Origin of the sequence: Citrobacter sp. Cpo069, from assembly GCF_030332785.1 — a bacterium.
Lineage (GTDB): Bacteria > Pseudomonadota > Gammaproteobacteria > Enterobacterales > Enterobacteriaceae > Citrobacter > Citrobacter portucalensis.
Window position 1 is genome coordinate 230,687 of the sequence record NZ_JAOWHD010000063.1, and the last position, 115,343, is coordinate 346,029.

The window sequence follows — 115,343 nt, forward strand, 5'->3', positions numbered from 1 at the left end:
TGTTGATCATTTCCGGCAGGCGGTGCAGAGTTTGCGGCCCAAAAATAATATCGACGTAATGCGCGCGCTGGCGAATATGATCGCCTTCCTGAGACGCAACACAGCCACCGACCCCAATGATGAGCTTGGGATTTTTCTCTTTTAACAGTTTCCAGCGGCCCAGTTGATGGAACACTTTTTCCTGAGCCTTCTCACGGATTGAGCAGGTATTCAGCAGCAGCACATCCGCTTCTTCCGCCACGTCAGTCAGTTGATACCCATGAGTGGCATCCAGCAGATCGGCCATCTTCGATGAATCGTATTCGTTCATCTGACAGCCCCAGGTTTTAATATGGAGTTTTTTGGTCATCGACTTGCTCTTGCGAAATTGTGGCTGAAATGCAGGGCGCATAGTGTACTGCTTTGGCGCGGTTGTGACCAGTATGACGGATGTCAGCCTCAAGGGGTAAAAAATCCTGTAAACTTACACAATACATGTAACTGGATAATTGACCATGACAAATCAACCAACGGAAATTGCCATTGTCGGCGGGGGGATGGTCGGCGGCGCGCTGGCGCTTGGACTGGCGCAGCATGGATTTACGGTAACGGTCATTGAGCATGCCGTTCCCGCGCCGTTTGTGGCTGACGGACAGCCTGATGTCAGAATTTCTGCCATAAGTTCCGCATCGGTGTCGTTGCTAAAAGGGCTGGGCGTCTGGGATACGGTGCAGGGGATGCGCAGCCATCCTTATCGTCGACTGGAAACGTGGGAGTGGGAAAATGCCCATGTGATGTTTGATGCCGCCGAGCTTAAGCTGCCTCTGTTGGGCTATATGGTGGAAAACACGGTCCTGCAACAGGCGCTCTGGCAGGCGCTGGAAGCTCACCCCAAAGTCACGCTGCGCGTACCGACGTCCCTGATTTCTTTGCATCAACATAACGATCGACATGAGCTTGAGCTGGCAGGCGGCGAAACCATCAGCGCGAAGCTGGTCATCGGCGCCGATGGTGCCAACTCTCAGGTGCGAAAAATGGCCGGGATTGGTATCCATGCCTGGCAGTACGCGCAGTCCTGTATGTTGATAACCGTGCAATGCGAAAATTCACCGGGAGACAGCACCTGGCAGCAATTTACGCCTGACGGCCCGCGCGCGTTTTTACCGCTGTTTGATAACTGGGCCTCGTTGGTGTGGTACGACTCACCGGCTCGCATCCGCCAATTGCAAGCGCTGAATATGCCGCAATTGCAGACGGAGATTGCTAAACATTTTCCATCGCGACTCGGTAAGGTGATGCCAGTGGCTGCGGGGGCGTTCCCGCTTACGCGTCGTCATGCGCTGCAATATGTGCAACCGGGGCTGGCGCTGGTAGGTGATGCCGCGCATACCATTCATCCGCTGGCGGGGCAGGGCGTTAATCTGGGCTTTCGTGATGTCGATGCGTTGATTGATGTGCTGGTGAACGCGCGCAGCTACGGTGAATCCTGGGCCAGTCAGCCGGTGCTCAAGCGCTATCAGAATCGCCGTATGACTGACAATTTCATCATGCAAAGCGGTATGGATCTGTTCTATGCCGGATTCAGCAATAACCTGCAGCCGCTGCGCATCATGCGTAATCTCGGGCTCATGGCCGCAGAGCGCGCTGGCGTACTGAAACGTCAGGCACTGAAGTATGCGTTAGGGTTGTAGCTCGAGTGGTGCCTGATGGCGCTACGTTTATCAGGCCTACAAGTCATGTAGGCCGGGTAAGGCTTGCCGTCACCCAACGTTAGAAAAGCAAAAAGCTCGCCGAAGCGAGCTTTTTTAATATGGCTGGGGTACGAGGATTCGAACCTCGGAATGCTGGTATCAGAAACCAGAGCCTTACCGCTTGGCGATACCCCAACGGGTGCACCCACAGAGTGGACGACTTTTTGAAATTGGCTGGGGTACGAGGATTCGAACCTCGGAATGCTGGTATCAGAAACCAGAGCCTTACCGCTTGGCGATACCCCAACAATTTTTTGGATTTACCGAACGAGTCGATACGTCCTTAATATGGTGGCTACGACGGGATTCGAACCTGTGACCCCATCATTATGAGTGATGTGCTCTAACCAGCTGAGCTACGTAGCCAAATACTAACATTTTCTTCGATGGCTGGGGTACCTGGATTCGAACCAGGGAATGCCGGTATCAAAAACCGGTGCCTTACCGCTTGGCGATACCCCAATGACCGTTGCGGTGAACCGCTATATCGAAGAAAAAATGGCTGGGGTACCTGGATTCGAACCAGGGAATGCCGGTATCAAAAACCGGTGCCTTACCGCTTGGCGATACCCCATCCGTGCAACGCTTACGGGTGAATGGTGCGGGAGGCGAGACTTGAACTCGCACACCTTGCGGCGCCAGAACCTAAATCTGGTGCGTCTACCAATTTCGCCACTCCCGCAAAAAAGATGGTGGCTACGACGGGATTCGAACCTGTGACCCCATCATTATGAGTGATGTGCTCTAACCAGCTGAGCTACGTAGCCATCTTTTTTTCGCGTAACCTTATCGGCGTTGCGGGGCGCATTATGCGTATTGAGCCTTGAAGCGTCAACCCCTTTTTCATTGAAAATAGCTGGAATGTGACTGTTTGGTTAGGTTGCGAACAGCATGACGCAATATTCGGCAATTATTAGTTATTAATTGTTTTTTTGCACAGAAAACAAACATAAAAAAAGAGCCCCGCAGGGCTCTTATCTAAGGATTAACTTATTTATAAGCGGACTGATGTACGCCAACGGCACGGCCAGACGGATCGTTCATGGTTTTAAACGCCTCATCCCATTCGATCGCCTTAGCAGAAGAACAGGCAACCGACGGCCCGCCCGGCACACATTCGGCAGCGCTTGCTACCGGGAACAACTCTTCGAAAATCTCACGGTACAAATACGCTTCTTTTGACGATGGTGTGTTGTACGGGAAACGGAAGCTGGCAGTTTCCAGTTGTTGGTCAGAAACTTGTTCTGCAGCCACCTCTTTCAGAGTGTCAATCCAGCTGTAACCGACACCGTCAGAGAACTGCTCTTTCTGACGCCATGCGACGCTTGCCGGCAGGTAGGACTCAAAACATTCGCGCAGAACGTGTTTTTCCATTTTGCCGTTGCCGCACATTTTGTCCTGTGGGTTGATGCGCATCGCCACATCAAGGAATTTCTTATCCAGGAAGGGCACGCGGGCTTCTACACCCCAGGCCGACATGGCTTTGTTGGCACGGGCGCAGTCGAACATATGCAGCGCTTGCAGCTTGCGCACGGTTTCTTCGTGCAGTTCTTTTGCATCTGGCGCTTTGTGGAAATAGAGATAGCCGCCAAACACTTCGTCCGAACCTTCACCCGACAACACCATTTTAATGCCCATCGCTTTAATTTTACGCGACATTAAGTACATTGGCGTCGAGGCGCGAATCGTCGTGACATCGTAAGTTTCGATGTGGTAAATCACGTCGCGGATCGCATCCAGACCTTCCTGCACGGTGAAGTGGATCTCATGGTGCACGGTCCCCAGATGGTTCGCCACCTCTTGCGCAGCTTTCAGATCCGGAGCGCCTTCCAGGCCGACGGCGAAGGAGTGCAGCTGTGGCCACCAGGCTTCGCTACGTTCCTGATCTTCAACACGGCGTGCCGCGTATTTTTTAGTTATCGCGGAAATGACGGATGAATCCAGACCGCCGGACAGCAGCACTCCATAAGGAACATCTGACATCAGGTGGCTTTTCACCGCATCTTCCAGTGCCTGGCGCAGCTCGTTTTTATCAGTAACGTTGTCTTTGACGGCATCGTATTCAAACCAGTCGCGCTGGTAGTACTGACGAATTTCACCGTCTTTACTCCACAAATAGCTACCGGCCGGGAATTCTTTGATTGTGCGGCAGACGGGAACCAGTGCTTTCATTTCAGACGCAACGTAGAAGTTACCGTGCTCGTCGTAACCCATATACAGCGGGATGATCCCGATATGATCACGACCGATCAGGTAGGCGTCCTGCTCGCTGTCGTACAGGGCAAAAGCGAACATCCCTTGCAGGTCATCGAGGAACGCGGGTCCTTTTTCCTGATACAGGGCGAGGATAACTTCGCAGTCGGAACCGGTCTGGAACTGGTAGCGATCGCCGTATTCAGCACGCAGTGTCTGGTGGTTATAAATTTCACCGTTAACCGCCAGGATATGTGTCTTCTTCACGTTGTACAGCGGCTGAGCACCGGCATTGACGTCGACGATGGACAGACGTTCGTGCGCCAGAATGGCGTTATCACAGGCGTAAATACCTGACCAGTCCGGGCCGCGGTGGCGCATCAGACGAGACAGTTCCAGGGCTTTTTTACGCAGTTCAACTGCGTCAGTTTTAATATCGAATACGCCAAAAATAGAACACATAACCTTCTCCGTTAACCTGTTGCGTGATGCTTTTTATGTTTGCTTGATAAAGAAAATGCCGCAAAGCTGGAGAGGGCGCAAGCGAATTACGGGTCAGAAAATAAAAAACGCAATGGTCATTGCTGATTGATGAAAAAAGATTATGTAATGAACGCTATTATTGATGAATCAACAGTGAAGTGGTGATTTTATTGAATGGATGTATTTTTCAGGCCGGATAACTTGCAGATGTTGTTATCCGGCTAAAGAGATTAAATGACGTCTATTTCAGCAACGGACGGGTAAATCCAGCTTGGTCTGAACGGCATGTTGTCAATATCATCAAGCTTGGATACGCCAGACAGTACCAGGATAGTTTCCAGACCCGCCTGAAAACCTGCCAGAATATCGGTACGCAGGTTGTCACCAACGATAACGGTTTCTTCCGAGTGCGCCTGCATTTTGTTGAGAGCCGCGCGAATAATCCACGGGCTGGGTTTGCCGACATAAAACGGTTTACGACCTGAGATCTTCTCAATACCGGCACAGAGTGCTCCACAGGCGGGATAAAAGCCGCGACCGTGGGTATCCGGGTTAGTGGCGATAAAACGCGCGCCGTTGGCGACAAAATACGCCGCTTTATGCATCATGTCCCAGTTATAGGAACGTGTCTCGCCAACAATCACAAAATCGGGGTTCACGTCGGTAATGGTAAATCCAGCTTTATACAGTTCGTGTATTAACGCGCCTTCACCCACCACGTAGGCCTTTTTTCCTTCCTGGCGACGAAGAAAATCAGCGGTAGCCATCGCGGAAGTATAAAAGACGCTATCAGGGACATTCACACCCGCGGTGGCGAAGCGGTTTGCCAGATCTTGCCCGGTCTGCGAAGGGTAGTTAGTCAGCAGGACTAACGGCAGGCCTTTTTCCAGGATCCCAGTCAGAAATTCTGCCGCACCCGGTACAGCAACATTGTCGTGCATCAGCACGCCGTCGATATCACAAATTACATTCTTAATGGCCATGGACAATCCGACATTAAAAAAAGAAGGCATTACTATACACAAAATACACTACATCATTCGAGTTGCATCAAGGCGGCAAGTCTGCGAACCCCTGGAGCTTACTGAAGTAAGTGACCGGGGTGAGCAGATGCAGCTAACGCAGAGGCAGCTCGAAGGATGACGTGTATTAGTTTTCCAGCAAACGTTGCAGCAGCGTACCGTTGAGCATTGCGCGCTTCACCAGCGCAAAGGCGCCAATGGCGGAGCGGTGATCCAGCGTGGACCGAACCACCGGTAAATTATGGCGAAACGCCTTCAACGCCTGCGTGTTGATACAGCTTTCTATTGCAGGCAGCAGCACCTTATCCGCCTCGGTAATTTCGCCCGCAATGACGATTTTTTGCGGGTTAAACAGGTTGATGGCAATGGCGATAGTTTTACCCAGATGGCGACCAACGTGCTCAATGACTTCTGCTGCCAGATTATCGCCTTTATTCGCGGCCTTACAGATGGCTTTGATGCTGCAATCATCCAGCGTGAGTCGACTTGGATAACCCTGCTTCAGTAAGTTCTGCACGCGATGTTCAATAGAAGCATTGGCGGCAATGGTTTCCAGGCAGCCGAAATTACCGCAGTGACAGCGCTCACCCAGCGGCTCTACCTGAATATGACCAATCTCGCCGACGTTGCCATTGCGACCGATGAAAATTCGGCCATTGGAGATGATACCCGCACCGGTTCCGCGGTGCACTCGCACCAAAATGGAGTCTTCGCAATCCTGGCTTGCCCCGAAATAGTGCTCAGCCAGCGCCAGACTGCGAATATCGTGACCAACAAAGCAGGTGACTTTGAAGCGTTTTTCGAGCGCTTCGACCAGTCCCCAGTTTTCGACCTGAATGTGTGGCATATAGCGGATGACGCCGCTTTCAGGATCGACAAGGCCTGGCAGGATGACAGAAATTGCGATCAGCTCACGGATTTTCCGCTGGCAGCTCTCAATAAAGATGGCAATGGTGTTGAGCAGCGCATATTCCAGCGTTTCCTGGGTGCGCTCCGGGAGGGGGTAATGCTCTTCGGCGACAACTTTACTGCTCATATCATAGAGCGTGAGCGTTGTGTCGTGGCGACCCAGTCGTACGCCAATGGCGTGGAAATTGCGAGTTTCTGTGACGATAGAGATAGCGCGGCGGCCCCCGGTGGAGGCCTGCTGATCGACTTCTTTGATCAGCCCGCGTTCGATCAACTGACGCGTAATTTTGGTTACGCTGGCGGGGGCAAGCTGGCTTTGCTCGGCAATTTGAATTCGCGAGATTGGCCCGTGTTGGTCAATCAGGCGATAAACCGCCGCGCTGTTAAGCTGTTTTACGAGATCAACATTACCTATTTGAGCTTGTCCGCCTGGTGTCATTCTTTCTCTTACTCAGTAACGACCTCGTTGCCATTAACGATGGTCTTGATGATTTTAAAGTCGTGCGTGAACGCAGTCAGGTTGGCTACTTTGCCTGGCGCGATGCTGCCGAGTTGTTTGTCGACGCCAATGGCGCGAGCAGGGTAGAGCGTTGCCATGCGTAAGACTTCGTCGAGAGCGATATTCGCATGTTCGACCAGATTGCGTATGCCTTCAATCATGGTTAATGATGAACCGCTCAACGTACCGTTCTCATCAACACACAGTCCATTGCGGTAGTATATTGTTTTACCAGCGAAAATGAACTGTTCAATGTTTGCACCTGCTGGCGCGGTCGCGTCAGTAACCAGGCACAGCTTGTCGCCTTTCAGGCGCTTAGCATTACGAATGTTAACGTAGTCAACGTGCAGGCCATCGGCGATGATACCGCAGTAGATATCGGCTTCATCCAAGATAGCGCCCGCCAGACCGGGTTCGCGGCCGGTAATGTACGGCATCGCGTTGAACAGATGCGTTGCAAAGGTAATACCTGCACGGAATCCGATTTTTGCTTCTTTTACCGTTGCATTGGAATGACCCGCAGAAACCACGATACCCGCATTCACCAATTTGGTGATGACCTCTACCGGGACCATTTCTGGTGCCAGTGTGACTTTGGTGATCACATCCGCATTATCGCACAGGAAATCAACCAGTGCAGCGTCCGGCTGACGGACAAATCCCGGATTATGGGTGCCTTTTTTAACAAGATTCAGCCACGGGCCTTCAAGATGAAGTCCTAATGCCTGATTCGGGTGTTTCGCCAGGTATTCACGCATCACGCGAACACCTTGTTTCATCAGGTCATCGCTGGTGGTGATAAGCGTTGGCAAATAGTTGGTGCAGCCAGATTTTTCATTGGCTTTTTGCATGATTTCCAGCGTTTCAACGGTTACGGCTTCTGCCGTATCGTTAAACTGCACACCGCCGCAGCCGTTCAGCTGTACATCAATAAAACCGGGGGAAACAATGGCCCCATTCAGTGAGCGCTGTTCAATCCCTGACGGTAATTCAGCCAGTGGGCAAACGCTGTCGATCAGGCCATTGGCGACAACAATCGCATGGTCATCAAGAATTTCGTGACCGGTAAAGATCCGGCCCTGGGTTAAAGCATACATTCCGACCCCCGATTTCAAAAAAATGCCGCCCTGCAACTTATCGACAGGGCGGAGACATCAATTACAGACCTTTAATATTTTCCGCTTCTAACTCGTTGAAGTATTTCAGCGTCTTCACTTTCAGTTCCATGGTGGAAGGCTCATCGCAGACCACAACGGCTTTTGGATGCAACTGCAGGCAGCTGATGGTCCACATGTGGTTAACGTTGCCTTCAACGGCGGCTTGCAGCGCCTGTGCTTTCTGGTGGCCCAGAACCAGGATCATCACTTCTTCAGCATCCAGCAGGGTGCCCACACCAACGGTCAGCGCATATTTAGGTACCTGGCTTACGTCGCCGTCAAAGAAGCGTGAGTTAGCAACACGTGTGTCGTGAGTCAGCGTTTTGATGCGGGTACGGGAAGCCAAAGAGGAAGCTGGCTCGTTGAACGCGATGTGACCATCGTTGCCTACACCGCCCATAAACAGGTGGATTTTACCGTAAGAACGGATTTTTTCTTCATACTGACGGCATTCTGCATCAATATCCGGCGCGTTACCATTGAGGAGGTTGATGTTTTCTGCTGGAATATCAACGTGATCAAAGAAATTGCGGTGCATAAAGCTGTGGTAGCTTTCCGGATGCTCTTTCGGCAGGCCAACATATTCGTCCATGTTGAACGTAACAACATGCTTGAAGCTCACCTGGCCCGCTTTGTGCATTTCAACCAATGCTTTATAAGCTGTCAGCGGAGTACCGCCAGTCGGCAGGCCCAGAACGAACGGACGATCTGCCGTTGGTTTGAACGCGTTAATACGGTTAACGATATGGCGAGCAGCCCATTTGCCGACTTGTTCAGCGGTATTCAGGGGGATCAGTCTCATTCTTCACCTCAAAAGTAAAAGTAAGCAGTTGGCGGATTGAGTCTCTGTGCAGTAATAAGCGTAACCTGGTTTTGCATCGGTAAGGATCAATCCGTTTCGATTTTTTGAATGATAAAATAAGTTTTCGTAGTTAGCCAGTGAAAGGGAGGGTTAATAACGATATTTGGTGACTGGAATCACAAAAAACACGCGTTTAATTTGCGATACGAATTAATTTTTCACACACTCTGAATGTAGATGAATGGTTAATATCGTTGTTCCAGAATCTTGCTGTCAGGAATGGTCGCACAATAAAAATATGGCTTCAAAGAAGCCTAATCGGGGTCTCGTAGGGGGAATAAAATGAATATTTTAGGTTTTTTCCAGCGGCTGGGTAGGGCGTTACAGCTCCCCATCGCTGTGCTGCCAGTCGCGGCACTGCTGCTGCGATTCGGCCAACCAGATTTACTTAACGTACCCTTCATCGCGCAAGCGGGTGGGGCCATCTTTGATAACCTCGCGTTAATTTTTGCGATCGGTGTTGCTTCCAGCTGGTCAAAAGACAGCGCAGGTGCAGCAGCGCTGGCAGGTGCGGTCGGTTATTTCATATTGACCAAAGCAATGGTTACCATTAACCCTGCAATCAATATGGGCGTGCTGGCTGGTATCATCACCGGTCTGGTCGGCGGTGCCGTGTATAACCGCTGGTCTGGTATCAAACTGCCTGACTTCCTGAGCTTCTTTGGCGGCAAACGCTTTGTGCCGATCGCCACTGGCTTCTTCTGTCTGGTGCTGGCTGCTATCTTCGGTTACGTATGGCCGCCGGTACAGAACGCCATCCATGCGGGTGGTGAGTGGATCGTGGGCGCTGGCGCGCTGGGTTCCGGTATCTTTGGTTTCATCAACCGTCTGCTGATCCCAACCGGTCTGCATCAGGTGCTGAACACCATCGCCTGGTTCCAGATTGGCGAATTTACTAACGCTGCAGGTACCGTATTCCACGGTGACATCAACCGCTTCTACGCGGGTGACGGCACTGCGGGTATGTTCATGTCTGGCTTCTTCCCAATCATGATGTTTGGTCTGCCGGGTGCGGCGCTGGCGATGTACTTCGCGGCTCCGAAAGCACGTCGTCCGATGGTTGGCGGTATGCTGCTGTCCGTTGCGATCACCGCGTTCCTGACCGGTGTTACCGAGCCGCTTGAATTCCTGTTCATGTTCCTGGCTCCACTGCTGTACCTCCTGCACGCACTGTTAACGGGTATCAGCCTGTTCGTTGCAACACTGCTGGGGATCCACGCAGGCTTCTCCTTCTCCGCAGGTGCTATCGACTACGTGTTGATGTACAACCTGCCAGCAGCAAGTAAGAACGTCTGGATGCTGGTGGTGATGGGGCTGGTGTTCTTCGTTATCTACTTTGTGCTGTTCAGCGCGGTTATCCGTATGTTTAACCTGAAAACGCCGGGCCGCGAAGATAAAGAAGACGATATCGTTACTGAAGAAGCCAACAGCAACACTGAAGAAGGTTTGGCTCAACTGGCAACCAACTACATTGCAGCGGTTGGCGGTACTGATAACCTGAAAGCGATTGATGCCTGTATCACTCGTCTGCGTCTGACCGTTGCCGACTCCGGTCGCGTAAACGATGCTATGTGTAAGCGTTTAGGTGCATCTGGAGTAGTTAAGCTGAACAAGCAAACTATCCAGGTCATCGTGGGTGCGAAAGCCGAATCCATCGGCGACGAAATGAAGAAAGTTGTCGCGCGTGGTCCGGTGGCAGCAGCATCTGGTGAAAGTGCGCCAGCAGCAGCGGCCCCAGTAGCAAAACCGCAGGCTGTAGCGAATGCAGTCACCGTTGAAGCGCTGGTTTCTCCGATTACTGGTGACGTAGTTGCGCTGGAACAGGTTCCTGATGAAGCCTTCGCCAGCAAAGCAGTAGGCGACGGCGTGGCAGTGAAACCAACGGATAAAATCGTGGTTGCTCCGGCTGCGGGCACTATCGTGAAAATCTTCAACACTAACCATGCGTTCTGCCTGGAAACTGTTAAAGGCGCGGAAATCGTGGTCCATATGGGCATCGATACCGTAGCGCTGGAAGGCAAAGGCTTTAAGCGTCTGGTTGAAGAAGGTGCGGAAGTTACTGCAGGCCAACCGATTCTGGAAATGGATCTGGAGTTCCTGAACGCTAACGCACGTTCGATGATAAGCCCGGTTGTGTGCAGCAACAGCGATGATTTCGGCGCTCTGGTTATTAAAGCCGAAGGTCATGTGGTTGCCGGTCAAACACCACTGTATGAGATTAAAGGTAAATAACTGCTCCTGAGTAAAGTGAGTTAAGTGCCTTAAGCGGCGGGGGATATTCCTCCGCCGCTTTTTTTTGCAGCAAATGCCCTCATATATCCTGTTGAAACACCTTTTTTGTGCAACTAATAGTTGTCTCCTGACGTCGCTTATAAGATCATACTCCGTTATACGTTGTTTACGCTTTGAGGAATCCACGATGAGTGAGGCTGAAGCCCGCCCGAGTAACTTTATTCGTCAGATCATCGATGAAGATCTGGCCAGTGGTAAGCACACCACTATCCATACCCGTTTTCCGCCGGAGCCAAATGGCTATCTGCACATTGGCCACGCGAAATCCATTTGTCTGAACTTTGGCATTGCGCAAGATTACCAGGGCCAGTGCAACCTGCGTTTTGATGATACGAACCCGGTTAAAGAAGATATCGAGTACGTTGAGTCGATTAAAAACGACGTTGAATGGTTAGGTTTCCACTGGACTGGCGACATTCGCTACTCTTCGGATTACTTCGATCAGCTTCACGCCTATGCGGTAGAGCTTATTAATAAAGGCCTGGCGTACGTTGACGAACTGTCAGCGGACGAAATCCGCGAATACCGCGGCACGCTGACTCAGCCTGGCAAAAATAGCCCGTACCGCGATCGTAGCGTCGAAGAGAACCTGGCGCTGTTCGAAAAAATGCGTACCGGTGGTTTTGAAGAAGGTAAAGCCTGCCTGCGCGCGAAAATCGATATGGCTTCGCCGTTTATCGTGATGCGCGATCCGGTGCTGTACCGCATTAAGTTCGCCGAACACCACCAGACCGGCAACAAGTGGTGCATCTACCCGATGTACGACTTTACCCACTGCATCAGCGATGCGCTGGAAGGCATTACGCATTCCCTGTGTACGCTGGAGTTCCAGGATAACCGTCGTCTGTACGACTGGGTGCTGGACAACATCACCATTCCGGTTCATCCGCGTCAGTACGAATTCTCGCGCCTGAATCTGGAATATACCGTGATGTCCAAGCGCAAGCTGAACCTGCTGGTGACCGACAAGCACGTTGAAGGCTGGGACGATCCGCGTATGCCGACGATTTCTGGCCTGCGTCGTCGCGGTTACACCGCTGCCGCGATCCGTGAGTTCTGCAAACGCATTGGCGTGACCAAACAAGACAACACCATTGAGATCGCTTCTCTGGAATCCTGTATCCGCGAAGATCTGAACGAAAACGCCCCGCGCGCGATGGCGGTTATCGATCCGGTTAAACTGGTTATCGAAAACTATCCGCAGAGCGAAAGCGAATTGGTCACCATGCCTAACCATCCGAACAAACCGGAAATGGGCAGCCGCGAAGTGCCATTTAGCGGTGAAATTTGGATCGATCGCGCAGACTTCCGTGAAGAAGCGAACAAGCAGTACAAGCGTCTGGTGATGGGCAAAGAAGTACGTCTGCGTAATGCTTATGTGATCAAAGCCGAACGTGTTGAGAAAGATGCGGAAGGGAATATCACCACCATTTTCTGCACCTACGATGCCGACACCCTGAGCAAAGACCCGGCCGATGGTCGTAAAGTCAAAGGCGTTATTCACTGGGTGAGCGCGTCCCATGCGCTGCCGATTGAAATCCGCTTGTACGATCGTCTGTTTAGCGTGCCAAATCCAGGCGCGGCGGAAGACTTCCTGTCCGTTATTAACCCGGAATCGCTGGTCATTAAGCAGGGTTACGGTGAGCCGTCGCTGAAGGCAGCGGTTGCAGGTAAAGCGTTCCAGTTTGAGCGTGAAGGTTACTTCTGCCTGGACAGTCGTTATGCAACGGCTGACAAGCTGGTGTTTAACCGTACCGTTGGTCTACGTGACACGTGGGCTAAAGCGGGCGAATAAGCCGCAACACATCCTCTCTAAACGCCGCTTCATGCGGCGTTTTTTTTCGCAAAAAAACCGTGTTCCAGGCTCCGTTTGCGGAGCGAATTAATTACATGTCCGTAATAATGGACTGGGCGAATGTTTTTACGTTTAAATAACTTACCTCAATATGAAATGGGCTGAAACCGATTTCATCTCCATGGAAAACAAGCGATTTTTTCATTTTTTCAACGCTTTTTTATCTTCCGATGAAAATGTAACAGAAAGCAATCAAATATGTGCGGTTGCTCATACTATTACATACTCGTTACAGAAAGAGATTGATAATTCGCGTCGCGAAAAATAGTCTATTCATTGTAGTCACTGAGGTTTTCTTAGCGCTACTTTTTTATTTTTTGTTTTTTCGCTGTCCGCTTTTGTCGGCAGCATTTTATACGTCAAAGAGGATTAACATATGCGTACGTTTAGTGGCAAACGTAGTACGCTGGCGCTGGCTATCGCCGGTATCACAGCAATGTCGGGTTTTGTTGTCGCTCCGCAGGTACACGCCGAAGGATTTATTGATGACTCAACCTTAACCGGCGGCATCTATTACTGGCAGCGTGAGCGTGACCGTAAAGATGTGACCGATCATGACAAATACAAAACCAACCTTTCTCACTCCACCTGGAACGCTAACCTCGACTTCCAGTCCGGTTACGCGGCCGATATGTTTGGTATTGATATCGCGGCATTTACCGCTATTGAAATGAACGAAAGTAGCGAAAGCGGCCATCCAAACGAAATCGCATTCTCTTCCAAAAATAAAGGCTATGACGAGGATTACTCCGGCGATAAGAGCGGGATTAGCCTTTATAAAGCAGCAGCTAAATTTAAATACGGCCCAACCTGGGCGCGCGCCGGTTACATTCAACCAACCGGGCAGACTCTGCTGGCACCGCACTGGAGTTTTATGCCAGGTACCTATCAGGGTGCTGAAGCCGGTGCCAACTTCGATTACGGTGATGCTGGCGCACTGAGCTTCTCCTATATGTGGGCTAACGAATATAAAGCACCGTGGCACACTGAAGTCGATAAATTCTATCAGGCTGATAAAAAGACCAGCGTTGATTACCTGCACTCAATTGGCGCGAAATATGACTTCAAGAATAACCTGTTGTTGGAAGCGGCATTTGGTCAGTCTGAAGGTTATGTCGATCAGTACTTCGCAAAAGCCAGCTATAAATTTGATTTAGGCGGTAACCCATTTACCACCAGCTACCAGTTCTACGGCGCACGCGACAAAGTTGATGATCGTACCGTGAACGATATTTATGATGGCACTGCCTGGTTGCAGGCGTTGACCTTTGGCTACAAAGTGGCAGAAGTCGTCGACCTTCGTCTGGAAGGGACCTGGGTTAAAGCGGACGGCCAGCAGGGTTACTTCCTGCAGCGTATGACCCCAACCTACGCCTCTTCAAACGGTCGTCTGGATGTCTGGTGGGATAACCGTTCTGACTTCAACGCCAACGGTGAAAAGGCAGTCTTCTTCGGCGCAATGTATGACCTGAAGAACTGGAATCTGCCGGGCTGGGCGGTAGGCGCGTCCTACGTTTACGCATGGGATGCTAAGCCATCAACCTGGCAGCTCAACCCGGATGCGTACTATGACAAAAACCGGACTATCGAAGAATCTTCTTACAGCCTGGATGCGGTCTACACCCTGCAGGAAGGTCGTGCGAAGGGCACCATGTTTAAGCTGCACTTCACTCAGTACGACAACCATTCAGACATTCCGAGCTGGGGCGGTGGCTACGGCAACATGTTCCAGGATGAGCGCGACGTGAAGTTCATCGTTATTGCTCCGTTCACCATCTTCTAATGCCAACAGCGGCAGGCCGGGTGTCTGCCGCCTCGTTGAGGAAAGTGCTATGAAAAAACTGATACTCATCGCCGTTATGGCATCAGGGCTGGTGGCGTGTGCGCAATCTCCTGCGCCGAAAGAGGACAGCCGTCTGAAAGAAGCCTACAGCGCGTGTATTAATACCGCGCAGGGATCGCCGGAGAAAATTGAAGCCTGCCAAAGCGTGTTGAATGTGCTGAAGAAAGAAAAACAGCACCAACAGTTTGCCAATGAAGAAAGCGTACGCGTGCTGGATTATCAGCAGTGTATCCAGGCCACGCGCACGGGTAACGGTCAGTCCGTCAATGCTGATTGTGACAAGGTCTGGCAGGAAATACGCAGTAAGAATACTGCGCAGTAAATTGAAAAAATGAAAATACAACGGGCGGAGAATTCTCCGCCCGTTTGCATGTCAGAGTTTCTGTTCGGCCGGTTGATAATGACGACTCAGGCGGACAAACAGCATTGCCGTGGCGGCGAGTCCGCAAAGTGCCGCGCACATCAGCCACCATCCCGGCGAGCTTTTATCTCCGGTTAGCTGGACCAGCGCCGTGGATATGACGGGTGTCAGACCGCCAAAAATCGCCGTAGCAAGACTGAAGGCCAGTGAAAAACCCACCGTACGGACATAGACAGGCATCACCTCGGTGAGTGCCGCGACCATTGCCCCATTGTACATACCAAAAAAGAACGAGAACCAAAGCAGGACCAGCGTCATGCGCATAAAATCTGGCGCGGCGGTGAGCCAGTGCATGACCGGCCAGGTGGTGAGCAGTGCGAGTACGGTAATCCCCATCAACACCGGGCGGCGACCAATTCGGTCAGAAATCGCTCCGCCAATCGGCAGCCAGATAAAGTTAGAAATACCGACCAGCATGGTGACGATCAGGCTGTCGCGAGCGCTCAGATGGAGTACAGCCCTGCCATAGGTCGGGGTATAGACGGTAATAAAGTAAAACGTCGTTGTGGTCATCGCCACCAGCAGTGTACCCGCTGAGATCAGACGCCAGTTTTTGATGATAGTGGTGAAAATTTCCCTGGTGTCGGGACGGTGTGTACGTTGTAAAAATGCGTCCGTTTCCTGAAGCGAGCGGCGCAGGACGAAGATCAACGGAATAATCATACAACCAATAAAGAACGGAATGCGCCAGCCCCATTCAGAGATTTCATCGTGCCCCAGCGTGGCATTCAGGCCGTAGCCAATCAGCGCTGCCACCACAATGGCAACCTGTTGGCTGGCGGACTGCCAGCTGGTGTAGAAACCTTTATTGCCAGGCGTGGCGATTTCAGAAAGATAAACCGAAACGCCGCCCAACTCTACGCCCGCAGAGAAGCCCTGCAATAATCGACCGACTAATACCAGCACAGGAGCCAGCAGGCCAATACTTTGATAACCGGGTACCAGGGCAATCAGCAGGGTACCGCATCCCATAATGGCCAGCGTCACCATCAGCCCTTTCCTGCGACCAATTCTGTCGATATAAGCACCCAGCACGATTGCGCCAACGGGCCGCATTAAAAAACCCGAACCGAAAACCGCAAAGGTCAACATGAGCCCGGCAAACTCACTCTCCGCGGGGAAGAAAGTCTTTGCGATATAGGTGGCGTAAAACCCGAACAGAAAAAAGTCGAACTGTTCGAGAAAATTACCGCTGGTTACCCGCAGTATTGCGCCGAAAGTTCCGGTGCGCGATGGTTGTTGTGTCATTGGGTTTGCTCCACTGTCTTATCATAATATTTATAGAGGTAAGAGTGTGCGGGTTAGTCGCCTGTGACCCCCGCCTGTTTGCCGCGCCGTTTCTCAATCGCCCACTTGAGTAAGGCTGCGCAGCGGTAAAATCCGTGGGCAAATTTTCCGTAAGGAATGGTCAGAAAAAGCGCCATGACCACGCCGAGATGAATGGCCAGTAAAATAGCCATCCATGAGGTATCTCTTCCCGCCAGCAGCGCCAGACCGGTCAGACTGGTCAGCAGCAGCAGCAAAATAAAACCGCGATCCATCGGTTTTTGCCGGGCGTCGCCGTGTAGCGGTGAGCGCCTGAAATTAAGCCATAGCAAGCCAGCCGGGCCGACAACCAGGCCAATGCCACCCAACGTGCCCAGCATGACCGGAATGCTGAAGAACGGGTACGGTGCTTCTATGCCTGCAAAGTAGTGATAGCCCGTTGCCACCACGGTGGCGGCAAAGCAGAGCATAAATCCATAGAAGGTAAAGTGGTGGAAACGGCGACGCATCAGGGTGAAGGCATCATCCGCATCGTTACAACCTTTGCCATGGCCTCCATCGAGATACTTCAGCGTCAGCGCATTGTGCGAGGCTTCAGCAATCTCGGCGGAACGCGGCATGCCCGGAGAAATCTCGCGCCAGAAGCGGATCACGCCTGCCATCAGCAAACCGATCGCCAGAACAAAGACCGAACCAAACATCCAGGCCAGCAGGTTATGCGGGAAAATTTGATAGAAATCCCCGGCCAGTGGAGGATGGAATAATGAACCTTTCAAACTTATAGCGAGGAGTAAAAACAGGATCAGACCGAAAACCAGCGCCAGCGTCACGGTTACGCCTGCGCGACGATAAAGCGTGCCAAAGGCGGCGGGTTGCGCGTAATGCTGATAGGTTTCGAGCCGGACTTCCGCCATCGCCTTCGGCACGTTTATGGCAAATTCATGAGGCGGGGCATACTGACACGCGTGCAGGCAAGCGCCGCAGTTATGGCACAAGTTTGCCAGATAATTGATATCCGCTTTACCGAATTCCAGACGCTGAGTCATGGCCGGGAACACGGCGCAAAAGCCTTCGCAATAGCGGCAGGCGTTACACACCTGCATCACGCGTTCAACTTCAGCTTCCGGTTCGGTGATAATTTGCGCTTCGATGATCAGTTTCTCAAGCTGCTTCATGACGTGTCTCCTTACGTGCGGCCAGCGCGGCTTCTTTTCCGGCAATGCGGCCAAAGGTCGTGCCGATCGACATCCCCACGCCTGCGGTGTAACCCTTGCCCAGCACGTTGCCCGCCATCATCTCTCCGGCGACGAACAGGTTACGGCTTGGAAGCCCTGCAAAATGCACAGCGGCGCGTTCGTTCACTTTTAACCCAAGATAAGTGAAGGTGATTCCTGGCCGAAGGGCGTAGCCGTAGTAAGGCGGTTGATCCAGCGGTCGCGCCCAATGCGTTTTCGCGGGTAGCAAATCTTTAGTGGCGCAGTTATCCAGAACGGTATGGTCGAACTGACCTGGCTGGCAGGCGTTGTTGTACTCTGTCACGGTGTGGGTAAAGCGTTCGGCATCCAGTCCTAACTGAAAGGCCAGTTCAGCCAGCGTATTGGCCTGCGTGCCAGGAAAGACCGGAGGCATGAAGTGTCCGATAGCTTTACTGTCGATGATGGAGTAGCCAATCTGTCCTGGCTGTTGAGCGACCAGACGTCCCCAGATGGCGTAGCGTTTCGGCCAGAAATCTTCGCCTTCATCATAAAAACGATCTGCGTCCCGGTTCACCACAATACCGAGCGAGACGCAGTCCACGCGAGTGCAAATTCCGCCATCATATAATGGTGCTCTGGCATCAATAGCAACACAGTGTGACTGGGAGGGATCGCCGATAATGTCTGCGCCAGCATCCATCATAAATTTGAGCAGTACGCCCTGATTAAAACGCGTGCCGCGAATCAGGAAGTTATCCGCAGGCCACTCGCCGCGCTCGTTCTCTCCCCACGCTTCTCGTAGCCATTCGCGGTTAGACTCAAACCCGCCCGCGGCAAGCACGCAGGACTTAGCGGTGATGCGCTCTTCGCCTGCCAACGCTGCCACGAACTCGCCATTACGCAGTTCAAGCGCCTGAACGGGGGTGTTATAGCGAATTTGAACGCCCAGCTTTTCTGCGCTGCGATAATAGGCATTCACCAGGGCCTTTCCACCGCCCATAAAAAAGGCGTTGGTTCGCGCCACGTGCAAAGCGCCGGAGAGAGGAGGTTGAAAGTTAACGCCGTGCTGACGCATCCAGTCACGGCATTGTGAAGAGGTACGGATCACCAGACGCGCCAGCGCTTCGTTGGTATTCCCTTCCGTGACGCGGCGCAGATCCTGCCAGAACTCCTCTTCCGGATAGCTTTCCACCAGCACATCCTGCGGCGCATCATGCATACAGCGCAGATTACGCGTGTGTTGGGAGTTTCCTCCGCGCCATTCACGGGGAGCCGCTTCGAGCAGGAGTACCGAAGCTCCTTGCTCGCGGGCGGACAAGGCAGCGCATAACGCGGCATTGCCACCGCCAATCACCAGAACATCAACCATCGTATACTCCATTACCATTTAACTAATTGTTAAATTTGTAATTGAAATGTATACGCACGGCTTGTGCGGGCGCTATGACGTAGCGCTAAAGAGGGCTTTAGTTATTGTAAAGGATGGCACCTGGCCAGCTTCCTGCTTCTACCAATTGATGCATCACTTTCGTCAGTACCACGCGGGCAGCGAGGCCCGCCGGGGTGAGCTCATCGTCAGAGAGGCTCACCAGAAAGTTGGGGCGGCTAAGTATCGGATTATGGACGCCGATCACTCTTAGCGTCTCTTTATCGAGATGGGAAATCGCCGCTCCGGGTTGAAGAGTGGCGCCAATGCCACTGCGCACGGCGCGCATCAGCAGCGCCAGACCATCAATTTCTGTCGCGATCTCAATGTTCAGCGTGTGTTCCTGACTAATTGCCTCCAGCCTGCCGCGCAGACCGTGGCCTGGGCTTGGCATTATCAATGGAATACTCGCCAGTTGGGCAGGCGCAATATTGTCATCGGCAATATCAGCCAGTAGGGCATGGGTCCCAATCAAAAACAGCCGTTCTTCGAGAATCGGTCTGGCACTCCAGCGCAGGATCTTCTCTTTCTGAAACACGACAGCCAGATCAATCTGGCGGGTATTAATCATCCGTTCCAGATTACCAGAGAGACTTTCCACCACGTGCAGGCGAACATCGCTATAGCTTTCCCGCATGGCGTGAATAAAAGGCATACCGAGAACGGAAGCGGTACTGGGAGCCATACCGACGCTGACGTGCCCGGAAAGCCGGGACTCTCGTGCGGCGAGGATCGCATCGTCTGCGTGACGGAGCGCCAGCTGCGCCTGGGAGTAAAAAGCCAGTCCGGCGCTGGTGGGCGTCACGCCTCGCGAGGTGCGCTGCAGCAGGCGAATAGCGAGTTCGTTTTCCAGACGCGACATTTGCTGGCTGAGTGCCGAAACCCCGATATTGAGATCGAGTGCCGCGCTACCCATGCTGCCGGTTTCTACAATGCGCACAAAATAGCGTAGCTGGCGAAGTTCCATTTCGACTCTCCGGAAGGGGCAATTGATTTTACATTAAAGCAACACAGGAGCGGAGGGAAGGGGAAAAGGGCAGGTAACGCCCATAAAAAAAGCCAACCGGAAGGTTGGCTTTTCAAAAAGCATTACATTATTTGCCGTCGTGGGCATGCTCATCTTCGCGGCAATCGCCTTCGGCGCAGTGACCGTAAAGATAGAGGCTATGGTTAGTTAAGCGAATGCCATGTTTAGCCGCAATCTCACGCTGGCGCGCTTCGATGGAATCATCGCTGAACTCGACCACTTTGCCGCAGTCGAGGCAAATGAGGTGATCGTGGTGATGCTGTTGAGTCAGTTCGAAGACGGATTTACCACCTTCAAAATTATGGCGGGTCACGATACCGGCATCATCAAACTGGTTCAGCACACGATACACGGTCGCCAGACCAATCTCTTCACCCATATCGATCAGGCGTTTGTATAAATCTTCCGCACTGACGTGATGGTTATCCGGTTCCTGAAGAACTTCCAGAATTTTTAAACGAGGAAGCGTTACTTTCAGGCCAGCCTTCTTTAATGCGGTATTGTTGTCAGTCATGCGGAATCTGTCCTGTAGCTAAACGATTCACTTCATTAACAGAAGTGACAGAAATTGCACTTGAGATAATGCGTATCATTATAGAACTGCCATGGCTAAATGAAAACTGCAAGTCTCTGGCATATATTGTTAATCAAAACGTGGTATCGCCGACAAACACACTGTGCAACACCCGATTGGCATCCAGCCATTGTACAGGGTCAGACGAAAAAGTTACAAATTTGTAGCAATTATTTTGATTGGTTTTATCTATTGATGCGGCGCAGATGGAAATCTGCGCCGCACGAAATCAGGCATTAATGATTTCGTCGAGGTGCAGCTCTTCAGAGATCTGCTTAACCCATTTTTCTACGCGTTCTGCTGTCAGTTCTGGCTGGCGATCTTCATCGATAGCCAGACCGACAAAGTGATCGTCGTCAGCCAGGCCTTTAGACGCTTCAAAGTGATAACCCGCAGTCGGCCAGTGACCAACGATAGTTGCGCCGCGCGGTTCGATGATGTCGCGAATGGTCCCTAACGCATCGCAGAAATATTCTGCGTAATCTTCCTGGTCGCCGCAGCCGAACAATGCAACCAGTTTGCCATTAAAATCAATGTCTTCGAGGGTAGGGAAGAAGTCGTCCCAGTCACACTGAGCTTCACCGTAGTACCAGGTTGGGATGCCGAGCAGCAGAATGTCATAACCTTCGAGGTCTTCTTTGCTGCTTTTTGCAATGTCATGAACATCGGCAACGTCTTTACCAAGCTGTTTTTGAATCATTTTTGCGATGTTTTCGGTATTACCGGTGTCGCTGCCGAAAAAGATGCCAGTGATTGCCATGAGTAAAATAACCTCTTGAAACTTATTGAAATGGTGGTGGCGCATTGCCCACGGATAAGGGCAATCATAGCAGAACAGTCAGGCATGCGGAAACAGCAAACACGCAGGACTGCACTCTGTGCTACACGATTTATGATTTAGAGCAGAAATTCAGACTATGCCTGACCGCGCAATGTGCTGAGTTGGGTCATCAGCATCTCTTCGATGAGTTCACTGCGACTCATGTTGCGCGCCTCAGCCAGCTCGTTCAGAACGTCAACGGCATCAGCGTTCAGTTTCAGTTCGACACGCTTAAGCCCGCGAACTTTGTCACGCTTAAGCTGATTACGTTTATTAATACGTAACTGTTCATCACGCGAGAGCGGATTAGTTTTGGGTCGTCCCGGGCGACGCTCCTGCGCGAACAGATCTAATGTCGTACGGTCCGTTTGTTCTTTGGCCATGATCTTGGTGACTTCGGGGAAACAATCAGCCAGGCGTCTGCCCGGATGGATAGCGCGCCATAATACATCAGCAGGGGTGACACGCCAACGCCCACGCGCGTAATCGCGCGCAGACGCTGAGTTTTTAATCAGTTAGCCTGTTCGTTCAGATAACGACGGATGGCGCGCAGCACCGCCTCCGGTTTTTCCGCATGGACCCAATGACCGGCTCCTGCAATAACATGCGCCCGAGCCTGTGGGAATTGCGCCAGCAGTTGTTCGCGATACGCTTCGGTAACATACGGTGAGTTGCCGCCAGGGATAAACAGCGCCGGGTGCTCCCACGCAGGAATGGTTTCCCAACCGACGATATGAGGATACTGATCCCACAGCACGGGAACGTTAAAACGCCATTCGCCGTCGACGAAAGATTTCAGCAGAAACTGGATTACGCCTTCCTCATGCAGATGTTGACGCATGACGCTGGCCGCCTGCTGACGCGAAGTGGCCTGGGCATCGGTTACGGCATTAATAGCGGTAAAGATCGCATCGTGACGGCGAACATGATAGTCGACCGGAGCAATATCAATGGCCACCAGTCGATCGATACGATCAGGAGCCAGTGCGGTTAACGCCATGACGGCTTTCCCCCCCATCGAGTGACCAATAAAGGTCGCCTTTTCTATTTGCTGAGCGTCCAGCGTATCCAGCAAATCTTGCGCCATGGCCGGATAATTCATCTCAGGGGAACGAGGGGAGAGGCCATGATTTCGCATATCGACCTGGATGATATCGTGATCGACCACCAGATCGCGTGCCAGGATCCCCAGGTTATCCAGACTGCCAAACAGGCCGTGAACCAGGACGATGGGAGAATTATTGTGCAGGTTTTGCGCAGATTGCGCTCGGATATTCAATTTCATGGCAAAGTTCTTTTTTTCACACTCACGGGTTAGGGTATCATGTTGACCATTCTGCCACATGGCTGCAACAACTACGGTTACTCTGAGTTTTGCTGGCCACCAGGCTTGACGCTATCCGCTGTTGGGATTTGCCTTTACACTACGTGTGTTTACCCCGACAACTTGTATTCAGCTAAACACTGCACTGGATTAAGATGAAAACGATTGAAGTTGATGATGAACTCTATAGCTATATTGCCAGCCACACCAAGCATATTGGCGAGAGCGCATCCGACATTTTACGGCGTATGTTGAAATTTTCCGCCGCATCACAGCCTGTCACTCCGGTAGTCAAAGAAGTCCGCGCTGTGCAACCTGTCGTGGAAGCTAAGCCGGTTAACCCCGTAAAAGATAAAGTGCGCGCGATGCGTGAACTACTGCTGTCCGACGAATACGCGGAACAGAAGAAAGCAGTAAATCGCTTTATGCTGGTGCTGTCTACACTCTATTCACTGGATCAAAACGCGTTCGCCGAAGCAACGGAATCGTTGCATGGCCGTACGCGCGTTTATTTTGCAGCGGATGAACAGACGCTGCTGAAAAATGGTAATCAAACCAAACCGAAACACGTGCCAGGCACGCCGTACTGGGTGATCACCAACACCAATACCGGCCGTAAATGCAGCATGGTTGAACACATCATGCAGTCAATGCAATTCCCTGCGGAATTGATTGAAAAGGTTTGCGGAACAATTTAATCCTTGCATTAGAAGGACCAGGCAATGGCAATCCACAACCGTGCAGGTCAACCTGCGCAACAGAGTGATTTGATTAACGTCGCCCAACTGACGGCACAGTACTATGTACTGAAACCAACAGCAGGGAACGCTGAGCACGCCGTTAAGTTCGGTACGTCCGGACATCGCGGCAGTGCAGGTCGTCATAGTTTTAACGAGCCGCATATTCTGGCTATCGCTCAGGCGATTGCTGAAGAACGTGCGAAAAACGGGATTACTGGCCCGTGCTATGTGGGCAAGGATACCCACGCGCTGTCTGAACCGGCTTTTATCTCTGTACTGGAAGTGCTGGCGGCGAACGGCGTTGACGTCATCGTGCAGGAAAATAACGGCTTTACGCCAACCCCTGCTGTGTCGAATGCTATCCTGGTCCACAATAAAAAAGGAGGCCCGCTGGCTGACGGCATTGTGATCACGCCGTCCCACAACCCGCCGGAAGATGGCGGCATTAAATACAACCCGCCAAACGGTGGTCCGGCAGATACCAACGTCACCAAAGTGGTGGAAGACAGAGCCAACGCGCTGCTGGCTGACGGTCTGCAAGGCGTGAAGCGCATGTCGCTGGACGCTGCGCTGGCATCTGGTCATGTAACAGAGCAGGATCTGGTTCAGCCGTTTGTTGAAGGACTGGCTGACATCGTCGACATGGCGGCGATCCAAAAAGCGGGTCTGACACTGGGTGTCGATCCGCTGGGCGGTTCCGGTATCGAATACTGGAAGCGTATTGCTAAGCACTACAACCTGAACCTGACTATCGTTAACGATCACGTTGATCAGACTTTCCGTTTCATGCATCTCGACAAAGATGGCGCAATCCGCATGGACTGCTCCTCCGAGTGCGCGATGGCGGGCCTGCTGGCGCTGCGCGACAAGTTCGATCTGGCCTTTGCCAACGACCCAGACTACGACCGTCACGGTATCGTCACCCCGGCAGGGCTGATGAATCCGAACCACTATCTGGCGGTGGCGATCAACTACCTGTTCCAGCATCGTCCGCAGTGGGGCAAAGATGTTGCCGTTGGTAAGACGCTGGTGTCCTCGGCGATGATTGACCGCGTGGTGAATGATTTAGGGCGTAAACTGGTCGAAGTGCCGGTTGGCTTTAAATGGTTTGTTGACGGTCTGTTCGACGGCAGCTTTGGCTTTGGTGGTGAAGAGAGCGCGGGGGCATCTTTCCTGCGTTTCGACGGTACACCGTGGTCGACCGACAAAGACGGCATCATCATGTGCCTGTTGGCGGCAGAAATTACCGCAGTGACCGGTAAGAATCCGCAGGAGCACTACAACGAACTGGCTGCCCGCTTTGGTGCGCCGAGCTACAACCGCCTGCAGGCAAGTGCGACCTCCGCGCAGAAAGCGGCGCTGTCTAAGCTGTCTCCGGAAATGGTGAGTGCCAGCACGCTGGCGGGCGACCCGATCACCGCACGTCTGACGGCGGCACCGGGCAACGGTGCTTCTATCGGCGGTCTGAAAGTGATGACTGACAACGGCTGGTTTGCCGCTCGTCCGTCCGGCACCGAAGACGCTTATAAAATCTACTGCGAGAGCTTCCTCGGTGAAGAACATCGCAAGCAGATTGAAAAAGAAGCGGTTGAGATCGTCAGCGAAGTGCTGAAAAACGCGTAAACCGTAGGCCGGATAAGACGCTAGCGTCGCTATCCGGCATGAATTAAAAAGCCGGATAGCTTTGTGCTGATCCGGCTTTTTTTATTCGGCTTAGATTCACGGCATAAACCGATAACCAATCCCGGTTTCGGTCAGAAAATGACGCGGACGCGCCGGGTCCTGTTCCAGCTTCTGGCGCAGGTGTCCCATGTAAATTCGCAGATAGTGACTGTGTTCGACGGCGTTCGGTCCCCAAACCTGATTTAGCAACTGGCGTTGCGTTAGTACCTTTCCGGCATTATTCAGCAGTACCGCTAACAGGCGAAACTCAATCGGCGTCAGATGAATCTCTTCATCACCACGATGTACGAGCCGGGCGGCGATATCTACTTTTACGTTGGAAAAATGCACCACCGGCTCGGGAGACGCGCCGCTGGCGTGGCGGCGCAATGCCACGCGTAATCGCGCCTGTAGCTCGCCAATACCAAATGGTTTACTGAGATAGTCATCGGCACCGGCATCCAGAGCGGCGATTTTATCGCTTTCTTCGCTGCGGGCTGAGAGCACAATTACCGGTATCGCGCTCCATTGTCGCAGGTCACGAATAAAATCAATGCCGTCACCGTCCGGCAGACCGAGATCGAGAATGATGAGATCGGGTTTTCGCGTGGCGGCTTCCAGCAGACCACGTTGCAGCGTTTCCGCTTCATATACACGCAGACCATCGGCTTCCAGCGCGGTGCGCAGAAAGCGACGGATAGCCTGTTCATCTTCAACAATCAGTACGTTCGTCACATATCCTCATGAAAATCTTCAAGTTCAGGGGGGATTTCCTGGGGCAGTGTAACACGGAAACATGCTCCTCCCTGTGCGCGATTGTGGACGGAAATCGTACCGCCGTGCACGTCCACAATGGCCTGACAGATTGCCAGCCCCAGCCCAACGCCCGGTACCGATGACTCTTTGTTTCCCCGGGAAAACTTGTCAAAAACTCGCTGCTCCATACCCGATGGAATGCCGGGGCCATTATCCCAGACGTCCAGTTGCAGGTGTTCGCCATCGACGCTGGCATCAATACCGATTTGCGCCGCTGGACCTGCGTATTTAACGGCGTTTTCCAGCAGATTAATCAGCACCCGTTCAAAGAGTGGGCCATCGACGTGGATCAGCGTCAACGGTGCTGGTAGCGACAAATTAATAGGAGCAGAGAGTCCTGGCTCCAGCATCTGCAGGGCGCTGCCGACCACCTCTTCCAGTGTTAACCACTCCTTCTTAAGATTAAAGCCGCCAGACTGAATTCGCGCCATATCCAGCAGGTTATTAACCAGTCGGGTCGTATTAAGGACGTGCTGGCGAATCTCACTGGCCTGGCGCGCGTGCGGCGATCCTTCGCTTGCCAGATCCAACGTTAAGATCTCTGCCTGACCAAACAGCACCGTTAGCGGTGTACGTAAATCGTGGGAAAGGGCGGCGAGCAGCGCGTTGCGAATGCTTTCGCGCTCGCTGGCAAACCGGGCTTGCTCTTCGCTGGCAGTCAGCGTCAGACGCTCCAGCGCACTGGCGACCAGTAAAGTAAAAGTTTCCAGCAGGCGTTGCTGTTCGGGGATCATCAACTGGCGTAAATTTCCTGGTTCCACAACCAGCAGCCCATGCGTTTTGTCAGCACTTTTTAACGGTAAAATTTGATACGGCACACCTGGCAACGTGTCAGTACCTGCGCCAGCCGGTTGCCCTTTATCAAAGCTCCATTGGGCAATGGCATCATCCCACGGCGTCATGCCCTGTTGATGGGTGAGAGGGGCCAGCTTACCGTTCTCACCGGGCAGTAAAACCTGGCTGCGGGCCTGGAACGTTGAGGCAATAAACTGTTCGCTGGTGGCGGCAATATCTTGCTGACTACGCCCAACGGCCAGCGCTTTCGACATCTCATACAAATGGCGCGTACGTTGTTCACGATAACGGGCCACCCGCGCCTGATAACGCACTCCGGCGGTCAGATTACCAATAACCAGCCCTACCGTTAGCATCACGGCGAAGGTGAGCAGGTACTGGACATCGGAAACGGCCAGCGTGCCACGCGGAGCGATAAAGAAGAGATCGAAGCTGGCGACGTTAATAAAAGTTGCCAGCACCGACGGCCAGCGTCCGTAAAAGAGGGCGATAACCACCACGCCCAATAAATAGATCATCACCAGGTTGGCGGCGTCAAAGGCCATCAACCACTGCATGGCAATCAACGTAATGATGGCGCACAGCGCGACGGCAACCACACAACCCTGAATTTGTACCCGCCATTTATCCTTAAAGGTGCGGTTATCTGCAGTTTGTAGCACAGGGCGCGAAGGTGGCTCATCGAGTGCAACAATCATCAGGTCGAGATCCGGTGCGCGATGGGCCAGTTTGTCAGCAAAGGAATCACTGCGCCACCAGCGTCGTGTAGTCGGACGTCCGAGGACAATTTTTCCCAGATTATGCTCACGAGCGTAGCGGATTACAGCCTTGTCTTCAGCGGGATCGGAAAGGGTGGCGGTTTCTGCACCCAGCTCCTGGGCTAACCGCAGAGCGCTTAGGATTGCCCGGCGCTGTTTTTCGGGCAGTCGGTGCAGCGCTGGCGTTTCGACATACACTGCATGCCAGACGCTGCCGAGGCGCGCTGCCAGACGCGCGGCAGCACGCACCAGCTTTTCGCTGCCGGTATTGTGTCCAATGCACAGTAAAATGGCGTCACGGGTATGCCAGACTTTTTCTTCCCCCGGACGCCCTCGCCAGGCACGCATCTGATCGTCAACCCGATCGGCCGTGCGGCGCAGGGCCAGCTCACGTAGCGCGATCAAGTTCCCTTTGCGAAAGAAATGCTCGATGGCTCTTTCCGCCTGACCGGCGATATAGACCTTGCCTTCGTTCAGGCGTTGGCGCAAATCGTCGGGGGGAAGATCGACCAGCACCACATCGTCGGCGGCATCGAAAAAAGGATCGGGGACGGTTTCGCGAACCTGAATGCCTGTGACGCCGCTGACCACATCATTGAGGCTTTCCAGATGCTGCACGTTGACGGTAGTAAAAACGTCAATGCCGGCTTCGAGCAGTTCTTCAATATCTTGCCAACGCTTAGGGTGGCGTGAGCCAGGCGCATTACTGTGCGCCAGTTCATCCATCAAAATGAGCGCCGGACGGCGGGCCAGCGCCGCGTCGAGATCGAACTCGCTGATATGACGACCATGGCGCGCCTGTCTCTTTAGCGGCAGGATGCTGAGACCGTCCAGCAGCGCGGCGGTCTCTTTGCGTCCGTGGGTTTCCACCACGCCAATCAGCACATCTAACCCCTGCGCCCGCAGCCGCTGGGCCTCTGCCAGCATGGCCCAGGTTTTACCGACGCCTGCACACGCGCCGAAGAAAATTTTCAGTTTTCCGCGGTGCGGGGCAGCGGTCTGCTCCAGCAGGCGATCGGGGTCGGGGCGTAAGGGTTCGTTATGCATGTCCTTTTTCTCAGTGCTTATCCAGCGCTAAATTAAGTTCTACCAGGTTCACCACCGGCTGGCCGATAAAACTGACCAACGGCTTTTGCGTGTATTGTGCAACCAGGCGCGTGACTTCTTCAACGCTGAGGTTGCGAGCCTGCGCCACGCGGGGGATTTGCCAGGCCACCGCGGCGGGTGTCAGGTTGTTGTCCAGCCCGCTGGCAGAAGCCGTTACCAGCTCTACCGGAACGGCAGGATTTGCCTGCGGGTTGGCGGCACGCAGCGCGGCTATCCGGCTTTGAAGCTGTTTATCCAGTTCCGGGTTGCTGGCTGCCAGATTGCTGCCGCCTGAAGCCATTGGATTATAGGGCATTTCTGCTGTAGCAGACGGGCGTCCCTGAAAATAACCGGCCACGGTAAAATGTTGCCCAATGAGCGCAGAGCCGCGAACGACCTGACCTTCACGCAGAAGCGAGCCGTTAGCCTGGTGGGGAAACCACCACTGCCCCAACGCGGTGGTCAACAACGGGTAAGCCCCGCCGGTGATAAGCATCAGGAAAATCAATGTTGATAATGCAGGACGTAATCCACTCATCTGAAACCTCACACCAGACCCAGCAGGGTCAGCAGTAAATCAATTGCTTTGATACCGATAAACGGCACAACCAGACCACCCAGACCATAGATCCACAAATTACGGCGCAGCATTGCGGATGCGGATAACGGTTTGTAGCTCACGCCTTTAAGCGCCAGCGGGATCAGAAAGACGATAACCAGCGCATTAAAGATAACCGCGCTGAGGATCGCCGAGTCCGGCGAATGCAGACCCATCACGTTAAGCGCATTCAGCTGCGGGTAGGTGGCGGCAAACGCGGCCGGGATAATGGCGAAATACTTCGCCACATCGTTGGCGATACTGAAGGTGGTCAGCGAACCACGCGTCATCAGCATCTGTTTACCAATGTGCACCACTTCAATCAGCTTGGTGGGGTTAGAGTCGAGATCCACCATGTTGCCCGCTTCCTTCGCCGCCTGGGTCCCGGAGTTCATGGCGACTGCCACGTCGGCTTGCGCCAGCGCCGGGGCGTCATTGGTTCCGTCGCCGGTCATCGCCACCAGACGACCTTCCGCCTGATACTGACGAATCAGCGCCAGCTTGGCTTCCGGCGTGGCTTCAGCTAAGAAGTCATCTACCCCGGCTTCTGCCGCAATCGCGGCAGCGGTCAGGCGGTTATCGCCGGTGATCATCACCGTTTTGATGCCCATTTTACGCAGTTGGGCAAAACGTTCCTTGATTCCGCCTTTTACGATATCTTTCAGGGCAATCACGCCCAGCACGCGGGAGCCTTCGGCAACCACCAGCGGCGTAGCACCTAGGCGTGCGACGTTTTCGACCTTCTGCTCCACGTCGGCAGGGAAGTGGCCGCCGTTGGCTTCGACGTGACGACGAATAGCATCGACCGACCCTTTGCGGATCATGCGGTTGTCGATGTTGATCCCGCTCATCCGACTTTGGGCGGTAAACGGTACAAAGGTGGCGTGTAGTGATTGCACGTCGCGAATACGCAGATTAAAGCGCTGTTTTGCCAGAATCACGATACTGCGGCCTTCAGGGGTTTCATCGGCCAGAGATGAAAGCTGCGCGGCGTCGGCCAGCGTTTTTTCGTCCACGCCCTGGGCGGGCAGGAAATCTGAAGCCTGGCGGTTACCCAGCGTAATGGTGCCGGTTTTGTCCAGCAGCAGTACGTCCACGTCACCCGCAGCTTCTACTGCACGTCCGCTGGTGGCGATGACGTTCGCGCCCAGCATGCGGCTCATCCCGGCGACGCCAATTGCGGAGAGTAGCCCGCCGATGGTGGTGGGGATCAGACACACCAGCAGGGCAACCAGTACCGTGACGCTGACCGCGCTACCACCCCAGGCGGAAAACGGCCACAGCGTGGCGGTCGCCAGCAGAAAAACGATGGTCAGGGCTATTAACAGGATCGTCAGGGCGATTTCATTCGGCGTTTTACGCCGCTGCGCGCCTTCAACCATGGCGATCATTCGGTCGAGAAACGTTTCACCAGGGTTTACGCTACATTCAATCACCAGCCAGTCGGAGAGGATGCGGGTCCCGCCGGTGACGGAGGCGAAATCACCACCGGATTCACGAATGACCGGCGCGGATTCACCGGTAATGGCGCTTTCATCCACCGATGCGCCACCTTCGATGACTTCGCCGTCACACGGGATAATATCGCCCGCTTCTACTAACACGATATCTCCTTTGCGCAAATCCTCCGCCGGAACGTGATCCATGGCGGCACCGTATTTCGGTTCGCGGAGTTTGCGAGCAAAAGCGGTCTTTTTAACTCCTTTCAGACTGTTAGCCTGAGCCTTACTGCGTCCTTCCGCCAGCGCTTCGGCAAAGTTGGCGAACAGAACGGTGACCCACAGCCACAGACTTATCGCGCCGGTAAACCACGGATTGCCTTGCATATGGCCTGTGGCCATTGCCAACGTTAACAGGGTTGTCAGCAGACTGCCCAGCCAGACGATAAACATCACCGGATTGCGCCACTGGGTATGTGGGCTTAATTTTTTCACGGCGTCCATCAGCGCCTGTGCGACCAGAGAGGGTTCGAACAGCGCCAGTTGCTTGCGACTCATAGTCATGTGCTCCGCATCACTCAGTGTAATGACAGGTATTCTGCGACCGGGCCAAGCGCCAGGGCAGGAACAAAGGTGAGGGCGCCAACCAGTAACACCGTACCGATTAACAACCCGACAAACAGTGCGCCGTGGGTAGGCAGCGTGCCTGGACTTGCTGGCTGGATCTTTTTACTGACCAGCGATCCGGCAATTGCCATCACGGGAATGATCACGCCGAAACGGCCGAAGAACATGCACAGGGCCAGCAGACAGTTCCAGAACGGGCTGTTGGCGCTTAATCCGGCGAAGGCGCTGCCGTTGTTGTTCGCGGCAGACGATACGGCGTACAACACCTCACTAAAGCCATGTGGACCAGGATTGAGCATGGCGCTGCGTCCGGCGTCGCTCATCATCGCTATCGCCGTACCGAGCAGCACCAGCGCAGGGGTGACCAGAATCGCCAGTGCGGTCATTTTCATTTCGCGCACGTCTATTTTCTTACCCAGATATTCCGGCGTGCGACCAATCATCAGGCCCGCGATAAACACCGCCAACAACACGAACAGCAGCATGCCGTACAGGCCCGAACCGACACCACCGAAGACCACTTCGCCAATCTGCATTAGCCACATCGGCACCATCCCGCCCAGCGCGGTGAAGGAGTCATGCATCGCATCGACAGCGCCGCAAGATGCCGCTGTCGTCACGACGGAAAAAAGACTCGTAGCCAGCACGCCAAAGCGGCTTTCTTTGCCTTCCATGTTGATATTACTGTCTGCACCGAATGCCATCAGGTGCGGGTTGCCTTGAACTTCGGCCCACATCACCACGGCTACGCAGACTACAAATATCAACGACATGGCCCACAGCAGGGTTCGCCCCTGGCGACGATCGCCAACCACATCACCAAAGGCAAAACACAGCGCGGTAGGAATTAAGAAAATGGCCAGCATCTGTACCAGATTGGTCAACGCGGTAGGGTTTTCAAACGGATGTGATGAGTTAGCGTTAAAGAACCCGCCCCCGTTAGTGCCAAGCATCTTAATCGCTTCCTGTGAGGCGACGGGCCCCATCGGCAGCAGCTGTTTCACCCCTTCAAGGGTAGTAATGGGCTGATAGGGCAACACGTTTTGCAGCACACCTTGCTGAATGAAGAACAACGCAATGAGCAATGCAATGGGGAGCAGGATCCACAGCGTAATGCGAACCAGATCGACCCAGGCATTGCCCAGCGTGTTCATGCTCTGGCGAGTAAAGGCACGGGCCAGGGCAAAAATCACCGCAATCCCGGTTGCCGCTGACAGGAAGTTCTGCACGGTCAGCCCGACCATCTGGCTGAAGTAGCTTAAGGTGGTTTCGCCAGCATAGGATTGCCAGTTGGTGTTGGTGACAAAACTTACCGCCGTGTTGAGCGCCAAATCCCACGAAAGCCCAGGTAGCTGTTGCGGATTTAGCGGCAGCAGGTTTTGCGCCATCAGCATTGAAAACAGGACCAGCAACCCCAGCACATTGAGCGCGAGGATCGCCAACAGATACTGCCGCCAGTTCATCTCCTGCTGCGAGATGCCCAGACCGCGCCAGAGCAGATGTTCCACGCCAGCCAGGCCCGGCAGGGACGTATTATTGATCAGCCGAGCCAAGCCAAAACCCAGCGGTCTGGCGAAGATAAACAGTACCAGCAAGAAACTGGCAATGAGTAAAAATCCTTGGGCCGCCATCAGAACGCCTCCGCATTAATCAGGGCATACACCAGATAACCTAATAATAAAAAGACCAGCACAATGCCGGTTATCACGCCTGCACTCACGGTGCACCTCCAGTGGCATAAATGTGATAACCAGAGCGTAGATTTTTGCTTGCAAAGATTTCGCAAAAATCAGTGGGAGGGGTGTAAAAAAAGTATAAAAATGGCAAAGACCATTATTTAACTAATGATTAGTATTAATTTAACTTTTATGTAACTTAATTACGGTTTTTAGCTAAACGGAGCATCAATAGATAAAAATAAGTGGTCGGATGAGTAGCAAAATTACACACAAGGCGGTATTATTTTCATCAGTTAACCAAGTTTATTTTTCCGGTGCGATTCACCGAACAGATATATGGGAGAGGATTATGGACTTTTATAAAGAATATCCAGCACACATTGTTTTCTTGCGCCGTACCTTTGCCGTTGTGGCGGGCGTGCTGGCGCTGCCGGTCATGTTGTTCTGGAAAGACCGCGCCCGTTTTTACAGCTATCTGCACCGCGTCTGGTCCAAAACCAGTGATAAACCGGTGTGGATGGAGCAGGCTGAAAAAGCCACCTGCGACTTCTATTAAGTTGTCGTTATTGTTCAAGAAAACCGCCAACAGCAATGTGGCGGTTTTTTTATACGCCGACGTCTACACTTATCTGAGTAACGGATAAGGAGTGGCGATGAGCACGAGAATTCCTGTTGGTATCCGCACCTGTCTGACCACAGAAGCGAGTGAGGCACCTCAGTTCGACGAAAATACATTAATACGTGTTTACGCTTTGCATGAATTGCACCGCCTGCGTCAGCGAAAATTAACGCGGGGCGCATTAATTGACTATCATACCCGCTACAAACTGGTACTACTGGCGCATTCCCAGCCAGAGTATCGGGAGCTTGGCCCCTTCGTTGCCGCAATCCATGAATGGCAAGATCTCGATGCTTTTTTTACCGAGTATCGCCTACGATTGATCCATCTGTTATTAAATCCTGCTACCCGGCGTAACCATACCAATGTATTGATGCACGTACAGGGCTATTTCCGTAATCAGCTCGATCTGCGTCAACGTCAGGAATTGACCTCGATAATCGATAACTATCGACGCGAGGCGCAGCCGCTACTTGCACCCTTAATGCTCCTCAAACACTATATGGCTGAGCACCCGAACACCTGGTTGTCCGGGCAACGTTATTTTGAACTCTGGCCTGCGATTTGGCGTTTACAGGGCAATGATTAATTTTTATCAGGGAGTGTTATGACCACGCATCTGGTCTGGTTTCGGCGTGATTTACGTCTGCATGACAATCTCGCGCTGGCGGCGGCTTGTCGGGATCGTTCTGCACATGTACTCGCGCTCTATATCTCCACGCCTGTACAGTGGAAGGCGCATGATATGGCCCCGCGTCAGGCGGCATTGGTTAACGCGCAGTTGAACGCGTTGCAAACGGCGCTGGCAGAAAAGGGCATCCCGCTTCTGTTTCATGAAGTCGGTGATTTTGCGACCAGTGTGGAAACCGTCAAAAACGTCTGCGTACAGCATGGCGTCAGTCGAATATTTTATAACTATCAATATGAAATAAACGAACGCCAGCGTGATGCTGCCGTCGAAAAGTCATTACCTCAGGTGGTGTGCGAAGGGTTTGACGACAGCGTGATCCTGCCTCCGGGGGCGGTCATGACCGGTAATCACGAGATGTATAAAGTCTTTACGCCGTTTAAAAATGCCTGGCTGAAGCGGATAAAAGACGGGATCCCAGAATGTGTCAGTGCGCCGAAGGTGAGAGAAAGCGGTGCTCTTGACTCTCCATTAACATCCATCACGCTGAGCTACCCGCAGCAGGATTTTGATTCGCAGCAATTTCCGGCAGAAGAAAAATTGGCCATCGCGCAATTACGCCATTTTTGCCAGCAGGCCGCCGGAGAATATGAACAACTGCGTGACTTTCCGGCGATTGACGGAACCAGTCGATTATCCGCGAGCCTGGCGACAGGTGGACTATCACCGCGCCAGTGCCTGAATCGACTGCTCGTGGAGCAGCCGCAGGCGCTTGAGGATGGGGCAGGCAGCGTTTGGTTGAATGAGCTTATTTGGCGCGAATTTTATCGTCATCTGATGACTTACCATCCGGCGCTATGTCGGTATCAACCTTTTATTCGCTGGACCGATCGCGTGCAATGGCAGAATAATCCGACGCATTTGCAGGCCTGGAAAACAGGGAATACGGGCTACCCCATTGTGGATGCGGCCATGCGTCAGCTCAACGCCACGGGCTGGATGCATAATCGTTTACGCATGATTACCGCCAGTTTTTTAGTGAAAGACCTGCTGATCGACTGGCGTAAAGGCGAACAATATTTCATGTCGCAACTGATCGATGGCGACCTGGCGGCCAATAACGGCGGCTGGCAGTGGGCAGCCTCAACCGGAACCGACGCCGCACCGTATTTCCGTATCTTTAACCCCACGACGCAGGGCGAAAAATTCGACCGTGACGGTGAGTTTATCCGCCAGTGGGTGCCGGAACTGCACGACGTGCCGGGTAAAGCCATTCATGAACCGTGGTCGTGGGCTGAAAAAGCGCAGGTAACACTGAGTTATCCTCGCCCGATTGTGGATCATAAACAGGCGAGGCTGGCGACGCTGGCGGCATATGAGGCGGCACGTAAGGGATAAGCACGCAGCGGATTTCTGCGTAATACCTTCCAGCAGAATGAATATGTTGCAGTGGGGGGGCATTTAGCGCTGAAGCGTGTACGCAAGGCTGCTAATGCCTTGATGAAGAGGTTTTCCGCCAGCAGTAAAGTGCCGTCATCTTCATTCAGGTGACGGAATTTGATGACAACACCAACGACATCTACACCGCACGATGCGGTATTTAAAACGTTTTTACATCATCCAGAAACAGCTCGGGACTTCCTCGAAATTCATCTACCCGCAGATCTGCAAACGCTTTGCGATTTAAATACGCTGAAGCTGGAGTCAGAAAGCTTTATTGAAGCGGATTTACGTACCCGCTACTCCGACGTGCTCTGGTCTGTGCATACGCACGATGGTGAAGGTTATGTATACGTGGTTATAGAACACCAGAGTTCAGCCGATCCGCATATGGCTTTTCGTCTGCTGCGTTACGCAATAGCGGCGATGCAGCGTCATTTGGATGCCGGGCACAAAGAACTGCCGATTGTGATACCCATGCTGTTTTATCATGGCTGTCGAAGTCCGTATCCGTACTCACTGTGCTGGCTTGATGCGTTTACCGATCCTGTAACGGCACGGCAACTTTATGCCAGCGCATTTCCATTGGTGGATATCACAGTGGTGCCCGATGACGAAATCATGGCTCACAGGCGAATGGCACTGCTGGAACTAATGCAAAAACATATCCGTCAGCGGGATTTGATGGGGCTGGTAGATCAACTGGCCACGCTGTTACTTACAGGGTGCGCTAATGACACGCAACTACAGGCGATGTTTAATTACATCCTGCAATCCGGCGATGAATCTCGCTTTAATGAATTTATACAAGAGATGGCGCAACGGATCCCCCAACATAAGGAGAAGCTGATGACGATTGCCGAGCGGTTACGCTTAGATGGATTACAGGAAGGGTTGCAGCGAGGCAAACGAGAAGCCGCATTACGTATAGCGCAAACTATGTTGGAGCAGGGAATAGATCGCAACATGGTGCTTCTGGTTACAGGTCTTTCTGAAGAGGAGTTGACTGCCAGTCATGCGTAATTCCTGAAAAAAGCCCGAATCAGATTACATCATCGGGCCCCTACACTCAGGATTCTACCGCCAGTGAACGGTTTCTGAACTTAAGCGACTGGTACAGCCAAATCAGCAGCACCAGCACCACACAGGCCAGCGCGCCCCAGGTAATTTCACTAAAGACATCAATGTATGCATTGATGGAGTAGTTGATAGCGCCCGCAGCATCAAACGAGCCTTGTGAGGTTTGATCGGCGATAACACCAGCCAGGTAGTTGGCGATGGCGCCGGAAAGCAGCATATAAATGCCGGTTAACACGCCGGTTACACCAGGGATCTCAATACGCGTAATTTGCGACATTGCCACCGGGTCAATAAACAGTTCGGCAAAGCCCATGACCGCCAACCCAAGTACCATCAGCGGCATGGAAGAGTGGCCGTAAGCAGCGGACCAGCGAGCGCTCAAGGTTAGAATACAGAACCCAGCGCTCATTAAGCCGAGGCCAAGGGCAAATTTACCCCAGATACGTACGGTACGATTGCCACTCACGCTTTCTTTGACTACCCACGCCAGTACGATACCGCACAGCATAACGGCAAAAGCGTTAACCGACTGGAACATCGCGGTAGGGACGGAATACCCCAGAATATCGCGGTTAACGAAGCGGTCGATATACAGGCTGATCGAACTGCCGCCCTGTTGAGCAAAGGCCCAAAACAACAGGCTGAAGAAGGTCAGCGTGACGATAAGCCCCAGCTCTTTGCGCTGTTTCTGCGTCTGCGCCTGGCGATAAATCTTCGCCAGAACTGCCAGACCAATAATGGTGGCAACAATCAGTGCGTAAACGGACCACTCTTTCCAGAACAGCACGGTAATCAGCAGCGGTGTGGTAACTAGCAGAACTAACAGCCAGGCCCAGTTTGGCAGAATAAAGGTTTTAGCACACAGAACGGCCTTGTTGACGCCGGTGGTGTGGGCGAAATGGCGATTTCCACATAAGAAAATCACCAGCCCTGCCAGCATGCCGATGGCAGCCAGCGCAAAGCCCATCGCCCAACTGTACTCTTCCTGCACGTATCCGCAGGCAATTGGTGCGATGATCGAACCGATGTTACCGGCGGCGTAGAGCAGAGAGAATCCACCGTCGCGACGCGGGTCTTCAGGTTGATATAACTCGCCCAGCAGGCAACTGATATTTGATTTAAACAGACCGTAGCCGCAGACAATTATCGCAAGCGACAAATAGAGGAACGCCGGAGCCATTTCACTGGCACCTAATACCAGATGTCCCACCGCCATTAAAAATGCGCCGATCATCACCGCCATTCGATTGCCGAGCACTTTATCGGCCAGGTATCCCCCGAGAATAGGGGTGACATAGACCAGCGAGCAGTAGGCGCTGAACAGTTCATATGCGTGATTATCGTCGTACTTAAGCTGGTTAGTGAGATACAGGATCAGCAGCGCACGCATGCCGTAAAAACTGAAGTATTCCCAGATTTGTAGCGCGACGACGTAGTAAATCGCCCGTGGTTGAGATGCTTGTTTATTCATTATTTTCTCGAAGTAAATGCCTCGCGACTGGCTGAACGTGCTGCGCGAGTGTGTTTCCTTAAAGTTGTAACTTTGATACAGATCTGATTATTTTTGCAATATGCTGTCTTATTGCATAAATATACATGAATTAGATCGCGTAGTGGTAAGCAAATCACGTTCAAAGCGGGTGTGATTGTTTCTTTATGTGTCAGTGAAATGGCTATCGACGAACGCAGGCGGGGACGCTATTTTAACCTAAGCTGTGTTGCTGATTGGGCAGGCAGAAATGATGACTACGAGGACGATGATGAAAAACACCGAACTGGAACAACTGATCAACGACAAACTAAACAGCGCCGCCATTAGCGATTATGCGCCGAATGGTTTGCAGGTTGAGGGCAAAGAGACGGTGCATAAAATCGTGACCGGTGTGACTGCAAGCCAGGCATTGCTGGACGAGGCGGTACGCCAGCAAGCGGATGCGGTTATTGTTCACCACGGCTATTTCTGGAAAGGCGAATCTCCGGTTATTCGCGGCATGAAGCGCAATCGTCTGAAAACGCTGTTAGAAAATGATATCAACCTGTATGGCTGGCACTTGCCGCTGGATGCACACCCGGAATTGGGGAATAACGCGCAGTTGGCCGCGTTGTTGGGAATCACCGTTATGGGGGAAATTGAACCGCTGGTGCCATGGGGAGAACTCTCCATGCCGGTTCCGGGGCTGGAGCTGGCATCGTGGATTGAAGCGCGTTTAGGTCGTAAACCGTTATGGTGCGGTGATACCGGGCCGGAGAAAGTTCAGCGCGTTGCCTGGTGTACCGGGGGCGGTCAAAGTTTTATTGATAGCGCAGCCCGATTTGGTGTCGACGCCTTTATTACCGGTGAAGTCTCTGAGCAAACCATTCACTCAGCCCGCGAGCAGGGGCTGCATTTTTATGCTGCCGGTCACCATGCGACCGAACGCGGCGGCATTCGCGCATTAAGCGAATGGCTGAATGAAAATACCGATCTGGACATAACCTTTATCGATATTCCTAATCCAGCGTAACAAAGAGGGATGAAAGTGCAGCGAGCGCGTTGTTATCTGTTAGGTGAAACGGCGGTGGTTCTTGAACTGGAGCCCCCCATCACGCTGGCGACTCAGAAACGCATCTGGCGTCTGGCTCAGCGTTTAGTTGACGCCCCGAATGTGCTTGAAGCTATTCCGGGAATGAACAATATCACGGTTACCCTGCGCGACCCGCAAACACTGGCGCTGGATGCGATTGAACGCCTGCAGCGCTGGTGGGAAGAGAGCGAAGCACTAGAGCCGGATTCACGTTTTATTGAAATACCTGTGACCTATGGTGGTGAGTTTGGCCCCGATCTGGCAGAGGTCGCCCGACACAGTGGATTAAGCGACAAGCAGGTCGTCGAACTTCATGCGTCAGTTGACTATGTGGTGTGGTTTATCGGTTTTCAGCCGGGATTTCCCTATCTCGGGAGCTTACCTGAACAGCTGCATACCCCCAGACGTGCGGAACCGCGTTTGCTTGTTCCGGCAGGTTCTGTCGGTATCGGTGGATCTCAAACGGGGATCTACCCGCTTGCCACACCCGGTGGATGGCAATTGATTGGGCGTACCTCCGTTTCGTTATTTGATCCAAAACGGGAGGAGCCGATTCTGTTACGGGCTGGCGATACTGTGCGTTTTGTCCCGCAGAAGGAGGGGATATGTTAAACATCATCCGCGCTGGCATGTACACCTCAGTACAGGACGGGGGACGCCATAGTTTTCGTCAATCCGGAATTAGTCACTGTGGCGCGCTGGATAAACCGGCGCTGAACGTGGCTAACCTGCTGGTGGGTAATGATGCGAATGCCGCAGCGCTGGAAATCACGCTGGGGCAACTGGTGGTGGAGTTTGAAGCCGATGGCTGGTTTGCCCTGACCGGTGCCGGATGCGAAGCGCATCTGGATCGAACTCCCGTATGGAGCGGATGGCGGTTACCGGTAAAAGCCGGGCAGCGTCTGACGCTAAAACGTCCTCTTCATGGCATGCGCAGTTATCTGGCGGTAGCGGGCGGTATCGATGTTCCCGAAGTGATGGGCTCGCGTAGTACCGATCTGAAAGTGGGCATTGGTGGGTTTGAAGGGCGTCTGCTGCGTGATGGCGACCGACTGGCGATTGGCGTATCGACCCGGCAATTCAGCGGGCCACAAGGTGTAAAACAACTGATGTGGGGTAATCTCATTCGCGCACTGCCCGGCCCTGAATATCAGGAGTTTGATGAGGTATCGCAGGCCTCTTTCTGGCGCTCGCCGTGGCAGCTTAGCCCACAAAGTAACCGTATGGGGTATCGTCTTCAGGGGCAGCCGCTGACGCGCACGACCGATCGCGAGCTGCTGTCGCATGGTTTGCTCCCCGGCGTGGTGCAGGTTCCGCATAATGGCCAGCCAATCGTGCTGATGAACGATGCACAGACGACGGGTGGCTATCCGCGCATCGCCTGTATTATCGAGGCAGATATGTATCATCTGGCGCAGATCCCGCTCGGTCAGCCGATTCATTTTGTGCAGTGTTCGCTGGAGGAAGCGCTGAAGGCGCGGTACGACCAGCAGCGTTATCTGGAACAGTTAGCATGGCGACTTAACAATGAAAATTGATCTCAATGCAGACCTCGGTGAGGGATGTGCGAACGATGCAGCGTTGCTGCAATTGGTGTCATCGGCCAACATCGCCTGTGGGTTTCACGCCGGCGATGCGCAAACTATGCTCTCAAGCGTGCGTGATGCGTTAAAAAATGGTGTGGCGGTAGGTGCGCACCCCAGCTTTCCGGATCGGGAAAATTTTGGTCGTAGCGCCATGGCACTGCCTGCACAAACGGTGTATGCACAGACGCTGTATCAAATTGGCGCGCTGGCTGCCATCACGCGGGCAGAAGGTGGCGTGATGCGCCATGTCAAACCGCATGGCATGCTCTATAACCAGGCGGCGAAAGATCCTCAATTGGCTGATGCAATTGCGAGAGCGGTTCATGCCTGCGATCCGTCGCTGGTTCTGGTCGGGCTGGCGGGAAGCGAACTGATTCGCGCTGGAGAACACTATGGCTTGATAACGCGTCAGGAGGTTTTTGCCGATCGGGGTTATCAGGCCGATGGCAGTCTGGTACCTCGCAGCCAGCCGGGCGCACTGATTGAGGATGAAGAGCAGGCGCTGGCGCAAACGTTAGAAATGGTGCAATCCGGCAGAGTAAAAAGCCAAAGTGGAACATGGGCAAGCGTGACCGCCCAGACGGTATGCATTCATGGGGATGGCGAGCACGCACTCGCTTTTGCCCGTCGCTTGCGTAGCGCCTTTAATGCATGCAATATTGAAATTGGTGCATAAGATTTACCATACAAAACAACAATATATTACACAACAACATATACGGGAATGAATTATGGGAGAGGTAATTTCTCTCTGGCCATTGACGGGGATCGCCGTCATCGTGGTCGGATTTCTTTTACGTTTTAATCCGGTATTGGTGGTTATTATTGCCGGGATCGTCACGGGACTGGCGGCGCATATGCCGATCGCCACCATCCTCGAGAAGCTGGGTGAAGGTTTTCTTAACACCCGCAACCTGCCGTTTATCCTGCTGATCCCGTTGGCGGTTATTGGCCTGCTGGAACGTCACGGGCTCAAAGAGCGCGCTCAGGCGTGGATTGCGAAAATCCGCAGTGCCACCAGTGGCCGTCTGCTTATTGTCTATCTGTTCATTCGCGAAGCGACCGCTGCGTTAGGGCTGACCAGTCTGGGCGGGCATCCGCAGATGGTGCGCCCGCTGCTGGCGCCAATGGCGGAAGGGGCCGCCGAGAAAAATCACGGCGAGATACCCGGCGCGGTTCGCTATCGCCTGCGCGCAATGTCAGCGGCGACCGATAACGTCGGGCTGTTTTTCGGTGAAGATATCTTTGTTGCCTTCGGCGCGATCATATTCATGCACAACTTTATGCTGGAGTCTGGTGGGATCCAGACCGAACCGCTGCATATCGCCTTGTGGGGGATCCCGACGGCAATTTGTGCTTTCCTGATCCACGGCACGCGTTTGTGGCGTCTGGATAGCTATTTGCAACGTGAAGTGGCGAAAGCGAATGCCGCAGCGAAAGGGGAAGCGAAATGAATTTTCAACAAAGCTATCTCTACTGGCTGGCAGGTGCGGTATTACTGATTGTGGCGCTGATGTCCTGGCAGGACAAAGCGAACCCGCGTCGTTTCACCACAGGCCTGTTTTGGGGCATATATGGCGTACTGTTTCTGCTTGGTGACTGGACATACTCGCTGTTTGGCGATAAACGTGCAGTGCATATTGCCGTCGGCGTTGCGGTGGTTGTGCTGGCCCTGATCGCGGGTTTTGGTGGAGTGAAGCTGGGAAGTTACCATCAACGCACGCAGCAACAGCGCGAAGAAAGCGCCAGCCGCCTGGGCAACCGCCTGTTTTTCCCGGCATTAGCGATCCCGGTGGTAACGGTCATTGGCGTACTGATGTTCAATCATATTCCGGGCTTACAGGATGCGCTGTTCGGGCCGGGTAATCACGCCACGCTGGTAACGCTCTTTTCAATGACAGCGGGCTCGTTGATTGGTCTGGCGATGGCGATAAAAATGACCCATGAGCGGGTGCATCAACCGATTCAGGAGGCACGCCGTCTGCTGGACTCCATTGGCTGGGCGTTCATTCTGCCGCAGATTCTGGCTACGCTTGGGTTGCTGTTTACAGCTGCGGGTGTCGGTAGCGGCATTTCATACCTGACGCAGGAATATCTGGCGGTGGATAGTCGCTTTATCGCGGTGGCGGTGTACACCATCGGCATGGCATTGCTGACCATGGTTATGGGTAATGCGTTTGCTGCTTTCCCGATCGTGACCGCTGGGATTGGTATTCCAATCCTCGTACTGCAACACGGCGGCAACCCAGCGGTAATGGCGGCGATTGGTATGTTCTCCGGCTATTGTGGGACGCTGATGACGCCGATGGCGGCGAACTTTAATATTGTTCCTGCAGCGTTGCTGGAACTACCGGACAAAAATGCGGTGATTAAAGCGCAGGTGCCAACCGGCATACTGCTGCTGCTGGTCAACGTGTTCCTGATGTATTTCCTGATGTTCCTGTAAGGAGGAAGGATGAAAACAGTACTCATCACGGGATTTGAACCCTTTGGCGGCGAGTCAGTTAACCCTTCCTGGGAAGTGGTCTCGAGCCTCGACAATGCTATTATCGGCGGATGCCGCGTAATAGCCCGCCAACTACCGTGTGTCTTTGGCGAGTCTCTCGCTGTACTCAACGCCGCGATTGACGCGTTGTCGCCATCACTGGTGCTGGCGGTGGGGCAGGCGGGTGGTCGCACGGATATCACCGTGGAACGCGTGGCAATTAACGTTGACGATGCGCGTATTGTGGATAACCAGGGGCAACAGCCGGTAGATGTGCCGATTGTGGTCGATGGCCCGGCGGCATGGTTTAGTTCGTTGCCGATTAAAGCGATGGTTGTCGCCATGCGCAACGCGGGAATTCCGGCCTCGGTTTCCCAGACTGCGGGTACTTTCGTGTGTAACCACGTGATGTATGGCCTGCTGCATAAACTACGCGACGTACCGGCGGTGAAGGGCGGCTTTATTCATATCCCTTATTTGCCGCAACAGGCTGCACAGCATCCCGGGGCGCCAAGTATGGCGACAGAAACGGTGCGCCGTGCGCTGGAGATTGCGATTGCCACCGCCTTGCAGGTGGAAAGCGATATCGCAGTGACGGGCGGCGCAACACATTAACAAAGGACAGTATTATGCCTGAAGGCCCGGAGATCCGCCGCGCGGCGGATAACCTGGAGGCGGCAGTCAAAGGCAAACCCCTGACGGATGTCTGGTTTGCCTTTGAGCAGTTAAAACCGTATCAATCTCAACTGATTGGGCAACGTGTTACCCAGCTTGATACGCGGGGGAAAGCATTACTGACCCATTTTTCTAATGGCCTGACGCTGTACAGTCACAATCAGCTCTATGGCGTGTGGCGAGTGGTGGATACCGGCAAAATCCCGCAAACTTCGCGGGTACTGCGTGTCAGGCTGCAGACACACGACAAAACTATCCTGCTCTATAGCGCGTCTGATATCGAAATGCTAACGCCAGAACAGCTCTCCACCCATCCGTTCCTGCAACGGGTAGGGCCGGATGTGCTGGATTTACGTTTAACGCCCGATGAGGTTAAAGCGCGTCTGTTATCTCCGCGTTTTCGCAATCGCCAGTTTTCTGGTCTGCTACTGGACCAGGCGTTTCTGGCTGGATTAGGTAACTACCTGCGGGTAGAGATCCTTTGGCAGGTTGGGTTGACCGGGCAGCATAAAGCGTCGCAGCTTAGTGATGAGCAACTGGATAAACTGGCACATGCGCTGCTTGATATTCCGCGGCTGTCTTATACTACCCGCGGCCTGGCCGATGAGAATAAACATCACGGTGCGTTGTTTCGCTTTAAGGTCTTTCATCGGGATGGCGAAACCTGTGAGCGTTGTGGTGGAATAATCGAGAAAACGATGCTCTCTTCGCGCCCCTTTTACTGGTGCCCGGGTTGTCAGCACTAAGCGGGTTGTTTTGGTGCGTGCACCGAAATAAACCGCGCGACTGCGGGGCCAGTTAACAAAATGCTGAACAGTCGCAGGGTTTGCATCGCCATGATGAGCGCCATATCAGCGTGGCTTCCTGCGGCGATCACCGCAACAGAATCCACTCCTCCAGGACTGGTTGCCAGATAGGCAGTGAGAAAATCGATCTGCATGTAATGCGCCAGTCCCCAGGCCATGGCTGCGCAGATCGCCATCAGTGAAAAAATAGACAACAGGATCTGTGGCAGTGGTCGTAATGCCATCAAAAAGATCTGCTTGTCAAAGCCAAGACCGATTTGCCAGCCAATTGACATGTAGGCTATAGCCAGTAGCCATTCCGGCAGTTCAATCACCATCACTCCGCTTGCATTCAGCATGGCACCCACCAGCATTGGCAATAGCATAACGCCAGAGGGAATACGCAGTAGGCGTCCAGCCGTGCCGGCAACGGCGGCCAGCATCAGAGTACTGAAAAGATTGCCGCTTAGTGGCGGAAACCAGATGATTTGTTCACTGACCGTTTGGGCCTGGTCGCCCATCACCAGCCGGGTGACCAGCGCTGCCGCGCCGACCACCAACAGTACGCGCAGATACTGCATAAACGCCACCAGCCGGATGTCGGCGCCATAATCCTGGGCCATTGCGACCATTGCAGCTGCACCGCCTGGTGACGAGCCCCACGCACCGGTATTCCCAGGTAGATTACTATAGCGAACCAGCAGCCAGCCGATTATCGCGCTGCTGATAAGGGTTGCCAGCAGGATAACAATCACCATCGGCCAGTGGGCTGCAAGGGTTGTAAAGATTGAACCGGTCAGATTTTGGGCAATCATGCAGCCGAGAATCGCCTGTGCGCCAAGAAACGTGCAGCGAGGAGGATGCAGCGAGATGCCGCGCATACTGAAAATGATGCCGACGATCATCGAACCGAGCAGCAAGGGGCCTGGAAGATGGATAAACAGAAAGAGCAGGGAAAGAAGGAGCGATAGCACAAACAACAGGCTCCACTGCAAAACAGGCATCCCATGCTCCCTTGTTTTATACTGCATTCAATGTCTTGATACAGCATAGAGAAAAAGTCCACTGAAAAAAATATCAGGTATCAATAAAAACGGACTAACCGGCGATCGGGTATTGATGCCTGTTATCTGAAAAAATCGTCGACAGCATCATTCCAGGCATGCCCGAAGATAGACCACTCCTGACTGATTGTAGGTGGAAAATCGCTCCGGCAGTATCCATTCTTAGATTCAAAATCAAAGACGCCATGTGGGTAACCATTTATCAGCAACACACATTTCTTACTATCTTCTGACCAACCGATCTTCACATCTGATGGGATATGTCCATCTGAAACGTCTTCTGCATTGTAAATATGTAGAGCATCTTTGATAGGATTTCCGTCTGCAGATTCATCAAACGCATAGAAGTACCCGGTTTGACCATTATCTTCAAATACAGCAGCGTATGAACCTTCAGGGGCTAAACTTTCTATTACCTGAGTTTCACCGACGATGAGTTGAGCTTGAACCGTAACTGTTATTGTCATTTTAATTTTCCTGGATGTATAAAACTACGCTGTTCTATAATTGGTATTGATGTTTAACGACTTGATTTGAAATTTTTAGGTTGATTGTTTAAATGATGAGCGTCCCTGGGACTTACGCCATCTTTTTATTTCATCAATGACGCCTTGTGGGCTGTCTTCCCTGTCATCCGGGGGATAAAAAATCAAACCATTACCTTCCGGATGGTCCACGATTTTATCGAAATGATCGACTAATGAGTCGATGTAAGATTCACGATCCATTTCTCCCTGGTGGCGCGGGTTTGCAGAGAATTCATTTAGGAAGTCTAAGAATTCGGATTCTGTGTAGTCTTCGAGTTTTTGCTTAAGATGATTCATATATTCAACTTAATAATAAGAGGCTTTGCAGAGTGCTGTTATTTGGTTTTGAAATAGTTATTCAGCTTTTAAAATGAAAGGCAACTGACCTAAAACCTTGTTTAATTTTTCAATCAACTCATTTTTATCCCAACCGGAAGATATTGTAACTGAAGGGTTTTCCCAGTCACTGTTCTGGATCATCTGAATAATAAACTCTCCATTTTCATCAAATGGGGGATACCAACCAACATCTATGATTAACTTATCGTTAAAAACTAGTTGCAATAAATCTTCATCTAGCCGAGTGACCTCATCTGATACCTTTTTGGTAAAATCTAAACCAGACAACTCATCATAAATGTTGTTAACCTTTTCAAGGTGATAGTTTTTTCCTAAAATATTGTAATTGTTTTTCATTTTATTAACTTTCTGGCCTCATTTGAACCTATCGGATGAGAGTGAATAGTTCCCTGTGACTCTTTGGTAACCACCCATGTCGTTTCTTTCCCTTTGTAAGCGCCTTGGACGTTATTGAATTCTTTAACTTTCCAGTTTTGTCCATTAGTCGTTGGAGTACCATTCTCCCATACATTCTGATCTACAGATTCGATATTGACTTCTGGTTTGAATTTTGCTGGACCAGACTTCGTGTTTTTTATTACTTCTTCCCAAGGTCTATTTTTGGGAGGATAGTGCTTATGCCCATGAGTATAAGATGTTTTTCTCTCACTGAGATAAATATATATCGGCTGAATGCCTGAATCGGCCGGAAAGACCAGAATATAATCGTTAAAATCGGCGACATCCGGCACAAGGAACGGTGGCGTGGTGTACTCATTTTTGCCATCCGGGATGGGTGTCACCAGAATTGTTGGCTGATCAAGCGGTGGAATATCGCTTCCAGTATGTTTAGGTACATCACCCGTCGCAGGATTTTCTGGCGTCCATGTGATTAACGGCCCGTCTACGTCGTGGGCAGGCGTAAATTCATAACGATGGTGTCCATCATTCCATAGCATATTCGCGACGCGCACGTTTTCATACGGAGTACCTTCGCCGGTATGCACGCCGTAGACTTGCGACTTACCGTGAATGTCGGTTCCCCAGAAAAAACGAACGCGGGTTGTGGCTGTGCCACCTACCAGCGCCTTTTTCCGCAGTTCTTCCTCATACCAGAACTCATCACGTCCGGGAACGCGTGCGCTGCCCGTCCCCGAAGACGGAATATACAGCGCGGAAGCTAACGCTCCGATATAAGGAACGCCGCGTGCGGCGCTGAGAATGCCACTGAGTGACCACTCGCCCCACACCTGCGTCAGCCCACCTAAGATCGGCAGTGCGACCGAGGCTTCTGCGGGCTGCGCATATCCGCAACAATCATCGACGGAAGATTGTGCGAAAATCGCCATCTGTCCGAAATTATCAGCCGATTCTTCACGGCTCCCCGCGTCTGTACAGCCTTTCTCTTTCAGACAGGATTTGGCATAGACCGGTGTGACTGCAGGAATGAGTGGTGCTGGGGGAGAAGGGCGGTTCGCAACGGGTATTATCGAACTAACCGGCTGATTGCGGGGTGGTATAAACAAACGGTTGTACTCAGCAGGTAACGCCAGGTAGTTAGATTCCGTATTAGCAATCAGGTGCTTGCAAAGAATATAGTCATACGATATTGCAATTTCTTCGGTATCCAGCTCGTTTAGGGCCACATAGGTTTGTATGCTTTTTACCGAAGCATTTCTTAATTGAATATAATAGTAGCGTTCCCATCTGCCGAATCTGTTTATTCGCCATAAATCAATTTCAATAAACAGACGTTCATTGTTATTGATGGCGTTAATAAATAGCGGTGTGCTTTTATCAATTAATTTTTCAAATCTTAGCGCCCGGGTATTAATACCAGAACCCATATTAACTAATCCGTTAGAGAGCGAAAAAGCAAAAATCTCATCAGGATGGTTTTCCTGCCAGCGATTTCCTATCGATGCGTCTGTACCACAACCAGAAGAGATATCGCCTTGTCGCTTACCTGTTATCTTCAGATAAATAAGGTCGCCCATGCCATTTAATCCAGTGCTGTGTTTTATGAGGCCGGATTAAATAGTTAATGAATTTAAAAATCAAATAATGCCTTGGCAATTAATGCTATATTAAATCGGGTAGGGGTTGCGCTCAATTAAATATATTAAAGGGCGAGTAAACGAGAGAAATTAATATTGAAGAGGTGAATGCAATGAACAAGACGGGAACTGAAAAAAGCCACCGGAATTATCCGGTGGCCTGAACAATTAACGCTTAATATCAGACTTAAAATCGCGCTTGTCGTAGCCGGTGTACAGCTGACGCGGACGCGCGATTTTCATGCCGTCGGTGTGCATTTCGTTCCAGTGTGCAATCCAGCCAACGGTACGTGCCATGGCGAAGATCACGGTGAACATGGAGGACGGAATACCCATCGCTTTCAGGATGATGCCGGAGTAGAAGTCTACGTTCGGGTAGAGTTTCTTCTCAATGAAGTACGGGTCGTTGAGCGCAATGTGCTCAAGTTCCATCGCCACTTCCAGCAGATCATCTTTGGTACCCAGTTCTTTCAGCACTTCGTGGCAGGTTTCACGCATGACGGTAGCGCGCGGGTCATAGTTTTTATAAACACGGTGACCAAAGCCCATCAGGCGGAAGGAATCATTCTTGTCTTTCGCGCGGCGAACAAATTCCGGAATGTGTTTAACAGAGCTGATTTCTTCCAGCATTTTCAGCGCAGCTTCGTTTGCGCCGCCGTGTGCCGGTCCCCACAGGGAAGCAATACCTGCCGCGATGCAGGCAAACGGGTTAGCGCCAGAAGAGCCCGCGGTACGTACGGTAGAGGTTGAGGCGTTCTGTTCGTGGTCAGCGTGCAGGATTAAGATACGGTCCATTGCGCGTTCCAGAATCGGATTCACTTCGTATTTTTCGCACGGCGTAGAGAACATCATGTTCAGGAAGTTACCGGCGTAGGAGAGATCGTTACGTGGGTACACGAACGGCTGCCCGATGGAATATTTGTAGCACATCGCTGCCATGGTTGGCATTTTGGACAGCAGGCGGAAGGCGGCGATTTCACGGTGACGCGCGTTGTTTACATCCAGCGAGTCATGATAGAACGCTGCCAGCGCTCCGGTTACACCGCACATAACGGCCATCGGGTGAGAGTCGCGGCGGAAACCGTGGAACAGACGGGTGATCTGCTCGTGGATCATGGTATGGCGAGTGACTGTGGTTTTGAACTCGTCGTACTCTTCCTGCGTCGGTTTTTCGCCGTACAGCAGGATATAACACACTTCCAGATAGTTGGACTCGGTCGCCAGTTGGTCAATCGGGAAGCCGCGATGCAGCAAAACACCTTCGTCACCGTCGATGAAAGTAATTTTGGATTCGCAGGATGCGGTAGAGGTGAAACCTGGGTCAAAAGTAAACATCCCTTTTGAGCCAAGGCTACGAATATCAATAACATCTTGACCGAGCGTACCTTTCAGCACATCCAGTTCAATAGCAGCGTCACCATTTAGAGTGAGTTTTGCTTTAGTATCAGCCATTTACGGTCTCCTTAGCGCCTTATTGCTTAAGACTGCCGGAACTTAAATTTGCCTTCGTGCATCAATAAACCGTTACCAGTTTGTTATTTGGCTCGCCGCTCTGCGAAAGAGGGGATGACCTGGGTACAGAGCTATGGGCGCTTGCAGGTAAAACGGTCTTTTCATGGCGAATAAACTGCAAATCAAGAACTTAGCAATCCGAATTATTTAACCTGTCTATCACTAATAACTGTCCTGAAGGTATTGGTCAATACTTCCACACTGTTACATAACTAAATCTCCGGTGAAAGAGTGACCCCATAACTTTTACGCATTATATGCTTTTTCTGGTGTCGTTTGTAACAACTTTGTTTAATGATTGTCAAATTGGATGATTAAAAATTAAAATAATGTTGTTATCGTGACCTATGTCACTGTTCGGGATAAAACCCGACAAACTATATGTAGGTTAATTGTAATGATTTTGTGAACGTCCTATACTGCCGCCAGGTCTCCGGAATACCCTGCAATCCCGAGCCAACCAGCGTTGTAACGTGTCGTTTTAGCATCTGGAAGCAGTGTTTTATATGACGCGTAGTTATAGTAAGGACGCTGTCTGACCCGCACGCAGACCGGAGGAAGGAAATCCCGTCGTCTTTCAGGCTACAGGTGTCTTCATCTTCTGTACCCGAAGTCTAAAGGGAATAATAAGAACAGCATGTGGGCGTTATTCATGATAAGAAATGTGAAAAAACAAAGACCTGTCAATCTGGATCTGCAAACGATCCGGTTCCCAATCACGGCGATAGCGTCCATTCTCCATCGCGTATCCGGAGTGATCACCTTTGTGGCGGTCGGGATTCTGTTGTGGTTATTGGGTACCAGCCTTTCCTCCCCTGAAGGTTTCCTCACCGCGTCATCCATTATGAATAACTTCTTTGTGGAGTTAATTCTGTGGGGGATCCTGATTGCGCTGGCATATCACGCCGTAATGGGCATTCGCCATCTGTTGATGGATTTTGGCTATATCGAAGAAACCCTCGAAGCAGGGACACGCTCCGCCAAAATTTGTTTCGTTATCATTGTCGTGCTTTCACTTCTCGCAGGAGTCCTCGTATGGTAAGCAACGCCTCCGCATTAGGACGCAACGGCGTACATGACTTCATTCTGGTCCGTGCTACCGCTATCGTTCTGACGTTATACATCATCTATATGGTCGGTTTCTTCGCCACCAGCGGCGAGCTGACGTATGAAGTCTGGACCGGTTTCTTCTCATCGGCATTCACCAAAGTCTTCACCCTGCTGGCACTTTTCTCCATCTTGATTCATGCCTGGATCGGCATGTGGCAGGTGTTGACCGACTACGTTAAACCTCTGGCTGTGCGCCTGATTCTGCAACTGGCTATCGTCGTTGCGCTGGTGGTTTACGTCATTTATGGATTTGTTGTGGTGTGGGGTGTGTAATGAAACTGCCAGTCAGAGAATTTGATGCTGTTGTGATTGGTGCCGGCGGCGCAGGTATGCGCGCGGCGCTGCAAATTTCCCAGAGCGGTCAGACCTGTGCGCTGCTCTCCAAAGTGTTCCCAACCCGTTCCCATACCGTATCCGCGCAGGGTGGCATCACCGTTGCGCTCGGTAATACCCATGAAGATAACTGGGAATGGCACATGTACGACACCGTTAAAGGGTCGGACTACATTGGTGACCAGGACGCTATTGAATATATGTGTAAAACCGGTCCGGAAGCGATTCTGGAGCTGGACCACATGGGGCTGCCGTTCTCTCGCCTCGACAATGGCACAATTTATCAACGTCCGTTTGGCGGCCAGTCGAAGAACTTCGGCGGCGAGCAGGCGGCACGTACTGCGGCAGCGGCCGACCGTACCGGTCATGCACTGTTGCACACGCTGTATCAGCAGAACCTGAAAAACCATACCACTATCTTCTCCGAGTGGTATGCGCTGGACCTGGTGAAAAACGCCGATGGCGCCGTTGTCGGTTGTACCGCGCTGTGTATCGAAACCGGTGAAGTGGTTTACTTCAAAGCCCGTGCGACCGTGCTGGCGACCGGTGGTGCTGGCCGTATTTATCAGTCCACCACTAATGCCCACATCAATACCGGTGACGGTGTTGGTATGGCTATCCGCGCTGGCGTGCCGGTGCAGGATATGGAGATGTGGCAGTTCCACCCAACCGGTATCGCCGGTGCAGGCGTTCTGGTAACAGAAGGCTGCCGTGGTGAAGGTGGCTACCTGCTGAACAAACACGGCGAGCGCTTCATGGAGCGTTATGCCCCGAATGCGAAAGACCTGGCGGGTCGTGACGTGGTGGCGCGTTCCATCATGATCGAAATTCGCGAAGGTCGCGGCTGTGACGGCCCGTGGGGTCCGCACGCCAAACTGAAACTCGACCACCTGGGTAAAGAAGTACTGGAATCCCGTCTGCCGGGTATTCTCGAACTGTCCCGTACCTTTGCTCACGTTGACCCGGTCAAAGAGCCGATTCCGGTTATCCCAACCTGCCACTATATGATGGGCGGTATTCCGACCAAAGTAACCGGTCAGGCGCTGACCGTGAATGAGCAGGGCGAAGATGTGGTGATCCCTGGGCTGTTTGCCGTCGGCGAAATCGCCTGCGTATCGGTTCACGGCGCCAACCGTCTGGGCGGCAACTCGCTGCTGGACCTGGTAGTATTCGGTCGTGCGGTTGGTCTGCATCTGCAGGAATCCATTGCTGAGCAGGGTGACCTGCTGGATGCGACCGAAGATGAAATCGACGCTTCTCTGGCGCGTCTGAACCGCTGGAACGGTAACCGTAACGGTGAAGACCCGGTGGCGATTCGCAAAGCGCTGCAAGAATGTATGCAGCATAACTTCTCGGTATTCCGCGAAGGCGATGCGATGGCGAAAGGTCTGGAAGAGCTGAAAGCGATCCGCGAACGCCTGAAAAATGCCCGTCTGGACGATACCTCCAGCGAGTTCAACACCCAGCGCGTTGAGTGTCTGGAGTTGGATAACCTGATGGAGACCGCGTACGCCACTGCAGTATCTGCAAACTTCCGTACCGAAAGCCGTGGCGCGCATAGCCGCTTCGACTTCCCGGAACGTGATGATGAAAACTGGCTGTGCCATTCCCTGTACCTGCCAGAGTCGGAATCCATGACGCGACGTCAAGTCAATATGGAACCGAAGCTGCGCCCGGCATTCCCGCCGAAGATTCGTACTTATTAATGCGGAGACAGGACAATGAAACTCGAGTTTTCAGTTTATCGCTATAACCCGGATGTTGACGACGCTCCGCGCATGCAGGATTACACCCTGGAGGCGGAAGAAGGGCGCGACATGATGCTGCTGGATGCCTTGATGCAGCTGAAAGAAAAAGATCCGTCGCTGTCGTTTCGTCGCTCGTGCCGTGAAGGGGTTTGTGGCTCCGACGGTCTGAACATGAACGGCAAAAATGGACTGGCCTGTATCACTCCTATTTCTGCACTGAATCAGCCGGGCAAAAAAATTGTCATTCGCCCGCTGCCGGGTTTACCGGTTGTGCGCGATTTGGTGGTAGACATGGGGCAATTCTACGCACAGTATGAGAAGATTAAGCCTTACTTGTTGAATAATGGGAAAAATCCGCCAGCTCGTGAGCATTTACAAATGCCAGAGCAGCGTGAGAAGCTCGATGGGCTGTATGAATGTATTTTGTGTGCATGCTGCTCAACGTCCTGCCCATCATTCTGGTGGAACCCGGACAAATTTATTGGCCCGGCAGGCCTGCTGGCAGCGTATCGCTTCTTAATTGATAGCCGCGATACCGAGACCGACAGCCGCCTGGAAGGTTTAAGTGACGCTTTCAGCGTATTCCGCTGCCATAGCATCATGAACTGCGTCAGCGTATGTCCGAAAGGACTAAACCCGACGCGCGCCATCGGCCATATTAAGTCGATGCTGCTCAAACGTAGTGCGTAAGTAGTTGTAGTGGTTGCCGGATGGCGACGTAGCGTCTTATCCGGCCTACGGGTTACGTACCTTGTAGGCCTGATTAGCGAAGCGCCATCAGGCAATTTAAGTGCAGGAAACCTCTAAAAACTGCCACATGATTAGACAGTTTTTAAAGGTTCCTTCGCGAGCCAAACAAAAAGAGCTCGCAAGTGAACCCCGGCACGCACATCGGTGTGCGTGGTAGTATCCACGGCGAAGTAAGCATACAAATGCTTAAGGGATCACGATGCAGAACAGCGCTTTGAAAGCCTGGTTGGACTCTTCTTACCTCTCTGGTTCTAACCAGAGCTGGATAGAACAGCTCTATGAAGACTTCTTAACCGACCCTGACTCGGTAGATGCTAACTGGCGTTCGACGTTCCAGCAGTTACCTGGTACCGGAGTCAAACCGGATCAACTTCACTCAAAAACACGTGATTATTTCCGTCGACAGGCGTTGATTACCCCACGTTACTCTTCTTCTATTTCCGACCCTGATGCCAATGTGAAGCAGGTTAAAGTCCTGCAGCTCATTAACGCCTATCGTTTCCGCGGTCATCAGCATGCGAATCTTGATCCGCTGGGACTGTGGCAGCAAGAAAATGTGGCCGATCTGGACCCGTCTTTCCACGATCTGACCGATGCGGATTTCCAGGAAAGCTTTAACGTAGGTTCTTTTGCCGGCGGCAAAGACACGATGAAGCTGAGCGACCTGGTTGTTGCGCTGAAACAAACCTACTGCGGCCCAATTGGCGCCGAGTATATGCACATCACCAGCACCGAAGAAAAACGTTGGCTTCAGCAGCGTATCGAGTCTGGCCGTGCCGCATTCAGTAGCGAAGAGAAGAAACGCTTCCTCAGTGAACTGACCGCAGCAGAAGGTCTGGAACGCTACCTGGGCGCTAAGTTCCCGGGCGCGAAACGCTTCTCGCTGGAAGGCGGCGATGCGTTAATCCCAATGCTCAAAGAGATGATCCGCCACGCCGGTAACAGCGGTACCCGTGAAGTGGTACTGGGCATGGCGCACCGTGGTCGTCTGAACGTTCTGGTTAACGTATTGGGCAAACGCCCGCAGGAACTGTTCGACGAATTTGCGGGCAAACATAAAGAACACCTCGGCACCGGTGACGTGAAGTACCACATGGGCTTCTCATCAGATATCGAAACCGAAGGCGGTCTGGTGCACCTGGCACTGGCGTTTAACCCGTCGCACCTGGAAATCGTTAGCCCGGTGGTTATCGGTTCCGTACGTGCGCGTCTGGATCGTCTGGACGAGCCGAGCAGCAATAAAGTCCTGCCAATCACCATTCACGGTGATGCGGCAGTTACCGGGCAGGGCGTGGTTCAGGAAACCCTGAACATGTCGAAAGCCCGTGGTTACGAAGTGGGCGGTACCGTTCGCATCGTTATCAACAACCAGGTGGGCTTCACTACGTCTAACCCGCTGGATGCGCGTTCTACACCGTACTGTACCGACATCGGTAAGATGGTTCAGGCGCCGATTTTCCACGTGAACGCGGATGACCCGGAAGCGGTCGCTTTCGTGACGCGTCTGGCGCTGGATTTCCGTAATACCTTTAAACGCGATGTCTTCATCGATCTGGTGTGCTACCGCCGTCACGGCCACAACGAAGCCGACGAGCCGAGCGCAACCCAGCCGCTGATGTATCAGAAAATCAAAAAGCATCCGACCCCGCGCAAAATCTACGCTGATAAGCTGGAAGCGGACAAGGTCGCCACGCTGGAAGATGCGACCGAGATGGTCAATCTGTACCGTGACGCGCTGGATGCTGGCGAATGCGTAGTGAAAGAGTGGCGTCCAATGAACATGCACTCCTTCACCTGGTCGCCGTACCTCAACCACGAGTGGGATGAAAACTACCCGAACAAAGTTGAGATGAAGCGTCTGCAGGAGCTGGCAAAACGCATCAGCACTGTACCTGAAGCGGTTGAAATGCAGTCGCGTGTTGCCAAGATTTACGGCGACCGTCAGGCCATGGCCGCAGGCGAGAAGCTGTTTGACTGGGGTGGTGCAGAGAATCTGGCTTACGCCACGCTGGTTGACGAAGGCATTCCGGTCCGTCTGTCGGGTGAAGACTCCGGTCGCGGAACCTTCTTCCACCGTCACGCGGTGATTCATAACCAGGCGAACGGTTCAACCTACACGCCGTTGCAGCATGTGCATAACGGACAGGGCACCTTCCGCGTATGGGACTCCGTGCTGTCTGAAGAAGCCGTGCTGGCGTTCGAGTACGGTTATGCCACAGCAGAACCGCGCACGCTAACCATCTGGGAAGCACAGTTCGGCGACTTCGCTAACGGTGCACAGGTCGTTATCGACCAGTTCATCTCTTCCGGCGAGCAGAAATGGGGCCGTATGTGCGGTCTGGTTATGCTGCTGCCGCACGGCTATGAAGGTCAGGGTCCGGAACACTCCTCCGCGCGTCTGGAACGTTATCTGCAACTTTGCGCTGAGCAAAACATGCAGGTTTGCGTCCCGTCTACCCCGGCGCAGGTTTATCACATGCTGCGTCGTCAGGCGCTGCGCGGTATGCGTCGTCCGCTGGTGGTGATGTCACCGAAGTCGCTGCTGCGTCATCCGCTGGCGGTGTCTACGCTGGACGAACTGGCAAATGGTACTTTCCTGCCAGCCATTGGCGAAGTAGATGAACTTGATCCTAAAGGCGTGAAGCGCGTCGTGATGTGTTCTGGTAAGGTTTATTACGACCTGCTGGAGCAACGCCGCAAGAACGACCAAAAAGATGTCGCCATTGTGCGCATCGAACAGCTCTATCCGTTCCCGCATAAAGCGGTGCAGGAAGCGCTGAAACCATTTGCTCACGTACATGATTTTGTCTGGTGCCAGGAAGAGCCGCTCAACCAGGGCGCATGGTACTGCAGCCAGCATCATTTCCGTGAAGTAATTCCATTTGGGTCAGCTCTGCGTTATGCAGGTCGCCCGGCCTCTGCCTCTCCGGCAGTAGGGTATATGTCCGTTCACCAGAAGCAGCAACAAGATCTGGTAAATGACGCGCTGAACGTCGATTAAATAAAGGATAAATAATGAGTAGCGTAGATATTCTTGTTCCCGACCTGCCTGAATCCGTAGCGGATGCAACGGTTGCAACCTGGCACAAAAAACCGGGCGATGCAGTACGTCGTGATGAAGTACTGGTAGAAATCGAAACTGACAAAGTGGTACTGGAAGTACCGGCATCAGCGGACGGTATTCTTGATGCTGTTCTGGAAGATGAAGGGACAACCGTCACTTCTCGCCAGATCCTCGGTCGCCTGCGTGAAGGCAACAGCACCGGTAAAGAAACCAGTGCTAAGTCTGAAGAGAAAGATTCTACTCCGGCACAGCGCCAGCAGGCGTCTCTTGCTGAGCAGAACAACGATGCCCTGAGCCCGGCGATCCGTCGCCTGCTGGGTGAGCATAACCTCGAAGCCAGCGCTATCAACGGCACCGGTGTCGGCGGTCGTATCACCCGTGAAGATGTTGAAAAACATCTGGCGAAAGCTCCGGCTGCGAAAGCCGAAGCAAAAGCGCCGGCTGCAGCACCTGCACCGCAGGCTCAACTGGGCGCGCGTGGCGAAAAACGTGTTCCGATGACCCGTCTGCGCAAACGCGTAGCCGAGCGTCTGCTGGAAGCGAAAAATTCTACCGCCATGCTGACCACGTTCAACGAAGTCAACATGAAGCCAATCATGGACCTGCGTAAGCAATACGGTGATGCGTTCGAGAAACGCCACGGTATCCGTCTGGGCTTTATGTCTTTCTACGTGAAAGCGGTTGTTGAAGCGCTGAAACGCTATCCGGAAGTGAACGCGTCCATCGACGGCGATGACGTGGTTTACCACAACTACTTTGATGTCAGCATGGCGGTCTCCACGCCGCGTGGCCTGGTCACGCCGGTCCTGCGTGATGTGGATCTGCTGGGTATGGCTGACATTGAGAAGAATATTAAAGAACTGGCAGTTAAAGGTCGCGACGGCAAGTTGACGGTCGAAGATCTGACGGGTGGTAACTTCACCATCACTAACGGTGGTGTGTTCGGTTCCCTGATGTCTACGCCGATCATCAACCCACCGCAGAGCGCCATCCTGGGTATGCATGCCATCAAAGATCGTCCGATGGCGGTAGCCGGCAAGGTTGAAATCCTGCCGATGATGTATCTGGCGCTGTCTTATGACCACCGTCTGATCGATGGTCGTGAGTCAGTAGGCTTCCTGGTAACCATTAAAGAGTTGCTGGAAGATCCAACGCGTCTGCTGCTGGACGTGTAGTTAATAAGAGTATCACCTGCCCCGTAGGTCTGGACGCTTATCAGACCTACGGGTAAAAGATAACGATTACCTGAAGGATGGACAGAACACATGAACTTACATGAATATCAGGCAAAACAACTTTTTGCCCGCTATGGCTTACCGGCACCGGTGGGTTATGCCTGTACTACTCCGCGTGAAGCCGAAGAAGCTGCATCTAAAATCGGCGCTGGCCCGTGGGTAGTGAAATGTCAGGTTCACGCTGGTGGCCGTGGTAAAGCGGGCGGTGTGAAGGTGGTAAACAGCAAAGAAGACATTCGCGCTTTTGCTGAACACTGGCTGGGTAAACGTCTGGTCACTTACCAGACAGACGCTCATGGCCAACCGGTAAATCAGATTCTGGTTGAAGCCGCGACCGACATTGGTAAAGAACTTTACCTCGGCGCAGTTGTTGACCGTAGCTCCCGTCGCGTGGTCTTCATGGCCTCTACCGAAGGCGGCGTGGAAATCGAAAAAGTAGCGGAAGAAACCCCGCACCTGATCCACAAAGTGGCGCTCGATCCGCTGGCAGGTCCGATGCCTTACCAGGGCCGTGAGCTGGCGTTCAAACTGGGTCTGGAAGGTAAACAGGTTCAGCAGTTCACCAAGATCTTCATGGGTCTGGCGACTATCTTCCTGGAGCGCGATCTGGCGCTGATCGAAATCAACCCGCTGGTGGTGACCAAGCAGGGTGACCTGATCTGCCTCGACGGCAAACTGGGCGCTGACGGCAACGCACTGTTCCGCCAGGCTGACCTGCGCGAAATGCGCGACCAGTCTCAGGAAGATCCGCGTGAAGCGCAGGCTGCACAGTGGGAACTGAACTACGTCGCACTGGACGGCAACATCGGTTGTATGGTTAACGGTGCGGGCCTGGCAATGGGCACCATGGACATCGTTAAGCTGCACGGCGGCGAACCGGCTAACTTCCTCGACGTTGGCGGCGGTGCGACTAAAGAGCGTGTAACCGAAGCGTTCAAAATTATCCTTTCCGATGACAATGTTAAAGCCGTACTGGTTAACATCTTCGGCGGTATCGTACGTTGCGACCTGATCGCTGACGGTATCATCGGCGCGGTAGCAGAAGTAGGTGTAAACGTTCCGGTTGTGGTACGTCTGGAAGGTAACAACGCTGAACTCGGCGCGAAAAAACTGGCTGATAGCGGCCTGAATATTATTGCAGCGAAAAGTCTGACGGATGCAGCTCAGCAGGTTGTTGCCGCAGTGGAGGGGAAATAATGTCAGTTTTAATTAATAAAGATACCAAGGTTATCTGCCAGGGCTTCACCGGTAGCCAGGGGACATTCCACTCCGAACAAGCGATCGCTTACGGTACGCAAATGGTCGGTGGCGTTACGCCGGGCAAAGGCGGCACCACGCATCTGGGTCTGCCAGTGTTCAACACCGTACGTGAAGCGGTAGAAGCGACCGGCGCAACCGCCACCGTTATCTATGTTCCGGCACCGTTCTGCAAAGATTCAATTCTGGAAGCAATCGATGCAGGCATCAAGCTTATCATCACCATCACCGAAGGTATCCCAACGCTGGATATGCTGACCGTGAAAGTGAAGCTGGATGAAGCTGGCGTACGCATGATCGGCCCGAACTGCCCAGGCGTTATCACTCCGGGTGAATGTAAAATCGGTATCATGCCGGGCCACATTCACAAGCCGGGTAAAGTGGGTATCGTTTCCCGTTCAGGTACCCTGACCTATGAAGCGGTTAAGCAGACCACTGACTATGGTTTCGGCCAGTCTACCTGTGTGGGTATCGGTGGCGACCCGATCCCTGGCTCTAACTTCATCGACATCCTGAAGCTGTTCCAGGAAGATCCGCAGACTGAAGCGATCGTCATGATCGGTGAGATCGGCGGTAGCGCGGAAGAAGAAGCGGCTGCTTACATCAAAGATCATGTAACCAAGCCGGTTGTGGGTTACATCGCGGGCGTGACTGCGCCGAAAGGTAAGCGTATGGGTCACGCGGGTGCGATCATCGCGGGTGGTAAAGGTACGGCGGATGAGAAATTCGCTGCGCTGGAAGCTGCAGGTGTGAAAACTGTTCGTAGCCTGGCCGATATCGGCGAAGCGCTGAAAACCGTTATTAAGTAAGAAATAAAAAAACAGCCCTGACTCTCTGCATAGTCAAGGGCTGGTCCCATTTCGACATGGTTGGCCATCTGATGATGGCCTTTTTTTTGCCGGGAATTTAGCGTTCAGCCAGCGTTTTCAACCAGCGAATTCCGCTTTCCGGTGAGGTCATTACCGGCACCGGCGGGGAAGGGAGCTGTTGTAAAACGCGCGCCATCGAAGCCTGCGCCAGCATCACGACATCCGCGTGGGTAAAGGCGCTCTGTAACCCTTCACTGACGATACGGTCATGGGTATCCATATCTCCCGCCAGCAGCGCGTGGAATGCATCCTCCATTAATACAGGCGTAATGGTTCGTGATTTACCGCTTTGCTGAACTTTACGCTGGACGTAATCCAGCGTTGGCTTCAGCGTGGTTGCCACGGTTGCTAACACGGCGATCCGTTCGCCTTTTTCAATCGCCTCTTCCACCATCGCGCAGTCAATGCGCGCGAGCTGGAGTGGAGTCATAAACTGGCATTGCTCCACCGCAGTACCAATTGAAGAGCAGGCGGTAATAAAGATATCGCAGTCCGCCTTTTCAGCAATATGCACATAGTCGGCGATGCGGGCGGCAATATTTGGCGATACGCCTCCGGCTTTCATCACCTGTTTAATCATAGATTCTTCAACCAGGTGCATCACTTCGACCTCCGGCATGATGTCGGCGATCAGCTGTTGCATTATCGCAAGCGTGGCTGCACTGGTATGCAGCATGGCGACCTTTTTCATTGGGCAATCTCCTTAAGTAACGTTTCCGCGACGGACAGCGCCGCATCATGATCTTCCTGTGCGGATAAACCGCCCACCGCGACGGCTCCAAGGCATTTCCCCTGGTGCAGAATCGGGATCCCGCCCGGCAGCGCCGTAAAACGCGGATCGGCAAAATAGCTAATATCCAGCTGCTCTTTTTGCAGACGCTGTAAAAATGCCTGCGTGGTGCAGCCCAGGCGGCTGCTGGTGCGCGCTTTACGCTGGGTTAACTCGATGGTTAACAGTTTGGCGTTATCCATCCGCGCAAAGCTGAGCAGTTCTCCATTGGCATCGCATACGGCCACGCTTAACGGGCGATTTGCATAACGTGTTTCGGCGAGTTCGAGCGCATAGGTTACGGCGCGCAGGGCGTGTCCCAGAGTGAGAGTTGTCATCGTGATTATCCTTTCGACAGATTTTCGCAAGCAGGTTGAACGGGATCTTTGGCTGCTGCTACCTGCGCCTGTCTGGCGTCTTTTTTGCGCCAGTAGTTAGCGAGCAGCGAGCCGCTAACGTTACCCAGCGGTGTCATCACCGCTGATGCGAGTCCAACCGTTGCCAGTTTGCCCATCGCGGCGGCAAGCCCTGACGCCATACCGCCGTTTTGCAGGCCGACTTCAAAGGCCACGGTACGGGCAGACTGCACGTCCATGCGGAAGATCCAGCGGCTCATCAGATAACCAATCAGGAAGCCGCCGAGGTTATGCATCAACATGGCGAAGCAGAGCAGGAAACCGACCTGCACCAGGTTGTCGCGCCCGGCTGCGGCGGCGGTGGTGGTAAAGAAAATGATCCCCATCATTGAGATGGTTGGCATGACCTTCTTCACGCCCGCCACGCGGCCATACAGCCAGTTGTAGAACAATGCCCAAACGAGGCCGCCTGCTACGAAGTTGAGGACCACCGCGTACATCTGCGCTTCGGCGCTGGCATGACCAAACAGCGCGTCCCAGCCGCCGGCAATCATATACAGCAGCCAAATTGCGCCGATCCCGGCCAGCATCTGGACAACACGGCGTCCGCGCACGCCTGCATAGGTTTTCAGATAGTCATGCAGAATTGCTGCGCCGATGGGAATTAATACGATTTTCACCACGTCCATCACCATCGCGGTGAGCTGGATATCAATCATCGAACCCGCCAGCAGATTAACCCACAACGGTGTCATTACCGTTGCCGCCAGCGTTGAGACTGCGGCGATTGATACCGCCAGCGCGAGGTTGGCGTTGGCGATGTAAACCATCACCGTTGACGAGAGACCGCTGGGGCAAGCGCCAATCAACAAAATGCCCACCGCCACTTCAGGCGGAAAATCAAAGATCAGGGTAATGCTCAGGCCGAGCAGGGGCATGATCACGAAATGGCAGAAGGTACCGATAAAAACTGCCCACGGCATTTTGGCGACATCAATAAAATCCTGGATCGTTAGCTTGGTGCCCATGCTGAACATGGTGGCCTGAATCACAAGGAACACGATCCATTTATGGGTGATATTGAAACCGCCCCAGACGATCAGATCCGTAGACCAGGTCATGGCGGCAACAAAACCAGCGATGATCCACAACGTAAACTGATAGCTGCGTAAACCAGGCCAGTAGCCTGCACCGGCGGCGAATCCGACGGTGAACATCACCAGCCCCGGCTGCCACAGCGCCGTGGACTGGATGAGCGCGCCGATAATCGCCAGCACCACGCCCGCAACGCTGACGCCGAGTCCGGTTTTGTGAATAACAGTGGTCATAGTCATGTTGAAATGTCCTTGCTGTTGTTATTGCTGCCGGGGTGGAATAGATAACATGCGCCGCGCAATTTCCGGCGTAGCAACTTTTTTATCCATACTGCGAATGAGCGTAGCGAGTTTGGCTACCTGCTGATAATTATGCTGCGCTTTTTCTTCGGCGCTTAAATAATAACTATCTTCATAGCCGATTCGCACTTCACTGGCACCCATAGCGACCGCGGCAGCGATAATATCGAAATTCCTTCTGCCAAAATGAGTAATTCCCCATAAGGCGTCGCGTGGGATCATGCTACGCAGAGCAATTAATGCATCAACGGTTGCAGGCGTACTGCCGCGGTGACCGAGAACAATATTAAAGAGCATAGGTTTTTGAAATTTTATTTTATCTTCAAGGTTCAGGATGTTATTAATCATGCCGATTTCAAAAACTTCAAACTCTGGAATAATATTGCGTTCAGTTATTTGCCGTGAACAATATTCCACGTCCGGACCGGGATTAAAATACACCGCATCACCGAGGTTAACGGAACCGACGTTCAGCGAGGCCATCTCCACGCCGGGGCAGGCCAGTGGCGCGCAGCGCTCGGCGATGGACATCGAAGAGACGCCGCCGGTAGAAGCCTGAATAATCAGGTTTGAATGGCGCATAACGCGGTCAATTGTTGCCTGAAAGTCGGTAGTATCTGGCGTCAGGCGTCCCTGTTTATCGCGAACGTGTAAATGGACGATGGACGTGCCATGTTCTACGCTGGCGAGTATTTCCTGCGCCAGTTCTTCGGGTATAACTCTGGGGCAATCCGCGGCAACGGGTGCCAGCGAAATAATAACAGTATCCGACATTTTTTCCTCCGGTACAGAGATAGAGATATTAAAATTATAGGTAAGGCGTTATCCAGCGTAATGATTCCGGCCCTGATGTTGACGGTTGATATTCACAGCCAATCCAGTCCTGGTAATTCATTTTTCTTATAAAATTAAATAGCCATGCTTCATTTAACTCCCCGGTTCCCGGTTCATGGCGATAAGGAACAGAAGCGATTTGAAAATGTTTAATAAGGGTAAAATAGCGTTCGATATTTTTCGCCACGTTGCCATGAGTTTTCTGACAGTGGTAAATATCAAACTGTAAGCCGATATTCTTCTTACCAACCTCGTGAATGATAGATTCAGCCAGCGGGAAACTGTCAATAAAATAACCGGGCATATCCTGCGAATTTAATGGTTCAATCAGTACATCGATTTCCGCGTCTGCCATCACATCGCAGGCGATGCGCAGTCGATTCGTCAGGAGGTCGCGCTGGGCGTGCAGCGTCAGGTCATTGCAGCGCAAGCCGGACATAACGTGAACCCGGCGACAACCCAGTGCCGTGGCGTAATCTCGCGCCACGTTCAGACTGTGATGAAATTCCTGGTCTCGACCGGGCAATGCTGCGAGTCCCCGTTCACCCTGTGCCCAGTTACCAGCCGGGGCGTTCATTAGCACCACCGGCAGAGAAGTTTCCCGCTGAGCGGCCCGCAAATGCTCCAGCGGGTGCTGCCAGAGAAACAGCCCTTCTACGCCGCGAAAACCGGCTGCTTTTGCCGCCTGAAATCGACCCGCTATCGGTAAATCAGTAAATAACCAGTCGAGGTTAGCCGCTAACTTCAGCATGGCGTGCACCCTCCCGGCCATCAACCAGATGCAGCTTAACGCCCTGGCTGACAATAGTCTGCTGCGCATTTTCCGGTAACCGGTTATCAGAAATAATGTCGGTTAACTGCTCCAGCCCACAGATGTGGAACATGCCGTATTTGCCAAATTTACTGCTGTCACAGACCAGCACCCGACGCCGGGAGACGGTAAGCACCGCTTCTTTGACCGAGGCTTTCCCTTCACTCGGCGTCGACATGCCGCGCTCGGTATCCCACGACGATGAACTGAGAAACGCCACATCAATATTAATGGTGCGCAGAAAACTGGCGGCGCTTTTGCCAAGACATGAGCGGTTACGCTGATCCACCAGACCGCCGGTGTGATAGAGCGTAATGTGTGGCATATCCATCAGATAGTGGCTGATGGAAAAATCGTTGGTGACTACCGTCAGATTGAAACAGTGGCTGGCGGCTACCGCTTTCGCCACTTCAAACAACGATGTTCCGGCATCCAGATACAGCGTTTGTCCGGGCTCAATGAGCATTGCGGCGAGCTGGCCCATTTTGCGCTTCACATCATGATTCAACTCGGCTTTTTCCCGCCACGGCAGTTCGGATTTCAGCAGGTTATTGAGCTTCACGCCGCCGTTAATGGCGATAACTTTGCCTTCTTCTTCCAGCAACTGAATGTCGCGACGTACGGTCATATGCGACACGCTCATCAGATCTGCCAGTTCATTAAATGAGGCGGCATTCTTTTCGTGCACATAGCGGTAGATAAAATCACGTCGTTGCTCGGGGATCATCATGTCACCTCACGCTTGCCGGGAATGTTCAAGTTCGGCCACCGCCTCTTCTGAGAGCGGAACATAGCCGAGCGGTTTTAATGTCAGCCAGATGCGGGCGCTGTCTTCCAGTTCCTCGGCGTTAAACACCGCCTCACGCAGCGAGCGACCGCTTACTACCGGCCCGTGATTGGCCAGCAACGCAGCCGTATGATCTGCCGCGATTTCACTCAATGCGCTGGCAATGCCTTCATGGCCGGGCTTGAAATAAGGCAGCAGCGGTAGCTGTCCGACGCGCATCACATAGTATGGCGTTAGTGGCGGTAGACAGTTTTCTGGCGTAGAGCAAGGCAGACAGGAGAGCGCGGTCAGCCATGGAGAATGCAGGTGCACAACCGCGCCGCAGGATGGCCGATGCCGATACCACGCCAAATGCATGGGCACCTCTTTTGACGGTTTGTCGCCGCTAAGATGCACGCCGTTGGCATCCAGCCTACTTAGCGTGGCAGGATCAAGCTCACCCAGGCAGGAGTTGGTCGGGGTCACCAGATAGCCGCCATCCGGCAATTTGACGCTGAGGTTGCCGGAGCCGCCGCTGCTGTAACCACGCATAAACAAGGAACGGCCATAGTGGACGAGTAGTTCGCGTAGTTGGTGTTCACTCACCGGATTCATAATGCGTACTCCTGGGCTGTAAAAAAGAAATCTTCGTCACCAAAGTTGCCTGACTTCAGCGCCAGCGCCAGACCGGAGGAAAATACCCACGGCACGCCAGGCGCAATGGCTTTGCCAACGGACAGACGCTTCACCTGCAGTGCCTCTACCACGGTGCCGGATGTTTCTCCGCCTGCGACGATAAAGGTGTTTACACCTGCAACTTGTAGCTTTGCGCTCAGTCGGGAAAAAGCGTGTTCGATCGCCTGGCTGGCAGTCTGTTCGCCGTACTCTTGTTGAATGCGTTGGAGTACGTCTGGCGGCTGGGTGGCGTATATCATCGGCGCGAATGGGTCGTTGATATGCGTCATCGCCCAGGCACACAGTTCATCAGTGTAGCGTTCTGTATCAGACAGGCAGCGGGCCACGTCGAGTACACGAGAGGCTGCTGCGGCCTTATAGCGATTGACCTGACGATTACTCATTGCAGAACAGCTACCGGAGAACACCACCGTTTTAGCGGGTAGTGGAAAAGCGTCCGGCGGCATGGTTTGCTGATTTCCGGTGCAGGCGGCCAGTGCGCCACCGAGCCCGGAGCCCCCGGCTAACAGAGGGCTGGCATGGAGTGCCTGCGCCAGCGTGGTGAGATCTGCTTCATCCAGCGTATCGACGATAACGTGACGCGTACCTTCAGCCTGAAGTTGGGCCAGAGCGTCAGTGACCGCTTCCACACCTTGACGCAGCGTCGTGAGGTTGATGCAACCAACCTTGCCTGGCGTTTGCGCGCTCAGCAGGCGTGGCAGGCTGGCATCGGTCATAGGATTAAGCGGATGCTTTTCCATCCCGGATTCGTTAAGCAGTACGCCGTTTACAAAAAGATGGCCATGCACCACCGTGCGCCCGTTTTGCGGCAGGGCGGGGCAGTGGACGATCACGGGTGTATGCAGCTCGTTCATCAACGCATCGCTGACCGGTCCAATATTGCCTGTTGGCGTGGAGTCGAACGTCGAACAATATTTAAAATAGATCTGGCGGACACCTGCCTTTTGTTTCAGCCAGCGGGCACAGGACAGAGATTGTGCGATGGCCTGTTCTGCGGGTAATGAGCGGCTTTTCAGCGAGATGACGATAGCGTCAACCTCTTCATTCCAGCATTGAGTGGTATCAGGCATTCCGGGCAGGAGTGCAACGCGCCACCCCTGCTGCGCCATAAAGCTTGCAATGTCCGTTGCGCCGGTGAAATCGTCGGCGATAACGCCTGTGGTGACGGCCATGGATCAACTCCGTTCAGATTGTTTGCTAATTGAACATATTATTCAGGAGGGCCTTTCACATTCACATGATGATTATCACAAATAAGCACATCATTGATTCACAGTAAAAATGAGTAATCTATTGAAAATAATGGAGAAAGATGTTTTGTTTTGCGAAAAGAGTCTCACAAGAGAGTGTGAAGATTCGTTAATCTTTGAGAAAGCGAAGTCAGTAGCATGCAGCGGAGTATTATCGTGGTTGCTTTAACTCTCTTGCCAATTGATCATAATCATCTGCATAAATGAGATTATTTTTTGCGGTGAGCATCATTCTTTCTCTTGATTAAATTCTGCATATTACCGGCTTTAATTTCATTAATGCCGGAGGATACCGTGTCGTTGAAAATCCAGGATGATTATCTACAACGTTTTTTCTCGATAGCAAAAGTATTCTCCAGTGCGACTGGATTAGCCACGGTTGTGGTTGATGTAAACGGAAAAACTCTCTCGGATTGCCATAACTTTAATTCGTTCTGCACATTAATGCGGGCGGATGAACGCTATTGTACGAGTTGCCAAAAGTGTGACAAATATTGTGCTTTTGAAGGTTTAAAACACCTTAAACCCAGAATACTCAGCTGCCACGCAGGGCTAAGTCTGTTTTCTATGCCATTAATTCGCGATGGGCATCTGTACGGTTTTATGCTCTGTGGGCAGGTGCGGGCAAAATATCAGGAATATAAAACTATCGTTATTGATAATAAATGCTCATGGATGGATGAACCAAAAATAAAAGCTGAATGGAGTCAGGTGGCGGTAGTCGATAATAACACGCTGGTGGCATCAGCTAATTTATTAAATTTTATTGTTGATAATTTTGAGACAGAACAGCAACAACCTGATGAGTTTGTTATCCCGCCGACCAGTTACATGCGTCATTATTTTACAGAGCCTTCCCGACACGAGAAAAAGCTTCTGGCAGCGTTGCGTTATATTGATGAGAATTTATATAGTGAATTATCACTGGAATCCGTAGCAGCTCACGTTTGCTTAAGCGCAAACTATTTCAGCCGTTTTTTTAAGAAACGGCAGGGCGTTAACTTTAAAACCTGGGTGAATCAGAAAAAAATGCAAAAAGCGGGGGAGTTATTGCACGATCCCGTTCATTCAATAGACAGCATTGCCCGTAAACTCCAATACGCACAAACCAGTTACTTTTGCCGCGTTTTCCGGGCGGCGCATCAAACGTCGCCCCAGTCTTTTCGTCATGCCAGACTGTCGCAGTAAAGGTTTTCTGGCAGCGTAATGGCTTCAGGGATAAAAGAGAGCCGATCACTCAGGGTTACCACATCACCAATCACTATCAGCGCAGGGGGGAGAATGTTAGCTTCTTGCACCTTGCTCAGTAGTGAACCGAGCGTACAGGTCAGTCGGCGTTGGTTATCCCGGGTGGCGGACATAATTAGCGCTGCAGGCGTATCTGCTGATTTTCCACCCATCAATAATTCCTCACAGATAAACGCCAGATTGGCGATACCCATGACGATAACCAGCGTACCATTCAGTTTGGCCAGTTGACGCCAGTCCTGCTGTTGGTTGCCCTCCCGCGTATGACCGGTTACCACGTGAAATCCCGAGGCGAAATCGCGGTGTGTTACCGGAATCCCGGCATAGGTCAGGCCACCAATGGTTGAGCTGATACCCGGCACCACTTCAAACGGGATGCTCGTCTCGACGAGATCCTCAACTTCTTCAGCCCCACGTCCAAAAACATACGGATCGCCGCCTTTCAGACGCACAATATTATTGTGCGTTTGGGCATACTGGACAAGCAGTGCATTGATTTCATCCTGCGGTACACAATGGAAACCTGGGTTTTTGCCGACATTGATAAGAAGACAATCAGGTAATGCCCATTCCAAAATTTTAGGATTGACCAGCCGATCGTAAATAATGACATCAGCCTGTTTAATGCACATCATTGCTTTGAGGGTAAGTAATGAAATATCACCGGGACCTGCCCCAACGAGCCAGACCTTTCCGAAAGTTTTCACATTGTGTCCTTTATCACATCAATCAAAAAAAGGCAGAAACTACATCAAGGAATGATAAAAAGCAGTCGTTTGCCCGTAAGTTATAACGTGAAATTATCCAAAATTATCGCACTGATAATATTGATTAATCTCGCAAAGTTTTTTCTGCAATAAACAAGATAACTTGAAAAATTATTAAGAACTTATTGGCACCATTTGCTTAGGTTTAACCTTATTTAAATTGTGTTTATTGCTGCTCTTGAGTATTATTGGTTAATATTTATCCGCCATCAGTGTGAGTAAATCATGGATTGGATCAATGACATTAATGGATGAAATAAAATATAACTCTCGGTGCTTATCTGGGTAGCTTGAATTATTTTTTATAAATTAAACTATTTTTGTACGCTGCATATGGAAGAGGTTATGAGAGGAAAAATACCCAAGACGGAGTTGCTGGTAACTTTTGAAGTTGTTGCGCGTCACGAAAGTTATACCCGGGCAGCTGAAGAGCTGGCTTTGACACAAAGTGCTGTTTTCCGCCAGGTAAATGCACTGGAGGATTTTCTCAATACCGCGCTATTTAATCATGCCAAAAAACGCATTTTCTTAAATGCGGCCGGCAAACACTATTTAAGTATCGTTAAAGAAACGTTAAATAAACTTGAACGAGATACGACGACGATAATGACCTGGCAGCCGACGGTACAGGTTATTGAGCTGGCGGTGAATCCGACGTTCAGCACGCACTGGCTGATCCCAAACCTGCGTGAATTTAACAAACTTAATCCTGATATTATCGTGAACATTCATTCCCTGGCGAATATTGGTGATTTTCTCAATCGAGAGTATGACGCGGCAATCATGCGCGAAGACTTTTATTCGCCATGGTCAGGGGTTGAGTACCTGTTTGAAGAGGAAATTCTGCCGGTTTGCAGTCGCTGTTTGCTGGCCGAACCGGAACGAAAACTGGCGGTGAACGAATTACTAAACGAATTTCCGCTCTTGCACCAAAGCACGCGCATCAAAGGGTGGCAGGAGTGGTTTGCGCTGTCAGATGTCAGCAGTCCGCTGGTGAACAAAGGTCCGAGATTTGATTTGTTATCGATGCTGATCGCGGCGGTCCGCTCTAATCTGGGCGTTGCGCTGCTCCCACGTTTTGCCATTCAGCACGATCTGGACAGCGGTGATATGGTCATTCCTTGCGATGTTCCAATGCGTACCGGGAATCGATTTATTATGACGTGGCGTGAAGAGAAATCGGAATCCGAGCATTTACAGATTTTCCGTAACTGGTTGCTCAGTAAGTCCGTGGTATCGGCTGCCTGAGGATGGCTTGCGCCTTATCAGGCCTACAACGATGGGTAGGCCGGATAAGACGCGTTAGCATCGTTATCCGGCAAAAAACGGCTACCAGTCGATCCCAATCTGTGCCTGAATACCGCGGTCAAACGCGTGTTTGACCGGGCGAATTTCACTGACCGTATCGGCCAGTTCCAGCAACAGTGTGTGGCATCCGCGTCCTGTGACGATAACGCTCTGATCGGCAGGGCGATTTTCGATGGCGCTGATAACCTCCTGGGTATCCAGATAGTGGTAAGCAAGCATGTAGGTGAGTTCATCCAGCACCACTAGATCGTAATGCGCATCAGCCAGCATGCGCTTACTTTCCTGCCAGACAACCGTTGCCGCCTCGATATCTGCTTGCCGATTTTGGGTTTCCCAGGTAAATCCGGTACCCATAATATGGAACTCGACGCCGAGGGGGTGCAGGGTGTTGTACTCGCCATTATCCCACTGACCTTTAATAAACTGCGCGATGCCAACGGTTTTTCCGTGACCCACTGCGCGCGTTGCCGTGCCAAAGGCTGCGGTGGATTTTCCTTTTCCGTTGCCGGTGAAGACAATGAGGATCCCTTTCTTCTCCGTTGCCGCCGCTACGCGGGTATCAACCTGCTCTTTCAGCTTCTGCTGACGCTGACGGTGTCTGTCGTTATTGGCGCGCGCTTCCATGGAAACTCCTTAATGCCCTGCCGGACAAGTTGCGCAGCGATGCTGCTGCTCGAACTGGCTAAAGAAGTTATTGCCTTTGTCATCCACTAATACGAAGGCCGGCATATTTTTAACTTCCATCATCCATACGGCTTCCATTCCCAGTTCGGGATATTCAAGGCACTGCAGGCTTTTCACGTACTGCTGCGCCAACAGGGCTGCTGCACCGCCAATGCTGCCGAGGCTAAATCCACCGTGTTTCTGACAGGCATCAGTGACCTGCTGACTGCGGTTACCCTTGGTGAGCATAATGAGGCTGCCGCCTTGTGCCTGGAAAGCATCGACATACCCATCCATGCGCCCGCCGGTGGTGGGCCCCATCGAGCCACAGGCCTGATTTTCCGGGGTTTTGGCGGGTCCTGCGTAGTAAACGATATGCTTTTTCATGTATTCCGGCATCGGTTCGCCGTTATCCAGTCGCGCTTTGATGTTCGCGTGGGCGATATCGCGAGCGACAACAATCGGGCCGCTTAACGACAGGCGTGTACCAATGGGCAGAGCGGAAAGATCATGCAGGATGTCACGCAGCGGACGGTTCAGATCCAGTTGTACGGTCTGAGCGCCGTTTTCTACTCGCTGTGAATCAGGAATGAATTTGCCTGGATTATGCTCGAGTTTCTCCAGCCAGATACCGTGTTTATTAATTTTGGCCTTAATGTTACGGTCGGCAGAGCAGGAGAGGGCCATCGCGATTGGGCAGGAGCCGCCGTGGCGCGGTAAGCGAATTACGCGGATATCGTGGGCAAAGTATTTGCCGCCAAACTGCGCCCCGATGCCAAACTCGCGGCTGGCATTGAGCAACTCGGCTTCCAGCGCCGTATCACGGAACGCCTGGCCCAGCTCGTTCCCGCTGGTGGGTAGATTATCGTAATATTTGGTTGAAGCCAGTTTGGCGGCTTTCAGCGCCTGGTCGGCGGATAAGCCCCCAACCACAAAAGCGATGTGATACGGCGGACAAGCGGCTGTACCCAGTGATTTCATTTTTTCGATCAGGAACGCAGTGAGTTTTTCCGGCTGTAGAATGGATTTGGTTTCCTGGTACAGCGCCGCTTTGTTAGCTGAGCCGCCACCTTTATTGACGAACAGGAAACGGTATTCGTTACCTGGGGTGGCGCTAATATCGATTTGTGCGGGCAGGTTGGTCTGGGTATTGACCTCGGTATACATATCCAGCGGGGCATTTTGCGAGTAACGCAGGTTGTTTTCGGTAAAGGTGGAATACACGCCTTTGCTTAATGCTTCTGCGTCATCTCCGCCGGTCCAGACATGTTGTCCTTTGCTGGCCACAATGGTTGCCGTCCCGGTATCCTGGCAATTGGGCAGAACGCCTTTAGCTGAAACCTCTGCATTGCGCAGCAGCTGCAATGCGACGTACTTATCGTTACTGCTGGCCTGTGGGTCGTGCAAAATGCTGGCAATCTGTTTTAAATGTCCGGCGCGCAGGAAAAATGAAGCCTCATAAAACGCCTGCTGTGCTAACAAGGTTAACGCTTCCGGTGCAACCTTGATCACTTCCTCTCCGTCTAACTCCGTTACCGTAACGTGCTGGTTACTAAGTAATTCATACTCGGTACTATCCTTACTCTGAACAAAGAGTTCCTGCCAGACAAATGGTTTAGACATGTTTACTTCTCACCTCTTCGTGTTGTTTACCGAATGGCGCTTCGCTTATCCGGCCTACGATTAACGCATTGATGTAGGTCGGATAAGCGAAGCGCCATCCGGCGTAAAGTTATTTGGCTAAAAAGACATTGGCTTTTGTCGCTTCGGCGACATATTCGATAGTTTTCTGGGCACGAACGCTGTTTCCGGCTTCATCAAGCGGCGGAGAATAGACCGCAATCGCATATTCGCCTGGGACAACGGCAACCATGCCGCCGCCGACGCCGCTTTTCGCCGGGATGCCAACGGTGTACAGCCATTTACCGCTACCGTCGTAAAGCCCGGCAATTGCCATTTCTGCCAGCACCTGCGGAACATATTTCTCATTCAGCAACTGTTTACCGTTGAACGGAGATTTGCCTTTGTTCGCGAGCACGGCACCCATTTTGGCCAGTTGCTCAACGGTGATATCCACCGAGCACTGGCGGGTATAAATTTCAACGGCTTCGTCAGTGTTGCCATAGAAGCTGTTATAGGATTCCATCAGCTTGGCCAACGCCTGATTGTGCTGGTTGGTTTCCATTTCAGATTTGAAAACCGGTTCGTTCACGGTGAGAGTGGCATCGGCCCAGACGTTCAGGTTGTCGAGGATTTTGTTCCAACGATCTGTTTTGTCTTTGGCTTCGATCAGGCTAACGGTGCTCATGGCCCCGGCGTTTACCAGAGGGTTTTCAGGCGCGCCTTTGGTCAGTTCAACGGCTAAACCTGAGTTGAATGGCATACCGGTGGCATTGGCGCCAAGTTTATCCAGCACTACCTGAGGACCGTGCTGCTCCATGGCGAGCGCCATGGTGAACACTTTACTCAGGGATTCCATAGGGAAAGGTTTGTTAACATCGCCAACCTGGTAGATCTTGCCGTCCACCGTCGCAATGGTGATGGCAAAATTTTTCGGGCTATAGGTCGCCAGAGCAGGGATGTAGTCGGCGACTTTTCCATCGTTGTTACTTTTGTACTTCTGATGAGCCTGTTCTATCAGCTTGGCGTAGTCGGGCGTGGTTTGCGCGAATGTGGTTGCGCTAAACAAGACGCTGAAAGAAAAGAGACTCACGCCGAGAATTGTTTTATTCATTATGCATTCCTGTTGGTGTGCTCATCTTGGTGCCGGATGGCGGCGTACCGCCTTATCCGGCACTACGGATAGTTAAACGTTATGTAGGCCGGATAAGCGCGAGCGCCATCCGGCAATGGCGTTGTGTCAGGACATAGCAACTTCTGACGGTTCGGTAACCGGACGTTCCTGCTCCGGGGACTTCACTGGTGCAGAGCCACGGCAACCCTGGCCGAAGTGTTCACCTTCCCAACGGCTGACAATGGCTGCTCCCATTGCGTTACTCATAACGTTCGTGGCGGAACGACCCATATCGAGGAACGGATCGACACCCATCAGCAGAATCAGACCTGCTTCTGGAATGTTGAACTGGTTCAGGGTTGCAGCGATAACCACCATTGATGCGCGCGGTACGCCTGCCATTCCTTTTGAGGTCAGCATCAGGATTAACAGCATGGTGATTTGCTCGCCCATGCTCAGTTCGATGTTGCACGCCTGGGCAATAAAGACGGTGGCAAATGAGCAATAAGCCATGGAACCGACCAGGTTAAAGGAATAACCGATAGGCAGAACGAAGCTGGCGATTTTTGACGAAACACCGAATTTTTCCAGCTTGTCCAGCGTACCCGGGAAGGCGGCTTCAGAGCTTGAAGTGGTAAAGGCCAGCAGAGCGGGTTCGAGGATTGATTTAGTTAACCGTGCGATGCAAGGCCCGACGATCATAGTAGACAGGCCAATGAGGATCGCCCACAGCATACCCAGCGTCAGGTAGAACTCACCCATGAAGATCCCGGCGCTAACCATCACACCCAGACCACGTTCGGCAATCAGGCCTGAAATAGCGGCAAAAACGGTCAGTGGTGCAAACAACATGACGTAACCCGTCAGCTTCAGCATGACGTGCACCAGTGAATCCAGCACTTTCACGATAGGATCGGCTTTTTCACCAATCGCAGCGAGGCTGCAACCAAGGAAGATTGAGAACACGACGATCTGCAGAATTTCGTTACGCGCCATCGCATCGACAATACTGGTCGGTACCGCGTGTGAGATGAATACTTTCAGCGTGAATGGCTCTGACTTAACGGCGGCAACGGCTCCGACGTCATGTGGCACAAAGTTGATACCTGCGCCTGGCTGGAAGATATTAACGATAACCAGACCCAGTGCAATTGACACCAGAGAGGCGCAAATAAACAGGAAGAAGGTTTTCGAAAATATACGTCCCAGCGTTTTGGCATCGCCCATTTTGGCAATACCTACAACCAGAGTTGAAATAACCAATGGAGCGATAATCATTTTCACCATACGTAAGAATATGGTGGTGAAAATGGAAATGTCTGCTGCATAAGATTTTGCTGTTTCAGCCGCGGCCATATTATTTATGGCCACCCCGGCAATCATGCCGAGTATCAGGCCTAATATGATCATCTTCGTTAAACTAATTTTCTTCATGTGTACTCCATCGGATAAAGGCTGGTAATTGGAATTGTGTAGGGTGGCGTGTGCCTGAACCTGGACAGCAGCTCAGACGCACGCCTGTTGTGACCAACCGCATGAATAATTCGAAGCACTGTGATACAGCTGAATTCTGTGCTCCAATGGTTGTTATTGTGTTTTTTTGTTACAAGTCGAACTCAATACTTAATAATGGAGCGTGTTGCTGCGCACCATAAACATCATTGTCACCGACGTTGCCGGAAATAATATCTCGTGGCATGACGATTTTTACGGCATTCGCTGGATCGAACCAGACGATATTGTGAATAAATTCAGGCTCAACATTATATAAACCGGCAATAAGCTGTGGCGTTAATTGCTCGCAGGCTTTTACCCGCTGATAGTCTTCCCTTGTTTTAAATAAAATATCTAAAACCAGTTCGTACGGTCCGGCGTTTTTGGATCGAATTACTTGCGCCAGTGAACAAATTGAGTGTTTCATGCCTGAACTCCTTCTGGCGTCACCTGTTCAATGTGGAAATCAAAACGCAGCGCATCGCTCGCTTCAATCAGGTGATAGATCGAGAACTCATACACCGGTCCACTCTGAATATCAGATGGCGAGAACGGGAAGGCGAGGTTGCCCGCAGTCGCAATGCGATTTTCATAGCCGTAGTGCAGCAGGGTAGAGCGCACCAGCGAGCAAACGCTGTTGGCGATATCCTGCGTTGGCGCAACGACATCCAGTAAAATTCCCAGTTCATGGCCCGCAGTTTTCATCGGCTCATGGTTGCCCATCACACCGTTCTTACCGTACAGGTGGAACGTCATGCGGATACTGTCGTCATTCAGTGAGAGGTTACGTGCAACGCTTGCCTGTACCTCTTCAAGAATCGTGTCAATCCCGGCAATCATAATAGGGTCACGTGTTCCGGCGATGGTCAGGCAACGGAAGCCAACCTGGCGTGCACCTTCCAGTTTCAACGCATACGGTGTTTCTTCATGCCGTGAACCGCTGACATACACTTCACCCTCGTTAACCTGGGTGAAAGTGCATGCCTTCAGGTTCAGCACACCGCCTGGCCCTGGCAGGAAGTACGGATCTGACTTCTCGTACAGGGTGTGCGCTGCTGCGGAAGTCTCGGTGAACTTACGCTTGGGATTGAACGCCTTCAGCGTAAAGCCGTTATCGTCAATGATTCCCATCGCACAATCTGAGCCGGAGCCAGGGGTGGCGGCAATGGCTGCACACTCAAGGATCTTACCGCAATGAAGCGCCAGACCTTCATCAAAGCCCTGCATAATCGGCAGCGCGGCGAAGCAGGCCGGATCGTAGGCACGTCCGCCCAGGACCACCTGCGCACCGCCTTTCAGCGCACGCTGGAAAGGCTCGACGCCCATCTGCGCGACAATGTAGGTGCTCTCTTCAATGGCCTCGTGAGTCAGTTCAGGCACAAAATCGAGCGCGGTGATTTTGCCGTTATCCAGCGCCTGATGAACGATTTCTTTATCGACATCAGACGGAATCAGCGCCATTGAGAAAGACAGTTTTTCTTCCTGCGCGATCTCATGGATTATCTGGCGACACCACTCCAGATGCGGAGCTGCACCAGAACCACCGGCTGTGCCGATCACGACAGGGATGTTGTTCTTAACGCCTGCCACAATCATATAGCGCAGATCGCGTTTCACACCGGCCCTGTCAGTAAAGGGTTTACCTGCCCCCAGGTAGTGGGGGCCAGGATCGGAGGAACCTGCGTCAACAGCAATAAGATCCGGTGACTCTTCCATGGCTTTACGAAAACTTTCTTCCGGGAAGCCATAACCCAGGATAGCCGTAGGCGATAAGATCTTAAATGTGCGTGCCATCTCTTAATCCTTAGTTTGCAACAGCGCGATGGTGCGGTTCATTTCGTTAAACACGATGTTGAGACCTTCATCGAAACCCATACCCGGTTTGATCAGCATGCGCATTGGACGCGCGGCCAGCGCGACGTGTACGCAGGTACGAGCACTGATTTCCGTTTCGTTACAGGTACCGCCCTGATAGGCTTCCATTCCGTGTTTGTTGCAATACAGCACTGCATCAACGATGTTGTGAATACCGCCCAGGTCCGGGGTTTTAATCTGCACCATGTGGCAGCTGCCCGCGTCGGTGAAGTCCACGATGTCCTGATAGGTGTTACACCATTCATCCGCAACGATTTTCACGCCAGAACCCAGACGAGTCAGCTCCTGAGTGATCTCGGTTAACATGCGGATCTGATCCGGCTTGTTACCGGCATCAACCGGGCCTTCAATGTACAGCGGCAGGCCTTGCGCTTCGGCTTCCAGGCTGGCGATGTATTCGGCGCAACGCACTGGATCCATATCGAAGATCAGACCGATGGTGCCGTAGACATCAATGTGCAGCGTTGGGTGATAGCTATCGTTGGTGCGCAGGCTCAGGATGCGGTTAGATAACCAGCGGACGTACTCACGCAGTTTTTCACCTTTAAAGCCCAGCTTCTCTTCTACGTTATTGATCAGCGCATGCGGTAGGACATCCACACCTTTGAGGATCATCTTGTCGACGGCGATATAACGGTCGTCGCCGCTCTGACCAAATAACGGAATGGCTTCCGGGACGCATGGCAGCTGCCATTCATCACAAACCACTTCGGCTTTCAGACGACCGGTAGCCAGTGCCGCCGCGTCGAGCAGCGCCTGAGACAGACCATAACGTACGGCGGTATGCAGCAGATGGCCGTCAATACGCAGTTCGTCAAAGAAACGGGCATTGGTCAGGAACGAATCAACGTCACGACCTTCCAGCAACGGCTTGATGTGGTCGTTGAGGAACGGAATGAAGTTTTCAGCCAGGAACAGCGGGTCACGACCGCCTGCACCTGAATATTGCACCGCTGCGCAATCGCCCACAGCCACCGCGCCGTTTTCCAGAATCAGCTGTACGGAAACACATTCACCCGCCTGACGAACAGACGTAAATCCAGGCGTTACCGGATCGCCGGTATAGATAAACCCGTCATGACCGGCGCCGTTTTTGATGGCCTGCTGATCGTCAAAATAAAATGAGGAGTAGCCAGCTGTGAAAAGGGCCTGTTTAATTTTCATTATGGTCTTCCTATTAATTTACTGTGGGATACGGCGTTGATGTCATCAATGACCATCTGGAAAGAAGGCTTGCGACCTTCGAAATGTGCGCGCTCTGCAACGTAGTCGTGGTGCAGGGCGAGAATATCTTTCGGCAGCGGCACGGCACCGGCTTCAAGAATACGGATTGCGCCTGTGTTATCGCGAACAGGCAGGATCTTACCGGCGTTACAGGCGGCAGGAGCGAAAGGCACATCCAGCACGCCAGCTTCAAAGGCCAGCACCGTACCGCGCGCAATGTCGCCATTGCCCAGTTCGAAGACTTTCTTCAATACCGCGCGGACTTCGCTCTTAATCAGGTCAACTTCCTGTTCCACGGCAGCGCACTGCGGGAATTTCTGATCGCTGACCATGTTGAGCATCTGGCGTGACGCTTTCAGACCCTGGGCGTTAGCTGCCGCGGTTGGGATACCGAATGCTTCGTGCGGACTTTTGGTAATGACTTTTGTGGCACCAGACATACCGGCAACCGCTGCGCCCCAGGCGATAACGGAGAAGGCTTTTGCTTCATCTTCCGGGAATCCGCCCATCCACTGGTGGAAAACGGTGCTCAGCTCGTAATCGTCGAAGCCATGGTTATGGAAGTATTCGTGGGACAGTTCACGCAGTGCCTGAATAGCAGCGATATCCTGTGTCAGGCTACCGACCTGGCCGTAACCGACGGTAATAGACTTCACGCCCTGCTCCAGCGCCAGCAGACCTTCGATAATCGCGACTGAGTGGGACATGAACGGCGGGATCAGCGTGCCGGTCAGCGGACCAAACGGCTCACGGTTGATGCGAATGCCGTTCTCTTCGTACAGACCCATCAGACGGTCGCAGTACTGCCAGTCACGGATAGATTTTTCCAGGGTTACGCGTTTGGCGTAAGGGATGTTGTAGGAGATACCGCCGCCTTCGTAGCTGGTAAAGCCACTGGCCATGGCGATTTCTGCCAGCAGACGCGCATCCGGTGTACCGTGGCGAACCTGGATCGGTTTATCCAGCGATTCAGTCATACGACGGCAGGCAGCAACCCCGTGATTGACGACCGGTAAACCATTCAGCTTGGAAGTACCTGCTTCGATGGATTTTTGGATCCCGACAGCGGCTTCTTCATAGCGGTTCAGACGGGTATAGGCATCGATAGTACTTGGCAGGAGGTCGCACTCTTCCTGCAATGTTTTGAGCAGCGCAATATGCTCATCCATTAATGCCACACCTGCGCGCGGCTGGCTCAGAGTTTTACCTTCCTGATCGGCCTTCAGCAGGGCGAGGGAGAAACGCTTTTTCTCTGGAATTGATTGCTGGTACTTCACGCCATCTTCGAAGTTCTCAACGTCTTTGCCGGTTTCCCAGGTTTGTAACACCTGATGCCTTTCGGTCATGAATTCGTCGTGGGTCAATTTTTTATTTCGAAGTTCCATTCGTAGCTGCCTTAAGTTTTATAGGGTTAAACACTGAATGCTGGTGCGAGCAGCGGCTTGCGGGTACAGCCTGGCGACGTTTGCCAATAGAGGGAGCAGGCCATTTGAATCGCGGTAATACTCAAACTGATTCGGTAACAGAATTCTTTTACCCTGGTCGTCCAGCTCCCTGTATTTGAGCCAGTTATGGATATCGAACTGGCTGGCGCGAGAGAGCCATCCCCCTGAACCGACGATTTTGCGTACGGTGGTGAGATCGCGACCCATCTGTAAATCCACATTACCCACGCAGGTGCAAACCTGCTTTTTAGTGCCCGCGTGGCGCTCAGCGGCATAGCCCACGCATAAACCTGCCAGCAGGGTGTCGAAATATTTCTCTTCCTCGCTGAGTGGCAGGTAATCCGGTTGCCCAACCAGGTGGCGTAGATAGCGGTAAAACGCTTCCTCGCGCTGTGGCTGCTGGGCGAAGATGACTTTCACCATATCCTGCGTGCTTTCTCCCACTACAACGGCGGAAACGCGCATTCCAAGGTCGCCTTCAACGGTACGTTTGACGAACGGTTCAGGAACACCATGCAGGACGGTATCGGGGGAGAGGGTATTCGCGCTGGCCGAATAGACATCCGTGGTGGCTCCGCCCATATCAATCAGCATGAATTCCTTCCATGCGCTGTCGTAATCGCTAATGGCTTTGACTAACTCATATACCGTCCATGGCGTCGGCATAGGCTCTTCGCCTGTTTCGCCGACGATAACGTCCAGACCTTTGCCTTTGACGATGCGTGACAAGAACACATCGCAAATCGCCTGGCGAGCGGCAAACGGATTCGGGTGATCGAGGTCCGGCAGAATGTTGTCTACCGTGGTCAGATCCTTATGTCCCAGAATCGTTTGTATTTCGTCCTGAATGTCCCGGTTTCCGGCGTAGATAATGGCGCAATCAAGCTTTGAGCCTGCCAGCGCGTGCGCATTCGCCAGGCCGTAACTTTCTTCGCCACCGTCTGTCCCGCCGGTAAACAACAGAATGTCTGGCGGTGATGATTCCAGCTCCTGGATGTCATGACGGTTCAGCTTGTACGAATAATATTGCGCGATTTTCGCTCCTGCCGAATGGGCGGTAACTTTTGCCGACTCCAGCGTAATGGAAGGCACCAGCCCCATTGCTGCAACGGCGAGCCCACCTTTCGCTGAGGAGGAGTATTTCAACTGCACTTCACCACTTTTCAGTAACGGGCGAGCATCGGCAACATTCAGCACCTGATTCAGGCTGGCAAAAAAACCGTCTGCCAGATGATGTGTGGTGGTTGGGGTCAGGACATGGTTTACCAGGGTTAATTCCTCGCCTTCATGTGCGAAGAGGGCTGCCTTGGTCCATGTCGAGCCGATATCGACAGAAACTGTTTGCATCAGATGGCCTCTTCCAGGCAACGCTGTTCGAGGCCATTGTGTTGGTGAATATCATTAGTGATAAGCGCGCAAACATCTTCCAGATCGTGGCTGGGGGCGAAGACCCGGTTAAAGCCCATCTCTTTAAACTTCACTTCCACGTCGGCGAAGTCATGTTTACCGACGACCAGGTTGCCGCCGACGTACAGCAGAATGTCGCCAAGGCCGCGTTCGATGCAGCGCTCACGTAGTCCGAGGCAGTCAATGTCGCCATGACCGTAGATAGAGGACACCACGATGGCATCGGCGCCTGTTTCAATCGCAGCATCAATATATTCATCCTGGCTCACCATCACCCCGAGGTTGATTACGTGAAAATCATGAGCAGTAAAAACGCGATCCAGAACTTTATTACCTACTGCATGGCAGTCAGCACCGATGACGCCAATAACAAGTGTAGATTTCTTCATGGGTAATCCTCTGTAGGGCTGATGGTCAATAAGTGAAATTATTTTCTAATATTTAGAACATGGATTGTGACAACCTCTTAATAGGGTTGGAGTTTCTGTGGAAGCGAAAAAGGAAGCAATTGATCTATTTTCAAAATATCCTGACAAAAATGATTGTTATGTTTGTTATCTATAAAACCCTTTCATAATCAATATGATGGATTATCTTTTCTTAGCTGGGTTTAATTTGTTAGGGAATTGGGTAATAAATGACTTGCCATGTTTGTGATCGAAATCTTATTTTGTTATGCGCGCCGTTTATGACGTGTTTTAAATAATTTCAAAAATCCCAATTACTAATTAACTTGTGAACGACATAACGGTTTTTTATTTTTTAATCTTATATGTCACAATTCATTTTTGTTAAATTTAGGATAAAAATGATAAGGAAATGTTTGTGGCATATTTAATCTTTGCCACATAAGAGAAGAGGGGGGGGTAATGATAACTTTCAGTGATGATTTAAGCGAAACGTCAGCGTTCTGTCGCAGAACGACAAACGCAATGCATCGGTCATTGTGGAACGTTTTCGCTTCCAGTTGAGATAGTTACATCTCGGTGTTAATTATAAGTAAAATTTAAATGAACAATTTGTATGAAATAACAAATCCATGACTTGCTAAACAAAAAACTGTGAGCTACCCAGCATTAGTGATTCTTTATCTGCTATCAATTTTGTCAGCCGGGCTGGTTAAAAGATCGTGTACATTTAAATAAATATCCTATCATTTGTAGTAACGGTAATTACTCATTGAAAAACATGTTGTTAACATCGCGTTTACTAGTGGCGTGAGTGCTAAACACTATTAACATTAAATTTGAAAATTGATTTAAATCAATGTTTAAAACTTGGAAAACAGCACCAAAAGAGGTTAAATTGCTTCAGATCAAATTGGTTTGAAAGTGGTAAATTAGCTATAAATTGATCACTATCGAAAAATGCAAATTTGTCTCGATAAAAACCTGTTTATTGTAAGGATTTTACGGCGTAATATAATTGCGGGATCAATTTGAGTGTTTTATTAACATGTTTGTAACCTTTCATCATTGTCCTTTCTTCAAATGAGAGGAAAGGGTAGCGGCGGAAGGAAGCAGATAAATTTGTATTGGGGCATGCGTGTGACCCTTTCTAACGGGGTTCACTCTCGGAGTCTTCATGCGATGAGCAAGGAGTCATGATGTTAGATATAGTCGAACTGTCGCGCTTACAGTTTGCCTTGACCGCGATGTACCACTTCCTGTTTGTGCCACTGACGCTCGGTATGGCGTTCTTGTTGGCCATCATGGAAACGGTCTACGTCCTTTCCGGCAAACAGATTTATAAAGATATGACCAAGTTCTGGGGCAAGTTGTTTGGTATCAACTTCGCTCTGGGTGTGGCTACCGGTCTGACCATGGAGTTCCAGTTCGGGACTAACTGGTCTTACTACTCCCACTATGTAGGGGATATTTTCGGTGCGCCGCTGGCGATCGAAGGTTTGATGGCCTTCTTCCTCGAATCCACCTTTGTAGGTCTGTTCTTCTTCGGCTGGGACCGTTTGGGTAAAGTCCAGCATATGTGTGTCACCTGGCTGGTGGCTCTGGGTTCTAACCTGTCCGCGTTGTGGATTCTGGTTGCGAACGGCTGGATGCAGAACCCAATCGCAGCGGATTTCAACTTCGAAACCATGCGTATGGAGATGCTGAGCTTCTCTGAACTGGTGCTCAACCCGGTAGCACAGGTGAAATTTGTTCACACTGTGGCATCTGGTTATGTATGTGGCGCGATGTTCGTTCTGGGTATCAGCTCCTACTATATGCTGCGCGGTCGTGACTTCGCGTTTGCTAAACGTTCTTTTGCTATCGCTGCCAGCTTTGGTATGGCTGCTATTCTGTCTGTTATCGTTCTGGGTGATGAATCTGGTTACGAAATGGGCGACGTGCAGAAAACCAAACTCGCTGCGATTGAAGCAGAATGGGAAACTCAGCCTGCACCGGCTTCCTTCACGCTGTTCGGTATTCCGGACCAGGATGCGCAGGAAAACCATTTTGCGATTCAGATTCCTTATGCGCTGGGCATCATTGCCACCCGCTCTGTTGATACACCGGTCATTGGTCTGAAAGACCTGATGGTGCAACACGAAGAGCGTATCCGTAACGGGATGAAAGCGTATCAGCTGCTGGAAGAACTGCGTGCTGGTACTACCGACCAGGCCGTTCGCGACCAGTTCAACAGCATGAAGAAAGACCTGGGTTATGGTCTGCTGTTGAAACGCTATACGGACAAAGTTACCGACGCGACCGAAGCGCAAATTCAGCAGGCAACGAAAGATTCTATTCCTCGTGTTGCGCCGCTGTACTTCGCTTTCCGTATCATGGTGGCATGCGGCATTCTGATGCTGGCAATTATCGCGGTGTCCTTCTGGACTGTGCTTCGTAACCGTATCGGTGAGAAAAAATGGCTGCTGCGCACCGCGCTGTATGCGATTCCTCTGCCGTGGATTGCTATTGAATCCGGTTGGTTTGTTGCAGAGTACGGTCGTCAACCGTGGGCGATTGGTGAAGTGTTACCAACAGCCGTAGCGAACTCTTCGCTGACTGCTGGCGACCTCATCTTCTCGATGCTGTTGATTTGCGGCCTGTATACCCTGTTCCTGGTGGCTGAACTGTATCTGATGTTCAAGTTCGCACGCCTTGGGCCGAGTAGCCTGAAAACCGGTCGTTATCACTACGAGCAGTCCACTGTGACTTCTCAGCCGGCACGCTAAGACAGGAGTCGTCAAATGATCGATTATGAAGTATTGCGTTTTATCTGGTGGCTGCTGGTTGGCATTCTGCTGATTGGTTTTGCAGTCACTGATGGATTCGACATGGGGGTGGGCATGCTCACCCGTTTCCTCGGTCGTAATGATACCGAGCGTCGAATTATGATTAACTCCATCGCCCCGCACTGGGACGGTAACCAGGTTTGGCTCATCACCGCGGGGGGCGCACTGTTCGCTGCCTGGCCGATGGTGTATGCCGCTGCGTTCTCCGGTTTCTATGTGGCGATGATTTTGGTTCTGGCGTCCTTGTTCTTCCGTCCGGTCGGTTTTGACTACCGCTCTAAGATTGAAGATATGCGCTGGCGCAACATGTGGGACTGGGGCATCTTCATTGGTAGCTTCGTGCCACCGCTGGTGATTGGCGTGGCGTTCGGTAACCTGCTGCAAGGGGTTCCGTTCCACGTAGATGACTACATGCGTTTGTACTACACCGGTAACTTCTTCCAGTTGCTGAATCCGTTTGGTCTGCTGGCAGGTGTCGTGAGCGTTGGGATGATCATCACCCAGGGTGCGACCTATCTGCAGATGCGTACGGTAGGTGAACTGCATCTGCGTGCTCGTGCAACTTCACAGGTTGCGGCGCTGGTGACTCTGGTCTGCTTCGCGCTGGCCGGTGTGTGGGTAATTTACGGTATTGACGGTTATGTTGTGACCTCTGCACTGGATCATCATGCCGCCTCTAACCCGCTGACCAAAGAAGTGGCTCGTGTGGCTGGCGCATGGATGGTGAACTTTAACAATGCACCTATCCTGTGGTTGGTTCCTGCTCTGGGCGTGGTTCTGCCGCTGTTGACCATCCTGACTTCTCGCATGGAGAAAGGGGCATGGGCGTTCGTCTTCTCCTCACTGACGTTAGCCTGCATCATCCTGACTGCCGGTATCGCAATGTTCCCGTTTGTGATGCCATCCAGCACCATGATGAACGCAAGTTTGACCATGTGGGATGCCACCTCCAGCCAGCGTACATTGAATCTGATGACCTGGGTCGCGGCGGTGTTTGTACCGATCATTCTGCTGTACACCAGCTGGTGTTATTGGAAGATGTTCGGTCGCATCACTAAAGAAGATATTGAAAGCAACACCCACTCTCTGTACTAAGTAAGGAGCTTAAAATGTGGTATTTCGCATGGATTTTGGGAACGCTTCTTGCCTGTGCATTTGGGATAATCACAGCGCTGGCGCTTGAGCACGTTGAATCAGGCAAAGCCGGGCAAGAAGATAGCTAATGACCAACATTATCGCGATGGTATACAACGCGATGGACAAGCGCCCCTTGCGGGCGCTTTCATTTGTGCTGGCAATCGTGTTGGCTGGCTGCATATTCTGGGATCCGTCTCGTTTCGCGGCCAAAACCAGTGAGCTTGAAATCTGGCATGGTTTCCTGCTGATGTGGGCGGTCTGCGCAGGCATTATTCACGGCGTTGGCTTCCGTCCTCGCGCCGTACATTGGCAGGGCATCTTCTGCCCGCTGATCGCGGATATTGTCCTCGTTGTTGGTCTGATTTTCTTCTTCTTTTGAATAAGAAACATCCTTAAATATTTATGGGCTTGCATAAGCCCATAATTTTTTACTCTCCGTTTACTTTCCCCCATTCCAAAGCACCATTCCCGCGCGTATAGTAGCGAAGTTTGAAAGCACTAACCTGAGGTTGTGCCCTGTGGTTGTGTGCGGTTGCGACGCTGTACCATCAGGACGTTATCAAGGCGGAGTGCGCTGGACATAGTAGAACTATGTCCAAGTGCGACAACACAGAGAACATCCTGATGGAACGCGTCCCGAAGGGCTGAGAATCTTTTTGCACAGTACTGCGTTACTTGCGTCTTGTTTGGAATTACCAAACTTCGCCACTCGCGCCTTGTTCTGTGCAAAAATTTTCGTCAGCGCCATCCGCGAACAACCACAGGACACAACCTAATTGCATTACCGGGATGTACAGTGAAGACAGCGCGATATACAACGACATTCTTGATGCATCGCGGCGGCAAGAACGCGAACCACCAGACGCTTACAAAGGTAAGTAACTGGTGCGAGTGGGCGAAGCCAACAAAGAGGCAGTAGGAATGAATAAGTATATGTTTCGATGGCCGGTTCGTGTCTATTATGAAGATACCGATGCCGGTGGGGTGGTTTACCACGCCAGTTACGTCGCTTTTTATGAAAGAGCACGCACAGAAATGCTTCGTCATCATCACTTCAGTCAGCAGGTCCTGTTGGCCGAACGTGTAGCCTTTGTGGTGCGCAAGATGACCCTCGAGTATTTTGCGCCTGCCCGGCTCGACGATATGCTCGAAGTTCAAACCGAAATTACGTCAATGCGTGGCACCTCATTGGTTTTCACGCAACGCATTGTCAACGCAGAGAACACCGTGCTGAATGAAGCCGAAGTTCTGATTGTTTGCGTTGATCCACTCAAAATGAAGCCTCGTGCGCTTCCCAAGTCTATTGTCGCGGAGTTTAAGCAGTGACTGACATGAATATCCTTGATTTGTTCCTGAAGGCAAGCCTTCTGGTTAAACTTATCATGTTGATTTTGATTGGTTTCTCAATCGCATCCTGGGCCATTATCATCCAACGGACCCGTATTCTTAATGCTGCTTCACGTGAAGCCGAAGCATTTGAAGACAAGTTCTGGTCCGGCATTGAATTGTCGCGCCTGTACCAGGAAAGCCAGGGGCGTCGTGATAATTTGGCGGGCTCGGAACAAATTTTCTATAGCGGATTCAAAGAATTTGCGCGTTTGCATCGGGCAAATAGCCACGCGCCGGAAGCGGTCGTAGAGGGGGCTTCCCGTGCGATGCGTATCTCGATGAACCGTGAACTGGAAACGCTGGAAACGCATATTCCATTCCTCGGCACCGTTGGCTCCATTAGCCCGTATATCGGTCTGTTCGGTACCGTTTGGGGGATCATGCACGCATTTATCGCGCTGGGCGCGGTAAAACAGGCGACGCTGCAAATGGTCGCACCGGGTATCGCAGAAGCGTTGATTGCAACGGCTATCGGTCTGTTTGCGGCAATTCCAGCGGTTATGGCCTACAACCGTCTGAACCAGCGCGTGAACAAACTGGAACTGAATTACGACAACTTTATGGAAGAGTTCACCGCGATTCTGCACCGCCAGGCGTTTACCGTTAGCGAGAGCAACAAGGGGTAAGCCATGGCCAGAACGCGTGGACGAGGTCGTCGCGAACTCAAGTCCGAAATCAATATTGTACCGCTGCTCGACGTACTGCTGGTGCTGTTGCTGATCTTTATGGCAACCGCACCGATCATTACGCAGAGTGTGGAAGTCGACCTGCCGGATGCGACCGAGTCGCAAGCCGTCAGCAGTAACGACGAACCCCCGGTCATTATTGAAGTTTCCGGTATTGGGCAATACAGCGTGGTGGTTGAGAAAGATCGTATGGATCAACTACCACCGGAGCAGGTTATTGCGGAAGCGAAAAGCCGCCTGCAGACCAATCCGAAAACGGTCTTTTTAATCGGTGGTGCGAAAGACGTGCCTTATGATGAAATAATTAAAGCGCTGAACTTGTTACACAGTGCAGGCGTAAAATCGGTTGGCTTGATGACGCAGCCAATCTGATGACTGCGTTTTGCTGGCTTGAAAGATAGCACGTAACAGGCGAACAGTTTTTTGGGAACCGAGAGTGTCAAAGGCAACCGAACAAAACGACAAGCTCAAAAGGGCGATAATTATTTCAGCGGTGCTGCATGTCATTTTATTTGCAGCGCTGATCTGGAGTTCGTTCGATGAGCACATTGATGCTTCAGCCGGCGGCGGTGGCGGTTCGTCCATCGACGCCGTTATGGTCGATCCTGGCGCCGTTGTGCAACAGTACGACAGGCAGCAGCAACAGCAGGCAAGTGCGAAACGTGCTGAAGAGCAGCGTGAAAAGCAGGCGCAGCAGCAAGCTGAAGAACTTCGCGAGAAGCAGGCAGCTGAGCAAGAGCGACTGAAGCAGCTGGAAAAAGAACGTTTAGCCGCGCAGGAAAAAGTGCGCGAACAGGCGGAACAGCAGAAGCAAGCTGAAGCCGCCGCAGCGAAAGCGCAAGAGCAACAGAAACAGGCTGAAGAGGCTGCGGCGAAGGCTGCTGCAGACGCGAAGGCTAAAGCTGATGCTCAGGCTAAGCAAGCGGCAGATGCCGCGAAGAAAGCCGCTGCGGACGCACAGAAAAAAGCTGAGGCTGAAGCCGCTAAAGCCGCCGCTGATGCGAAGAAAGCTGCAGAAGCACAAGCTGCTAAGGCAGCTGCGGACGCTGCGAAGAAAGCACAGGCTGAGGCTGCTAAGCAAGCAGCAGCCGAGAAAGCTGCTGCTGAGAAAGCAGAAAAAGCCGCTGCCGCGAAAGCTGCCGCTGCTGAAAAAGCGGCGGCTGATAAGAAAGCCGCTGCAGAAAAAGCAGCAGCAGACAAAAAAGCTGCAGCTGAGAAAGCCGCTGCCGATAAGAAAGCTGCGGCAGATAAAGCAGCTGCTGCTAAAAAGGCTGCGGCCGAAAAAGCCGCTGCAGCCTCTGGCGTTGACGACTTGTTGGGTGACCTGAGCTCCGGTAAGAATGCACCGAAATCGGGCGGTGGAGCGAAAGGAAACGGCCAACCGGCGAAAGATAGTGGTACAAGTGGTGCCAATGGCGGTGCATCTGGCGCTGATATCAGTGCTTACGCATCTCAAATTCGCAATGCGATCCAGAGCCGTCTGTATGGTGCAGATTTGTATGCAGGTAAATCTTGCGTATTACATATCAAGTTAGCACCCGATGGTCTGTTACTGGATGTGACCGAAGAGGGCGGGGATCCGGCATTGTGTCAGGCTGCGCTGACGGCTGCGAAAACCGCCAGAATTCCTAAACCGCCTAGCCAGGCAGTTTATGAAAAAGTAAAAGATGCCAAACTGGACTTCAAACTGTAATAACGACCCCTGAGAAATCAGGGGAAACGGTCTAAGGTTGAGACAGAGTTCTGGTAGTTTTGTGTATTTGAGTTTGTTAACATTCTGCTAAATTATCGTGGGCTTTCCGTCCAGATAAGGGAGATATGATGAAGCAGGCATTACGAGTAGCATTTGGTTTTCTGATGCTGTGGGCAGCGGTGCTGCACGCAGAAGTACGTATCGAGATCACCCAGGGGGTGGACTCGGCGCGCCCGATTGGTGTTGTCCCCTTCCAGTGGGCAGGACCGGGTGCTGCACCTGAAGATATCGGTGGTATCGTAGGTGCTGACCTGCGTAACAGCGGTAAATTTAACCCGTTAGACCGTTCTCGTCTGCCTCAGCAGCCCGGTACCGCGCAGGAAGTTCAACCTGCTGCGTGGTCTGCGCTGGGCATTGATGCCGTAGTCGTCGGCCAGGTTACGCCGAACCCGGATGGTTCTTACAGCGTTGCCTATCAGCTGGTTGACACCGGTGGCGCACCGGGTACCGTACTGGCACAGAACACCTATAAAGTGAACAAGCAGTGGCTGCGTTACGCGGGCCATACTGCAAGTGACGAAGTGTTTGAAAAACTGACCGGCATTAAAGGTGCATTCCGTACCCGTATCGCTTATGTTGTTCAGACCAACGGTGGTCAGTTCCCGTACGAATTACGTGTGTCCGACTACGATGGTTACAACCAGTTCGTGGTACACCGTTCTCCGCAGCCGCTGATGTCTCCGGCGTGGTCCCCGGACGGTTCAAAACTGGCGTACGTTACCTTCGAAAGCGGTCGTTCTGCACTGGTTATTCAGACACTGTCTAACGGCGCGGTTCGTCAGGTAGCCTCGTTCCCACGTCACAACGGTGCGCCTGCGTTTTCTCCGGATGGCAGCAAACTGGCGTTTGCCCTGTCTAAAACCGGTAGCCTGAACCTGTATGTCATGGACATTGGTTCCGGTCAGATCCGTCAGGTGACGGATGGTCGTAGCAACAACACGGAACCTACCTGGTTCCCGGACAGCCAAAACCTGGCCTTTACGTCTGACCAGGCCGGTCGTCCGCAGGTATATAAAGTTAACGTCAACGGCGGTGCTCCGCAGCGCATTACCTGGGAAGGTTCGCAAAACCAGGATGCGGATGTGAGCAGCGACGGTAAATTTATGGTAATGGTAAGCTCGGCCAACGGTCAGCAGCACATTGCCAAACAAGATCTGGTAGCGGGTGGCGTACAAGTTCTGTCGTCAACGTTCCTGGACGAAACGCCAAGTCTGGCACCTAACGGCACTATGGTAATCTACAGCTCTTCTCAGGGGATGGGATCCGTGCTGAATTTGGTTTCTACAGATGGGCGTTTCAAAGCGCGTCTTCCGGCAACTGATGGACAGGTTAAATTCCCTGCCTGGTCGCCGTATCTGTGATAATAAATAATTGATTAATAAAGGAATCATTGAAATGCAACTGAACAAAGTGCTGAAAGGGCTGATGATTGCTCTGCCTGTTATGGCTATTGCAGCGTGTTCTTCTAACAAGAACGCCAGCAATGACGGCAGCGAAGGCATGCTGGGTGCCGGCACTGGTATGGATGCAAACGGCAGCGGCAACATGTCTTCTGAAGAGCAAGCGCGTCTTCAGATGCAACAGCTGCAGCAGAACAACATCGTTTACTTCGATCTGGACAAGTACGATATCCGTTCTGACTTCGCTGCAATGCTGGATGCTCACGCTAACTTCCTGCGTAGCAACCCGTCTTACAAAGTCACCGTAGAAGGTCATGCGGACGAACGTGGTACTCCTGAGTACAACATCTCCCTGGGTGAGCGTCGTGCGAACGCCGTTAAGATGTACCTGCAGGGTAAAGGCGTTTCTGCTGACCAGATCTCCATCGTTTCTTACGGTAAAGAAAAACCTGCAGTACTGGGTCATGACGAAGCGGCTTACGCCAAAAACCGTCGCGCCGTACTGGTTTACTAAGAGAATTGCATGAGCAGTAACTTCAGACATCATCTGTTGAGTCTGTCGTTACTGGTTGGCATAGCGGCCCCCTGGGCCGCTTTTGCACAGGCGCCAATCAGTAGTGTCGGCTCTGGCTCGGTCGAAGACCGTGTCACTCAACTCGAGCGTATTTCTAACGCTCACAGTCAGCTTTTAACCCAACTCCAGCAACAACTCTCCGATAATCAGTCCGATATTGATTCCCTGCGCGGTCAAATTCAGGAAAATCAGTATCAACTGAATCAGGTTGTTGAACGCCAGAAGCAGATATTGCTGCAGATGAATAATCTTGGTAGCGGTAGTGCACCTGCGGCGCAATCTGCGGGCGGCGATCAGAGTGGGGCAGCAGCAACCCCTGCACCTGATGCGGGTGCAGCGGCAGTGTCAGGTGCTCCGGTACAAACTGGCGATGCGAATACCGATTACAATGCGGCCATTGCTCTGGTGCAGGATAAATCCCGCCAGGATGACGCGATTGAAGCATTTCAGAACTTCATTAAAAAGTACCCAGACTCAACTTACCTGCCAAATGCGAATTACTGGCTGGGTCAGTTGAATTACAACAAGGGGAAAAAAGATGATGCAGCGTTCTATTTTGCTTCAGTAGTCAAAAACTTCCCGAAATCACCAAAGGCTGCAGACGCGATGTATAAAGTCGGCGTCATCATGCAGGACAAAGGTGATAAAGAGAAAGCGAAAGCCGTTTATCAGCAGGTTATCACTAAATACCCTGGCACTGATGGCGCGAAACAAGCGCAAAAACGCCTTGGCGCGATGTAATGAACACCATGCGACCAGAAATCGTGTTAATTCTGGTCGCGTCGTGTGATTCCTAAGCAGTTGAGTTATTTACATCGAAATTTTTGTTGCGCTAAAATCTGAAATCAGTAATATATGCCGCCGTTGCCAAGGGATATCAAACAGCCCGAAAGCGGCAAAAAAAGTGGGTCGTTAGCTCAGTTGGTAGAGCAGTTGACTTTTAATCAATTGGTCGCAGGTTCGAATCCTGCACGACCCACCAATCGCTAAGGTGGAACGCGATTGTAAAACGTGAAGGATAACGTTGCGTAAGCAACGGCCCGTAGGGCGAGGCGAAGCCGAGTCATCCTGCACGACCCACCACTAACTTAGTTAGTAAGTAGTATCCAGCGCAGTATCGGGTGATTAGCTCAGCTGGGAGAGCACCTCCCTTACAAGGAGGGGGTCGGCGGTTCGATCCCGTCATCACCCACCACTCGGGGCGTTAGCTCAGTTGGTAGAGCAGTTGACTTTTAATCAATTGGTCGCAGGTTCGAATCCTGCACGCCCCACCAACTTTAACATCGTACTCAGATGTTAAACGTGAAGGATAACGTTGCTTTAGCAACGGCCCGTTAGGGCGAGACGAAGTCGAGTCATCCTGCACGCCCCACCAATTTATTGGTGGCACCGAGTAAAAATTTTCAGGTTATACCCGAGCGGGTCGTTAGCTCAGTTGGTAGAGCAGTTGACTTTTAATCAATTGGTCGCAGGTTCGAATCCTGCACGACCCACCATCCTGAAAGTATTAAGAAGTAAACCCCATAAGGGGGCGTTAGCTCAGTTGGTAGAGCAGTTGACTTTTAATCAATTGGTCGCAGGTTCGAATCCTGCACGCCCCACCAGTGTAAAAAGGCGCCCTAAAGGCGCCTTTTTGCTATGCGCAGAATTAACGATTCGAACCTGCTGCAGGTTCGGGTCTCACGTAGTGAGACAACGGAGCCGTTTACGGCGACGGCCCGGAGGGCGAGCAAAGCGAGTCATCCTGCACGCCCCACCAGTGTAAAAAGGCGCCCTAAAGGCGCCTTTTTACTATCTGCGATTTATAAGATTCGAATCTGCTTGCCTGATGCGCTTCGCTTATCAGTCCTACAGACGACACTATTCATGTAGGCCGGATAAGACGTCAGTCGCCTTCCGGCATTCATCACACGCAATTATTGTGACTTTCTTACGCCAATCCGCTATCTTGTTTAGCATATAAAACAAATCTAACCGAATACGGCGTGCGTCACGCTTTTAATCGGTTATTTCGTTAAGCCAGTAAAACGAGAAAGCAAGATGAGCGTGATGTTTGATCCAGAAGCAGCAATTTATCCGTTTCCGCCGAAGCCAGCCCCGCTGAGTGTGGATGAAAAGCAATTTTATCGTGAAAAAATCAAGCGCCTGCTGAAAGAGCGTGATGCCGTTATGGTCGCGCACTATTACACCGATCCCGAAATTCAGCAGTTGGCCGAAGAGACCGGTGGTTGTATTTCTGATTCTCTGGAGATGGCGCGTTTCGGCTCAAAACATTCTGCCTCTACACTGTTAGTTGCAGGCGTGAGGTTTATGGGGGAAACCGCCAAAATCCTCAGCCCGGAAAAGACCATCCTGATGCCGACCCTACAGGCGGAATGCTCATTAGATCTGGGCTGTCCGATTGATGCGTTCAGCGCGTTTTGCGATGCGCACCCCGATCGTACCGTAGTGGTTTACGCCAATACCTCAGCCGCCGTTAAAGCACGTGCGGACTGGGTTGTCACATCCAGTATCGCGGTAGAACTTATTGAGCATCTTGATAGTTTAGGTGAAAAAATCATCTGGGCTCCGGACAGACATCTGGGCAACTACGTACAAAAACAGACCGGTGCAGACGTTCTTTGTTGGCAGGGGGCCTGTATCGTCCATGACGAATTTAAGACTCAGGCTTTAACACGCATGAAAGGGCTTTACCCTGATGCCGCGGTGTTGGTGCACCCGGAGTCCCCTCAGTCTATCGTTGATATGGCCGATGCGGTTGGCTCAACCAGCCAGTTAATCAACGCAGCTAAATCGTTACCGCATCAACAGCTGATTGTGGCGACTGACCGGGGCATATTTTACAAAATGCAGCAGGCCGTTCCGGATAAAGAATTGCTTGAAGCGCCGACGGCTGGTGAGGGGGCAACCTGTCGCAGCTGTGCGCATTGTCCGTGGATGGCGATGAACGGCCTCAAGGCGATTGCTGAGGGCCTGGAACAAGGCGGAGCGGCTCATGAGATACATGTTGATGCTGCGCTGCGAGAAGGGGCGTTGTTGCCGTTAAACCGCATGTTGGAATTTGCGGCTACACTTCGAGCTTAATTAATTTTTTGGCTCTGGGGGAAAAGATGGACTTTTTTAGCACGCAGAACATTCTGGTACATATTCCAATTGGCGCTGGCGGTTACGATCTGTCGTGGATCGAAGCTGTGGGGACGATCGCCGGGTTGCTGTGTATTGGCCTGGCGAGCCTTGAGAAAATCAGCAATTACTTCTTCGGCCTGATAAACGTCACGCTGTTTGCGATTATCTTCTTTCAGATCCAGCTCTATGCAAGCCTGTTGCTGCAAGTTTTCTTCTTTGCCGCCAACATCTACGGCTGGTATGCCTGGTCCAGGCAAACCAACCAGCATGAAGCGGAACTGAAAATTCGCTGGTTGCCGTTACCAAAAGCGATCGGCTGGCTGGCGGCTTGCGTGGTGGCGATCGGCCTGATGTCGGTCTATATCGATCCGGTCTTTGCGTTCCTGACCCGCATTGCGGTGAACATTATGCAGGCATTAGGATTGCAGGTTGTTGTGCCTGAGTTGCAACCCGATGCATTCCCGTTCTGGGACTCCTGCATGATGGTGTTGTCGATTGCGGCAATGATCCTGATGACGCGTAAGTACGTTGAAAACTGGCTGCTGTGGGTGATCATTAACGTAATAAGCGTAGTGATTTTCGCCCTGCAAGGCGTATATGCCATGTCGCTGGAATATGTGATCCTGACGGTTATCGCACTGAACGGTAGCAGGATGTGGATTAACAGCGCGCGCGAGCGGGGTTCCCACGCGCTGTCCCATTAATGGTGATGGTGTGAATGGCCGGATACCCCCTGATACAGGTGGCAGTCCGGCCCATTACACGGCTGAAACTCCATCTGGATCGTGGCGTGTTCAATCTGGTAGTGATGGATAAGGAAATGCTGAATACGCTCCAGCAGCGCGTCGTGATCGTGCGGCGGGACCACCTGCACATGCAGCGTCATTACCGGTTTTTCACCCACCATCCAGACATGGACATGGTGCACATTGCGGACTTCGGGGATATCCCGGCTGAGATGGCGCTGTAGTGCGGCGATATCCAGCGTCAGCGGGGCGCCTTCCAGTAATTCATTAACGCTATCCTTTAACAGTCGCCAGGCGCTACGCAGTACCAACACGGAAACCAGAATCGAGAGAATCGGGTCCGCAGGCGTCCAGCCCGTCCAGATAATAATCAGCGCAGCGATGATCGCCCCGACCGAGCCGAGTAAATCGCCCATCACATGTAGTGCCGCGGCGCGGACGTTCAGGTTTTTCTCCTCACTGCCGCGGTGTAGAACCCAAAAAGCCAGCACGTTAGCCAGTAAACCCGCGACAGCTATAACCATCATCATGCCGCCAGCCACGGGGCGGGGCGTATGGAAGCGCTCAATGGCTTCCCAGACGATTAAAATGGTGATCACGACCAATGCGATGGCATTAACAAACGCGGCCAGTGTCGTGAGCCTCAGCCAGCCGAAGGTGTGTCGTATTGTGGGCGGGCGATGGGAAAACCGGACGGCCAGTAGCGCAAAAAGGAGCGCTGCGGCATCAGTGAGCATATGCCCGGCATCGGCCAACAAGGCCAGTGAACCTGAAAGTATGCCACCCACCACTTCAACCAACATAAATCCGGCTGTAATGCAGAATGCAAACATCAAGCGGCGGGCATTATTGTCCTTGGGTTGCTCAGAAGAAGTATGAGTATGCGAGTGCGCCATTATGCCATCCCTTTGTTATTCTCATCTTTACTGTATGCCATCATACCGTTTTTGGGATGATAAAATTAAAAAGGAGAGCTATTGCTCTCCCATTATTAGCTTTATTTTCAGCGTTACTGCGTAGTGCCATCAGTTTTTGTCTCAGCATCATTGTTAATGCCGTTTCCGGTCTCAACCTTCTTATTCACATCAGGGCAGCGACCGTCCTTACACATGGTGTTTTTGTGCATCTCGTCTTTGGTCATCCCTTCATGGTTCATTGATGAACCGTTCGGGTGCAGCATTGTGCCACCCGAATTCACGTTACTGTTGTCGACATTATTTGGTGCCACGTTTTCGCGTGCGTCTGGGGCGACCTGACCGGCATCCGCCGAGGAATTTGCCTGGCCGTTATTGGACTGCGTATTGGTTTCAGCTGCCAGCGCCGCGCCGCTGGCGAGGCTGAGTGTAGCGGTAAGAAAGAGTGAAGCCAGCTTTGTCATATGCATAATATGCTCCTGTTATGGTCGATATGTCGGATAACGTCTTCCAACAGTGCATGTGCCAGTTACATCATCAATATGTGGTTAATAGTTTTGCCAGAGAAATTAAACCCAGCATAGAATCTTGAAATTTATGAAAATTAAAGCCGTTACAGTTATAAATTGTAGGTTGGATCTCGTTTTTCGCTACTTTATTGCGTTTTTTTGGCCAATTCCAGGATTAATCCGTCCAAAGTGTAAAACCCCGTTTACACTTTATGACTGAAGATATAGATTGGAGGGATTGCATTCATTTATATAAGTATGGCAACGCTGGAATAATCATGAATTATCAGAACGACGATTTACGCATTAAAGAGATCAACGAGTTATTACCGCCAGTCGCATTGTTGGAAAAATTCCCCGCTACTGAAAATGCCGCAAACACGGTGGCTCATGCCCGTAAGGCGATTCATAAAATCCTGAAAGGGAGTGACGATCGCCTGCTGGTAGTGATTGGGCCTTGCTCTATTCATGATCCGGCAGCCGCCAAAGAGTATGCCGCTCGCCTGCTGGCACTGCGTGAAGAGTTAAAAGGCGAGCTTGAAATCGTTATGCGCGTCTATTTTGAAAAACCGCGAACTACCGTCGGCTGGAAAGGGCTTATCAACGATCCGCACATGGACAACAGCTTCCAGATCAACGATGGGCTGCGCATTGCGCGTAAACTGCTGCTGGATATCAATGACAGCGGATTGCCTGCTGCGGGTGAATTCCTCGATATGATTACGCCGCAATACCTCGCCGACCTGATGAGCTGGGGCGCGATTGGGGCACGTACCACAGAATCTCAGGTGCACCGCGAACTGGCGTCTGGTCTGTCCTGCCCGGTTGGCTTTAAAAACGGTACTGATGGCACGATAAAAGTAGCGATTGATGCGATTAACGCCGCAGGAGCGCCGCACTGCTTCCTGTCTGTGACCAAATGGGGTCATTCGGCGATCGTAAATACCAGTGGTAATGGCGATTGCCATATTATTTTGCGCGGCGGCAAAGAGCCGAACTACAGCGCTCAGCACGTTGCCGATGTGAAAGAAGGTCTGATCAAAGCAGGGCTTTCAGCGCAGGTGATGATCGACTTTAGCCATGCCAACTCCAGCAAGCAGTTCAAAAAGCAGATGGATGTCGCGAAAGATGTTTGCGGACAAGTTGCTGGGGGCGAAAAAGCAATTATTGGCGTGATGATCGAAAGCCATCTGGTAGAAGGTAATCAGAACCCGGATAGCGGTGAGCCGCTGACTTACGGTAAGAGCATCACCGACGCCTGCATTGGCTGGGAAGATACCGATGCGGTGTTGCGCCAGCTGGCGGATGCAGTAAAAGCGCGCCGCGGTTAAAAAATTCATCCGGGCTACGCTCGGTAGGCCGGATAAGGCAACGCCGTCATCCGGCAATAAAAAAGCGTGGAGCATTCCACGCTTTTTTCGTTTGACCCGGGATGAAAATTACTTCGCTTTACCCTGGTTCGCAACGGCTGCCGCTTTTGCTGCGATCTCGTCAGCGTTACCCAGATAGTAATGTTTGATTGGTTTGAAGTTTTCGTCGAACTCATATACCAGCGGTACGCCGGTCGGGATGTTCAGTTCAAGGATCTCATCTTCGCCCATGTTATCCAGGTATTTAACCAGCGCACGCAGAGAGTTACCGTGAGCGGCGATAATTACGCGCTCACCGCTTTTCATGCGCGGCAGAATGGTTTCGTTCCAGTAGGGGATAACGCGATCGATGGTCAGCGCCAGGCTTTCGGTAACCGGTAACTCTTTGTCGGTCAATTTCGCATAACGCGGATCGTGACCCGGATAACGCTCGTCATCTTTGGTCAGTTCCGGTGGTGTTACCGCAAAGCCGCGACGCCATTGCTTAACCTGCTCGTCACCGTATTTTTCAGCGGTTTCAGCTTTGTTCAGACCCTGCAGCGCGCCGTAATGACGTTCGTTCAGTTTCCAGGATTTTTCAACCGGCAGCCAGGCCTGATCCAGTTCGTCCAGTACGTTCCACAGGGTGTGGATGGCACGTTTCAGCACAGAGGTATAAGCAAAATCGAAGCTGTAGCCTTCTTCTTTCAGCAGTTTACCTGCCGCTTTTGCTTCGCCCACGCCTTTCTCTGACAGATCAACGTCATACCAACCGGTAAAACGGTTTTCGTTGTTCCACTGACTTTCACCGTGACGTACCAGAACCAGCTTAGTTACAGCCATACACTCACTCCTATAAATCATATTGAATGATAATAATTCTCATTATATTGCCGTAAAGCGTCAGCGGCAATGCTTACGCATAACCATAGCGAAAATAGCGCCACAGTGTAAGGTTCTTGTGAATTCAAGGTTGCGATTTTGTCTTTGAGTGGTGGGGATTTGAGCGGTTCTACTGTGATAAACAAATAACAGGCCCGCTACGTTACGTCATCGGGCCTGTGAGGGGAAAGGATCAGACCGGAATAAACTGATATTCCGTCACGCTGGCATACTCTTCACCCGGGCGTAAGAAGCAGTCCGGCTGCTGCCACTCTGGATGGTTTGGGCTGTCCGGGAGAAACTCACTTTCCAGCGCCAGACCTTGCCAGTCTTCGTAGGCGTCTGGTCCGCGAGATGGTGTACCGCCGAGGAAGTTGCCGGAGTAAAACTGCAATGCCGGGGCGGAGGTGTATACCACCATCTGCAGTTTTTCATCCTGGGCCCACAGTCGGGCGACCGGCGTACGCGCATTGTCCTGTGCCTGAAGCAGGAAGGCGTGATCGTAACCTTTCACCTTGCGCTGATCGTCATCGGCAAGAAATTCACTGCTGATGATTTTAGGCGTGCGGAAATCGAAAGTGCTACCAGCGACGGATTTCAGCCCGTCATGCGGGATGCCCATTTCATCAACCGGCAAGTACTCGTCCGCCATAATTTGCAGCTTATGCTGGCGCACATCCGTTTTGTCACCGTCGAGGTTAAAATAAACGTGATTCGTCAGATTCACCGGACAGGGCTTATCGACCGTGGCGCGGTAGGTTATCGAAATACGATTATCGTCAGTCAGGCGATACTGCGCGGTGGCGCAAAGATTACCAGGGAAACCCTGATCGCCATCGTCAGATGTTAAGGCGAACAGCACCTGACGGTCATTCTGATTGACTATCTGCCAGCGACGTTTGTCGAAACCGTCTGGCCCGCCGTGCAGCTGGTTGTTGCCCTGACTTGGTACCAACTCAACGGTTTCGCCGGCAAAGGTATAGCGGCTGTTGGCGATACGGTTAGCGTAGCGACCAATTGAAGCGCCCAGAAACGCAGCCTGCTCCGGGTATTGTTCCGGACTGGCGCACCCGAGCAATGCTTCACGCACGCTACCATCGCTAAGCGGAATACGCGCAGAGAGCAGCGTCGCGCCCCAGTCCATGAGCGTGACGACCATCCCTGCGTCATTGCGCAGGGTGAGCAGGCGAAACGGCTGACCGTCCGGAGCCTGCACAGGGATTTCGCTTAACATTGTCCTGCTCCTTGTGAAGGTTTGCAGACGTAGAATGTTTCTTTGATACCGGTTTTTGCTTCGTATTGTTCCGCGACGGCCTGCTGTACGGCAGGTACCAAATCTTGCGGGATCAGCGCCACGATGCAGCCGCCGAAGCCGCCGCCGGTCATACGGACACCGCCTTTATCGCCGATGGTCGCTTTGACAATTTCGACCAGCGTATCAATTTGCGGCACGGTAATTTCAAAGTCATCGCGCATTGAGGCGTGAGATTCCGCCATCAGCTGGCCCATGCGCAGCAGGTCGCCTTTTTCCAGCGCCTGTGCGGCTTCAACGGTACGCGCATTTTCCGTGATCACGTGGCGAACGCGTTTGGCGACAATCGGATCCAGTTCGTGGGCGACGGCGTTGAAGGCTTCAAGGCTGACATCACGCAGCGCTGGCTGCTGGAAGAAACGCGCGCCGGTTTCACACTGTTCGCGACGGGTGTTGTATTCGCTACCGACCAATGTGCGTTTAAAGTTACTGTTGATGATCACCACCGCGACGCCCTCAGGCATGGAAACGGCTTTGGTGCCCAGCGTTCGGCAGTCAATCAGTAGTGCATGATCTTTCTTACCAAGTGCCGAGATCAGTTGATCCATAATGCCGCAGTTACAGCCGACAAACTGGTTTTCAGCTTCCTGGCCATTCAGGGCAATCTGCGCGCCGTCGAGCGGCAGATGATAGAGCTGCTGGAATACCGTACCCACAGCGACTTCCAGTGAGGCAGAAGAGCTTAAGCCCGCACCCTGCGGGACGTTACCGCTGATCACCAGATCAGCACCGCCAAAGGCGTTATTGCGCTTTTGCAGATGTTTCACTACGCCACGCACGTAGTTTGACCACTGCTGGCTGTCATGAGCGATAATTGGCGCATCAAGCGAGAACTCATCAACCTGATTGTCGTAATCAGCGGCGATCACACGGACTTTTCGATCGTCGCGTGCCGCACAGCTGATAACGGTTTGATAGTCGATAGCGCAGGGCAGAACGAAGCCGTCGTTATAATCGGTATGTTCACCGATCAGGTTCACACGACCCGGTGCCTGAATAGTATGGGTGGCAGGGTAGCCAAATGTTTCAGCAAACAGAGATTGTGTTTTTTCTTTCAGACTCATTATTTAAACTCCGGATTCGCGAAAATGGATGTCGCTGACCGCACGCAGTCGTTCAGCCGCTTGTTCTGCCGTCAGGTCGCGCTGGGTTTCTGCCAGCATTTCATAACCGACCATAAATTTACGCACAGTCGCGGAACGCAGCAGCGGCGGGTAAAAGTGTGCGTGCAACTGCCAGTGTTGGTTTTCTTCACCGTTAAACGGTGCGCCGTGCCAGCCCATAGAATAGGGGAATGAGCACTGGAACAGGTTGTCATAACGACTGGTCAGTTTTTTCAACGCCAGCGCCAGGTCAGCACGCTGTTCGTCGGTCAAATCGGTAATTCGCAACACGTGCGCTTTCGGCAGCAGCAGCGTTTCGAACGGCCACGCGGCCCAGTAAGGGACAACTGCCAGCCAGTGCTCGGTTTCAACGACCGTACGGCTGCCGTCCGCCAGCTCACGCTGGACGTAATCAACGAGCATCGGCGCGCCTTGTTCGGCGAAGTACGCTTTCTGCAGGCGATCTTCACGTTCGGCTTCGTTAGGCAAAAAGCTGTTGGCCCAAATTTGTCCGTGTGGATGCGGGTTCGAGCACCCCATCGCTGCGCCTTTATTCTCAAATACCTGCACCCAGGGATAGGTTTTGCCTAAGTCTTCAGTCTGCTCCTGCCACGTTTTCACAATTTCTGTTAGCGCAGGGACGCTGAGTTCCGGCAGCGTTTTGCTGTGATCGGGTGAGAAGCAAATTACACGGCTGGTACCGCGCGCGCTCTGACAGCGCATTAACGGATCGTGACTGTCCGGCGCGTCCGGGGTATCGGACATCAGCGCCGCAAAGTCATTGGTAAAGACATAGGTCCCGGTGTAATCCGGGTTTTTGTCGCCGGTAACGCGCGTATTGCCAGCGCACAGGAAGCAGTCCGGGTCATGTGCAGGCAGTACCTGCTTAGACGGAGTTTCCTGCGCCCCTTGCCACGGGCGTTTGGCGCGATGTGGTGATACGAGGATCCACTGCCCGGTGAGCGGGTTAAAACGGCGATGTGGATGATCGACAGGATTGAATTGCGTCATGATTGGTCCTTAATCCGAATATCCCTGCGGGTGGCGTGACTGCCAGTGCCAGGTATCTTGTGCCATTTCATCCAGTGTGCGGGTCACGCGCCAGTTGAGCTCGCGATCGGCTTTGCTGGCGTCAGCCCAGTAGGCCGGAAGATCGCCATCACGGCGCGGGGCGAAATGGTAATTCACCGGTTTACCGCAAGCTTTGCTGAAGGCGTTGACCACGTCCAGCACGCTGCTACCGATGCCTGCACCGAGGTTGTAAATATGTACGCCCTGTTTGCCCGCCAGTTTTTCCATGGCAGCAACATGGCCGTCGGCGAGATCCATCACGTGGATGTAGTCGCGTACGCCGGTGCCATCTTCAGTAGGGTAGTCATTGCCAAATATGGCAAGAGATTCGCGACGGCCAACGGCAACCTGCGCGATGTAAGGCATCAGGTTGTTTGGAATACCTTGCGGATCTTCCCCCATATCTCCCGATGGATGAGCGCCAACCGGGTTAAAGTAGCGCAGCAGGGCAATGCTCCAGTCGGGCTGTGCTTTTTGCAGATCGGTCAGGATCTGTTCCACCATCAGCTTGCTTTTGCCGTACGGACTTTGCGGCGTGCCGGTGGGGAAGCTTTCAACGTAAGGAATTTGCGGCTGATCGCCATAGACGGTCGCGGAGGAGCTGAAAATGAAGTTTTTCACGTTGGCAGCGCGCATTGCATTCACCAGACGCAGAGTGCCGTTGACGTTGTTGTCATAGTACTCCAGCGGCTTGGCAACGGATTCTCCAACGGCTTTTAAACCGGCAAAATGGATGACCGTATCAATGGCATGATCGTGCAGAATTTCGGTTATCAGCGCTTCGTTACGGATGTCTCCTTCCACGAAGGTCGGATGCTTGCCGCCTAAACGCTCAATGACGGGCAGTACGCTGCGCTTGCTGTTGCAGAGATTATCCAGGATCACCACTTCGTGACCGTTTTTCAGCAACTGCACGCAAGTGTGGCTTCCAATGTAACCGCTACCACCTGTAACCAATACTCTCATAATTCGCTCCGTTAAGCCTATGGTATGCAATAACCATAGCATAACAAAGATGCGAAAAGTGTGACACGGAATAAATTAGTGGAATCGTTTACACTCCGGTGTTTTCACTAGATGCTGCCAGTTATTTTATTATAAATCATTGTGTTAGGTTGTTATTTCAGCACTTGTCTGAAAAAAAAGCAGAAAAAAGGGCGTGATAAACGCCCTGGCATGAAAATTAACGCAGAGAGGTTTGTCGATAGGCGTAGATATCACCCTCGGGTACAAACTCTAGCCGATGGGTAATGCAGGCCGGGGCATCTTCGGCGTGATGAGAGACAAACAAAAGCTGAGTTTCACCTTCACCGATCAGGACATCCACAAACCGACGGATCAGTTGACGGTTGAGCGGATCTAATCCTTGCAACGGTTCATCGAGGATCAGCAACGTAGGATGTTTCACCAGTGCACGAACAATCAATGCCAGCCGCTGCTGCCCCCAGGAAAGACTATGAAATGGCGCATCCGCGGTACGTTTATCGATGCCCAGAATATCCAGCCACTGTTGTACCAGCTTGTGCTGTCTGTCGGAGACGGCCTGATAAATGCCGATTGAATCGAAATAACCGGAGAGAATAACGTTGCGAACTGTCGTACTTACCCGGTAATCCAGATGCAGGCTGCTGCTGACATAGCCAATGTGTTTTTTGATATCCCAGATAGTTTCACCGCTGCCCCGGCGGCGGCCAAACAGGGTCAGGTCGTTGCTATATCCTTGGGGATGATCGCCGGTGATTAAACTGAGCAGGGTTGATTTCCCCGCACCGTTGGGGCCGATGATTTGCCAGTGTTCCCCCGGATTTACCCGCCAGCTCAGATGATGCAGGATAGGGCGATCGTTATACGAGACGGTGCCGTCGTTAAGCACAATGCGCGGCTCGTTATCTGACAGCGTGTGGCGCACCGAAGGCTCATCCGGTTCAGGTAACTGGATGCCTTCCAGACGTTCGCTATGTGCAAGCTGAGCGATTAATGCCTGTTGCAGAAGGTCGGTTTTTGCGCCGGTTTCCGTCAGCGTGCAATCGGCAAGCACGCCGGCAAACTGCACGAACTCGGGAATTTCATCAAAACGATTAAGCACCATCACCAGCGTTAAACCGGCCTGGTGAAGTTCAGCGAGCAGTTCTGCTAACTGCCGACGGGACGCCACGTCCAGCCCGTCAAAGGGTTCATCCAGGATCAGTAAATCTGGCGAGGACATTAACGCCTGGCAGAGCAGGGTTTTACGTGTTTCACCGGTCGAAAGGTATTTGAAACGTCTGTTAAGCAGAGCTGAAATGCCAAACTGCTGCGCCAGCGCAGCGCAGCGGGCGGGATCGTTGACCTCATCCTGAATGATTTCAGCGGTGGTGCGCCCGGTGTCGTCTTCGCCGGGGCTAAGAAGGTCGGTGTTGTTTCGCTGCCATTCGTCGCTGACCAGCTTTTGGAGTTGCTCAAAAGAGAGTCGGGTAATACGCGCGAACTGACAGTGGCGCTCGCCTTTCAGGAGCGGCAACTCGCCCGCCAGCGCGCGGGCCAGCGCAGATTTCCCGCTACCATTAGAGCCAACAAACGCCCAGCTATCACCCGCGTTTAACGTCAACGCATCTAACTGGAGCGTTTTTGTGTCGCTAAGACGAAACGTGCCTTGCGAAATTTGCAACGATGACATTTTGTATCCCATTATTTGCAGCGATGAATAACAGGGATACGTGTTCTTCAGGCTGATGTCAATTAACTCAGCACAGTGTGGCGATAATCACCCTGTCCGCATTAAAATATGCTGTGACGTTAGCGCCTTCCGTTAATGTGTGGGTCTGCTCTATCGGCAAAGTTGCGCACAGCGTCTGGCCGTCTGGCAAGGTCATCAATACTTCACACTGCTCCGCTCCGCGTTCGATATGGCTAATCGTGCCCTGCAACTGGTTATCGGCGGCCTGAGCGATGGCGTCGTCCTGAGTGATTCCTACCCACGGCGCTTTCAACAGAATCAGTACTTCTTTGCCTTCCTCAAGCCCGAGACGCTCGCCGCTTTGTGCAGTGATTGCCACTTTCAGGCGCGTTTCGCCATCCGCCAGCAGCACGTCGACATGCTGTTGAACCTGATCGTGGTCGCGGGCGGTAATGGTGCCAAACCACTGGTTACGGGCGCTGGTTTGCAGCGAAAAGCGAGAGATCGCCGCCAGCAGGCTATTGAGCGGCAGGGCGTCGTCATCGCTCAAAACATCGAAGGCTTTCTGTTGGATTTGCGCTAATAAATCATACAGCTGGATTAAGCGTTGGCCGTAGCGCGTTAACACCGCGCCGCCGCCGCCTTTGCCGCCAGTGGCGCGCTCAACCAGCGTTTGCTCGCTGAGCTGATTCATTTCGTTAATCGCATCCCAGGCGCTTTTATAGCTGATACCTGCATCCTTAGCGCCCTGACTGATGGAGCCGGAAAGCGCAATGTGCTTAAGCAGAGAAATGCGACGGGGATCGGCAAACAGTTTTTGCTGAAGTTTCAGCGTAAGAAGGATTTCGGCCTGCATCACAAGCTCCTGGCAAAAGGGGTATTGTGACGGAAAACCGCGCGCGCGCAAAGCCAACCGCACAAAAGGGGAGTGCTTTTCTGTGTTATGTGGTTAGAATACAACTAAGGACTATATCTGGAGTTGACCATGTTAGAGTTATTGAAAAGTCTGGTATTCGCCGTAATTATGGTTCCTGTGGTGATGGCGGTCATCCTGGGGCTGATTTACGGACTGGGTGAAGTGTTCAACATCTTCTCCTCTATCGGTCAGAAAGACCAGTCCAGACAGAATCATTGATTCCCCAAACGCCCGCTCAGTCGGGCGTTTATATTTTTTGCCTGCCAACTCGTTTTCTCAAGATCTTGCTTTCCCTGCCGATATTTTCTTTGTGTAACCTCTAATTGGTATCAATAACCACTGGGAAAATCCTGGTTTACTCGTTATATTTTCGCCTACATAACGAAACGCAAAGGAGTTACAGATGGCACGTACATGGTTACGCTTGTTTGCAGGGGCAACACTTTCTCTTACCGTTGCCGGGCATGCGCTGGCGGATGAAGGAAAGATTACCGTTTTTGCAGCGGCTTCGCTGACCAACGCGATGCAGGACATTGCAACGCAATATAAAAAAGAGAAGAACGTTGATGTTGTCTCCTCTTTTGCTTCTTCTTCCACGCTGGCGCGTCAGATTGAAGCAGGCGCACCGGCCGATCTGTTTATTTCTGCCGATCAGAAATGGATGGACTACGCGGTAGACAAGAAGTCGATTGATACCGCATCGCGTGAAACGCTGTTGGGTAACAGTCTGGTGGTGGTTGCGCCGAAAGCCAGCGCGCAGAAAGACTTCACCATTGACAGCAAAACCAACTGGACCAGTCTGTTGAATGGTGGACGCCTGGCTGTTGGCGATCCAGAACATGTTCCGGCGGGCATTTATGCCAAAGAAGCGCTGCAAAAACTGGGGGCATGGGATACCCTGGCCCCGAAACTGGCTCCTGCTGAAGACGTGCGCGGTGCGCTGGCGCTGGTAGAGCGTAACGAAGCGCCGCTGGGGATCGTCTATGGTTCCGATGCTGTCGCCAGTAAGGGCGTAAAAGTTGTTGCGACTTTCCCGGAAGATTCGCACAAAAAAGTGGAATACCCTATCGCGATTGTTGATGGGCACAAAAACGCAACGGTTAGCGCGTTCTATGATTACCTGAAAGGACCGCAGGCTGCTGAAATCTTTAAACGTTATGGATTTACGACCAAGTAATGATACTGACCGATCCTGAATGGCAGGCCGTCATCCTGAGCCTGAAAGTTTCTTCCCTGGCTGTGTTGTTTAGTTTGCCGTTTGGGATCTTCTTTGCCTGGCTGCTTGTGCGATGCAAGTTCCCGGGCAAAGCGCTGCTCGACAGCGTTCTGCATTTGCCGCTGGTTCTGCCACCGGTCGTGGTGGGCTATCTGCTGTTGGTCGCCATGGGGCGGCGCGGATTCATTGGCGAATGGTTGTACGACTGGTTTGGCATTACCTTTGCCTTTAGCTGGCGCGGTGCGGTACTGGCTGCGGCGGTGATGTCTTTTCCTCTGATGGTACGGGCAATTCGTCTGGCGCTGGAAGGTGTCGACGTCAAGCTGGAGCAGGCGGCCCGCACGCTGGGAGCCGGACGTTGGCGTGTATTCATGACCATTACGCTACCGCTGATGCTGCCCGGCATTATTGTCGGTACGGTGCTGGCGTTCGCGCGTTCCCTCGGGGAATTCGGCGCAACCATTACTTTTGTTTCCAACATTCCTGGTGAAACCCGCACCATTCCTTCGGCGATGTATACCCTGATCCAGACTCCCGGCGGCGAAAGCGCGGCGGCGAGGTTGTGTATCATTTCTATTGTTTTAGCGCTGATTTCGCTGCTGATTTCTGAATGGCTGGCGCGTATTAGCCGTGAGCGGACGGGGCGATAATTATGCTGGAACTCAATTTCTCCCAGACGCTGGGGACGCATTGCCTGACGCTCAACGAAACGCTGCCAGCCAGCGGCATCACCGCTATTTTTGGCGTTTCCGGCGCGGGCAAAACCTCACTGATTAACGCCATCAGCGGCCTGACGCAGCCGCAGTCCGGACGCATCGTGCTCAACGGTCGGGTCTTAAACGACGTCGAGAACGGTATCTGTTTAACGCCGGAAAAACGCCGGGTGGGCTATGTTTTCCAGGATGCGCGCCTGTTCCCGCACTATAAAGTGCGCGGCAACCTGCGTTACGGAATGGCGAAAAGCATGACCGGACAATTTGATAAGCTGGTGGCGCTGTTGGGCATTGAACCGCTGCTTGACCGTCTGCCTGGCGGTCTTTCTGGCGGTGAAAAGCAGCGTGTTGCCATCGGTCGGGCGCTGCTGACCGCGCCTGAGTTATTGCTGCTTGATGAGCCGTTAGCCTCGCTGGATATACCGCGTAAACGCGAACTGCTGCCTTACCTGCAACGCCTTGCACGTGAAATCAATATTCCGATGCTGTATGTCAGCCACTCGCTTGATGAGATTTTGCACCTGGCGGATAAAGTGATGGTGCTGGAGAACGGGCAGGTCAAAGCGTTTGGTTCGCTGGAAGATGTCTGGGGTAGCAGCGTGATGCACCCCTGGCTGCCTAAGGAACAGCAAAGCAGTATTCTGAAAGTCAGCGTGCTGGAACATCATCCACACTATGCGATGACCGCGCTGGCGCTCGGCGATCAGCATCTGTGGGTCAATAAGCTGGAGCAACCGCTGCAAACCGCGCTGCGTATTCGTATTCAGGCATCTGATGTTTCACTGGTGCTCCAACCACCACAGCAGACCAGTATTCGTAACGTTCTCCGGGCAAAAGTCGCGCAATGCTATGACGATAACGGTCAGGTGGAAGTTCAGCTTGAGGTGGGCGGTAAGACGCTGTGGGCGAGGATTAGCCCATGGGCCAGGGATGAACTGGGTATCAAACCTGGCCTGTGGCTGTACGCGCAAATTAAGAGCGTATCGATTACCGCCTGATTACAGCAGGTGGGAGTAGATAAATTTCGCGATGCTGTCTGTGGTGTTGTCACCAATCACGATGTTGGCGCGGGCTTTGACCGCGTCATCCGCGTTGCCCATCACCACACCGGTACCTGCGGCTTCCAGCATGCTGATATCGTTAAAGTTATCACCAAAGGCAATCACGTTTTCCATTGACCCGCCCTGTGCTTCAATCCACTGGGTAAGGCGTCGTCCTTTGCTGTTGCCTTTACGAGCAATGTCGACCTGATCATGCCAGGACCATTCACACTCCAGTCCCAGCTGTTGCTCAACGTACTGGCCAAACTGCTGCAGTTTCGGAATATCTTCGTCGGTCAGGGCAAATTTCCAGACGGCGTTGACGTCATGTGCGGCCTGCGCCAGCGAAGGAACCTGGGTGAAGGTCGGGCGCTGTTCCGGCGGCAGAGTTTGCGCCCAGTTAGCGGTACGCACCACATGCCCGGTTGGGCGCTCATACAGCATGGCCTCATCCACATACATCAGCCCGTGGATCTGATGTTCATCCAGCATTTCGATCAGCTGTAATGCCTGGTCAACCGGGAGGGGATCGGATTCCAGTACCTTTTTTGCCTGATAATCATACAAGTAGGTACCGTTACAGCAAATTGCAGGTGTAACCAGCGCCAGTGCCTGATAAAAAGGATGAATAGCAACGTGATGGCGACCTGTGACAATGATAAGTTGGTAGCCTGCTTCTCTGGCGCGCGAGAGCGCTTCGAGAGAGGATGGCAGCAAGGTTTTTTTCGGGGTCAACAGGGTACCGTCTAAATCCAGGGCAATCACGCGTGCGGTCATAGTTTTTTCCAGATTAAGGTTGAGAATTTTGTCTGCTGGAATGGTACACCGAGACGGGAGCCGGACAAAATTCTGAGCCTTAATTAAGCATTCACCGTTAAAAGCGTCTACCTTAGGCGTGTGTCAGGCAATTGCAGCCACCTGCCAAAAAGCAAAGGAGTATTCATGAAGCAAACCGTTTATACCGCCAGCCCTGAAAGTCAGCAAATCCACGTCTGGAGCCTGAATCACGATGGTTCTCTGACGCTGACGCAGGTGGTTGATGTACCGGGTCAGGTACAGCCGATGGTCGTCAGCCCGGATAAGCGTTACCTCTATGTTGGTGTGCGCCCGGAGTTTCGCGTGTTGGCTTATCGTATTGCGCCTGATGACGGAGCGCTGACCTTCGCGGCAGAGTCTGCGCTGCCGGGTAGCCCGACGCATATTTCTACCGATCATCAGGGACGTTTCGTGTTCGTAGGCTCTTATAATGCGGGTAGCGTGAGCGTCACGCGTCTGGAAGATGGCCTGCCGGTGGAACTGGTTGACGTGGTAGAAGGTCTGGATGGTTGCCACTCAGCCAACATCTCTCCGGATAACCGTACCCTGTGGGTTCCGGCGTTGAAACAGGATCGTATCTGCCTGTTTGACGTTAGCGATGATGGCCATCTGGTTGCGCAGGAACCGGCTGAAGTGACCACCGTTGAAGGCGCGGGCCCGCGTCATATGGCGTTCCATCCGAATAAGCAATATGCCTACTGCGTGAATGAGCTGAACAGCTCTGTTGATGTCTGGGAGCTGAAAGATCCGTACGGCAAGATTGAGTGTGTGCAGACACTGGATATGATGCCTGCTGATTTCGCGGATACCCGTTGGGCAGCAGATATTCACATCACACCGGATGGTCGTCATCTGTATGCCTGTGATCGCACCGCCAGCCTGATTACGGTCTTTAGCGTCTCTGAAGATGGCAGCGTGTTGACCAAAGAAGGTTTCCAACCTACCGAAACTCAGCCACGCGGTTTTAATATCGATAACAGAGGTAAATACCTGATTGCAGCCGGACAAAAATCGCACCATATCGCGGTATACGAGATTGCTGGCGAACAAGGACTGTTGACGGAGAAAGGTCGTTACGCGGTAGGACAAGGCCCGATGTGGGTGGTGGTTAACGCGTACTAATATTGCGTCTAATGCCGGATGAGTATCCGGCACATTGCCCGGCAGAGCATGAATCTGCCGGGTTTACATCAGAGAATGACGTTTACTGCTTAGGTTCAGCAACCACTTTGCTACCGATACCGCGGTTGTTGTATTCCCACATACGGTTGAAGTTGGTGTCGTTCAGGTTACGCTGGATTTCACCTTTGTCATCTTCCGCACCGGTATTACCGGCAAACGGGCGTTTTGCGATAACGCTGTCAGCCCATGGTTTTGCCATGTTAAAGCCTTCGTTAATTACGCTGTCACGAATCACGACCTGACCGTTAGTGTTGGAATCGACATCCAGCGAACGGCCCAGTTGCGCCACGCCATCACCACTTGCCGTGAAGCGGCTATTGATAGCCAGGAAACCGTAGTAGATGTTTGACAGGGTAGCCGGTGCGAACACATAGGCTTCCTGCTGGGTACGGGAATTCACTACACGGAATTCGGTGTTATCGAACACCACTGCACCGCGACCGGACACAATATCCACATCGCCTTCAATGTAGCTGTTGGTAACCAGCGTACGCGGCTGACGATCGTTTTCCAGACGGTTTTGCACGCCGCTGTTGGTCACGAAGAAGGTATTCTGGCGGCCCAGGATGTTAACCTTGTTAATCTGCACTTTATCGCCATCGGTACGCAGCGCAACGGCCGGGTGGTTGCCCGCATCAACGCTGTCACCGAGGTTGTTCTCGATGGTCAGGTTTTGCAATTGCAGACCGTTATTTTGCGACCAGACGACGGCGGAACACATCACGCCAATATTTGCGCCACGTTTGTTCTGGCAATTATCAAACATATACCACGCAGGTTTACCCGGCATGTATTTACCGCCCGGGTTCACCGTACGACGCCAGTCTGCGGTGCTCATGTCACCGTCAATGGCCTGGCCGATTTTTACATCCAGCGGTTTTTCGCCCATACCGTACAGCGTCAGGCTACCCGTTGCTGCCGGAATGTATACCGTACCCTGATACTCGCCCGGCATAATCGCGATGTACTGACGTTTGTTAGTACGTTTGATGATTGCTGCATCAACAGCGGCCTGAATGCTGGTATGGGTGACGCCCTGAGTCCCTGCCGGGCCAACGACGAAGTCAGGCTGTGCAGGCAGAGAAATAGAAGAAGGGCTCCACGGCGCGGTGTTTGGCGTCAGCGCGGAAAAATAGTGCGCAGTAACGAAGTTTTTCGCTTCATTGGCCGACAAAATTGGGCGCGAAGAGGTTCCTGGCGCGGTTTGATCGGAAGGAATTTGATCGGGCGGCGTAGAGCTACAGGCGGTCAGCGTCACGCCAAAAGCCATTGCCAGCGCCAGACGGGAAACTGATGATATGTTCACAGGTTGCTCCGGGCTTTGAAAGTTATCCATTAAAGCCTGCTTTTTTATACTAAGTTGAGCGAAACGGGAAGGCGAAAAGGTAAAAAGTTGTTTTTTATCGCAGCAATGTCTGGCGCGGAGAGTCTTTATATCACAAATAGATAACAATTATGGTTCTTCAGGTTGACAACATCCCTATAATCAAAAATAAATGTCTATACAACCTATGACAAGTGGTGAGTCGAATGCAGCAATTCTTCCCTGATGATGTTATCTGGCGCAATGTTCGTCTGGCGACTATGGACCCTGAACGTGGTACCCCATATGGGCTGTTGGATGGTCACGCGCTGATCGTCCGCCAGGGCAAGATTCGCGATATCGTCCCGGAATCATCGTTATATCTCACGCATGACAATACTTTTGATATGCAGGGCAGGCTGATTACGCCAGGCCTGATTGATTGCCATACGCATCTGGTCTTTGGCGGAAACCGCGCAGGTGAGTGGGAGCAGCGACTAAATGGTGTCTCCTACCAGCAGATAAGCGCTCAGGGTGGGGGGATCAATGCCACCGTATCGGCGACCCGCAGCGCCACGGATGAACAACTCTTTCACGTAGCCCATCAGCGGATGGAACAGCTGATCAAAGAAGGTGTTACGCTGCTGGAAATAAAATCCGGCTACGGCCTGGATTTGCCGACAGAAGAGAAAATATTGCGCGTGGTGGCAGAGCTGGCGGCAGAGAGTATCGTTGAAATCAGCCCGACGCTGTTGGCCGCGCATGCAACTCCAGCGGAATACCGGGATGATCCTGACGGCTATATTACGCTGGTGTGTGAGACCATTTTGCCGCAATTGTGGGAACAAGGGCTGTTTGAGACCGTCGATCTGTTCTGTGAAAGCGTTGGTTTTTCGTTGGCGCAGAGTGAGCGGGTGTTTCAGGCTGCACAGGCGCTGGGCATCCCGATTAAAGGCCATGTCGAACAACTGTCATTGCTTGGCGGCGCACAGTTGGTAAGCCGCTACCAAGGGCTATCCGCCGATCATATTGAATACCTCGATGAAGCGGGCGTGGCGGCGATGAGCCAAAGCGGTACGGTCGGTGTGCTGCTGCCCGGCGCATTCTATTTCCTCAAAGAGCAGCAGCGCCCACCGGTAGCGTTGCTGCGTCAATATCAGGTACCGATGGCGGTAGCGACAGATTTTAACCCCGGTACCAGTCCGTTTATCAGCCTGCACTGGGCGATGAATATGGCCTGCGTTCAGTTTGGCCTAACGCCGGAAGAAGCATGGGCGGGCGTAACCCGTCATGCGGCCCGGGCGCTGGGGCGTCATGCCACCCACGGTCAATTGAAGGCCGGGTTTGTGGCCGATTTTGTGGTGTGGGATGCAACCCTCCCGGTCGAGATCCTGTATGAACCCGGGCGCAATCCGCTCTACCAACGCGTATTCAAAGGACAAATAGCATGACCAACTGGCAACCAGCCTCACCTGCGCTGTGGCAGGGACGTGATGACCGCGCCGAATCGCCGAATGCGCTGCGCCTGTTTCAGACTATCACCCTGAGCCCGACGTTTAGCCCAGAAATGTACCGCGAGCAGATAGCGTTGCTCGGGTTTGCCTGCGACGAAGGCGTTAAACGTAATCAGGGGCGCACGGGCGCCGCCGGAGCACCCGATGAGCTGCGCAAGGCGCTGGCGAATTTAGCCAGCCACGATGGGCACAATCGGCTGGTGGATCTGGGAAATATTGTGGTGCAGCCTCCCGATCTTGAGGGCGCGCAGCAGGCGTTACGTAATGCGGTACAGCGCTGTCAGCAGGAGAACATGCGTACCTTTGTTTTGGGCGGGGGACACGAAACTGCCTTTGCCCACGGCGCTGGCGTACTGGATGCGTTCCCGCAGGCGAAAGTGGGGATAGTCAACTTCGATGCGCATCTCGATTTGCGCAAAGCTGAACAAGCCACATCCGGTACGCCATTTCGCCAGTTGGCGCAGCTTTGCGATGAACAGCAGCGTGAATTTCACTATGCCTGTATCGGCGTCAGTCGGGCGGCAAACACCCTGGCGCTTTGGGATGAGGCCCAGCGGCTCGGTGTTACCGTGGTGGAGGATCTGCATTGCGATACGGCGCAGGCGCAGTTAGCGCAGTTCATTGCCAATCTGGATGTCATCTACATGACAATCGACCTCGACGTGCTGCCGGTGTGGGAAATGCCCGGTGTGTCGGCCCCCGCCGCGCTTGGCGTACCGTTGGCGACGCTGCTGAGACTGATTGAGCCTCTGTGTCGTAGCGGTAAACTCCTGGCGGTGGATATGGTTGAATTTAATCCACGCTTTGACGATGATGGCAGAGCAGCACGCGTGGCGGCGCGATTAGGCTGGCAAATCGCCCACTGGTGGCACTGATATACCTGATGGCGTTGCGCTTATCAGGCTCGGGTAATGCCTGTAAACTCTACCCACTC

At 52.3% G+C, this 115,343-nt stretch carries 107 protein-coding genes, 12 tRNA genes, 1 other RNA gene and 2 pseudogenes (1 of these 122 cut by a window edge); 56 read left to right on the forward strand and 66 right to left on the reverse strand.

The window, feature by feature from the left end:
• A protein-coding gene (gene miaB, locus OGY08_RS23710; RefSeq protein WP_003831327.1) for a tRNA (N6-isopentenyl adenosine(37)-C2)-methylthiotransferase MiaB crosses the window boundary here: on the reverse strand, positions 1–349 show its 5' end (the start). Its footprint begins 1,082 nt before the window's first position; 349 of the gene's 1,431 nt are visible here — the first part of the coding sequence; the start codon lies at positions 347–349; its stop codon lies beyond the left edge, outside the window.
• A 145-nt stretch (positions 350–494) separates the two neighbouring features.
• Between miaB and ubiF the strand changes: the two genes are divergently transcribed.
• Positions 495–1,670, forward strand: coding sequence for a 3-demethoxyubiquinol 3-hydroxylase (ubiF, locus tag OGY08_RS23715; RefSeq protein ID WP_048235884.1), 1,176 nt, complete (start codon positions 495–497; stop codon positions 1,668–1,670).
• A gap of 120 nt (positions 1,671–1,790) precedes the next feature.
• On the opposite strand, the gene OGY08_RS23720 is transcribed toward ubiF, so the two are convergent.
• From OGY08_RS23720 to nagB, 12 genes are all read right to left on the reverse strand, one after another.
• Positions 1,791–1,865, reverse strand: a tRNA-Gln gene (locus OGY08_RS23720).
• 36 nt (positions 1,866–1,901) lie between these two features.
• Positions 1,902–1,976: transfer RNA gene (locus tag OGY08_RS23725), tRNA-Gln, on the reverse strand.
• A gap of 43 nt (positions 1,977–2,019) precedes the next feature.
• Positions 2,020–2,096: transfer RNA gene (locus tag OGY08_RS23730), tRNA-Met, on the reverse strand.
• A gap of 21 nt (positions 2,097–2,117) precedes the next feature.
• A tRNA-Gln gene (locus tag OGY08_RS23735) sits at positions 2,118–2,192 on the reverse strand.
• A gap of 37 nt (positions 2,193–2,229) precedes the next feature.
• A tRNA-Gln gene (locus OGY08_RS23740) sits at positions 2,230–2,304 on the reverse strand.
• A gap of 23 nt (positions 2,305–2,327) precedes the next feature.
• Positions 2,328–2,412 (reverse strand) — tRNA-Leu (locus tag OGY08_RS23745).
• Between the two features lie 8 nt (positions 2,413–2,420).
• A tRNA-Met gene (locus OGY08_RS23750) sits at positions 2,421–2,497 on the reverse strand.
• Between the two features lie 223 nt (positions 2,498–2,720).
• Positions 2,721–4,385: an asparagine synthase B gene (gene asnB / locus OGY08_RS23755; RefSeq protein WP_008784099.1), complete on the reverse strand. Its 1,665-nt coding sequence runs from the start codon at positions 4,383–4,385 to the stop codon at positions 2,721–2,723.
• A 251-nt stretch (positions 4,386–4,636) separates the two neighbouring features.
• A complete protein-coding gene (gene nagD / locus OGY08_RS23760; RefSeq protein ID WP_003022792.1) occupies positions 4,637–5,389 on the reverse strand; it encodes a ribonucleotide monophosphatase NagD in 753 nt (250 codons plus the stop codon).
• A gap of 166 nt (positions 5,390–5,555) precedes the next feature.
• Positions 5,556–6,776: a DNA-binding transcriptional regulator NagC gene (gene nagC / locus OGY08_RS23765; protein ID WP_048235883.1), complete on the reverse strand. Its 1,221-nt coding sequence runs from the start codon at positions 6,774–6,776 to the stop codon at positions 5,556–5,558.
• Between the two features lie 8 nt (positions 6,777–6,784).
• Positions 6,785–7,933 (reverse strand): N-acetylglucosamine-6-phosphate deacetylase, encoded by a 1,149-nt coding sequence (gene nagA, locus OGY08_RS23770; RefSeq protein ID WP_125362503.1) that lies wholly within the window; start codon positions 7,931–7,933, stop codon positions 6,785–6,787.
• A 61-nt stretch (positions 7,934–7,994) separates the two neighbouring features.
• The gene (gene nagB / locus OGY08_RS23775; protein WP_003022803.1) at positions 7,995–8,795 is read right to left on the reverse strand and encodes a glucosamine-6-phosphate deaminase; all 801 of its coding nucleotides are present in this window, start codon (positions 8,793–8,795) and stop codon (positions 7,995–7,997) included.
• Between the two features lie 342 nt (positions 8,796–9,137).
• Here nagB and nagE point away from each other — a divergent pair, with 342 nt between their 5' ends.
• The 4 genes from nagE (at position 9,138) to OGY08_RS23795 (ending at position 15,167) form a co-directional block, all read left to right on the forward strand.
• A complete protein-coding gene (gene nagE / locus OGY08_RS23780; RefSeq protein WP_048235881.1) occupies positions 9,138–11,087 on the forward strand; it encodes a PTS N-acetyl glucosamine transporter subunit IIABC in 1,950 nt (649 codons plus the stop codon).
• A 187-nt stretch (positions 11,088–11,274) separates the two neighbouring features.
• Complete coding sequence (gene glnS, locus OGY08_RS23785) at positions 11,275–12,942, forward strand: glutamine--tRNA ligase (protein WP_125362504.1); 1,668 nt, start codon at positions 11,275–11,277, stop codon at positions 12,940–12,942.
• Between the two features lie 436 nt (positions 12,943–13,378).
• Entirely contained in the window at positions 13,379–14,785 is a 1,407-nt protein-coding gene (chiP, locus tag OGY08_RS23790) for a chitoporin ChiP (RefSeq protein ID WP_008784105.1), read from the forward strand.
• Positions 14,786–14,834: 49 nt separating this feature from the next.
• Entirely contained in the window at positions 14,835–15,167 is a 333-nt protein-coding gene (locus tag OGY08_RS23795; RefSeq protein ID WP_008784106.1) for a ChiQ/YbfN family lipoprotein, read from the forward strand.
• A 51-nt stretch (positions 15,168–15,218) separates the two neighbouring features.
• Here the strand turns inward: OGY08_RS23795 and OGY08_RS23800 are convergent, their stop codons facing one another.
• The 9 genes from OGY08_RS23800 to ybfF form a co-directional block, all read right to left on the reverse strand.
• Entirely contained in the window at positions 15,219–16,514 is a 1,296-nt protein-coding gene (locus OGY08_RS23800) for an MFS transporter (RefSeq protein ID WP_079934611.1), read from the reverse strand.
• A gap of 53 nt (positions 16,515–16,567) precedes the next feature.
• On the reverse strand, positions 16,568–17,707 hold the full coding sequence (gene tcuB / locus OGY08_RS23805) for a tricarballylate utilization 4Fe-4S protein TcuB (RefSeq protein ID WP_125362505.1): 1,140 nt from the start codon (positions 17,705–17,707) through the stop codon (positions 16,568–16,570).
• Entirely contained in the window at positions 17,694–19,097 is a 1,404-nt protein-coding gene (gene tcuA / locus OGY08_RS23810) for an FAD-dependent tricarballylate dehydrogenase TcuA (protein ID WP_125362506.1), read from the reverse strand. The genes tcuB and tcuA overlap by 14 nt, the downstream gene beginning before the upstream one ends.
• A gap of 97 nt (positions 19,098–19,194) precedes the next feature.
• Entirely contained in the window at positions 19,195–20,121 is a 927-nt protein-coding gene (gene tcuR, locus OGY08_RS23815; protein WP_125362507.1) for a tricarballylate utilization LysR family transcriptional regulator TcuR, read from the reverse strand.
• A 127-nt stretch (positions 20,122–20,248) separates the two neighbouring features.
• Positions 20,249–20,695: a ferric iron uptake transcriptional regulator gene (gene fur / locus OGY08_RS23820; RefSeq protein WP_003022836.1), complete on the reverse strand. Its 447-nt coding sequence runs from the start codon at positions 20,693–20,695 to the stop codon at positions 20,249–20,251.
• Positions 20,688–20,774, reverse strand: a complete 87-nt coding sequence (locus OGY08_RS23825; protein ID WP_100247215.1) for a ryhB-regulated fur leader peptide — start codon at positions 20,772–20,774, stop codon at positions 20,688–20,690. The genes fur and OGY08_RS23825 overlap by 8 nt, the downstream gene beginning before the upstream one ends.
• A 210-nt stretch (positions 20,775–20,984) precedes the next feature.
• Entirely contained in the window at positions 20,985–21,515 is a 531-nt protein-coding gene (gene fldA / locus OGY08_RS23830; RefSeq protein WP_003022839.1) for a flavodoxin FldA, read from the reverse strand.
• Positions 21,516–21,670: 155 nt separating this feature from the next.
• On the reverse strand, positions 21,671–21,958 hold the full coding sequence (gene ybfE / locus OGY08_RS23835) for a LexA regulated protein (RefSeq protein WP_125362508.1): 288 nt from the start codon (positions 21,956–21,958) through the stop codon (positions 21,671–21,673).
• A gap of 128 nt (positions 21,959–22,086) precedes the next feature.
• Positions 22,087–22,860: an esterase gene (gene ybfF / locus OGY08_RS23840; protein ID WP_048236466.1), complete on the reverse strand. Its 774-nt coding sequence runs from the start codon at positions 22,858–22,860 to the stop codon at positions 22,087–22,089.
• 194 nt (positions 22,861–23,054) lie between these two features.
• On the opposite strand from ybfF, the gene seqA reads away from it, so the two are divergent.
• Positions 23,055–23,597 (forward strand): replication initiation negative regulator SeqA, encoded by a 543-nt coding sequence (gene seqA / locus OGY08_RS23845; RefSeq protein ID WP_048214679.1) that lies wholly within the window; start codon positions 23,055–23,057, stop codon positions 23,595–23,597.
• Between the two features lie 24 nt (positions 23,598–23,621).
• Entirely contained in the window at positions 23,622–25,262 is a 1,641-nt protein-coding gene (pgm, locus tag OGY08_RS23850) for a phosphoglucomutase (alpha-D-glucose-1,6-bisphosphate-dependent) (RefSeq protein WP_008784117.1), read from the forward strand.
• Between the two features lie 96 nt (positions 25,263–25,358).
• On the opposite strand, the gene kdpE is transcribed toward pgm, so the two are convergent.
• The 6 genes from kdpE to kdpF are packed head-to-tail and all read right to left on the reverse strand — an operon-like array spanning position 25,359 to position 33,140.
• Complete coding sequence (kdpE, locus tag OGY08_RS23855; protein ID WP_048226088.1) at positions 25,359–26,036, reverse strand: two-component system response regulator KdpE; 678 nt, start codon at positions 26,034–26,036, stop codon at positions 25,359–25,361.
• A complete protein-coding gene (gene kdpD, locus OGY08_RS23860; RefSeq protein WP_032942706.1) occupies positions 26,033–28,717 on the reverse strand; it encodes a two-component system sensor histidine kinase KdpD in 2,685 nt (894 codons plus the stop codon). Before kdpD ends, kdpE begins: the two co-directional genes overlap by 4 nt.
• A gap of 10 nt (positions 28,718–28,727) precedes the next feature.
• A complete protein-coding gene (gene kdpC / locus OGY08_RS23865) occupies positions 28,728–29,294 on the reverse strand; it encodes a potassium-transporting ATPase subunit KdpC (protein ID WP_048214676.1) in 567 nt (188 codons plus the stop codon).
• An 8-nt stretch (positions 29,295–29,302) separates the two neighbouring features.
• On the reverse strand, positions 29,303–31,351 hold the full coding sequence (kdpB, locus tag OGY08_RS23870; RefSeq protein WP_020996545.1) for a potassium-transporting ATPase subunit KdpB: 2,049 nt from the start codon (positions 31,349–31,351) through the stop codon (positions 29,303–29,305).
• A 20-nt stretch (positions 31,352–31,371) separates the two neighbouring features.
• Entirely contained in the window at positions 31,372–33,051 is a 1,680-nt protein-coding gene (gene kdpA, locus OGY08_RS23875) for a potassium-transporting ATPase subunit KdpA (RefSeq protein ID WP_125362509.1), read from the reverse strand.
• Entirely contained in the window at positions 33,051–33,140 is a 90-nt protein-coding gene (gene kdpF / locus OGY08_RS23880; protein ID WP_001670793.1) for a K(+)-transporting ATPase subunit F, read from the reverse strand. The genes kdpA and kdpF overlap by 1 nt, the downstream gene beginning before the upstream one ends.
• A gap of 308 nt (positions 33,141–33,448) precedes the next feature.
• On the opposite strand from kdpF, the gene OGY08_RS23885 reads away from it, so the two are divergent.
• The 4 genes from OGY08_RS23885 (at position 33,449) to OGY08_RS23900 (ending at position 36,809) form a co-directional block, all read left to right on the forward strand.
• Positions 33,449–33,655, forward strand: coding sequence for a YbfA family protein (locus OGY08_RS23885; protein ID WP_003022870.1), 207 nt, complete (start codon positions 33,449–33,451; stop codon positions 33,653–33,655).
• 97 nt (positions 33,656–33,752) lie between these two features.
• Entirely contained in the window at positions 33,753–34,307 is a 555-nt protein-coding gene (locus OGY08_RS23890; protein WP_100247216.1) for a DUF1722 domain-containing protein, read from the forward strand.
• Positions 34,308–34,325: 18 nt separating this feature from the next.
• Positions 34,326–35,744: a deoxyribodipyrimidine photo-lyase gene (phrB, locus tag OGY08_RS23895; RefSeq protein WP_125362510.1), complete on the forward strand. Its 1,419-nt coding sequence runs from the start codon at positions 34,326–34,328 to the stop codon at positions 35,742–35,744.
• Positions 35,745–35,906: 162 nt separating this feature from the next.
• Positions 35,907–36,809 carry an Rpn family recombination-promoting nuclease/putative transposase gene (locus OGY08_RS23900; RefSeq protein WP_020996544.1) on the forward strand — a complete coding sequence of 301 codons (903 nt, stop codon included), beginning with the start codon at positions 35,907–35,909 and terminating at the stop codon, positions 36,807–36,809.
• A 46-nt stretch (positions 36,810–36,855) separates the two neighbouring features.
• On the opposite strand, the gene dtpD is transcribed toward OGY08_RS23900, so the two are convergent.
• Positions 36,856–38,337: a dipeptide permease DtpD gene (gene dtpD / locus OGY08_RS23905; RefSeq protein ID WP_125362511.1), complete on the reverse strand. Its 1,482-nt coding sequence runs from the start codon at positions 38,335–38,337 to the stop codon at positions 36,856–36,858.
• A gap of 289 nt (positions 38,338–38,626) precedes the next feature.
• Here dtpD and ybgI point away from each other — a divergent pair, with 289 nt between their 5' ends.
• From ybgI to nei, 8 genes are read left to right on the forward strand one after another with little or no spacing between them, the layout of a single operon-like run.
• Positions 38,627–39,370 (forward strand): radiation resistance protein YbgI, encoded by a 744-nt coding sequence (gene ybgI, locus OGY08_RS23910; protein WP_057067734.1) that lies wholly within the window; start codon positions 38,627–38,629, stop codon positions 39,368–39,370.
• Between the two features lie 15 nt (positions 39,371–39,385).
• On the forward strand, positions 39,386–40,042 hold the full coding sequence (gene pxpB, locus OGY08_RS23915) for a 5-oxoprolinase subunit PxpB (RefSeq protein WP_003831391.1): 657 nt from the start codon (positions 39,386–39,388) through the stop codon (positions 40,040–40,042).
• Positions 40,036–40,968 (forward strand): 5-oxoprolinase subunit PxpC, encoded by a 933-nt coding sequence (gene pxpC / locus OGY08_RS23920; protein ID WP_048214672.1) that lies wholly within the window; start codon positions 40,036–40,038, stop codon positions 40,966–40,968. The genes pxpB and pxpC overlap by 7 nt, the downstream gene beginning before the upstream one ends.
• Positions 40,958–41,692, forward strand: coding sequence for a 5-oxoprolinase subunit PxpA (pxpA, locus tag OGY08_RS23925; protein ID WP_125362512.1), 735 nt, complete (start codon positions 40,958–40,960; stop codon positions 41,690–41,692). Before pxpC ends, pxpA begins: the two co-directional genes overlap by 11 nt.
• 55 nt (positions 41,693–41,747) lie before the next feature.
• Entirely contained in the window at positions 41,748–42,470 is a 723-nt protein-coding gene (locus OGY08_RS23930; protein ID WP_003831395.1) for a DUF969 domain-containing protein, read from the forward strand.
• Positions 42,467–43,462, forward strand: coding sequence for a DUF979 domain-containing protein (locus OGY08_RS23935; RefSeq protein ID WP_032942722.1), 996 nt, complete (start codon positions 42,467–42,469; stop codon positions 43,460–43,462). Before OGY08_RS23930 ends, OGY08_RS23935 begins: the two co-directional genes overlap by 4 nt.
• Before the next feature lie 9 nt (positions 43,463–43,471).
• On the forward strand, positions 43,472–44,116 hold the full coding sequence (pcp, locus tag OGY08_RS23940) for a pyroglutamyl-peptidase I (protein WP_125362513.1): 645 nt from the start codon (positions 43,472–43,474) through the stop codon (positions 44,114–44,116).
• A 14-nt stretch (positions 44,117–44,130) separates the two neighbouring features.
• Positions 44,131–44,922: an endonuclease VIII gene (gene nei / locus OGY08_RS23945; RefSeq protein WP_125362514.1), complete on the forward strand. Its 792-nt coding sequence runs from the start codon at positions 44,131–44,133 to the stop codon at positions 44,920–44,922.
• Here the strand turns inward: nei and OGY08_RS23950 are convergent.
• The 7 genes and pseudogenes from OGY08_RS23950 to OGY08_RS23980 all read right to left on the reverse strand — a co-directional run bounded on the left by OGY08_RS23950 (position 44,919) and on the right by OGY08_RS23980 (position 50,714).
• Positions 44,919–45,965, reverse strand: coding sequence for an AbrB family transcriptional regulator (locus tag OGY08_RS23950; RefSeq protein WP_008784134.1), 1,047 nt, complete (start codon positions 45,963–45,965; stop codon positions 44,919–44,921). The genes nei and OGY08_RS23950 overlap by 4 nt on opposite strands.
• A gap of 122 nt (positions 45,966–46,087) precedes the next feature.
• Positions 46,088–46,492: a DUF2251 domain-containing protein gene (locus tag OGY08_RS23955; protein WP_125362515.1), complete on the reverse strand. Its 405-nt coding sequence runs from the start codon at positions 46,490–46,492 to the stop codon at positions 46,088–46,090.
• A gap of 75 nt (positions 46,493–46,567) precedes the next feature.
• A complete protein-coding gene (locus OGY08_RS23960) occupies positions 46,568–46,849 on the reverse strand; it encodes a bacteriocin immunity protein (protein ID WP_125362516.1) in 282 nt (93 codons plus the stop codon).
• A gap of 57 nt (positions 46,850–46,906) precedes the next feature.
• Positions 46,907–47,248 (reverse strand): hypothetical protein, encoded by a 342-nt coding sequence (locus OGY08_RS23965; RefSeq protein WP_100272757.1) that lies wholly within the window; start codon positions 47,246–47,248, stop codon positions 46,907–46,909.
• On the reverse strand, positions 47,245–48,888 hold the full coding sequence (gene tssD, locus OGY08_RS23970) for a type VI secretion system tube protein TssD (protein ID WP_125362517.1): 1,644 nt from the start codon (positions 48,886–48,888) through the stop codon (positions 47,245–47,247). The genes OGY08_RS23965 and tssD overlap by 4 nt, the downstream gene beginning before the upstream one ends.
• A gap of 228 nt (positions 48,889–49,116) precedes the next feature.
• Complete coding sequence (locus OGY08_RS23975; protein ID WP_003831404.1) at positions 49,117–50,400, reverse strand: citrate synthase; 1,284 nt, start codon at positions 50,398–50,400, stop codon at positions 49,117–49,119.
• Positions 50,401–50,603: 203 nt separating this feature from the next.
• Positions 50,604–50,714: pseudogene (locus tag OGY08_RS23980) on the reverse strand (hypothetical protein).
• Positions 50,715–51,097: 383 nt separating this feature from the next.
• Here OGY08_RS23980 and sdhC point away from each other — a divergent pair.
• From sdhC to sucD, 8 genes are all read left to right on the forward strand, one after another.
• Positions 51,098–51,502: a succinate dehydrogenase cytochrome b556 subunit gene (gene sdhC / locus OGY08_RS23985; RefSeq protein ID WP_003831406.1), complete on the forward strand. Its 405-nt coding sequence runs from the start codon at positions 51,098–51,100 to the stop codon at positions 51,500–51,502.
• The gene (gene sdhD / locus OGY08_RS23990) at positions 51,496–51,843 is read left to right on the forward strand and encodes a succinate dehydrogenase membrane anchor subunit (protein ID WP_003831408.1); all 348 of its coding nucleotides are present in this window, start codon (positions 51,496–51,498) and stop codon (positions 51,841–51,843) included. Before sdhC ends, sdhD begins: the two co-directional genes overlap by 7 nt.
• Positions 51,843–53,609, forward strand: a complete 1,767-nt coding sequence (gene sdhA, locus OGY08_RS23995; protein WP_003831409.1) for a succinate dehydrogenase flavoprotein subunit — start codon at positions 51,843–51,845, stop codon at positions 53,607–53,609. Before sdhD ends, sdhA begins: the two co-directional genes overlap by 1 nt.
• Before the next feature lie 15 nt (positions 53,610–53,624).
• The gene (sdhB, locus tag OGY08_RS24000) at positions 53,625–54,341 is read left to right on the forward strand and encodes a succinate dehydrogenase iron-sulfur subunit SdhB (protein WP_003022921.1); all 717 of its coding nucleotides are present in this window, start codon (positions 53,625–53,627) and stop codon (positions 54,339–54,341) included.
• Positions 54,342–54,600: 259 nt separating this feature from the next.
• The gene (gene sucA, locus OGY08_RS24005; RefSeq protein WP_003831411.1) at positions 54,601–57,402 is read left to right on the forward strand and encodes a 2-oxoglutarate dehydrogenase E1 component; all 2,802 of its coding nucleotides are present in this window, start codon (positions 54,601–54,603) and stop codon (positions 57,400–57,402) included.
• A gap of 14 nt (positions 57,403–57,416) precedes the next feature.
• Positions 57,417–58,640 carry a 2-oxoglutarate dehydrogenase complex dihydrolipoyllysine-residue succinyltransferase gene (gene odhB / locus OGY08_RS24010; protein ID WP_125362518.1) on the forward strand — a complete coding sequence of 408 codons (1,224 nt, stop codon included), beginning with the start codon at positions 57,417–57,419 and terminating at the stop codon, positions 58,638–58,640.
• A gap of 90 nt (positions 58,641–58,730) precedes the next feature.
• The gene (gene sucC, locus OGY08_RS24015; protein ID WP_003022927.1) at positions 58,731–59,897 is read left to right on the forward strand and encodes an ADP-forming succinate--CoA ligase subunit beta; all 1,167 of its coding nucleotides are present in this window, start codon (positions 58,731–58,733) and stop codon (positions 59,895–59,897) included.
• A complete protein-coding gene (gene sucD / locus OGY08_RS24020) occupies positions 59,897–60,766 on the forward strand; it encodes a succinate--CoA ligase subunit alpha (RefSeq protein ID WP_003022929.1) in 870 nt (289 codons plus the stop codon). Before sucC ends, sucD begins: the two co-directional genes overlap by 1 nt.
• A gap of 97 nt (positions 60,767–60,863) precedes the next feature.
• On the opposite strand, the gene OGY08_RS24025 is transcribed toward sucD, so the two are convergent.
• The 8 genes from OGY08_RS24025 to otnK are packed head-to-tail and all read right to left on the reverse strand — an operon-like array spanning position 60,864 to position 67,624.
• A complete protein-coding gene (locus OGY08_RS24025) occupies positions 60,864–61,517 on the reverse strand; it encodes an aspartate/glutamate racemase family protein (RefSeq protein WP_125362519.1) in 654 nt (217 codons plus the stop codon).
• Positions 61,514–61,933 (reverse strand): GlcG/HbpS family heme-binding protein, encoded by a 420-nt coding sequence (locus OGY08_RS24030; RefSeq protein ID WP_032942726.1) that lies wholly within the window; start codon positions 61,931–61,933, stop codon positions 61,514–61,516. The genes OGY08_RS24025 and OGY08_RS24030 overlap by 4 nt, the downstream gene beginning before the upstream one ends.
• 5 nt (positions 61,934–61,938) lie before the next feature.
• Positions 61,939–63,285, reverse strand: coding sequence for a bile acid:sodium symporter family protein (locus OGY08_RS24035; RefSeq protein WP_020996543.1), 1,347 nt, complete (start codon positions 63,283–63,285; stop codon positions 61,939–61,941).
• A 21-nt stretch (positions 63,286–63,306) separates the two neighbouring features.
• Positions 63,307–64,119 (reverse strand): beta-keto acid cleavage family enzyme, encoded by an 813-nt coding sequence (locus OGY08_RS24040; RefSeq protein ID WP_125362520.1) that lies wholly within the window; start codon positions 64,117–64,119, stop codon positions 63,307–63,309.
• Between the two features lie 34 nt (positions 64,120–64,153).
• Positions 64,154–64,930, reverse strand: a complete 777-nt coding sequence (locus OGY08_RS24045) for a hydroxypyruvate isomerase family protein (RefSeq protein ID WP_020996542.1) — start codon at positions 64,928–64,930, stop codon at positions 64,154–64,156.
• Positions 64,911–65,720, reverse strand: a complete 810-nt coding sequence (locus OGY08_RS24050; RefSeq protein ID WP_008784145.1) for a DeoR/GlpR family DNA-binding transcription regulator — start codon at positions 65,718–65,720, stop codon at positions 64,911–64,913. The genes OGY08_RS24045 and OGY08_RS24050 overlap by 20 nt, the downstream gene beginning before the upstream one ends.
• Before the next feature lie 6 nt (positions 65,721–65,726).
• A complete protein-coding gene (otnC, locus tag OGY08_RS24055) occupies positions 65,727–66,371 on the reverse strand; it encodes a 3-oxo-tetronate 4-phosphate decarboxylase (RefSeq protein ID WP_008784146.1) in 645 nt (214 codons plus the stop codon).
• Positions 66,368–67,624 (reverse strand): 3-oxo-tetronate kinase, encoded by a 1,257-nt coding sequence (gene otnK, locus OGY08_RS24060; protein WP_125362521.1) that lies wholly within the window; start codon positions 67,622–67,624, stop codon positions 66,368–66,370. Before otnK ends, otnC begins: the two co-directional genes overlap by 4 nt.
• 372 nt (positions 67,625–67,996) lie before the next feature.
• Between otnK and OGY08_RS24065 the strand changes: the two genes are divergently transcribed.
• Positions 67,997–68,890: a PocR ligand-binding domain-containing protein gene (locus OGY08_RS24065; RefSeq protein ID WP_125362522.1), complete on the forward strand. Its 894-nt coding sequence runs from the start codon at positions 67,997–67,999 to the stop codon at positions 68,888–68,890.
• Here the strand turns inward: OGY08_RS24065 and cobA are convergent.
• Positions 68,869–69,657, reverse strand: coding sequence for a uroporphyrinogen-III C-methyltransferase (gene cobA / locus OGY08_RS24070; protein WP_125362523.1), 789 nt, complete (start codon positions 69,655–69,657; stop codon positions 68,869–68,871). The genes OGY08_RS24065 and cobA overlap by 22 nt on opposite strands.
• 405 nt (positions 69,658–70,062) lie before the next feature.
• On the opposite strand from cobA, the gene OGY08_RS24075 reads away from it, so the two are divergent.
• Positions 70,063–70,965 (forward strand): LysR substrate-binding domain-containing protein, encoded by a 903-nt coding sequence (locus OGY08_RS24075; RefSeq protein WP_003022936.1) that lies wholly within the window; start codon positions 70,063–70,065, stop codon positions 70,963–70,965.
• Between the two features lie 81 nt (positions 70,966–71,046).
• On the opposite strand, the gene cobO is transcribed toward OGY08_RS24075, so the two are convergent.
• The 10 genes and pseudogenes from cobO to glmS all read right to left on the reverse strand — a co-directional run bounded on the left by cobO (position 71,047) and on the right by glmS (position 82,256).
• The gene (gene cobO / locus OGY08_RS24080; RefSeq protein ID WP_241177132.1) at positions 71,047–71,649 is read right to left on the reverse strand and encodes a cob(I)yrinic acid a,c-diamide adenosyltransferase; all 603 of its coding nucleotides are present in this window, start codon (positions 71,647–71,649) and stop codon (positions 71,047–71,049) included.
• A 9-nt stretch (positions 71,650–71,658) separates the two neighbouring features.
• On the reverse strand, positions 71,659–73,311 hold the full coding sequence (locus OGY08_RS24085; protein ID WP_241177133.1) for a class I fumarate hydratase: 1,653 nt from the start codon (positions 73,309–73,311) through the stop codon (positions 71,659–71,661).
• A gap of 109 nt (positions 73,312–73,420) precedes the next feature.
• Positions 73,421–74,422: a glutaminase A gene (glsA, locus tag OGY08_RS24090; RefSeq protein WP_032942734.1), complete on the reverse strand. Its 1,002-nt coding sequence runs from the start codon at positions 74,420–74,422 to the stop codon at positions 73,421–73,423.
• A gap of 152 nt (positions 74,423–74,574) precedes the next feature.
• Positions 74,575–75,856 (reverse strand): annotated as a pseudogene (locus OGY08_RS24095) (dicarboxylate/amino acid:cation symporter); the annotation flags it as partial.
• Positions 75,857–76,025: 169 nt separating this feature from the next.
• The gene (locus OGY08_RS24100) at positions 76,026–76,343 is read right to left on the reverse strand and encodes a DUF4387 domain-containing protein (protein WP_003831425.1); all 318 of its coding nucleotides are present in this window, start codon (positions 76,341–76,343) and stop codon (positions 76,026–76,028) included.
• Positions 76,340–77,710 carry an acyclic terpene utilization AtuA family protein gene (locus OGY08_RS24105; RefSeq protein WP_125362526.1) on the reverse strand — a complete coding sequence of 457 codons (1,371 nt, stop codon included), beginning with the start codon at positions 77,708–77,710 and terminating at the stop codon, positions 76,340–76,342. The genes OGY08_RS24100 and OGY08_RS24105 overlap by 4 nt, the downstream gene beginning before the upstream one ends.
• Positions 77,711–77,713: 3 nt before the next feature.
• On the reverse strand, positions 77,714–78,955 hold the full coding sequence (locus tag OGY08_RS24110; protein ID WP_032942736.1) for a methylaspartate ammonia-lyase: 1,242 nt from the start codon (positions 78,953–78,955) through the stop codon (positions 77,714–77,716).
• On the reverse strand, positions 78,955–80,400 hold the full coding sequence (locus OGY08_RS24115; protein WP_003831428.1) for a methylaspartate mutase subunit E: 1,446 nt from the start codon (positions 80,398–80,400) through the stop codon (positions 78,955–78,957). The genes OGY08_RS24110 and OGY08_RS24115 overlap by 1 nt, the downstream gene beginning before the upstream one ends.
• Before the next feature lie 18 nt (positions 80,401–80,418).
• Positions 80,419–81,807, reverse strand: a complete 1,389-nt coding sequence (gene glmL / locus OGY08_RS24120) for a methylaspartate mutase accessory protein GlmL (protein ID WP_032942739.1) — start codon at positions 81,805–81,807, stop codon at positions 80,419–80,421.
• Complete coding sequence (gene glmS / locus OGY08_RS24125; protein WP_003022963.1) at positions 81,807–82,256, reverse strand: methylaspartate mutase subunit S; 450 nt, start codon at positions 82,254–82,256, stop codon at positions 81,807–81,809. Before glmS ends, glmL begins: the two co-directional genes overlap by 1 nt.
• 1,217 nt (positions 82,257–83,473) lie before the next feature.
• On the opposite strand from glmS, the gene cydA reads away from it, so the two are divergent.
• The 19 genes from cydA to pnuC all read left to right on the forward strand — a co-directional run bounded on the left by cydA (position 83,474) and on the right by pnuC (position 95,871).
• Positions 83,474–85,042, forward strand: a complete 1,569-nt coding sequence (cydA, locus tag OGY08_RS24130) for a cytochrome ubiquinol oxidase subunit I (protein WP_008784156.1) — start codon at positions 83,474–83,476, stop codon at positions 85,040–85,042.
• Between the two features lie 15 nt (positions 85,043–85,057).
• Positions 85,058–86,197 (forward strand): cytochrome d ubiquinol oxidase subunit II, encoded by a 1,140-nt coding sequence (cydB, locus tag OGY08_RS24135; RefSeq protein WP_003831431.1) that lies wholly within the window; start codon positions 85,058–85,060, stop codon positions 86,195–86,197.
• Positions 86,198–86,211: 14 nt separating this feature from the next.
• Complete coding sequence (cydX, locus tag OGY08_RS24140; protein ID WP_003022970.1) at positions 86,212–86,325, forward strand: cytochrome bd-I oxidase subunit CydX; 114 nt, start codon at positions 86,212–86,214, stop codon at positions 86,323–86,325.
• Entirely contained in the window at positions 86,325–86,618 is a 294-nt protein-coding gene (gene ybgE, locus OGY08_RS24145; protein WP_003831434.1) for a cyd operon protein YbgE, read from the forward strand. The genes cydX and ybgE overlap by 1 nt, the downstream gene beginning before the upstream one ends.
• A gap of 542 nt (positions 86,619–87,160) precedes the next feature.
• Complete coding sequence (gene ybgC / locus OGY08_RS24150) at positions 87,161–87,565, forward strand: tol-pal system-associated acyl-CoA thioesterase (RefSeq protein WP_003831439.1); 405 nt, start codon at positions 87,161–87,163, stop codon at positions 87,563–87,565.
• Positions 87,562–88,254 (forward strand): Tol-Pal system protein TolQ, encoded by a 693-nt coding sequence (gene tolQ / locus OGY08_RS24155; protein ID WP_003022976.1) that lies wholly within the window; start codon positions 87,562–87,564, stop codon positions 88,252–88,254. The genes ybgC and tolQ overlap by 4 nt, the downstream gene beginning before the upstream one ends.
• A 3-nt stretch (positions 88,255–88,257) precedes the next feature.
• A complete protein-coding gene (tolR, locus tag OGY08_RS24160) occupies positions 88,258–88,686 on the forward strand; it encodes a colicin uptake protein TolR (protein ID WP_003022978.1) in 429 nt (142 codons plus the stop codon).
• A 64-nt stretch (positions 88,687–88,750) separates the two neighbouring features.
• Entirely contained in the window at positions 88,751–90,007 is a 1,257-nt protein-coding gene (gene tolA / locus OGY08_RS24165; protein ID WP_008784157.1) for a cell envelope integrity protein TolA, read from the forward strand.
• A 128-nt stretch (positions 90,008–90,135) separates the two neighbouring features.
• A complete protein-coding gene (gene tolB, locus OGY08_RS24170; RefSeq protein ID WP_003022981.1) occupies positions 90,136–91,428 on the forward strand; it encodes a Tol-Pal system beta propeller repeat protein TolB in 1,293 nt (430 codons plus the stop codon).
• Between the two features lie 34 nt (positions 91,429–91,462).
• Positions 91,463–91,981 carry a peptidoglycan-associated lipoprotein Pal gene (gene pal / locus OGY08_RS24175; RefSeq protein ID WP_003022983.1) on the forward strand — a complete coding sequence of 173 codons (519 nt, stop codon included), beginning with the start codon at positions 91,463–91,465 and terminating at the stop codon, positions 91,979–91,981.
• A gap of 9 nt (positions 91,982–91,990) precedes the next feature.
• Positions 91,991–92,782: a cell division protein CpoB gene (cpoB, locus tag OGY08_RS24180; RefSeq protein ID WP_125362527.1), complete on the forward strand. Its 792-nt coding sequence runs from the start codon at positions 91,991–91,993 to the stop codon at positions 92,780–92,782.
• Positions 92,783–92,947: 165 nt separating this feature from the next.
• Positions 92,948–93,023: transfer RNA gene (locus OGY08_RS24185), tRNA-Lys, on the forward strand.
• A 137-nt stretch (positions 93,024–93,160) separates the two neighbouring features.
• Positions 93,161–93,236, forward strand: a tRNA-Val gene (locus OGY08_RS24190).
• 3 nt (positions 93,237–93,239) lie between these two features.
• Positions 93,240–93,315 (forward strand) — tRNA-Lys (locus OGY08_RS24195).
• Between the two features lie 146 nt (positions 93,316–93,461).
• Positions 93,462–93,537, forward strand: a tRNA-Lys gene (locus tag OGY08_RS24200).
• Positions 93,538–93,569: 32 nt separating this feature from the next.
• A tRNA-Lys gene (locus OGY08_RS24205) sits at positions 93,570–93,645 on the forward strand.
• A gap of 22 nt (positions 93,646–93,667) precedes the next feature.
• Positions 93,668–93,800: non-coding RNA, RtT sRNA (locus OGY08_RS24210), on the forward strand.
• Positions 93,801–94,081: 281 nt separating this feature from the next.
• Positions 94,082–95,125, forward strand: coding sequence for a quinolinate synthase NadA (gene nadA / locus OGY08_RS24215; RefSeq protein ID WP_003837113.1), 1,044 nt, complete (start codon positions 94,082–94,084; stop codon positions 95,123–95,125).
• A gap of 26 nt (positions 95,126–95,151) precedes the next feature.
• Positions 95,152–95,871 carry a nicotinamide riboside transporter PnuC gene (gene pnuC, locus OGY08_RS24220; protein WP_003831446.1) on the forward strand — a complete coding sequence of 240 codons (720 nt, stop codon included), beginning with the start codon at positions 95,152–95,154 and terminating at the stop codon, positions 95,869–95,871.
• On the opposite strand, the gene zitB is transcribed toward pnuC, so the two are convergent.
• Together zitB and OGY08_RS24230 are read right to left on the reverse strand one after the other, a co-directional pair.
• On the reverse strand, positions 95,868–96,809 hold the full coding sequence (gene zitB, locus OGY08_RS24225; RefSeq protein ID WP_125362528.1) for a CDF family zinc transporter ZitB: 942 nt from the start codon (positions 96,807–96,809) through the stop codon (positions 95,868–95,870). The two genes, pnuC and zitB, sit on opposite strands and share 4 nt — an antisense overlap.
• Before the next feature lie 113 nt (positions 96,810–96,922).
• The gene (locus OGY08_RS24230) at positions 96,923–97,297 is read right to left on the reverse strand and encodes a YbgS-like family protein (RefSeq protein ID WP_003022994.1); all 375 of its coding nucleotides are present in this window, start codon (positions 97,295–97,297) and stop codon (positions 96,923–96,925) included.
• A 317-nt stretch (positions 97,298–97,614) separates the two neighbouring features.
• On the opposite strand from OGY08_RS24230, the gene aroG reads away from it, so the two are divergent.
• Positions 97,615–98,667: a 3-deoxy-7-phosphoheptulonate synthase AroG gene (gene aroG, locus OGY08_RS24235; protein WP_003831449.1), complete on the forward strand. Its 1,053-nt coding sequence runs from the start codon at positions 97,615–97,617 to the stop codon at positions 98,665–98,667.
• A gap of 108 nt (positions 98,668–98,775) precedes the next feature.
• Here the strand turns inward: aroG and gpmA are convergent, their stop codons facing one another.
• The 7 genes from gpmA to modE all read right to left on the reverse strand — a co-directional run bounded on the left by gpmA (position 98,776) and on the right by modE (position 106,565).
• Positions 98,776–99,528: a 2,3-diphosphoglycerate-dependent phosphoglycerate mutase gene (gene gpmA, locus OGY08_RS24240; protein ID WP_003022999.1), complete on the reverse strand. Its 753-nt coding sequence runs from the start codon at positions 99,526–99,528 to the stop codon at positions 98,776–98,778.
• A gap of 232 nt (positions 99,529–99,760) precedes the next feature.
• Positions 99,761–100,801, reverse strand: coding sequence for a galactose-1-epimerase (galM, locus tag OGY08_RS24245; RefSeq protein WP_125362529.1), 1,041 nt, complete (start codon positions 100,799–100,801; stop codon positions 99,761–99,763).
• Positions 100,795–101,943 (reverse strand): galactokinase, encoded by a 1,149-nt coding sequence (galK, locus tag OGY08_RS24250; RefSeq protein ID WP_032942744.1) that lies wholly within the window; start codon positions 101,941–101,943, stop codon positions 100,795–100,797. Before galK ends, galM begins: the two co-directional genes overlap by 7 nt.
• Before the next feature lie 3 nt (positions 101,944–101,946).
• Positions 101,947–102,993 (reverse strand): galactose-1-phosphate uridylyltransferase, encoded by a 1,047-nt coding sequence (gene galT / locus OGY08_RS24255; RefSeq protein WP_032942745.1) that lies wholly within the window; start codon positions 102,991–102,993, stop codon positions 101,947–101,949.
• 9 nt (positions 102,994–103,002) lie between these two features.
• Positions 103,003–104,019 (reverse strand): UDP-glucose 4-epimerase GalE, encoded by a 1,017-nt coding sequence (gene galE / locus OGY08_RS24260; RefSeq protein WP_003831462.1) that lies wholly within the window; start codon positions 104,017–104,019, stop codon positions 103,003–103,005.
• Between the two features lie 217 nt (positions 104,020–104,236).
• The gene (gene modF, locus OGY08_RS24265) at positions 104,237–105,709 is read right to left on the reverse strand and encodes a molybdate ABC transporter ATP-binding protein ModF (protein WP_125362531.1); all 1,473 of its coding nucleotides are present in this window, start codon (positions 105,707–105,709) and stop codon (positions 104,237–104,239) included.
• A 67-nt stretch (positions 105,710–105,776) separates the two neighbouring features.
• Positions 105,777–106,565: a molybdenum-dependent transcriptional regulator gene (gene modE, locus OGY08_RS24270; protein ID WP_003831465.1), complete on the reverse strand. Its 789-nt coding sequence runs from the start codon at positions 106,563–106,565 to the stop codon at positions 105,777–105,779.
• 129 nt (positions 106,566–106,694) lie between these two features.
• Here modE and OGY08_RS24275 point away from each other — a divergent pair, with 129 nt between their 5' ends.
• From OGY08_RS24275 to modC, 4 genes are all read left to right on the forward strand, one after another.
• Positions 106,695–106,844 carry an AcrZ family multidrug efflux pump-associated protein gene (locus OGY08_RS24275; RefSeq protein WP_020996536.1) on the forward strand — a complete coding sequence of 50 codons (150 nt, stop codon included), beginning with the start codon at positions 106,695–106,697 and terminating at the stop codon, positions 106,842–106,844.
• A gap of 184 nt (positions 106,845–107,028) precedes the next feature.
• Positions 107,029–107,802, forward strand: a complete 774-nt coding sequence (modA, locus tag OGY08_RS24280) for a molybdate ABC transporter substrate-binding protein (RefSeq protein ID WP_003831470.1) — start codon at positions 107,029–107,031, stop codon at positions 107,800–107,802.
• Positions 107,802–108,491, forward strand: a complete 690-nt coding sequence (modB, locus tag OGY08_RS24285; protein ID WP_008784169.1) for a molybdate ABC transporter permease subunit — start codon at positions 107,802–107,804, stop codon at positions 108,489–108,491. The genes modA and modB overlap by 1 nt, the downstream gene beginning before the upstream one ends.
• A gap of 2 nt (positions 108,492–108,493) precedes the next feature.
• Entirely contained in the window at positions 108,494–109,552 is a 1,059-nt protein-coding gene (modC, locus tag OGY08_RS24290) for a molybdenum ABC transporter ATP-binding protein ModC (RefSeq protein ID WP_125362533.1), read from the forward strand.
• Here modC and OGY08_RS24295 read toward each other — a convergent pair whose 3' ends face one another.
• Positions 109,553–110,371 (reverse strand): pyridoxal phosphatase, encoded by an 819-nt coding sequence (locus OGY08_RS24295; RefSeq protein WP_286566753.1) that lies wholly within the window; start codon positions 110,369–110,371, stop codon positions 109,553–109,555.
• Between the two features lie 165 nt (positions 110,372–110,536).
• On the opposite strand from OGY08_RS24295, the gene pgl reads away from it, so the two are divergent.
• Positions 110,537–111,532: a 6-phosphogluconolactonase gene (pgl, locus tag OGY08_RS24300; protein ID WP_020996535.1), complete on the forward strand. Its 996-nt coding sequence runs from the start codon at positions 110,537–110,539 to the stop codon at positions 111,530–111,532.
• Between the two features lie 82 nt (positions 111,533–111,614).
• Here pgl and OGY08_RS24305 read toward each other — a convergent pair whose 3' ends face one another.
• Positions 111,615–112,898: a putative acyl-CoA thioester hydrolase gene (locus OGY08_RS24305; RefSeq protein WP_057066515.1), complete on the reverse strand. Its 1,284-nt coding sequence runs from the start codon at positions 112,896–112,898 to the stop codon at positions 111,615–111,617.
• 224 nt (positions 112,899–113,122) lie between these two features.
• On the opposite strand from OGY08_RS24305, the gene hutI reads away from it, so the two are divergent.
• Together hutI and hutG are read left to right on the forward strand one after the other, a co-directional pair.
• Positions 113,123–114,346: an imidazolonepropionase gene (gene hutI / locus OGY08_RS24310; RefSeq protein WP_125362535.1), complete on the forward strand. Its 1,224-nt coding sequence runs from the start codon at positions 113,123–113,125 to the stop codon at positions 114,344–114,346.
• Positions 114,343–115,284, forward strand: a complete 942-nt coding sequence (hutG, locus tag OGY08_RS24315; protein WP_125362536.1) for a formimidoylglutamase — start codon at positions 114,343–114,345, stop codon at positions 115,282–115,284. Before hutI ends, hutG begins: the two co-directional genes overlap by 4 nt.
• Positions 115,285–115,343: the final 59 nt, after the last annotated feature.

Coding starts and splice junctions, on each gene's coding strand:
- ubiF (WP_048235884.1), top strand. CDS start 495: ATGACAAATCAACCAACGGAAATTGCCATTGTCGGCGGGGGGATGGTC.
- asnB (WP_008784099.1), bottom strand. CDS start 4,385: ATGTGTTCTATTTTTGGCGTATTCGATATTAAAACTGACGCAGTTGAA.
- nagD (WP_003022792.1), bottom strand. CDS start 5,389: ATGGCCATTAAGAATGTAATTTGTGATATCGACGGCGTGCTGATGCAC.
- nagC (WP_048235883.1), bottom strand. CDS start 6,776: ATGACACCAGGCGGACAAGCTCAAATAGGTAATGTTGATCTCGTAAAA.
- nagA (WP_125362503.1), bottom strand. CDS start 7,933: ATGTATGCTTTAACCCAGGGCCGGATCTTTACCGGTCACGAAATTCTT.
- nagB (WP_003022803.1), bottom strand. CDS start 8,795: ATGAGACTGATCCCCCTGAATACCGCTGAACAAGTCGGCAAATGGGCT.
- nagE (WP_048235881.1), top strand. CDS start 9,138: ATGAATATTTTAGGTTTTTTCCAGCGGCTGGGTAGGGCGTTACAGCTC.
- glnS (WP_125362504.1), top strand. CDS start 11,275: ATGAGTGAGGCTGAAGCCCGCCCGAGTAACTTTATTCGTCAGATCATC.
- chiP (WP_008784105.1), top strand. CDS start 13,379: ATGCGTACGTTTAGTGGCAAACGTAGTACGCTGGCGCTGGCTATCGCC.
- OGY08_RS23795 (WP_008784106.1), top strand. CDS start 14,835: ATGAAAAAACTGATACTCATCGCCGTTATGGCATCAGGGCTGGTGGCG.
- OGY08_RS23800 (WP_079934611.1), bottom strand. CDS start 16,514: ATGACACAACAACCATCGCGCACCGGAACTTTCGGCGCAATACTGCGG.
- tcuB (WP_125362505.1), bottom strand. CDS start 17,707: ATGAAGCAGCTTGAGAAACTGATCATCGAAGCGCAAATTATCACCGAA.
- tcuA (WP_125362506.1), bottom strand. CDS start 19,097: ATGGTTGATGTTCTGGTGATTGGCGGTGGCAATGCCGCGTTATGCGCT.
- tcuR (WP_125362507.1), bottom strand. CDS start 20,121: ATGGAACTTCGCCAGCTACGCTATTTTGTGCGCATTGTAGAAACCGGC.
- fur (WP_003022836.1), bottom strand. CDS start 20,695: ATGACTGACAACAATACCGCATTAAAGAAGGCTGGCCTGAAAGTAACG.
- OGY08_RS23825 (WP_100247215.1), bottom strand. CDS start 20,774: ATGATACGCATTATCTCAAGTGCAATTTCTGTCACTTCTGTTAATGAA.
- fldA (WP_003022839.1), bottom strand. CDS start 21,515: ATGGCAATCACTGGCATCTTTTTCGGCAGCGACACCGGTAATACCGAA.
- ybfE (WP_125362508.1), bottom strand. CDS start 21,958: ATGGCCAAAGAACAAACGGACCGTACGACATTAGATCTGTTCGCGCAG.
- ybfF (WP_048236466.1), bottom strand. CDS start 22,860: ATGAAATTGAATATCCGAGCGCAATCTGCGCAAAACCTGCACAATAAT.
- seqA (WP_048214679.1), top strand. CDS start 23,055: ATGAAAACGATTGAAGTTGATGATGAACTCTATAGCTATATTGCCAGC.
- pgm (WP_008784117.1), top strand. CDS start 23,622: ATGGCAATCCACAACCGTGCAGGTCAACCTGCGCAACAGAGTGATTTG.
- kdpD (WP_032942706.1), bottom strand. CDS start 28,717: ATGCATAACGAACCCTTACGCCCCGACCCCGATCGCCTGCTGGAGCAG.
- kdpC (WP_048214676.1), bottom strand. CDS start 29,294: ATGAGTGGATTACGTCCTGCATTATCAACATTGATTTTCCTGATGCTT.
- kdpB (WP_020996545.1), bottom strand. CDS start 31,351: ATGAGTCGCAAGCAACTGGCGCTGTTCGAACCCTCTCTGGTCGCACAG.
- kdpA (WP_125362509.1), bottom strand. CDS start 33,051: ATGGCGGCCCAAGGATTTTTACTCATTGCCAGTTTCTTGCTGGTACTG.
- OGY08_RS23885 (WP_003022870.1), top strand. CDS start 33,449: ATGGACTTTTATAAAGAATATCCAGCACACATTGTTTTCTTGCGCCGT.
- OGY08_RS23890 (WP_100247216.1), top strand. CDS start 33,753: ATGAGCACGAGAATTCCTGTTGGTATCCGCACCTGTCTGACCACAGAA.
- phrB (WP_125362510.1), top strand. CDS start 34,326: ATGACCACGCATCTGGTCTGGTTTCGGCGTGATTTACGTCTGCATGAC.
- OGY08_RS23900 (WP_020996544.1), top strand. CDS start 35,907: ATGACAACACCAACGACATCTACACCGCACGATGCGGTATTTAAAACG.
- dtpD (WP_125362511.1), bottom strand. CDS start 38,337: ATGAATAAACAAGCATCTCAACCACGGGCGATTTACTACGTCGTCGCG.
- ybgI (WP_057067734.1), top strand. CDS start 38,627: ATGAAAAACACCGAACTGGAACAACTGATCAACGACAAACTAAACAGC.
- pxpC (WP_048214672.1), top strand. CDS start 40,036: ATGTTAAACATCATCCGCGCTGGCATGTACACCTCAGTACAGGACGGG.
- pxpA (WP_125362512.1), top strand. CDS start 40,958: ATGAAAATTGATCTCAATGCAGACCTCGGTGAGGGATGTGCGAACGAT.
- OGY08_RS23930 (WP_003831395.1), top strand. CDS start 41,748: ATGGGAGAGGTAATTTCTCTCTGGCCATTGACGGGGATCGCCGTCATC.
- OGY08_RS23935 (WP_032942722.1), top strand. CDS start 42,467: ATGAATTTTCAACAAAGCTATCTCTACTGGCTGGCAGGTGCGGTATTA.
- pcp (WP_125362513.1), top strand. CDS start 43,472: ATGAAAACAGTACTCATCACGGGATTTGAACCCTTTGGCGGCGAGTCA.
- nei (WP_125362514.1), top strand. CDS start 44,131: ATGCCTGAAGGCCCGGAGATCCGCCGCGCGGCGGATAACCTGGAGGCG.
- OGY08_RS23950 (WP_008784134.1), bottom strand. CDS start 45,965: ATGCCTGTTTTGCAGTGGAGCCTGTTGTTTGTGCTATCGCTCCTTCTT.
- OGY08_RS23955 (WP_125362515.1), bottom strand. CDS start 46,492: ATGACAATAACAGTTACGGTTCAAGCTCAACTCATCGTCGGTGAAACT.
- OGY08_RS23960 (WP_125362516.1), bottom strand. CDS start 46,849: ATGAATCATCTTAAGCAAAAACTCGAAGACTACACAGAATCCGAATTC.
- OGY08_RS23965 (WP_100272757.1), bottom strand. CDS start 47,248: ATGAAAAACAATTACAATATTTTAGGAAAAAACTATCACCTTGAAAAG.
- tssD (WP_125362517.1), bottom strand. CDS start 48,888: ATGGGCGACCTTATTTATCTGAAGATAACAGGTAAGCGACAAGGCGAT.
- OGY08_RS23975 (WP_003831404.1), bottom strand. CDS start 50,400: ATGGCTGATACTAAAGCAAAACTCACTCTAAATGGTGACGCTGCTATT.
- sdhC (WP_003831406.1), top strand. CDS start 51,098: ATGTGGGCGTTATTCATGATAAGAAATGTGAAAAAACAAAGACCTGTC.
- sdhD (WP_003831408.1), top strand. CDS start 51,496: ATGGTAAGCAACGCCTCCGCATTAGGACGCAACGGCGTACATGACTTC.
- sdhA (WP_003831409.1), top strand. CDS start 51,843: ATGAAACTGCCAGTCAGAGAATTTGATGCTGTTGTGATTGGTGCCGGC.
- sdhB (WP_003022921.1), top strand. CDS start 53,625: ATGAAACTCGAGTTTTCAGTTTATCGCTATAACCCGGATGTTGACGAC.
- sucA (WP_003831411.1), top strand. CDS start 54,601: ATGCAGAACAGCGCTTTGAAAGCCTGGTTGGACTCTTCTTACCTCTCT.
- odhB (WP_125362518.1), top strand. CDS start 57,417: ATGAGTAGCGTAGATATTCTTGTTCCCGACCTGCCTGAATCCGTAGCG.
- sucC (WP_003022927.1), top strand. CDS start 58,731: ATGAACTTACATGAATATCAGGCAAAACAACTTTTTGCCCGCTATGGC.
- sucD (WP_003022929.1), top strand. CDS start 59,897: ATGTCAGTTTTAATTAATAAAGATACCAAGGTTATCTGCCAGGGCTTC.
- OGY08_RS24025 (WP_125362519.1), bottom strand. CDS start 61,517: ATGAAAAAGGTCGCCATGCTGCATACCAGTGCAGCCACGCTTGCGATA.
- OGY08_RS24030 (WP_032942726.1), bottom strand. CDS start 61,933: ATGACAACTCTCACTCTGGGACACGCCCTGCGCGCCGTAACCTATGCG.
- OGY08_RS24035 (WP_020996543.1), bottom strand. CDS start 63,285: ATGACTATGACCACTGTTATTCACAAAACCGGACTCGGCGTCAGCGTT.
- OGY08_RS24040 (WP_125362520.1), bottom strand. CDS start 64,119: ATGTCGGATACTGTTATTATTTCGCTGGCACCCGTTGCCGCGGATTGC.
- OGY08_RS24045 (WP_020996542.1), bottom strand. CDS start 64,930: ATGCTGAAGTTAGCGGCTAACCTCGACTGGTTATTTACTGATTTACCG.
- OGY08_RS24050 (WP_008784145.1), bottom strand. CDS start 65,720: ATGATGATCCCCGAGCAACGACGTGATTTTATCTACCGCTATGTGCAC.
- otnC (WP_008784146.1), bottom strand. CDS start 66,371: ATGAATCCGGTGAGTGAACACCAACTACGCGAACTACTCGTCCACTAT.
- otnK (WP_125362521.1), bottom strand. CDS start 67,624: ATGGCCGTCACCACAGGCGTTATCGCCGACGATTTCACCGGCGCAACG.
- OGY08_RS24075 (WP_003022936.1), top strand. CDS start 70,063: ATGAGAGGAAAAATACCCAAGACGGAGTTGCTGGTAACTTTTGAAGTT.
- cobO (WP_241177132.1), bottom strand. CDS start 71,649: ATGGAAGCGCGCGCCAATAACGACAGACACCGTCAGCGTCAGCAGAAG.
- OGY08_RS24085 (WP_241177133.1), bottom strand. CDS start 73,311: ATGTCTAAACCATTTGTCTGGCAGGAACTCTTTGTTCAGAGTAAGGAT.
- glsA (WP_032942734.1), bottom strand. CDS start 74,422: ATGAATAAAACAATTCTCGGCGTGAGTCTCTTTTCTTTCAGCGTCTTG.
- OGY08_RS24100 (WP_003831425.1), bottom strand. CDS start 76,343: ATGAAACACTCAATTTGTTCACTGGCGCAAGTAATTCGATCCAAAAAC.
- OGY08_RS24105 (WP_125362526.1), bottom strand. CDS start 77,710: ATGGCACGCACATTTAAGATCTTATCGCCTACGGCTATCCTGGGTTAT.
- OGY08_RS24110 (WP_032942736.1), bottom strand. CDS start 78,955: ATGAAAATTAAACAGGCCCTTTTCACAGCTGGCTACTCCTCATTTTAT.
- OGY08_RS24115 (WP_003831428.1), bottom strand. CDS start 80,400: ATGGAACTTCGAAATAAAAAATTGACCCACGACGAATTCATGACCGAA.
- glmL (WP_032942739.1), bottom strand. CDS start 81,807: ATGCAAACAGTTTCTGTCGATATCGGCTCGACATGGACCAAGGCAGCC.
- glmS (WP_003022963.1), bottom strand. CDS start 82,256: ATGAAGAAATCTACACTTGTTATTGGCGTCATCGGTGCTGACTGCCAT.
- cydA (WP_008784156.1), top strand. CDS start 83,474: ATGTTAGATATAGTCGAACTGTCGCGCTTACAGTTTGCCTTGACCGCG.
- cydB (WP_003831431.1), top strand. CDS start 85,058: ATGATCGATTATGAAGTATTGCGTTTTATCTGGTGGCTGCTGGTTGGC.
- cydX (WP_003022970.1), top strand. CDS start 86,212: ATGTGGTATTTCGCATGGATTTTGGGAACGCTTCTTGCCTGTGCATTT.
- ybgE (WP_003831434.1), top strand. CDS start 86,325: ATGACCAACATTATCGCGATGGTATACAACGCGATGGACAAGCGCCCC.
- ybgC (WP_003831439.1), top strand. CDS start 87,161: ATGAATAAGTATATGTTTCGATGGCCGGTTCGTGTCTATTATGAAGAT.
- tolR (WP_003022978.1), top strand. CDS start 88,258: ATGGCCAGAACGCGTGGACGAGGTCGTCGCGAACTCAAGTCCGAAATC.
- tolB (WP_003022981.1), top strand. CDS start 90,136: ATGAAGCAGGCATTACGAGTAGCATTTGGTTTTCTGATGCTGTGGGCA.
- pal (WP_003022983.1), top strand. CDS start 91,463: ATGCAACTGAACAAAGTGCTGAAAGGGCTGATGATTGCTCTGCCTGTT.
- cpoB (WP_125362527.1), top strand. CDS start 91,991: ATGAGCAGTAACTTCAGACATCATCTGTTGAGTCTGTCGTTACTGGTT.
- nadA (WP_003837113.1), top strand. CDS start 94,082: ATGAGCGTGATGTTTGATCCAGAAGCAGCAATTTATCCGTTTCCGCCG.
- pnuC (WP_003831446.1), top strand. CDS start 95,152: ATGGACTTTTTTAGCACGCAGAACATTCTGGTACATATTCCAATTGGC.
- zitB (WP_125362528.1), bottom strand. CDS start 96,809: ATGGCGCACTCGCATACTCATACTTCTTCTGAGCAACCCAAGGACAAT.
- OGY08_RS24230 (WP_003022994.1), bottom strand. CDS start 97,297: ATGCATATGACAAAGCTGGCTTCACTCTTTCTTACCGCTACACTCAGC.
- aroG (WP_003831449.1), top strand. CDS start 97,615: ATGAATTATCAGAACGACGATTTACGCATTAAAGAGATCAACGAGTTA.
- gpmA (WP_003022999.1), bottom strand. CDS start 99,528: ATGGCTGTAACTAAGCTGGTTCTGGTACGTCACGGTGAAAGTCAGTGG.
- galM (WP_125362529.1), bottom strand. CDS start 100,801: ATGTTAAGCGAAATCCCTGTGCAGGCTCCGGACGGTCAGCCGTTTCGC.
- galK (WP_032942744.1), bottom strand. CDS start 101,943: ATGAGTCTGAAAGAAAAAACACAATCTCTGTTTGCTGAAACATTTGGC.
- galT (WP_032942745.1), bottom strand. CDS start 102,993: ATGACGCAATTCAATCCTGTCGATCATCCACATCGCCGTTTTAACCCG.
- galE (WP_003831462.1), bottom strand. CDS start 104,019: ATGAGAGTATTGGTTACAGGTGGTAGCGGTTACATTGGAAGCCACACT.
- modF (WP_125362531.1), bottom strand. CDS start 105,709: ATGTCATCGTTGCAAATTTCGCAAGGCACGTTTCGTCTTAGCGACACA.
- modE (WP_003831465.1), bottom strand. CDS start 106,565: ATGCAGGCCGAAATCCTTCTTACGCTGAAACTTCAGCAAAAACTGTTT.
- OGY08_RS24275 (WP_020996536.1), top strand. CDS start 106,695: ATGTTAGAGTTATTGAAAAGTCTGGTATTCGCCGTAATTATGGTTCCT.
- modA (WP_003831470.1), top strand. CDS start 107,029: ATGGCACGTACATGGTTACGCTTGTTTGCAGGGGCAACACTTTCTCTT.
- modB (WP_008784169.1), top strand. CDS start 107,802: ATGATACTGACCGATCCTGAATGGCAGGCCGTCATCCTGAGCCTGAAA.
- modC (WP_125362533.1), top strand. CDS start 108,494: ATGCTGGAACTCAATTTCTCCCAGACGCTGGGGACGCATTGCCTGACG.
- OGY08_RS24295 (WP_286566753.1), bottom strand. CDS start 110,371: ATGACCGCACGCGTGATTGCCCTGGATTTAGACGGTACCCTGTTGACC.
- pgl (WP_020996535.1), top strand. CDS start 110,537: ATGAAGCAAACCGTTTATACCGCCAGCCCTGAAAGTCAGCAAATCCAC.
- hutI (WP_125362535.1), top strand. CDS start 113,123: ATGCAGCAATTCTTCCCTGATGATGTTATCTGGCGCAATGTTCGTCTG.
- hutG (WP_125362536.1), top strand. CDS start 114,343: ATGACCAACTGGCAACCAGCCTCACCTGCGCTGTGGCAGGGACGTGAT.